Below are 82,529 nucleotides of genomic sequence, written 5' to 3'. Positions count from 1 at the left end.
GGCAGCAGGGGCCGCGGCCTCGGCGGGAGCCGGCGTGTCGTCGGTGATGGCGGGAATCATGCCGGTGTCCGAGGTGGAGTGGCGTCCGCGGCGACTCGGTGCGGCCTGCGCCTGCTCGGCCGGCGCAGGCGCGGCGGCCGTCGGAGCGGCAGCCGGGGCCGGCGTGGCCGGGGCGGCGGGCTGGGCGGGAGACGTCGGGGCGGCCTGCTGCGCGGGCGGCGCGGCGGCTGCAGCGGCCTGCGGAACCTGCGGCGCCACGGGCTGGCCGGGCGCCTGCTGGCCGGGTGCGGGGGCATAGCCCTGCTGGCCCTGCCCGGGCGCGCCGGGGTGACCCTGCGGCGGCACGCCGGGCTGGCCGTAGACCTGGCCGTGCGGCGGCTGGCCGGGACGGCCCTGCGGCGGGCCGTACGGCGGCTGGCCCTGCGGGTGCCCGTAGGACTGGCCCTGGCCGGGGTGCGGCTGGCCGTACTGCTGGGGGCCGTTCGGGTGCTGGTTGGGGCCGCCGTAGACCTGCCCCTGCTGCGGCGGGCGCGGACCCTGCGGGCCGGGGCCCTGCTGCGGGTGGCGGCCCTGCTGGGGCGGACCGTACTGACCCTGCGGGCCGGGGCCCTGCTGCGGGTGCTGCTGGTGGGGGCCGCCGTAGACCTGGCCCTGCGGGCCGGGGCCGTTCGGGCGGTACTGCGGGCCGGGCTGCGGCGGCATCGGGCCGGGACGGCCGCCGCGCTGCGCGTTCGGGTCCCAGTTGCCCTGGCCCTGCTGCGGCGGGCGCTGCCCGTTGGCGGGCGGGAACGGCCCGGGCGGGCCCTGGCCGGCCTGCGGCTGCCCGTACTGCTGGGGACCGTTGGGGTGCGGCTGGCCGGGGCCGTACTGGCCGGGCTGCTGCGGGCCGCCCTGCTGCGGCGCCTGCGCGTTGGCGGGCTGCTGCGCGGCGGGGTCGGGGGAGTCCGCGGGCGGGCGCTGTCCGGGCACGCGCGACCACGGCGACGTTGGCGTACCGGCCCAGGCCGGCGTGCCGCGGTGCCGCTCGTCGGTGCGCTCGTCGGTCACGCCCCACCTCGCCTGGTTCTGAGTCGCTTATGGCACAAATGCATCGCGAACCGGTTCGCCACGAAGGTATGGTCGCGCCCGGCCCGAAAAATGAATGCGGTTGCGAGTGGAGGGTACGGGGTGGGCTTCGTCACCGCCACTGCGGATCGGCTCACAATCCGAAACTTCACCGAGACGGCAGGGCTCTTCCGGACATTAGGTGCATCGGGATTCCGGCGATTCGCCACATACCGTCAGGCGACCGTGGCGGCCACCGCCACCAACACCATGTTCGGCTTCGTGCGCACCTACGTCATGCTGGCCGTGGCCGGCTCCGCAGCGGCGCTCGGCGGGCACGCGGCCGGCTACGACGCCCCGCAACTGGTCACCTACGTATGGGCCGGGCAGGGCCTGATCGGCGTGGTGGCCATGTGGGGCTGGACCGACCTGGCCGACCGGATCCGCTCCGGTGACGTCGTCACCGACCTGCTGCGCCCGGTCCACCCCGTGCTCGGCTACCTGCTGCCCGACCTGGGCCGGGCCGCGTACGCGCTGCTCACGAGGTTCGTCGTGCCGATCGCGGTCGGCGCGCTGGCGTTCGACATGTACCTGCCGCGCCGGGCCGCCACCTACCCCCTGTTCGCGGTGTCGGTCCTGCTCGCGGTGCTGGTCTGCTTCGCCGGGCGGTACCTGGCCAACGCGGCCGGCTACTGGCTGCTGGACACCCGCGGCGTGCTGATGGGCTGGGCCGTCTGCGCCGGCATGCTCGGCGGGCTGTACTTCCCGATCCGCTTCCTGCCGGACTGGGCGGCGACCGCCGTCTACCTGGGCACCCCTTTCCCGTCCCTGCTACAGGTTCCGCTGGACGTGCTGGTCGAACGAGACCCGCCCGCCGGTCAGCTGGCGCTGCTGGGACTGCAGGCGATGTGGGCCGTGCTGCTGTTCACGGCGTGCGTCGTCGTCCAGCGGCGGGCCGAGCGGCGGCTGGTGGTGCAGGGTGGCTGAGCCCAGGGCCGCCACCGCCGCGATCTACCGCCGCCTGATCGCCGCCCAGGTGCGCTCGCAGGCGTCGTACCGGGTGAGCTTCACCCTCGACCTGCTGACCAACGTGGTGTTCACCGGCGCCGACCTGCTCACCGTGCTGGTCGTGTTCCAGCGGGTGCCGCTGCTGGCCGGGTTCTCGCTGGGCGACGCACTGCTGGTGTTCGGGCTGTCGTCCCTGGCGTTCTCGCTGGCCGATCTCGCTGTCGGCAACATCGACCGGGTGCAGCGGCACGTGCGCACCGGGCTGCTCGACGCCGTGCTGATCCGCCCGCTGGGTGTGCTGTGGCAGCTGCTGGTGATGGACGTGGGCGTCCGGCGGATCGGCCGAGTGCTCTCCGGGGTGGTGGTGCTCGCGATCGCGGTGCGCCTGGCCGGAGTGCCGCTCACGCCCGCCAACCTGCTGCTCCTGGCGGTCACGCCGGTGGCCGGGGCGGTCTTCTTCAGCGCCGTGTTCGTGGCCACCGCCACCGTGGCGTTCTGGTGGGTGGACTCCGGCGAGCTGAGCGCCGCGCTCACCTACGGCGGGCGGGACTTCACCTCGTACCCGATGACCGTCTACGGCGGCTGGTTCCGCCACCTGCTCGCCTTCGGGCTGGGCTTCGGCCTGGTGGCGTACTACCCGGCGCTCCTCCTGCTGGACCGCCCCGATCCGCTGGGGGCACCCGCCTGGCTGGGCTGGTGCGGCCCCCTGCTGGCCGCCGTCGCGGCGACCCTGGCCGCCCTGGTCTGGCGCACCGGGGTACGGCATTACCGCAGCACCGGCTCATGAACACCGACGGGAGGCACGGGGCGTGAACGTGATCGAGGCACATGGGCTGCGCAAGGACTTCACCGTACGGGTGCGCAAAGGCCTGCTGCGCCGGGAACGGCGCGACGTCGCCGCGGTCGACGGCGTCGACCTGACCGTCCAGCGCGGCGAGCTGCTCGGCTACCTCGGCCCGAACGGCGCGGGCAAGTCCACGACGCTGAAGATGCTCACCGGCGTGCTGCACCCCTCCGGCGGGCGGGTGTCGGTGTGCGGGCTGACCCCGGTGCCGCAGCGCATCCTGCTGGCCCGGCGCATCGGCGTGGTGTTCGGGCAGCGCTCGCAGCTGTGGTGGGACCTGCCGCTGCGCGACTCGTACGAGCTGCTGCGCCACATCTACCGGGTGCCCGCCGCCGAGCACGCCGCCCGCCTGCGCCGCTGCCGCGACCTGCTGGAACTGGACCCGTTCCTGGACACCCCGGTGCGCCAGCTGTCGCTGGGCCAGCGCATGCGCGGCGAGCTGACCGCGGCCCTGCTGCACGGCCCCGAGGTGCTGTTCCTCGACGAGCCGACGATCGGCCTGGACGTGGTCAGCAAGCAGGCCGTCCGCGGCTTCCTCGCCGAACTCGGCGAGACCGGCGACACCACGATCGTGCTCACCACCCACGACCTGGCCGACATCGAACGGCTCTGCCGCCGCATCGTCGTCATCGACCACGGCCGCGTGGTGCACGACGGCGGCATCGACGCCCTGCACGCCCGCTACGGCTCGCAGCGCCGGGTGACCGTCGACTTCGACACCCCGCCCCCGGCCCTGCCCGACCTGCCCGGCGTACACCTCGAAACCACCACCGGCCCCCGCCTCACCTTCACCCTCGACACCTCCGCCTCCGTCGGCACCCTCATCTCCACCCTCACCACCCTCGGCAACCTCCGCGACCTATCCGTAACCGAACCCGAAATCGAAGAAGTCATCGCCCGCCTCTACCGCTCCGAAGGAAGGGCACCTTCACAACGGTTTTCGTAGAGGAAGGGCACCTTCTTAACGACGGCCGACTGTGCCGCTGGTGACATCCGCTTCCGGGAGCGGATCTTGCTCGGTTACACTCGGTGGCGCACAGGGCCGCAAGGGGCACGCTGGTTGGGTGGGACGGCGCGCGTTCACCGCGCTGTACCCGGAGCAATTCATGTCTGCCCGTGCCTCCTACCGTGACCTCGTCCGGATCACCGGACCCTGGTTCCTCCTCCTCGCGTTCTTCGCGCGCCTGCCCGCCGCGATGGGCCCGCTCGGCGTGATCACGCTCGTCGTCGCCGCCACCGGTAGCTACGGCACCGCAGGGCTGGCCGCCGCCGCGTTCGGCGTCGGCGCGGCGCTCGGCGGTCCCGTCACCGGCGCCCTCGCCGACCGGTACGGCCAGCGCGCCGTCGGCATCGCCACCGCGATCGTCGACGCCGCCGCGTACGCCGCCCTCGTGTTCGCCGTCACCGGCGGCCTGTCCGCCGCGGTGCTGCCGCTCGCCGCGCTCGCCGGGTTCGCCATGCCGCAGGTCGGGCCACTGGTCCGGGTGCGCTGGGCGGTGCTGCTCGGCGACCGGGGACAGCAGCGGCGGCTGCCCACCGCGATGGCGTACGAGGGAGCCGCCGACGAGGCCTCGTTCCTGGCCGGCCCGGCGCTGGTCGGCATCCTGGCACTGTCCGGCTGGGCCGGCGCGCCGCTGCTCGTCGGAGCCGCGCTGACCGTGCTGGCCGCGGTGCCGTTCGCGCTGCACCGCACCGTGCCGCCGGTGCTGCGCGCACCCCGCGCCGACGCGTCGGCGGGACCCGCTGCCGCTGAGCTGGCCGACGCGGGGCGGATGCCGCTCTCGCGGGTGGCGGTGCTGGTCGCGGCCATGTCGGTGATCGGGATCGTGTTCGGGGCGACCCAGACCGGGGTGACCGCGTTCGCCGATTCGATCGGCTCGGCGGGCTCGGCCGGCCTGATCTACGCGGTGCTGGGCGTCGGCAGCGCCGTCGCCGGGTTGGCCGTGGCCTGGTTGCCGGAGTCGCTCGGCCCGGTCAGCCGGTACGCCTGGTCGGCTGCCGCGCTCGTCGGCGGCAGTGCGGCACTGCTGCTCGCCCATTCCACGCTCACCGCGCTGGCCGCCGTCGTCGTGCTCGGCGTCACCGCCGCGCCGTACCTGATCTCCGGGTACGCCCTGGCCGGCCGGCTGTGCCCGCCCCGCCGCGCCGGCATGGTGATGACCCTGCTGGCCAGTGGCGTCGTCGCGGGGGTCTCGCTGGGCGCGGCCGTCGCGGGCCGGCTCGCCGACGCGTACGGCCACCGCGGCGCGTTCGCGGTGCCGCTCGCGGCCGCCGTGCTGGGGCTGCTGCTGGCGGTGCTGGTCACGCCGGGGCTGCGTCGCGCGGTGCACGCCGCGGACCGCGCCGATGCCGTGACCTCCCCGCACCCGGCATCCCGTTCCGCCGCCCTGACCTCAGCCTGAGTCCTGCGCACATTTTCCGGCGACAGCGGGACCCGGCCCGGCGACCCGGCGCGGCGCGGCCCGAGCGGCGCGGGCGTCCACAGGATGGGCGGATCGACGGCGGCCGCAGGGGTGCCGCCGTCGGCGTTTACCGTGGAGGTAACTGACAAAACGGCTTGAGGTGATTACCGATATGGGGCGGGCAGGCGGGCGCGAGAGCGTGCTGTGGCGCGACGCGGCGGCGATCGGGGCCGCGGTCGGGGTCATCGGCCTGTCGTTCGGCGCGATCGCGGTGGCCTCGGGACTGCCCGCCTGGGTGCCCGTGGCCATGTCGGTGCTCGTCTTCGCCGGTGGTTCGCAGTTCCTCGCGGTGGCGCTGATGACCGGCAGCCCGATCGCGGCGGTGGTCGGCGGCATGCTGATCAACGCGCGCCACCTGCCGTTCGGCCTGGCCGTCGGACCGGCGATCGGTAGGAGCGGCCCGGCCCGGTTCGCCGGCGCGCACCTGGTGATCGACGAGAGCACGGCCTTCGCGCTGGCCGAGCACCACCCCGAACGCCGGGGACGAGCGTTCTGGACCGTCGGTGTGACCATCTTCGTGACCTGGAACATCGGCACGCTGATCGGCGTCGCGCTGGGCGGGGCGGTCGGCGACCCCGCCGTGTACGGGCTGGACGCCGCGTTCCCGGCCGGCCTGCTGGCCCTGCTGCTGCCCTCGCTGCGCGACCGTGCCACGCGCGCCGCCGCGATCACCGGATCGCTGCTCGCCGTGGCGGCGACGCCCCTGCTTCCCGCGGGCCTGCCGGTGCTGGCGGCCCTGCTCGGCGTCGGCGCTGCCGTGCTGCTGCCCACCCCGGCGCACCGCTCCGCCGCCGATCCGGACTCCGAAGATCAGGGCGCGACGGTACGCCAGGACGAAGCCACGCCCGCCGACACCCGGGGGCCGCGATGACGATGCTGCTAGTGGTCCTCGCGCTGGCCGCGGGCACCTACGCGACCCGCATCGCCGGAGTGCTGCTGCACGACCGGCTGGTGCTGCCCGAACGGCTGCGGCACCTGCTGCCGATCGCGGCGACGACACTGCTCGCCGCCCTGGTCGCCACGGCGGTGTTCACGGAGGCGGGACGGCTGTCCGTCGGTTTCGCGCGTCCGCTCGGAGTGCTGGTCGGCGCGGTCCTGGCGTGGCGGAAGGCGCCGTTCGTCGTGGTGGTGGTGGCCGCCGCCGGGACCGCGGCCGTGCTCCGGCTCGCCGGCCTGCCCTGACCGCTCTGGTCCGCCGGCCTGCCCTGACCGCGCCGGTCCGCCCCGCCTGCCCGCTGTTCGGCGATGCTCCGGATCGATCACGGTGCCAGGGTCGCGACACGCCGTCGAACCCGCCCATAAGTTCATGATCAACGCGGGTGGGCGGGCGGGTGGGGGTCAGAGCCAGCCTTGGGTGCGGGCGGTTTGGACGGCTTCCATGCGGTTGCGGGTGCCGGTCTTGCCGATGGCGGCGGAGAGGTAGTTGCGCACGGTGCTCTCCGACAGGTGCAGGCGGGTGGCGAGGTCGGCGATGGTCGCGCCGTCGGCGGCGCTGGCGAGGACCTCGCGTTCGCGTTCGGTGAGCGGGTTGGGGCCGGCGGCCAGCGCGGCGGCGGCCAGGGCCGGGTCGATGACGGTCTGCCCGGCGAGCACCCGCCGGATCGCCTCGGCCAACTCCTCGACCGGCCCGTCCTTGACCAGGAAGCCGCGCGCCCCGGCGTCCATGGCCCGGCGCAGGTAACCCGGCCGGCCGAAGGTGGTCAGGATCAGCACCTTGCACGACGGCACGGCGGTGCGCAGCTGCGCGGCGGCGTCCAGGCCGGACAGGCCGGGCATCTCGATGTCGAGCAGCGCCACGTCGGGCGACGCCGCGACGGCGGCGGCCGCGACCTCGTCGCCCCGGCCCACCTGGGCCACCACCTCGATGTCGGGTTCCAGGCCGAGCAGCAGCGCGAGCGCGCCGCGCATCATGCCCTGGTCCTCGGCGAGCAGCACCCGGATCACCGACGGCCCCCGGGCAGCACCTTGATCGTGAGCGGGCAGGCGGGTCACGCCAGGGCTCCGGCGGGCGCGGTGGCGCGCAGCACGAAGCCGCCGCCGGACAGGTCCACGGTCGACAGCGTGCCACCGACCAGGGCCAGGCGCTCGGCCAGACCGCGCAGGCCGTTGCCGGGCATGGCGTCGGCGGGGACGCCCCGGCCGTCGTCGCGCACTTCGAGCTGCCAGTGGTCGGTGCGGCTGAGCGCGATCACGCAGGAGCCGGCTCCGCTGTGCCGGATGACGTTGGTGGCGGCCTCGCGGACCGCCCAGGCGAAGGCGTCGTCGACGGCGGCCGGCATCGCCTCGGCCGTGGCCCGCACGGTGGGCTCGATGCCCGCGTCGGACAGCGCCGCACCGGCCGTGGCCAGCTCGGCGGCGAAGGCGCGGGCCCGGTAGCCGCTCACCGCCTGGCGCACCTCGGCCAGTGCCGTACGCCCGATCTGCTCGATCTCGGCGGCCTCGCGGGCGGCGGCGGCCGCGTCGCGCCCGGCGGTGCGGCGTACCACCTCGGCCTTGACGACGATCAGGGAGAGGCTGTGGCCGAGCAGGTCGTGCAGGTCGCGGGCGAAGCGCAGGCGCTCGCCCTCCACGGCGGCGCGGGCCAGCTCCTCGCGGGTCGCGCTGAGCTCGCGGATGAGGCGCATCATCCGGCGTACCACCATGATCAGCGCGCCGGCCATCACGGTGTTGAAGACCGACTCGGCGATCTCCTTCGCGGGCTCGCCGTGCAGCAGACCCAGCGCGATCTGCGCCGCGACCATGGCGGCCAGCCACAGGTACGCCCAGGGCAGCGCGTACAGCGCCACCCCGGCGGCGGCCAGGTAGAGCACCAGTCCCACCCAGCCGCCGGGCTGCCCGCCGAAGGCGGCGGCCAGCGCCAGCCCGACGACCGTGACCAGCCCGAGCAGCGCCTGATCACGCACGCCGGGCCGGGCCGCGGAGCTGAATCCCTGCACGACGACGAACAGGTACAGCCCGACGAAGACGGCCAGGCCCAGCCCGGCCGCCACGGGCGCGGAGACGTCGCCGGCCAGCACCGCGTGCGCGGTCGGGGCCAGCGGCCACAGCCACAGCGCGGCGAACAGCGCACCCCGGCGCCGCCCACGGCGGCGCACCGCCGCGGCGGCCGCCGAGCCGGGCGGGTGCGACGAGATCGCGCCCGCCCGGCTCAGGCCGTCCAGGAACCCCGACATCACCGCAGCGCCGCCGAGCGGCGGTAGGCCAACGCCGCGAGCCCGCCGAAGGCCACGGCCCAGGCGGCGAGGATGGCTACCCCGCCGACGGGCGGCGCCTGCCCGGCGACCACGGACCAGCCCAGCTCGGCGAAGCGGTTGCTGGGCAGCCAGGTGGCGATCGACGCGAGCACGTGCGGCATCACCGCGACCGGCACGAACAGCCCGCCGAGGAACGCCAGCCCGAACACGCCCAGCATGCTCACCGGCTGGGTCAGCTGCGGCGGCAGCGTGAAGCCCAACGCCAGGCCGAACGCGGCGAACGGCAGGCTGCCCAGCCACATCAGCACGACCAGCGCGACCCACTGCCCGGCGCTGAACGACACCCCGTGCGCGAACGCGGCGACCAAACCCACCGAGACCACCGGCGGGATCGCCAGCAGCGAGGCCAGCAGCGCCTTCACGGCGACCACCTGGGTCGGGGCGAGCGGCGTGATGCGCAGCTGGCGCAGCCAGCCGGAGGCGCGCTCCTGGGACACCGCGATACCGACGGACAGGGCGCCGACCAGCGCGCCGTACGCGGCCATGCTGACCATCAGGTATGCGGCGACGTCCACCCCGCCGACCTGGCCGGCGTCGCCGGAGCTGCCGCTGCTGATCGTGTAGATCAGCACCGGCAGCACCACGGTGAAGATCGCCATGCGCGGCTCGCGGATCAGGCGGCGCAGTTCGAAGACGAGATAGGCGCGCACGGTCACTCCTTGCCTGCGGCTGCGGTGAGGGACAGGAAGGCCTCTTCCAGGCCCGCTCCGGTGATCTCCAGGTTGCGCCAGGCGTGGCCGTCGGCGAGCAGGGCGCGCACAGTGCGGTCGGAGTCGTCGCAGCGCAGCAGGGCGCGCTCGCCGCGCGTCTCCGCCTCGACCACGCCGGGCAGCCGCCGCAGCACGTCGAGGTCGGTCCCGGCGCGGTCGAAGCCGACCGTACGCCCGCCGGTGAGCTGCCTGATGTCGGCTCCGCTGCCGTCGGCGACGACCCGGCCCCGCGCGATCACGATCACCCGGTCGGCGAAGTCGTCAGCCTCTTCCAGGTAGTGCGTCGCGAACAGCACGGTGCGGCCGGTGGCGGCGTAGCGGCGCATGGCCGCCCAGAACGCCTGGCGGCTCTCCACGTCCAGCGCGGCGGTGGGCTCGTCGAGCACGAGCAGTTCGGGGTTGCCGGCCAGGGCGAACGCGAAGCGCACCCGCTGCGTCTGGCCGCCCGACAGCTTGTCGAGGCGGCGCCCGGCCAGCTCGGTGAGGTCGGCCGTGGCCAGGATCTCCGCCGTGGGCAGCGGGTCGCGGTACAGCGCGCGGGCGAGTTCGACCAGCTCCCGGACCGTGGCGTTGGCGGCGAAACCCGACTCCTGCAGCATCGCGCCGACCTGGCCGGCCCGCACCGCCTCGGTGGGGCTGGCGCCGAACACGCGTACCGTGCCGTCCGTCGGCTCCAGCAGGCCGAGCAGCATGTTGATGGTGGTGGACTTGCCCGCTCCGTTGGGGCCGAGCAGCGCCACCGTCTGGCCGCGGGCGATGGACAGGTCGATGCCGTCCACCGCCCGCACGGGGCCGTAGTTCTTCGCGACCGCTTGCAGCCGCACCGCTTCCGTCATGCGTCCGACGCTAGGCGGAGCCGGGACGGCCGGTCAGATCCGGCGATCCCGACTCCGGCAGGACAGATGTCCTAGGCCTTGGTGGGGACGACCGGGTCACCGATCTTGACCTGCGGGTTCGGCATGCGCATGCGGCGGAACGTGATCGCGCGCATGACCGCGTACATGTACAGGGAGCCCATGCGCTGCGTGGTCTTGGGGTAGTTCGCCTTGACCAGCTTCTTGATCTTCCGGCAGATGAAGACGCTGTCGACGACCACGGCCAGCGCCAGCAGCAGCCAGATCACGTTCGCGGCGAGCGCGATGCGCGGGTCGCGGACCTGGATCAGGAAGAAGATCAGGAAGGCGCCGCCGAAGAACCAGGTGCCGACGGTACGCCGGGAGTCGACGTAGTCGCGCACCAGCCGGCGCTCCGGTCCCTTGTCCCGGGGCAGCAGGTAGCGCTCGTCACCCTTCTTCATGCCGGCCATGGACTCGGCCCGGTCGGCGCGCATCTTCTCGCGCTGGCGCTTCATCGCCTCGCGGCGGTTCGCCGGCGGCGGCTCGGCCTTGCGGCGCTGAGCCTCGGTGCGCTTCGGCGTCGCCTTGCCCTTGGCGGGCGTGTACGAGCGCGAGGCGCGCACGATCTCCGTGGCCTCCGGCTCTTCGGCCGGGGTCGCAGCGGAAACGTCGGTGGTCTTGCGGGAGAACAACGGCACGCAGCAAGGGTAGCCGACCCGCGGCCGCAGCCGACGGCCACCGCGTGGCGACCTGTGACGAACAGCTCCCACCCAGGCCGCCGCCCCGCCCGGGGCGCGCTCGGCGCCTGCGCCTTGAACAGACGTTGGCCTATCTCGTCGAGTTTTGCAGATCAAACTCGATGAGATAGGCCAACGTCCACGAAAAACGGGGTGCCTGTGGGGCGGGTGGTGCGGGTGGTCAGCGGGAGACGGTCGCGCCGAGGCCGGCGAGCTTGGCCTCGAAGTCCTCGTAGCCGCGGTTGATCAGGTCGACGCCGTGCACCCGGGAGGTGCCCTCTGCGGCCAGTGCCGCGATGAGGTGGCTGAAGCCCGCCCGCAGGTCCGGGATGATCAGGTCGGTCGCGTGCAGCTTGGCGGGGCCGGCGATGACGGCGCTGTGCCGGAAGCCCATCCGGCCGAACCGGCACGGGGTGCCGCCGAGGCAGTCCTGGAAGACCTGGATGTGCGCGCCCATCTGGTTCAGGGCGCTGGTGTAGCCGAAGCGCTTCTCGTACACCGTCTCGTGCACCACGGACAGGCCGTTGGCCTGGGTCAGCGCCACGACCAGCGGCTGCTGCCAGTCGGTCATGAAGCCGGGGTGCACGTCGGTCTCCAGCGCGACGGGGCGCAGGTCGCCTCCGGGGTGCCAGAAGCGGATGCCGCCGTCGACCGGGTTGTCGTCGATCTCGAACTCGCCGCCGATGGACCGGAACACGTTGAGGTACGTCGTCATGTCCGCCTGGCGGGCGCCCTTGACGGTGATGTCGCCCCGGGTGGCCAGCGCGGCCGAGGCCCAGCTGGCGGCCTCGATACGGTCCGGGATAGGCCGGTGCGAGAACCCGCCCAGGCGCGGCACGCCCTCGATCTCGATCACCCGGTTGGTGTGCACCTTGATGATCGCGCCCATCTTCTGCAGGATGCAGATCAGGTCGATGATCTCCGGTTCGACCGCGGCGTTGCTCAGCTCGGTGACGCCCTCGGCGCGGACGGCGGTGAGCAGGATCTGCTCGGTCGCGCCGACCGACGGGTAGTTCAGCTCGTACTTGATGCCGTGCAGGCCGTCCGGGGCGGACAGGTGCAGGCCTTCCGGGGTCTTGTCGACGACGGCACCGAAGCGCCGCAGCGCCTCCAGGTGGTAGTCGATCGGGCGCGGGCCGATGTGGCAGCCGCCCAGGTCCGGGATGAACGCGTGGCCGAGCCGGTGCAGCAGCGGGCCGCACAGCAGGATCGGGATCCGGCTGGAGCCGGCGTGCACGTTGATCTCGTCGATGCCGGCGCGCTCGACGTTGGACGGATCGAACCGCAGCTCGCCGTCGAGGTCGCCGTTGGTCACCTTGACGCCGTGCAGTTCCAGCAGACCGCGCACGATCTCCACGTCGCGGATGCGCGGGACGTCGTACATCCGGCTCGGGCTCTCGCCCAGCACGGTGGCGACCATGGCTTTGGAGACCAGATTCTTGGCCCCGCGGACCCGCACCTCGCCCTTGAGCGGGCTACCTCCGCTGACGATGAGCACGTCGTCCGACAAGGCGACCTCCTGGGTGTGGCGCGAGTTAATTGCAAACCCCGGCAGCATAGCGCTGCGTGATGTGTGACGGAACACGGGAAGCTTAAATGAGTACGAGCACCGCGATTCGGACGCGGTGCTCGCACTCAGAGTAACCAGTCGCCTACGGGAGTGCCAGCATCTGGTCCAGCGCCACCCGAGCGTGGTGCGCGGTGTCGGGGTCGACCGTGATCTGGTTGGGCACCCGGCCCGCGACCAGCTCCTCCAGCGCCCAGACCAGGTGCGGCAGGTCGATGCGGTTCATCGTGGAGCAGTAGCAGACCGTCTTCTCCAGGAACATGACCTGCTTGTCCGGGTGCGCGGCGGCCAGCCGCCGGACCAGGTTCAGCTCGGTGCCCACGGCCCACGCGGAGCCGGGCTCGGCCGCCTCCAGCTTCTTGATGATGTACTCCGTCGAGCCCACGTAGTCGGCCTCGGTGACCACCTCGTGGCGGCACTCCGGGTGCACCAGGATGTTCACGCCCGGCACCTGCTCGCGCATGGCCAGCACGTTCTCCAGGGTGAACCGGCCGTGCACCGAGCAGTGCCCGCGCCACAGGATCATCTTGGCGTCGCGCAGCTGCTGGTCGGTGAGGCCGCCGTTCGGCTTGTGCGGGTCGTAGAGCACGCAGTCGTCGAGCGAGTAGCCCATCTCCAGCACCGCGGTGTTGCGCCCCAGGTGCTGGTCCGGCAGGAACAGGACCTTCTCACCCTGGGCGTACGCCCAGTCCAGCGCGCGCTTGGCGTTGGAGGAGGTGCAGACCACGCCGCCGTTGCGGCCGACGAAGCCCTTGATGTCGGCGGAGGAGTTCATGTAGGTGACGGGCACCACGGAGTCCGCGATGCCGAGGTCGCTCAGCAGGTCCCAGCACTGCTCGACCTGCTCCAGCACGGCCATGTCGGCCATGGAGCAGCCCGCGGCCAGGTCCGGCAGGACCACGCGCTGAGTCTCGGAGGTGAGGATGTCGGCCGACTCGGCCATGAAGTGCACGCCGCAGAACACGATGAACTCGGCGTCGGGCCGCGCCGCGGCCTCGCGGGCCAGCTTGAACGAGTCGCCGGTCACGTCGGCGAACTGGATGACCTCGTCGCGCTGGTAGTGGTGGCCGAGGACGAAGACCCGGTCACCGAGCGCGGCCTTGGCGGCGGCGGCACGCTCGACCAGCCCGGGGTCGCTGGGCGCGGGCAGGTCGCCCGGACAGTCGACGCCGCGTTCGGAGTTCGAGTCCTTGCCGCGGCCGAGCAGCAGCAGTACGGGAGCAGTCACGCCTCCCATCGTCGCACCAACCGGGCGCGACAGGCTCGCCCGCACGGCTGTGGCCTGCCCCACGGCGCTCATCGGCGGCCGGGGCGTGGGACGCGGTCACGCCGGTCGCCCCCGCGGCCGGAGCGGGTCACTATCGTGCAGCCCATGCGAGTGTTGATCTGTCCCGACAAGTTCGCCGGCACCCTCACCGCGGTGGAGGCGGCGCAGGCCGTCGCCGAGGGCTGGCGGGAGGCCGCCCCGGCCGACGAGCTGATCTGCCGCCCCATCGCCGACGGCGGCCCCGGCTTCGTCGAGGTGCTGCACGCCTCGATCGGCGGCGAGCTGGTCGAGGTCGACACGACCGACCCGCTGGGCCGCCCGGTCCTCGGCGCGGTGCTGCTGGCCGGGGACGAGGCGGGCACGGCGTACGTGGAGAGCGCCCAGGCCTGCGGCCTGCACCTGGTCGAGCCGGGGGAGCGGGACCCGAAGACCACCTCCTCGTACGGCCTCGGCGCGCTGATCGAGGCCGTGCTCGCGCACGGGGCCCGGCGCGTGGTGATCGGGCTCGGCGGCTCGGCCACCAACGACGGCGGCGCAGGGCTGCTCGCCGCGCTCGGCGCGGTCGGCCTGGACGCCGCGGGCGAACCACTGGCCCCCGGCGGCGCGGCCCTGACCACCTGCGCATCCCTCAGCCTCGGCGAAGGGGGCGGCCTGCTCCCGGGGGGCGTCGAGCTGATTGCAGCGACCGACGTGGACAACCCGCTGACCGGCCTGCACGGCGCGTCGGCGGTGTACGGCCCGCAGAAGGGCGCGACCCCGCAGGACGTGACGCTGCTCGACGCCGCCCTGGCCAACTGGGCCGCGGTGCTGGAGCGGGAACTGCCCGGCTGCCCCGCGAAGCTGGCGGAACTGCCCGGCGGCGGCGCGGCGGGCGGCCTCGGCGCGGCGATCCTGGCCCTGGGCGGCACCGTCGCCTCCGGCATCGACCTGATCCGCGAGCTGACCGGCCTGGACGGGGTGCTGGAGAACGTCGACCTGGTGATCACGGGCGAGGGCTCGTTCGACCACCAGTCGCTGCGCGGCAAGGCCATCTCCGGCCTGGCCGGCGCGGCCCGCGACCTCGGCATCCCGTGCGTGGTGCTGGCCGGCCGGGTCACCACCGGCCGCCGCGAGCAGGGCGCGGCCGGCGTCACCGAGGCCCACGCCCTGGTCGACCACTTCGGCAGCGTCGACCTCGCTCTGGCCGAACCCGCCCGAGGCCTCCGCGAACTCTCCGCCCGCCTGGCCCACCAGTGGTCCCGCTGACCCGAGGCAAAGGAAGGGCACCTTCCCATCGCTACGCGTAGAGGAAGGTGCCCTTCTTGACGCCGGTGTCGGCGATGATCGCCGGTCGGTGGCGGATCCTGTGGTCAGGCCGCACCTTCTGACACGAGATCGCGCGCCACCCGCTGGGCGGCGTGGCGGCCGGGCCGCCGGCCCAGTACGGCGGCCAGCAGGCCGAGCAGCGAGATCGCGGTGACCAGGCCGATGGCGGGCACGAAGGTGTCCGGCAGGCGACCCGGCTCGATGGCCCCGCCGCCGACCACCGCCGACGTGACGGCCAGCGCGATCGCGCCGCCGACCTGGAACGAGCTCTGCACCAGCCCGGAGGCCAGCCCCTGCTCGTCGTCGGCGACGCCGTTGGTCGCCTGCACGTTCAGGGCGGAGAAGCTCAGCGCGAAGCCCAGCCCGAGCAGCAGCGCGGTCGGCAGGATCACGGTGCCGAACTCCGGCTCCGGCCCGGCCCGCAGGAACAGGGCGTACGCGGCGACGAACGCGACCATGCCCAGGGCGATCAGCCGCCGGGTGCCGTACCGCGTGATCAGCCTGCCGACGACCGGGCCGGAACTCGCCACGATGATCCCGGCGGGCAGCAGCGACAGCGCCATCTGCAGCGGCGACCAGCCCAGCACGGTCTGCAGGTACAGCGCGACGATGAACTGGAAGCTCAGGTAGCCGCCGGACACCGCCATCGCGGTGAGGTCGGCCCGGACCAGGCTGCGGTTGGCGAAGATGCCCAGCCGCACCAGCGGATGCGCGACCGTGCGCTCGGCGATCACGAAAGCGGCGGCCAGTGCCACGACCAGGGCCAGCGAGCCGAGGGTACGCAGCGAGGTCCAGCCTGCCTCGGGCGCGTTGACGACGGTGAACACGAGCAGCAGCAGCGCGCCGGTGGAGGTGGCCGCGCCGAGCACGTCGTAGCCGCCGGGGTTGCGGGCGCCGTCGCGCGGGATCAGCCGCAGGCCCGCGATCAGGGCGAGCACCGCCAGCGGCGCGGGCAGCAGGAAGGTGACCCGCCAGTCGATCTCGGTGAGCAGCCCGCCCAGGATCAGGCCGGAGGAGAAGCCGCTGGCCCCGAAGACGGTGTAGATGCCCAGCGCCCGGTTGCGCACCGGCCCCTCGCGGAAGGTCGTGGTCAGGATGGACAGGCCGGCCGGCGCGGTGAACGCCGCGGCCAGGCCCTTGACGAACCGGGTCGCGATGAGCAGCGTGCCGTCCTCGACCAGGCCGCCGAGCACGGACGCGCCGGCGAACACGGCCAGGGCGATCAGCAGCACGCGGCGGCGGCCGAGCAGGTCGGCGGTGCGCCCACCGAGCAGGAGCAGGCCGCCGTAACCGAGCACGTATCCGCTGACGATCCACTGCAGCGTCGCGGTGGACAGGCCCAGGTCGGACTGGATGGCGGGCAGAGTCACGCCGACCATCGAGACGTCGAGGCCGTCGAGGAAGAGCACCGCGCACAGCACCAGCAGCGTGCCCCACAGCCGCGGGGTCCAGCGCTGGTCCGCGGGGGCCGGAGAGGAGGTGTCGGGGGCAGGTGGCGACAGCGTCGCGGTGGAGGACATGGTCGGTACGTTAGTTGCACGTGCATTGAATGCGCAAGCATAAAATGCGTTCACATTTACTGCACCTGCATGTTATGCTCCGGGCATGCCCGACGAGGTGGCCGTGAAGGCGTGGCGAGAACTGTCCCGGCAGTACGCGACGCTCTCGTGCGCGCTGGAGAGCGCACTGCAGGAGCAGCACAAGCTCGGCATGAGCGAGTTCGAGGTGCTGGACCGGCTGGTCGGCGCCCAGGACTGCACGGGGCTGCGCATGCAGGAGCTGGGTGAGCAGATCCACCTCAGCCAGAGCGCGCTGTCGCGCACCGTCGCCCGGCTGGAGAAGGACGGGCTGGTGGAGCGGCAGCTCTGCACCTCCGACCGGCGCGGGGTGTTCGTGCATCCCACCGAGGCCGGGCGGGAACGGCACGCCGCGGCGCGGCCCACCCACCGCGCAGTCATCAACACCACACTGGGGCAGTAGCCCGTGAGGCGCTCTGGGGAATCAAACCGGGGCGCGCTAGCGTTACCTCGAAGGATTATCAGCACTTCACGCTTGGGGAGCACCACGTGACGACGCCCGACATCTCGACGCCCGACAGCAAGACGGACGCCACCGGCATCAACCTCACCGAGGTCGCGGCTGGCAAGGTCAAGGCTCTGCTGGAGCAGGAGGGTCGCGACGACCTCCGGCTGCGGGTCGCGGTCCAGCCCGGTGGCTGCTCCGGCCTGCGTTACCAGCTCTTCTTCGACGAGCGCGAGCTCGACGGCGACATCGTCAAGGAGTTCGGCGGTGTCGAGGTCGTCGTCGACCGGATGAGCGCGCCGTACCTGGCGGGCGCGACCGTCGACTTCGCCGACCGCATCGACGCGCAGGGTTTCACCATCGACAACCCGAACGCCGGCGGCTCCTGCGCCTGCGGCGACTCGTTCCACTGATCGTCTGAGCTTCGCGCCGCCCCGATGTGGGCGACGACACAAGCGGCACTCCGGCCACGCCGGAGTGCCGCTGTCGTATGTGCGTCAACCGGTACGCTTTCCGCGCCCATCTTTCGCCGACCTGAAGGTCAACCATGAAGATCTGCGTTACCGGATCGATCGCCACGGATCACCTGATGCACTTCCCGGGCCGCTTCGCGGACCAGCTCATCGCCGACCAGCTGGACAAGGTCTCGCTGTCGTTCCTGGTCGACGACCTCGTGATCCGGCGTGGCGGCGTGGCGGCGAACATCGCCTTCGGCCTGGCCAAGCTGGGCCTGCAGCCGACCCTGGTCGGCGCGGTCGGCGTGGACTTCGCCGACTACCGCTCGTGGCTGGAGCGCAACGGCGTCGACTGTGATTCGGTGCACGTCAGTGAGGTGGCGCACACCGCCCGCTTCGTCTGCACCACCGACGAGGACCTGTGCCAGGTCGCCTCGTTCTACGCCGGCGCCATGAGCGAGGCCCGCAACATCGAGCTGTCCCCGGTGCACCAGCGCCTCGACGGCCTCGACCTGGTCATCGTCGGCGCGAACGACCCGGTGGCGATGGTGCGCCACTCGCAGGAGTGCCGCGACCGGGGGTACGCGTTCGCCGCCGACCCGTCGCAGCAGCTGGCCCGGATGAGCGGCGAGGACGTGCTGCAGCTCATCGACGGCGCGCAGTACCTGCTCACCAACGAGTACGAGAACTCGCTGCTGGAGCAGAAGGCCGGCCTGACCTCGGACGAGGTGCTGGAGCGGGTCAAGGTGCGGGTCACCACGCTGGGCAAGAACGGCGTCCGGATCACCGGCCGCGACTTCGCGCCGATCCACGTGCCGGTCGCCCGCGAGATCCAGGTGTACGACCCGACGGGCGTGGGCGACGGGTTCAGGGCCGGCTTCTTCGCGGCCCTGTCCTGGGGCCAGGGCCTGGAGCGGGCCGCGCAGGTCGGCGCGCTGCTGGCCACGCTGGTGCTGGAGACCGTCGGCACCCAGGAGTACGACGTCGAGCCGGACAACTTCCTCAAGCGCCTGGCCGAGTCCTACGGCGACGCCGTCGCCGCCGACATCCGGCCCCACCTGAACTGACCTGCCCGGAAGGGCGATCGAAGTCGGCGTGGGGCGTTGCCCCGCGCCGACTTTGCTCTGCACCCATTCGCTTGCTCTGCACCCGAATACGCAACGGCGCAGCGCCGCCGAACGGGTGCCGTGTTGCGTCGGTGGGTGCAGAGCAAGCTTTTGGGTGCAGAGCAAATGCGCGCGGGACCAATACCTGATCAGGCGCGGAGCGGAGCGGACTCAGCTGAGGCGGCGGACGTCGAACGCGGGGGAGCCGTCGACGGAGACCGCGCCGAGGTACTCCTGAGCACGCATACGGCACCACGCGGGGATGTCCACGGCGGCGGCCGGGTCGTCGGCGAGCACGCGCACGACCGCGCCGACCGGCACCGTCGGCAGGCGCTTCGCGAGGGCGATCACCGGCAGTGGACAGCGCTGCCCCAGACAGTCCAATACGTCGACCGGGGTGTCCGGGTTCACATGCCCACCTCCGCCCGCAGCGCGGCGACGATGCCGGGCAGTTCGGCGAGGAAACGTTCCACCTGGTCGGCGGTGGTGTCGCGGTGCAGCGACAGCCGGATGTTGCCGTGCGTCAGCACGCCCATCGCGGCCAGCACATGGCTCGGCCGCAGTGTGGAGGACGTGCACGCGGACCCGGACGACACCGCGAAGCCGCGCCGGTCGAGGGCGGTGAGCAGGGCTTCTCCGTCGACGTACAGGCAGGAGAAGGTGACGATGTGCGGCAGCCGGTCTGCCGGGTCGCCCACGATCTCCACGTCGGGAACCGTTGCCGCGACACCGGCTCGTACGTGGTCCACCAGCGCGGACAGGCGTTTTGATTCCTGTGCCGCGGTCTCGTGCACCGCGTGCAGCGAGGCGGCCGCCGCGAGGATCGCGGGCAGGTCGGGCGCGCCGGGGAAGCGGCCCGACTCCCGGTCGTCGGCCGGGTAGGGCGACACCCAGCGGGTTCCTTTGCGTACCACCAGCAGGCCGACCCCGGGTGGACCGCCCCATTTGCGGGCCGAGCCGGTCAGCAGGGACCAGCCGTCCGGCACCGGAACCCGGCCCAGCGACTGGGCGGCGTCGACATACAGCGGCACGCCCGCCGCGCGGCACGCGGCCGCCGCGGCGGCGACCGGCTGCACCGTGCCGACCTCGTGGCTCGCGCTGATCAGTGCGGCCAGCGCCGCCCCGGGCGCGGACACGGCCGAGGTCCAGGCGTCGAGGTCGACCCGGCCGAGCAGATCCACCGGCACCTCGGTTTCGGCGCCGCCGTCGCGTACGTGCCGCTCGCCGGCATGCAGCACGGCCGAGTGCTCGATCGCCGAGCGGACCAGGGTCGCGCCGGCGCGGCGGCGGCCGGCCAGCCCACCCAGGACGGCGGCGTGCGCGGCGGTGCTGCCGCTGCTGGTGAAGGTGACCTCGTCCGGGCGTACGCCCAGGACCTGCGCGAACGTGGCGCGGGCCGCGTCGAGCAGCAGGCGGGCCCGGCGGGCCTGGGTGTAGAGCTTGCCCGGGTCGGCCCAGCCGTCGTCGAGCGCGCCGAGCAGCGCCTCGCGTGCTGCGGGGTGCAGCGGCGTCGCCGTCGCCGCATCGAAATACGCGCCGCGCACGTCTTCGCCCTGATCGATTGGTCCGGCCTGCCGGGGATCTCCCACCCCTCGACGGTATCGTGATCTAGCGGTGACGGCAGTCGTCGCCGTCACCGATTCCCGCGGACACGCCGGATCACCGGGCCGACCCCAGGCCCGGCCGGGGCCCCGGGGTGAAGTACTCTGCGACCGTCGGTCACGCCCCTCACCGGTGCGTCCGAAGGTGGCGCTGCTAAGGGAGGCAGGAGCAGGTGGTCGCAACACGAGCCCGCAGGCGAGCCGTCGGCTTGAGCGCGATGGCGGTCATCACGGTGACCCTGCTCGCGGGGTGCAACGTCGGCGCGGCGTTCGATGGATTCGGCTGGCCCCAGGGCGGCATCACCCAGCAGTCCGAGCGGATGTACGACCTCTGGGTCGGTTCGGTCGTCGCGGCCTTCGCCGTGGGCTTCTTCGTCTGGGGTCTGATCTTCTGGTGCGTGGCGGCCTACCGCCGCAAGCGCGGTGACGCCGACCTGCCCACGCAGACGCGGTTCAACCTGCCGATCGAGATCCTGTACACGGTGCTGCCGTTCCTGGTGATCGCGGTGCTGTTCTACTACACCGCCGTCGTGCAGACCGACGTGAACAAGCTGACCAAGAACCCGGACGCCACCGTCGAGGTCGTCGCGTTCAAGTGGAACTGGCAGTTCAACTACCTCTCCAGCCCCGAGGTGGACGCCACGAAGGTGGAGAGCACGCCCGGCGACAGCAACTACATCCCGGTCGTGGTCGTCCCGGTCGGCAAGACCGTGCGCTTCGTCGAGCACAGCAACGACGTCATCCACTCGTTCTGGGTCCCGGAGCTGCTGTTCAAGCGCGACGTGTTCCCCGGCAACGTGATCAACCAGTTCGAAGTCAACATCACTCAGGTGGGCAGCTACGTCGGCCGGTGCGCCGAGCTGTGCGGCACGTACCACTCGATGATGAACTTCGAGCTGCGGGCTGTGACGCCGGAGAAGTACGCGCAGTTCGTGGCGGCGCTGAAGGCGGGCAAGAGCACTCCCGAGGCGCTGACCGCGATCGGCGAGACGCCCTACGCCACGACGACGACTCCGTTCCCGACCCTGCGCACCGCGAACTGAGGCTGGAGACATGAAGACCGAATACCGCATCTTCGTCGGCGTCGCGCTGTTCCTGATCGTCACCGCGGTGGTCTACGGCTGGTGGACGGACCTGTCCATGGGCGGGATCGAGTGGATCGGCACCACCGCGCTGGCGCTGTCGTTCCTGCTCTGCCTGATGTGCGGCGGCTACTTCTGGTTCGTCTCGCGCCGCATCGACCCGCGCCCGGAGGACCGGCTCGACGCCGAGATCGCCGACGGCGCCGGCGAGCTGGGCTTCTTCAGCCCGGGCAGCTACTGGCCGTTCGGCATCGCGATGTCGGCGCTGATCGCCTCGCTCGGGCTGGTGTTCTGGATGTGGTGGCTGATCGCGCTCGGCATCGTGTGCGTGCTGCTGTCCACCTCGGCGATGCTGTTCGAGTACTACACCGGCACCCGCCGTACTGCGGAGCACTGATCCTCCGCACCGAAAGCAAATGAAACCGGCCCCCTCCGATTCGGAGGGGGCCGGTTTCATTTCGTGAGTCCGCGCTACGGGGCGTACTTGGCAGCCGACGCGGCGGCGATCCAGCGTTCCAGGGCGGCGGCGGCCGCGCCGGAGTCGATGGCCTCGGCGGCGCGGCGCATGTTCGCGTGCAGCGCGTCGGTCAGCTCCTCGACCAGCGTGTCCGGGTCGGCGGTGCCCGCGCCCTTGACCGCCCAGTCGTGGGCGGTCAGCCCGGCCGCGGTGTTGACGAGCACGGCGTCGCGCACCGGTCCGGTCTCCCCGACGAGCAGGCGGCGCACGACGTCGGCGTTGAGCGACACGTCGCCGCCGCGCAGATCCCCGGGAGCGGAACGGGCCACGCCGAGATCGGCGGCGTCGATCGTGAGTGGGGTGACGCGCCCGCCACGAGCCACCCAGACGCGCGTGGGGGCGGCGGTGGTGAACTCGTCCAGGCCGTCCTCACCGCACAGCACCAGGACCGTGTCACCGCGGTCGGCGAACACCTGCGCCATGACGCCGGCCATCCGGACGTCGGCGCAGCCGATCGCGCCCGCGCGGGGCCGGGCGGGGTTGGTCAGCGGGCCGAGGAAGTTGAACGCGGTCGGCACGCCCAGCTCGCGGCGTACGCCGCCGGCGTGGCGCAGGCCCTGGTGGAACGTCGCGGCGAAGCAGAACGTGATGCCCGCCTCCTCGGCGACCGCGGCCACCTGCTCCGGGCTGAGGTCCAGCGGGATGCCGAGGAACTCCAGCACGTCCGCGGTGCCGCAGGAGGAGGAGGCGGCCCGGTTGCCGTGCTTGACCACACGCGCGCCGGCGCCGGCGGCCACGATCGCCGACATCGTCGAGATGTTGACGGTGTGCGCCTGGTCGCCGCCGGTGCCGACCACGTCGAGGGTGGCCGTGCGCTGCTCGTCGGTCTGCGGCAGCGGGGCCGCGTTCGCCAGCATCGTGGCGACCAGACCCGACACCTCGCCGGCGGTCTCGCCCTTGGCCCGCAGCAGCAGTGCGAACCCGGCGATCTGCGCCGGTGTCGCCACGCCCGACATGATCTCGCCCATCGCCCAGGCCGTGTCGTCCGGCGTGAGCTCCTCGCGGCGCAGCAGCGCGCCGAGCAGGTGGGGCCAGGTGTTCCGGTCGCCCATCGGGCCTCCAGGGGTGAAGGGCGTGGCGCGCGGTGCTCGGGTCAGGCGGCCACGGTCTCGTCGTGCAGCAGGTTGGAGATGACCTTCGCGGTCTCGATCGGGTCGAGCGGGTGCACCAGCGTCGCATCGACGCGGGCGTACGCCGCCAGCCAGCGGTCGGCCGAGCGGGCGATGACGACAACGCAGGGCGGGCACTCGTCGATCTCGTCCTTGAGCTGACGCGCCACGCCCAGGCCACCGCCCGGGGTCGCCTCGCCGTCCAGCACCAGCAGATCGATCTCGTAGTCGTCCACCAGCTTGACGCACTCGGCGTAGGTGGACGCCTCGACGAACTCGACATCGAGGTCGGGTGCCGGGTGCTCGCCGATGGCCAGCCGCATCCGGTCGCGAACCTGCGGGTCGTCGCTGTAGAGCAGGACGGTCTTGGTACTCATGCGCTCATCCTAAGCGGTGAAGTGATCTCGTGGTCGTGCGGTGCGCCGTCCGCGTCGACCTGCGCCGACCCGGCCGCTGTGGCGGCCTCCGCGGCGGCCTGTGCGGCCTCCTCGCGGTCGAGCTGGCGGTCGATGCGGGCGGCCTCCTGGCGGGACTGCTTGATCCACTGGACGACGAGGACCGCGAGCATGGTGACCGAGACCAGCTCACCGCCGGCCCAGAGCACGCCGCCGGCGGTCACCTGGTCGGCCCAGGGGTCCATCCAGGACAGGTTCAGCGACGGATACCAGTCGCCGCCGAGGAGGGTCTTCTGCTGCATGATGGTGAGCCCGAGCACGGTGTGAAACGGGACACTCAACAGCATCAGCAGCGCGCGGGCCGGATACGGCCAGCGTCCCGGCAGCGGGTCACGGCCCAGCAGGGGCCAGAAGAACAGGCAGCCGGTGGCGATGAAGTGCGCGTGCATGACCTCGTGCAGCCACTCGTGGCGCAGCGTCTGCTCGTACAGGCTGGTGAAATACAACGCGAACGGGTTCGCCACGAAGATGCCGAACGCGACCAGCGGGAACGCCAGCACCGCGGCGACCTTGCTGTGCAGCACCGCCAGCAGCGTGCGGCGCGGCCGGGCGGGCAGCGTGCGCAGGGCCAGCGTGACCGGCGCGCCCAGCGCCAGGAAGATCGGCGCGACCATGGACAACGCCATGTGCTGGAGCATGTGCACCGACAGCAGCGTGGTGTCGTATCCGCCGACGCCGCTCACCGTGACCAGGGCCAGCGTGCCCAGGCCGGGGCCGAGGAAGGCGACGGTGCGCCCCACCGGCCACCGGTCGCCGCGCATCCGCAGCCGGTGCGTGCCGTAGAGATAAAGCGCACCCGCCAGCAGCAGACCGACCGCGAGCCAGGAGTCGAGCCGCGCACCGGTCACCAGTGTCGCCACGGTGAACGGGGGAGTCTCGGCGGTCAAGGTCGCAACATTCGAGGTCAACGCGATGAAATGATCGACAGGCGGCACCACCCGAGGCTAGACCGTGCTCGTCGCGGGAGGTCCGGCGGGTCACGACACGCCGCCAACCAGGCACCCCGACGCTCGCCGATGCAGGTAGGGGGCAATAATGACCGCGTGACTGCCGCCTCAGCCATCGACAAGAGCAGGATCCACTCCCTGACCAGGCCCAACATGGTCAGCGTCGGGACGATCGTGTGGCTCTCCAGCGAACTCATGTTCTTCGCGGCGCTTTTCGCGATGTTCTTCGCGATCCGCGCCGCGGACTACGACCAGTGGATCCAGCACTCCCACGTGCTCAACCTCCCGTACGCGGTGTTCTTCACGACGATCCTGGTGCTGTCCTCCATCACCTGTCAGATCGGCGTGCTGCGCGCGGAGCGGGGTGACGTGTACGGGCTGCGGCTCTGGTTCACCATCACGTTCCTGATGGGCCTGACGTTCGTGCTCGGCCAGGTGAACGAGTACCGCGTGCTGGTCAGCGAGGGCATCAAGATCAACGCCGACGGGTTCGGCTCGATGTTCTACCTGACCACGGGCTTCCACGGCCTGCACGTGACAGGCGGTCTGATCGCCTTCATCATCTACATGATCCGCACCACCATGGGTCGGTTCACGCCGGCGCAGGCAACCTCGGCGATCGTGGTGTCGTACTACTGGCACTTCGTCGACGTGGTCTGGGTCGGCCTCTTCTTCATGATCTACCTGCTGGAGCGGATGTGAGCTCGGCTATGACACCAGACACCCCACGCCTGGCGGCGGGTGCGCCCAAGCAGCGCAGCCGGGTACGCCGGCGGCTGAACTCGGCGCTGCGCATGTTCGCCGCGCTGGTCTTCGCGGGCGGCATCTACGCGATCGTCGCGCCCGGCGGAGCCCAGGGCGCCGCCCCGCTCACCCCGGCCGCCGAGGCCGGCAAGGCGCTGTACGACGTGAGCTGCATCTCCTGCCACGGCGCGAACGCGCAGGGCGTCGAGGGACGCGGACCGAGCCTGATCGGCGTCGGCTCGGCGGCCGTGGAGTTCCAGGTGGAGACGGGCCGCATGCCGGCCGCCCGCCAGGAGGCCCAGGCGGAGCGCAAGGACCCGATGTTCACCAACGACCAGGCCCGGCAGCTCGGCGCCTTCATCCAGGAGCTGGGCGGCGGCCCGCAGCTCCCGGAGGGCGAGGACTTCGCGTCGAAGGGCGACATCGCCCGCGGTGGTGAGCTGTACCGGATCAACTGCTCGTCCTGCCACGCCTTCTCCGGCGGCGGCGGCGCGCTGTCCAGCGGCAAGTTCGCGCCGACCCTGGAGCCGGCCACCGACCGGCAGATCTACGCGGCGATGCTGACCGGCCCGCAGAACATGCCGGTCTTCGGTGACAACGAACTGACGCCGCAGGACAAGTTCGACATCATCGCCTACGTGCAGAACCTGAAGAGCGACAGCGACCCGGGTGGCTGGGGCCTGGGCCGTTTCGGCCCCGTGACCGAGGGTCTGGCGATCTTCCTGGTCGGCGTCGTGGCACTGGTCTTCGCAGCGCTGTGGATTGCGGGTAAGTCATGAGTGACACGAACACCCAGGTGCGCGACGCCGCGGGCGTCGACCTGGACAACCCGAACCTGACCCGGTTCGACATCGTGCGCGAGGGTGCGCGGCGCGACGGCGTGGAGATCGTCCACTACGAGGCGCAGTACCCGCCGGGCTCGAAGGGCGAGCGGCGCATGACCCGCATCGTCGCCTTCTTCTTCCTGCTCACCGGCATCATGTCGACCCTGTTCGTCATCGCCTTCATCTGGTGGCCGTGGGAGTACGAGCTGGGCCCGCACGCCAGCAAGTACTACACCCCGGTCCTCGGCCTGACCCTGGGCCTGGCCCTGGTCGGCGTCGGCCTGGGCATCCTCACCTGGGGCAAGAAGCTGCTCCCGCACGAGATCGCGATCCAGGAGCGGCACGACGGCCCGTCGGCGCCGGAGGAGCAGAAGCTCACCGGCAACACGCTGCAGTTCGTCGGCGAGGAGATGGGCCTGGGCCGGCGGCCGGTCCTGAAGTGGTCGCTGCTGGGCCTGGCCCCGCTGGGCCTGGCGGCCGCGGCGGTGCCGATCGGCGCGCTGATCAAGGACCCGCACCACCCGGACATCCTGTTCAAGACGGGCTTCGCCGGCGCGACGCCGCAGAACCCGATCCGGCTGATGCACGACGACGGCACGCTGGTGCGGCCGGAGCACGTGAGCACCGGCGGCCAGATCACGGTGTTCCCGAACATCCCGGGCGGGGCCAGCAACCACCACGCCGACTCGCCGACGCTGCTGATCCACCTGCGGGAGGACGACGCGGCGAAGCTGAACGGCCAGCTGTACACGATCAACCAGGGCAGCACCTGGAGCAGCTTCGTGGCGTACTCGAAGATCTGCACCCACGCGGGTTGCCCGGCGAGCCTGTACGAGCAGCAGACCAACCGCCTGCTCTGCCCGTGCCACCAGTCCCAGTTCCTCATCACCGACAACGCCCGGCCGATCTTCGGCCCGGCGACGCGGTCCCTGCCCATGCTGCCCATCAGCGTGGACAAGGAGGGCTACCTCGTGGCCACCGGCGACTACAAGGTGCCGGTCGGGCCGGCGTTCTGGGAGAAGGACTGACCATGAAGCGTCGCAAGGTTGACCTCAAAGCCCTCCCGGGCAAGACCGCCCAGGAGGTGGACACCCGGCTGCCCGTCGCCACCCCGCTGCGCGGCATGCTCAACAAGGTGTTCCCCGACCACTGGTCGTTCCTGCTGGGCGAGATCGCGCTGTTCTCGTTCATCATCCTGCTGCTGACCGGCACGTTCCTCGCGCTGTTCTTCGAGCCCTCGCTGCAGGAGGTGCACTACAACGGCTCGTACCTGCCGCTGCAGGGCGTGCAGATGTCGCGGGCGTACGAGACGGCGCTGGACCTGTCGTTCGACGTGCGCGGCGGCCTGATCATGCGCCAGATGCACCACTGGGCGGCGCTGCTGTTCATGGCCGCGATCGTGGTGCACATGTTCCGGATCTTCATGACCGGCGCGTTCCGCAAGCCGCGCGAGCTCAACTGGATCATCGGTCTGAGCATGTTCTGGCTGGGCTTCACCGAGGGCTTCGCCGGCTACTCGCTGCCCGACGACGCGCTGTCCGGCACCGGCCTGCGCATCGCCTCGGCGATCATGCTGTCCATCCCGGTGATCGGCTCCTGGGTGACGACGTCGCTGTTCGGCGGCGAGTTCCCCGGCGAGATCATCCTGTCCCGCCTGTACATCCTGCACGTCTTCCTGCTGCCGCTGATCCTGCTCGCGCTGGTCAGCATCCACCTGGGCCTCGTCTTCATCCAGAAGCACACCCAGTGGCCGGGGCCGGGCCGGACGAACAACAACGTGGTCGGCGAGCGCTTCGTGCCGCGATACACGATCAAGCAGGCCGGCTTCTTCATGCTCGTCTTCGCGGTCATCGCGCTGATGGGCGGCCTCTTCCAGATCAACCCGATCTGGCTGTTCGGCCCGTACGAAGCCGCGGTGGTCTCCGCGGGCAGCCAGCCCGACTGGTACGTCATGTTCCTCGACGGCTCGACCCGTCTGATGCCCGCCTGGGACATCAGATTCCTCGGGTACAACATCCCACCGCTGTTCTGGCCGACCGTGGTGCTTCCGGGCATCCTGACGGTGCTGCCGATGGCGTATCCGTGGATCGAGGCGCGCTGGAAGAAGGACAAGGCCTCGCACAACCTGCTCCAGCGTCCGCGTGATGTGCCGGACCGCACCGGTCTGGCCGCCATGGCGCTGGCGTTCTACCTGGTGCTGACGATCTCCGGCGGCAACGACATCGTCGCCGACAAGTTCCACATCAGCCTGAACGCGATGACCTGGGCCGGCCGTATCGGCCTGCTGATCCTGCCGCCGCTGGCGTACTACTTCGCCCGCCGCCTCGCGCTGGGTCTGCAGCAGCACGATCGCGAGGTGCTGGCGCACGGCGTCGAGACCGGCATCATCAAGCGGCTGCCGGACGGGCGCTTCGTCGAGGTGCACCAGCCGCTGGCCGCGCCGGACGAGCACGGCCACACCGACCTGCCGTACGTCGGCTGGACGGTGCCGAAGAAGATGAACCGCCTCGGCGCGCTGGGTCCGGCCGTCCGCGGCTTCTTCCGGCCGATCGAGCAGCCGGCTCCGCCGCAGCAGGAGGAGCAGCCGCGCGAGGAGATCACGAGCGGCAAGAGCTGATCCGGCAACGGTTCCGCACGGTGCGAGGGCGTCCACCCGAGGTGGGCGCCCTCCGCCGTTTCCGTGCCCGGGTGGGCACCGTCACCAGGTCGTGACGCCGCCGGCCACAGATCTTGGGGGACGGCCATGGCATAGTCGTGGCGTTTCAGACGTCGGCGCGCGGTTCGTTCCAGGAGGCAATCACATGATCACAGCAGGTCACGCGGGCAAGCGCGACCCGCGGACCGCACCGGCGGCACCCCGGCCCGTCGCGGCCACGGGCCTGGCCCGGCACGCCGTCTTCAACGGGCAGTGGACCCTGGGCTGCTGCGCGACGGTGCACACCGGTCCGGGCTGCCGGCCGATGTCGCTGATGCCCAACCGGTAGCCCGCACGGGCCCGTGCACGCGGCTCGGCGGCATGGTCGCCCCCGCGTCGTAGTCTTCCCCTCAGGACGGCGGGCAGGGGGAGCGGCGAATGCAGGACGCGCTGGCGGCGATGCAGGCACTGGCGACGGCCGAGGGCCGGGCCGATCCCTACCCGCACTACGAGCGGCTGCGCGCGGCGGGTCCGGTGGCGCTGCTGGGCGACGGGTTCGCGGTCGTCACCGGGTACGCCGAAGTCGATCAGGTGCTGCGGGACGCCTCGTTCCGGGTCACCGACGCCGTCGTGCTGGACCGGGCGATGCCCGGCTGGCGCACCGTCGCCTCCTGGCAGTGGCTGAGCCGCACCATGCTCTGGCAGAACGCCCCCGACCACACCCGGCTGCGTCGGCTGGCCGGCTCGGCGTTCACCGCCCGCCGGGTCGCGGCGCTGCGCGCGGACGTCACCGCGCTGGCCGAGGAGCTCGTCGAGCCGATCGCGGCGGCGGGCGGGCCGGTGGACTTCATGGACGAGGTGGCGTACCCGCTGCCCGTGTCGGTGATCTGCGCCCTGCTCGGGGTGCCGGTCGCCGACCGGGACTGGTTTCGGCCGCGGGCGCATGACCTGACGCTGGCCCTGGAGGTGTTCGCCGGCGACCCGCAGGAGCTGGCCCTCGCCGACGCGGCGAGCGACGAGCTGGCCGAGTACTTCGTCGACCTGCTGGCGCGGCGGCAGCGCGAACCCGGCGACGACATGATCAGTGACCTGCTCGCCGCGGGCGCGGACGGCCGGATCGGCGGGGCGGAACTCGTCTCACACCTGGTGCTGCTGCTGGTCGCGGGCTTCGAGACGACGACCAACCTGCTCGGCAACGGCCTGGCCATGCTGCTCGACCGGCCGGAGCAGCTGGCCCGGCTGCGTGCGGACCCGTCGCTGTCCCCGGCGTACATCGAGGAGATGTTGCGGCTCGACCCGCCCGTGCAGGTGACCTCTCGGTACGCCGGGCAGGACGCCGAGCTGGCCGGGGTGGCGCTGCCCGCGGGCACGGAGGTGCTGCTGGTGCTCGCCGCAGCGGGCCGCGACCCGCGCCGCTTCGCCGCGCCGGCCGACTTCCTGCCCGACCGCCCGTCCGTGCCGTCGCTGTCCTTCGGCGCGGGCGCGCACTACTGCCTCGGCGCGCCATTGGCCCGGCTGGAGGCCCAGATCGCCTTCCCCATGCTCCTGGAGAAGCTGCCCCACCTGCGCTCGGCAGGCGTCCCGACCCGCCGCGACCGCCTCGGCTTCCGCGGCTACGCCACCCTGCCCATCACGGCCTGACGGTCCAGCGCCGCGCGGGGCGGGGTCCGGGGTGGTCAGTGGCGGATCGGGAGCCAGGCGGTGATGCGGGGAGCCAGGGCCGCGCCGGCCTTGACCCACTTGAAGTGGTCCAGGGGCGCGGCCGCGTCGGCGGTGGTGAGGTGGTCGCGGTGGACCTTCGCGCCGGTCAGGGCGGCGACCAGGTGATCGGTGGTCTCCGGCGGGGTGTACTGGTCGTCGTCCACGCTGATCGCGAGCACCGGCAGGTCCACCCGGGACAGCCCCGCTGACGCGCCCAGGTGGGCGGGGAACTCGCCGTGGCGGGCGGTGTGCGCCCAGTCCCGGATGACACCGCGGGCCTGGCGGCCGCCGAAGCCCCAGCCGGGCCAGACCCGCAGGACGGCGGAGACGGCGTTGACGAACTGCGTCATGGCGAGCACGCCCAGCCGCTGCCGGGGGTAGGTCCGCCAGTACGGCAGCCCGACCGCGATCAGGACCAACCCGTCGACGCTGTGGCCCGTGCCGCGGGCGGCCTCGCGGGCCAGGTGCAGCACGCAGATCTGCCCGCCGAGGGAGTGTCCGAGCAGGATGGTGCGCCGTCCGGCGCGGTGCTCCGCGAGGGCCGTCAGGACCGCGGGGACGTCGTCGGCGAGTTCGGTGTAGCCGTAGCGGCTGTCCCGGCCGGGGCGGGGGGCGCTGTTGCCGGTGCCGCGCAGGTCGGCCACCGCGACGCCGAGGCCGGCCGCGTTGAGGGAGTGCGCGAACCGGGTGTAGTAACCGGCGGGCACGCCCATCGCGGGGAAGACGACGACCAGGGGAGCGTCGGGGTCCTGCGCGGGGTGGAGCTGTACGCCGATCCGGTCGCTGCCACGGTCCACGGTGAGCTGCATGGCAGCAGCCTAGACCGCGAGGTTACTCACAAGTAAGCACCGCGAGGTGTGACGCGGGCCGCTCGACGGGGTCACACTCGCACCGCTCAGAAGCCGATGGCGAACGCCTGTTCCAGGTCGTGCCGGGAGTACGAGCGGAACGCGATGTGCGTGTCGGTGTTCAGCACGCCCGGCACCTTCGAGATGCCGCCCGCGATGACCTCGGCGATGTGGTCGAACTCGCGCACCCGCACGATGGCGATCAGGTCCACGCCGCCCGCGACGGAGTACACCTCGCTGACGCCTTCCAGGTTGGCCAGCTCCTCGGCGACCTCCGGGATCGCGTCGGTCGCGCAGTCGATGAGAACGATCGCTGTGATCACCGTGGGCTCCTCACGCCGTGCGTCTGTCGATCATGAAGTTGTGGCCGCGACACGCCGCCGAGCCGTGCCATAAGTTCATGATCACTGTACCGGGTGTGGCGCGGGGACGGTGAGATCGGAGCCGACTCGGATCACGCGATGCAGGTTCTCGTGGGGGGCGACGGTGGCGCCGGGCCACAGGACGCAGTCGCGGACGGTGCCGTGCACGCGGGAGCCGGCGCCGAGCACGCTGCCGTGCGCCTCGCCGGTGACCTGCACGTCGTCGCCGAACAGGTTGCCGCCGCCGGCGGCGTCCAGGTTGGCGTCCAGGTAGTCGGCGGGGGTGCCGCAGTCGAGGTAGCGGCCGGGCAGGGGGATCACGTCCAGGCGTCCGGCCTGCTCGGCCGGCCGCCAGGTGGTGCGCACCAGCTCGCGCGGCTTGTCGGGCAGGGCCGCGGCGTCGGCGGCGGGCAGCAGCGACGCGCCCGCGAAGTTGTAGCCGCCGAACGGGTCGGGCAGCCCGGCCTTGACGCCGTGCATCCGGACCCGCTCGCCGTCCCACCCGGACAGCAGCGCGGCCAGGTCCTCGGGAGCGTCGGCGACCACGTACGCGTCGGCGTTGAGGACCAGCACCGCCCGCCCGTCGATCCAGCCGTGCAGGTTGCCCAGCGCCCCGGCGGTGCCCAGCGGCTCCGGCTCGAACGACAGCCGCACCCGGCCGTCGACGTGCTCGGCGATCTGCCCGGCCAGCCAGTGCGTGTTGACCGCGACCCGGTCCGGCCCGGTCAGCCCGACCTCGGCCAGCCGGTCGAGGGTGCGGTCCAGCAGCGTCTGGTTGCCGACCGGCACCAGGGCCTTGGGCCGCAGCATGGTCAGCGGGCGCAGCCGCGTGCCCAGGCCCGCGGCGAGCACCACGGCGCAGACGTCGTCGGGGGCTCTCACCGGGCCACGTCCATGTTGTCGCGCAGGTGCGCCTCCGGGCCGATGCCATAGTGGCCGAGCAGCCGGGCCGTCGCCGGGGTCACCACCGGCAGCTCGTCGACGGCGTGCCAGCGGGCCTCCCACACCTCGGCCCCGTCCACGCTGAGCGGGGTGCGGGCGGCGGGCACCCGGGCGGTGAAGACCATGTCCACCCAGTGCCCGCGGTGGTGCACCACCGCGTTCGGGATCGCCGGGCTGACCTGGTCGATGGTGAGCCGGATGCCGGTCTCCTCGGCCGCCTCCCGGCATGCCCCGACGATCGGGGGCTCCCGCCGCTCCAGCAGCCCGGCGGGCAGCGTCCAGCCGCGTCCCGGGGGCTGGCGCAGCAGCAGGATGCGCTCGGGCCCGGCAGCCTCGCTGTCGAAGATGAGCACCACCGAGCCCACCGAATAACGCGCGGTCACCAGCTTCACCATGCGGCTGCGCCAGCGCGGCGGGATCCGGTAGAAGACGCCGTAGCCGAAGGAGACGAGCTTCGTGCCCAGCGGCGAGCGCCGGTTCACCCGCGTGCCCGGGTTCGCGCTGGGGGATTCGCCGGTTCGCTCCTCGTTCTTCACCTTGCCAGGCTAGTCGACGAGCGCCGCGGCGGCGTGTCAGCGGCTTCGCGACGCGGAGGGACGACGTTCACCGGGGGCGTGCGGGCCGCCTCGTTCTGGTTGTCGACGCTGGCGATGAGCTGGTCGACGATGGTGTCCGCGGACACCCGGTGCTCGGCGACGGCGATCAGCAGCGTGTCGAGGTCGGGGTAGTCCAGTGCCTGGGCGAGGCTGATCAGGCGCTGCTCGTCGGCCAGGGCCCGGTCCCGCCGGCGCAGCGCCAGCCCGATCGCGGCCCGGCCCAGTTGCAGCCGGTCGCTGACGGTGCCCGCGGCGACCTCGGGCTCGGTGAAGCGGCGGCTCAGCCGCAGCCGCGCGTTCGGCGACTTGACGAACTCCAGCCACTCCCGGCGCGGGCCGGGATGGTTGCGTGCCCGGCTGACCAGGATGTCCACCACATCGCCGTCGGTCAGCGCCGCGTTGAGCGGGGTCAGCACGCCGTTCACGGTCGCCGCTACGCAACGGTCGCCGGTGCGGGTGCCCAGCTCGTACGCCACGTCGACCGGGCTCGCGCCCGCGGGCAGCAGCAGCTGGCGTCCCCAGGCGAAGACCTGGATCTGCTGCTCGGCCAGGTCGCAGCGCAGCGTCTCGACGAACTGCACCGCGTCCGGGGCGGCCTGCTCCAGGTCCAGCGCGCGGCGCAGCCAGGCGTGCTCGCCGTGCTGGCGGGGCGGCGGCACCACCTCGCGGGGCGCGGTGCGCACCGGGTTGAAGATGCTCAGCGCCGTGCTGCGCCGCGACTGGCGGGCCGGATAGCGGAACGGGGCGACCACGCCGTACTCCACCGCGCGGTGCATCTGCTCGGTGCGGATGAGCACCTCGACCATCTGGTCGCCGGGGCCCAGCACCGTGGTGTGCAGCGAGCGGTAGAGGTTGTTCTTGGGCGCGGCGATGAAGTCCTTGAACCGGCCGGGGATGGGCTTCCACTGCTGGTGCACCGCGCACAGGGCGGCGTAGCAGTCGGGGTCGTCGCCGTCGAGGATCACCACGATGCGGGGCAGGTCCATCGGGACCGGGCTGCCCGCCTGCTGGGTGTCCTTCCAGATCGAGTAGTAGTGCCGGGGGCGGGGCTTGACCCGGCCGTCGAGCTTCTCCCGGCGCAGCGCGCCCCGGCCCAGGGTGACCAGGTTCTGCACGTAGTCGTTCCAGTCCGGCCGGTTGGACACCATGCCGTCGATGCGCTCGTATTCCTCCGGGTCGAGGAAGAGCAGCACCTTGTCTTCCAGCTCGCGCTTGAGCGCCTGGATGCCGAGCCGGTCGCACAGCGGCACCAGCACCTCGCGGGTCGCGCCGGCGATGCGGGCGCGGGAGGCCGCCGATCGGGCGTCGAGGGTCTGCATGTTGTGCAGCCGGTCGGCGAGCTTGATGACGAGCACCCGGATGTCCTGCCCCGCGGCGACGATCATCTTGCGGATGGTCTCGGCCTCCGCGCGTGCGCCGAAGTGCGCCTTGTCGAACTTGGTGACCCCGTCGACCAGGTGCGCGACGTCCGGGCCGAAGTCCGCGCGCAGCTGCGCCAAGGTGTAGCTGGTGTCCTCGACCGTGTCGTGCAGCAGCGCCGCGGCCAGGGTCGTGCCGTCCATGCCCAGGTGGGCCAGGATCTCCGCGACGGCCAGCGGGTGCGTGATGTACGGGTCGCCGCTCTTGCGCATCTGGCCGCGGTGCATACGCTCGGCGACCAGGTAGGCGCGGCGCAGCAGGGCGACGTCGGAGCCGGAGTGCACCTGGTGGTGCGCCTTGATCAGTGCGGTGACCGGATCGGCGGGGGCCGGGGCCCGCTCGCGCATGTTCGGCCAGCTGAGCATCGCCCGCAGCCGGGTGGTGAGCATGCTCTCCCCGGCCCGGCCGGTCACCGGAATCCCCGTCGCCACCGTGGCGGCTTCCGCGTCCACTGAGGACACCCCCCTCACCGCGTGGAGGTGGAGCGTCGCGCGGCGCGTACGAGGCCTCGACGCCCCGTCACGACTGCCCACTTCCGAGAGATCTCTGGATATCGCTCCATAGCCTAGTAACGAACGTCGTGGCCGAATGGTCAAGACCTTTCATGCGTTCGGTCAAGTAATGGCCGAACGGGTATGCCGACACTGACTCCGCGGGGGCTAGCGGCTCGCCTGGAGGAGCATCTTCCAGCGGGCCGCGCCGCGGGCCGGGGAGGCCCAGCCGGAAGTGGCCTCGACCAGGCGTGTCTCCGGCCGTTCCAGCCAGTCGAGGATGCGTTCGGTCTCCTCCGGGGTAGCCGCCGGGGTCGGGCCGGGCGCGGCGAGCACGGTCTCGGCGGTCGGCCGCAGCACGTCGAGCGTCCGTCGGGGGTGGACACCCGGCTCAGCGGTCGCCGCGGCGGCCAGCCGCCCCCGGCGCACGATCGCGATCTCCCACGCGTTGCGCTCGGTGCGCCGCGCGGCGATCAGCTCCTCGATCGAGGTGAGCGCGGCCAGGCGCTGCATGCGCACCGCCGCGCGCAGGAAAGCGGCGAGCCGGTCACGCACCGCCGCCGCGTCCTCGTAGCGCTGGGCGTCCGACAGCTTGCGGATGCGGGCCAGCAGCGGGTCCACCACGGCGTCCGGGTCGCCGTCGAACGCGGCCCGCAGCGGCGCGGCGGCCTGGGCGTCGTACTCCTCGACGCTGATGGAGAGCTGGCAGGGGGCCGGGCACTTGCCCAGTTCGGCGAGCGCGCAGGCGGGGGAGGCCTTGCGGGGCGACAGCTTCGGCGTGCACTGCCGCAGCGGCAGCGCCTCGTGGATCGCGTCCACGGCCGCCTGGGCGGCCGCCCGCCCGGCGAACGGCCCGAGATAGGACGCGCCGTCGGCGGTCAGCTGCCGGACCACGGACAGCCGGGGGAAGGCCTCCGCGGTCAGCTTCAGCCACTGCACCCGCTCCGGGTGCTTGGAGCGCCGGTTGTACGGCGGCGCGTGCGCCGCGATCAGCCGCAGCTCGCGCACCTGTGCCTCCAGGGCGTGGGCGCACTCGACGGCGTCCACCCGCACCGCCGCGCCCAGCATCTCCTTGATCCGGGCCCGGCGCTCGGCGGCGGTGAAGTAGCTGCGCACCCGGGTCGCGATGTCGTTGGAGGTGCCGACGTACAGCGGGCGGTCGTCGGCGGCCCGGAACAGGTAGACCCCGGGCGCGTGCGGCAGGTTCTCGGCCAGGTGCTTCTTGGCCCGCTGCACCGGCGCGACCGCCTTGACGAACTCGATGGTGTCGCCGAGCGTGTGCACCTTGTGCCCGCCGAGCCGGGCGATCAGCGCGTGCAGCACCCCGACGGTGGCGCGTGCGTCGGCCATGGCCCGGTGGTTGGGCTGGTCGCCGACCCGGAAGTACGCCGCGAGGGTGCCCAGCTTGTTGTTGGGCACCTCGTCGCGCAGCAGCACCCGCCGGGCCAGCGCCACGGTGTCCACGATCCGCGGATTCGGCCAGCGGTAGCCGTGCGCCGCGCACGCCGCCTTGAGGAAACCGGTGTCGTACGGCGCGTTGTGCGCGACCAGGACCGCGCCGGACAGGAACTCCAGCAGCGAGGGCAGCACCGCCTCGATCGGCGGGGCCTCGATCGTCATCGCGGTGGTGATGCCGGTCAGCACGGTGATGAACGGCGGGATCGGCACCCCGGGGTTGATCAGCGTGCCGAACGAGCCGAGCTCCTCACCGCCGCGCACCTTGACCGCGCCGATCTCGGTGATGCCCGCGCCGTCCGGCGCGCCGCCGGTGGTCTCCAGGTCGAGCACCACGAAGGTGGTGTGCCGCAGGTCGAGCTGCAGCGGATCGGCCAGCATGCCGTCGAGGGTCGGCTGTTCGAATCGGTCACCGGGCGCGGCGGGGCGCGCGGACGGCAGCTGGGACGGGGACGGCACAGACCGGACGCTAAACGTCCGGTACGACATGGGTGGTCGGCGCGGACGCCGAGCCGCGAACCTGAGCGACAAGATCGGTAAGTCGGTGGAACACTAGGACCATGTCAGCCGCTGAACTTTCGTTCGACGCCTCCTCCGGGGACCCGGTGGGGGCGGCTGACTTCGTGCCCGAGCCCATCCTGCCCGAGCCGGTCCGCCAGCGGGTGATCGCGCTGGCCGCGGCAGTGCTGACCGCACTGCCCAACGACGAGATGCCCGTCGCGCTACGCAAGGTCGCCAAATTCGCGCCCAACCGCCGGGCCCGGCTGGGCGGCGCGGCGATCGCGGCGCAGCTCACCGCCGACGCGGTGTTCCGGCAGCGGATCAGCGGCCGGGTGCTGGCCGACGCGGGCGAGCTGGGCGCGGCGGTGCTCGGCGGCATGGCCCCGGCCGCCGCCGACCCGATCGACGTCGCCGCCCTGGCCTACCTGGCCCGCCCCGAGGGCTGGCGCGACCTGCTCGACGCCGCCGGGCAGGCGGTCACCGCCGAGGCGGAGAGCACGGCCGTCGCCGAGCACATCCGCGACGCCGAGACCCGGGCCGCGCGCGCCGAGCACGACCGGGCGGTCGCCCGGGTCGAGGCCGACAAGCTGCGCGACGAGCTGGCCCGGGTGCGCGACGAGCTGAACCAGGTGCGTGAGGAGGCTCGCGCGAGCGGCAAGGCGCTGCGCGAGACGCAAGCCCAGCTCAAGCGGGCCAACGAGCTGCTGGCCATCGAGAAGGGCCGGGCCGCCAAGGGGCACGGCGACCACGAGGCCGAGCTGCGCCGGCTGCGCGCGAAACTGGCCGACGCCGAGGCGGTGGCGGGCGACGCGCGCCAGGCCGCCCGCGAGAGCCGGGCCGTCGACGAGGCGCGGCTGTGGCTGCTGCTGGAGACCATCGGGCAGGCCGCTGCCGGACTGCGCCGGGAACTGGCGCTGGACCCGGCGAAGGTGCTGCCGGGCGACACCGTGGCCGCGGCGTACGCCGACATGGCCGGCGCGCCCACCGCGGCGAACCGGGCCCAGGACGCCGACGACCCGGCCCGGCTGGCCCAGCTGCTCGCCCTGCCCAAGGCGCACCTGGTGGTCGACGGCTACAACGTGACCAAACGTGGCTTCGCGGAGATGTCGCTGGAGCAGCAGCGCAACCGCCTCGTCACCGGCCTGGGCGGGGTCGCCGCGCAGACCGGCGCCGAGGTCACCGTCGTCTTCGACGGGGCCGAGCGGGTGCATGGCCTGCCCGCCCCGCCGCGCGGGGTGCGGGTGCTGTTCTCGCGCAAGGGCGAGACCGCCGACGAGGTGATCCGCCGCCTGGTCCGGGCCGAGCCCTCGGGCCGCCCCATCGTCGTGGTCTCCTCCGACCGCGAGGTCGCCGACGGCGTACGCCGCCACGGCGCGTACCCGATGAACTCCGAATCCCTGGTCCGCCGCCTCACCCGCAGCTGAACCGGCCATCATGCCCGGCCGGGCTTAGGATCGGGCGATGACGGTGCGGGGCTGGGCCTGGCTGACGTTGCTCGTCCTATGTGCCGCGCTGGCGGTGGCCGTGGCGGTGCTGGTGCCGTGGCACCGGCCGCCCGCGCCCCGGGCCGATCAGCTCGCCGCGCTCGCCGAGCTGCCCGCCGACCGCGTTGCCAAGGCCCGCGAGCTGCGCGGCGAGCTGCGCTGGATCACCTACCCGGCGATGCTGATCGGGCTGGCGGCGGCGCTCGTGCTGGGGTTGACGCCGCTCGGCTCCTGGCTGGTGGGGCTGGTCCCCGGGCCGTGGATCGCCAAGGTGCTCGGCGGCGGGCTGCTCGTGCTGCTGGTCGCGGATCTGATCACGCTGCCGTTCGCCGCGTGGCGGCACACCGTGGCGGTGCGCTACGGGCTGTCCACCCAGGGCTGGGGCGGCTGGGCCGTCGACCTGCTCAAGGGGTACGCCGTCGCGGCGGTGCTCGGGGCGATCGCGCTGCTCGGCTTCTACACCCTGACCCGGTTCCTGCCGAACTGGTGGTGGGCCGTCGGGGCGGTCGGCGCGGCGGTGCTGGTGGTGCTGCTCAGTTTCGTGTTCCCGGTGCTGGTCGAGCCGGTGTTCAACAAGTTCACGCCGATGGCCGACGGGCCGCTGCGCACCGAGCTGATGGAGCTGGCCCAGCGCGACGGCGTGCCGGTGCGCGACGTGCTGGTCGCCGACGCGTCCCGGCGCACCACCGCGCTCAACGCGTACGTCAGCGGCATCGGCCCGACCCGGCGCATCGTGGTCTACGACACGCTGCTGCGGGAGGCCCCGCAGTCGGAGGTGGTCGCCGTCGCCGCGCACGAGCTGGGGCACGCCAAACGCGGGGACGTGGTGATCGGCACGGTCATCGGCGCGCTCGGCGCGGCGATCTTCGTGGTCGGCCTGTACCTGCTGGGGGCGTGGACATGGCTGCTGCACCGGGCCGGGGTCGAGTCGATCGCCGAGCCGCGGGCGATCGGGCTGCTGCTGGCCATCGCCACGGTCGGCGGGCTGCTGGCGGGGCCGGCGCAGGCGTACGTGTCGCGGCTGATCGAGGCGCGGGCCGATGAGCACGCGCTGGAGCTGACCGGCGACCCGGCCGGCTTCGAGCAGATGCAGGGCCGGCTGTCCCTGGTCAACCTCGGTGACCCGGACCCGCCGGCCTGGGAGCAGGCCCTGTTCGGCAGCCACCCGACCACCGTCGAGCGCATGGCGGCCGCTCGCGCCTTCGCGCGCAGCCGCTGACGGGCATACGTCCGCATGCGGCCACATCATCTTTGATGTACGTACATCAAAGATGATGTGGCCGTGTCCCGTCATATCCTCGCCGACCCGACCCGACCCGACCCGACCCGACCCGACCCGACCCGACGTCGGCCCGGGGGCGGACCGCGGATCGTGACACCAAACCGCGATCTCCGCGTTGCCGGGCAGGGATAACGAGGCCGGTAGGCTGCGCGGATGCGTACCCTGCTGGTGACCAACGACTTTCCGCCCCGCCCCGGGGGCATCCAGCAGTTCCTGCACAACCTCGCGATCCGCCAGCCCGACGGCGAACTCGTCGTCTACGCCTCGACCTGGCGCGACCCGAAGCAGTTCGACGCCGAGCAGCCGTACCCGGTGGTCCGGGACCGGACCGGGGTGCTGCTGCCCACGCCGCGGGTGGCGCGGCGGGTGGCCGAGCTGGCGCGTGCGGAGGGCTGCGACCGGGTCTGGTTCGGCGCGGCCGCGCCGCTCGGGCTGCTGGCACAGGGGCTGCGCAAGCGGGCGGGCGTGCGCCGGGCCGTGGGCATCACACACGGGCACGAGATCGGCTGGGCGGCGCTGCCGGGTGCCCGTAGCGCCCTGCGTCGCATCGCCGACGGCAACGACGTGCTCACCTACCTCGGCGAGTACCAGCGGGTGCGGCTGGCGAAGGCGCTGGGGGAGCGGACCAGCCTGCAGCGGTTGGCGCCGGGCGTGGACTCGGCGATGTACCACCCCGACGTCGACGGCGCGAGTGTGCGGGCCAGGCACGGGCTCACCAACCGGCCGGTGATCGTGTGCGTGTCCCGGCTGGTGCCGCGCAAGGGCCAGGACACCTTGGTACGCGCGCTGCCGCTGGTCCGCAAGGCGATCCCGGACGCGGCGCTGCTGCTCGTCGGCGGGGGACCGCACCGGCCCACCGTGCAACGCCTGGCCCGCGAACTCGACGTGGCCGACCACGTGGTGCTGACCGGCTCGGTGCCGTGGGCGGACCTGCCCATGCACTACGCGGCGGGGGACGTCTTCGCGATGCCGTGCCGCACCCGCAACCGCGGACTGGACGTGGAGGGGCTCGGCATCGTCTACCTGGAGGCGTCCGCGGTGGGCCTGCCGGTGATCGCCGGCGACTCCGGCGGCGCGCCGGACGCGGTCCGCGAGGGCGAGACCGGTTTCGTGGTGCCCGGCCGCGACGTGGAGACGCTGGCCGCGCGGCTGGTCGAGCTGCTGTCCGACGAGGCGCTGCGGGCCAAGATGGGCGCGGCCGGCCGCACCTGGGTCGAGCAGGAGTGGGGCTGGGACCTCCAGGCCCGCCGCCTCCGCGACCTGCTCCAAGGCCCCGAGGCCTAACCCCACCCACCTGCCCGCCCGCCGCCCGGCGGGCCCTCCCCTGGCGCAACTCTTAAAGAGTCGCGGCCTCCGCAGTGGCGGGAAGGCGCGACTCTTTAAGAGTTGCGGCGTGTGTGGGGGTGGGTCAGGCGGCGACGTATTCGGCGAGGTGCTGGCCGGTGAGGGTGGAGCGGGCGGCGACGAGGTCGGCGGGGGTGCCCTCGAAGACGATCTTGCCGCCGTCGTGGCCCGCGCCGGGGCCGAGGTCGATGATCCAGTCGGCGTGGGCCATGACCGCCTGGTGGTGCTCGATGACGATGACCGACTTGCCGGAGTCGACGATGCGGTCGAGCAGGCTCAGCAGGTGCTCCACGTCGGCCAGGTGCAGGCCGGTGGTCGGCTCGTCGAGCACGTACACCCCGCCCTTCTCGGCCATGTGGGTGGCCAGCTTGAGCCGCTGGCGTTCGCCGCCGGACAGCGTGGTCAGCGGCTGGCCCAGGCTGAGGTAGCCGAGCCCGACGTCGACGAGCCTGGCCAGGATGGCGTGCGCCGCCGGGGTGCGCGCGTCGCCCGCGCCGAAGAACTGCTCGGCCTCGGTCACCGACATCGCGAGCACCTCGCTGATGTCGCGGCCGCCGAAGCGGTACTCCAGCACCGACGCGTCGAACCGCTTGCCCTCGCACTCCTCGCAGACGGTCGCGACCCCGGCCATGATCGCCAGGTCGGTGTAGATGACGCCCGCGCCGTTGCAGGTGGGGCAGGCGCCCTCGGAGTTGGCGCTGAACAGGGCCGGCTTCACGCCGTTGGCCTTCGCGAACGCCTTGCGGATCGGCTCCAGCAGGCCCGTGTACGTCGCCGGGTTGCTGCGCCGCGAGCCGCGGATCGCGCCCTGGTCGATCGACACCACGCCCGCGTCGTCCGGGATGGAGCCGTGCACCAGCGAGCTCTTGCCGGAACCGGCCACGCCCGTGATCACGGTCAGCACGCCGAGCGGGATGTCGACGTCGACGTCGCGCAGGTTGTTGGCCTTCGCGCCGCGGATCGCGAGCTTGCCGGTGGACGAGCGCACCTTGTCCTTGAGCTTGGACCGGTCGTCGAGGTGGCGGCCGGTGAGGGTGTCGCTGGCCCGCAGCTCGTCGACGGTGCCCTCGAAGCAGACCGTGCCGCCGCCGGTGCCCGCGCCGGGGCCGAGGTCGACGACGTGGTCGGCGATCGCGATCGCCTCCGGCTTGTGCTCGACCACGAGCACCGTGTTGCCCTTGTCGCGCAGGCGCAGCAGCAGGTTGTTCATCCGCTGGATGTCGTGCGGGTGCAGGCCGATGGTCGGCTCGTCGAAGACGTACGTGACGTCGGTCAGTGAGGAGCCGAGGTGCCGGATCATTTTGGTGCGCTGCGCCTCGCCGCCCGACAGCGTGCCCGCGGGCCGGTCGAGGGACAGGTAACCCAGGCCGATCTCCACGAACGAGTCCAGGGTGTGCTGCAGCTTCTCCAGCAGCGGCGCCACCGACGGCTCGTTCAGGCCGCGTACCCAGGCGGCCAGGTCGCTGATCTGCATCGCGCACGCGTCGGCGATGCTGACCTCGCCGATCTTCGAGGACCGGGCCGCCTCGCTCAGCCGGGTGCCGCCGCAGTCGGGGCAGGTGCCGAACGTGATCACCCGCTCCACGAAGGCGCGGATGTGCGGCTGCATCGCCTCGACGTCCTTGGACAGCATCGACTTCTGGATCTTCGGGATCAGGCCCTCGTACGTCAGGTTGATGCCCTCGACCTTGATCTTGGTCGGCTCCTTGTGGAGCAGGTCGTGCAGTTCCTTCTTGGTGTACTTGCGGATGGGCTTGTCCATGTCGAAGAAGCCGGAGCCGGCGAAGATGCGGCCGAACCAGCCCTCCATGCTGTAGCCGGGGATGGTCAGCGCGCCCTCGTTGAGCGACTTGCTGTCGTCGTACATCGCCGACAGGTCGAAGTCGCTGACCCGGCCCATGCCCTCGCAGCGCGGGCACATGCCGCCGGTGATGCTGAAGCTGCGCCGCTCCTTGGTGGTGGTGCCGCCCTTCTCGATCGTCACCGCACCCGCGCCGCTGATCGAGGCGACGTTGAAGGAGAACGCCTGCGGGGAGCCGATGTACGGCTTGCCGAGCCGGCTGAACAGGATGCGCAGCATCGCGTTGGCGTCGGTGGCGGTGCCCACCGTGGAGCGGACGTTGGCCCCCATGCGCTCCTGGTCGACGATGATCGCGGTGGTCAGCCCGTCGAGCACGTCCACGTCGGGGCGGGCCAGCGTCGGCATGAAGCCCTGCACGAACGTGCTGTAGGTCTCGTTGATCATCCGCTGCGACTCGGCGGCGATCGTGCCGAAGACCAGCGAGCTCTTGCCCGAGCCGGACACGCCGGTGAACACCGTGAGCCGGCGCTTGGGCAGCTCGACACTGACGTCCTTGAGGTTGTTCACGCGTGCGCCGTGCACCCGGATCAGGTCGTGGCTGTCGGCGGCGTGCAGCTCAGACGGCGTGTCCGCCTTCTTGGCCTTGCTCATCGTGTCTCCATCTGGTCGGGGGCGGGTCGCTGACGCGGCCTGGGCCGGCGCACCGGGCTCGATCCCACCGGCGTCGAGCGGCGTGCCGGACAGTCCTCAGCCGCAGACCCTACGGCCTGCGGCTGACGGTTCTGGTGTCGTGCTCAGCTGTCCTGGAGCAGGCCGAGCACGTTGCCGTCGGGGTCGGTGACGGTGGCCACCAGGCGGCCGCCGCCCACGTCGTGCGCGGCCTCCTTGAGCGTGGCTCCCGCGGCGGTCACCTCGGCCAGTTTGGCCTCGATGTCGGCCACGTGCCAATAGGCGACCGGCGAGGTCATGCCCTGGGGCCCGCCGCCCGGCACCAGGCCGATGTGCTGACCTACGGCGTCGAAACCGACATAGTACGGCGAATCGGCGGTCGGCTCCACGCCGAGCAGTGCCGAGTACACCGTCTTGGCCGCGGCGAGATCGGACACGGGGTGCAGCACGGTCATGATCCCCTGCGTGGGCGAGCCGGTCATGGTAACTCCTGAAGTCGTGGTGACGTCTACGTCCGTCACACTAAGTGACCACGTGAGCAGGGCGCTTCTCGAAACGTGACCGGTTGCGGCGCGGCTCAGTCCTCGCGGGGCCACTCGTGCACGGGGATGTTCTCGTGCATGTGGCGCATGTAACGCAGCAGCATCTCGCGCAGCGCCTCCGGCCGGTCCAGGCCCTTGCGCTCCAGCCGGTGCACGGTGTCGATCTGCCAGGTCGCGCCGTTGCGGCGGAGCAGGCAGCGCTGCTCGATCACGCCCAGCAGCCGGTCGCGCTCGCGCGAGTCGACGCCCCAGCTCTCCAGCCCCTGGTGGGCCAGTGGCAGCAGCCGCCGCAGCACCAGCTCGTAGGCGCTCACGTAGCCGAGGTCCGGCCAGAACAGGTGCGCGCCGATGCCCTGCCGCGCGCCGGTGTAGAAGTTCTCGTCGGCCTGCCGGAACGGCATCCGGGACCACACCGGCAGGCCGCCCTCGGCCAGGGTGCGCACCAGGCCGAACCAGAACGCCGCGTTGGCCATGATGTCGATGACCGTGGGCCCGGCGGGCAGCACCCGGTTCTCCACCCGCACGTGCGGCATGCCGTCGGCGACGTCGTACACCGGGCGGTTCCAGCGGTAGATGGTGCCGTTGTGCAGGCGCAGCTCGGTCAGCTCGGGTACCTCGCCACCGGCGAGCTGGTCGGCGGGGTCGTCCTCGGTGCAGATCGGCAGCAGCGCGGGGAAGTAGCGCACGTTCTCCTCGAACAGGTCGAACACCGAGGTGATCCAGCGCTCGCCGAACCAGACGCGGGGGCGTACCCCCTGGGTCTTGATCTCTTCCGGGCGGGTGTCGGTGGCCTGCTTGAACAGCGGGATGCGGGTCTCGTGCCACAGCTCGTGGCCGAACAGGAAGGGCGAGTTGGCGGCGATGGCCAGCTGCACGCCCGCGATGGCCTGGGCGGCGTTCCAGTACGCCCCGAACTGGGCCGGGCTGACCTGCAGGTGCAGCTGGGCGCTGGTGCAGGCGGCCTCGGGGGCGATGGTGTCGGCGGTGACGGTGAGCGGGTCCGGCCCGTCGATGCTGATCCGCAGATCCTCGCCGCGCGCCGCGAACACCTGCTCGTTGATCAGCGCGTAGCGGGGGTTGGCCGACAGCGATGCCTCGGTCAGGTGCTCCGGCTTCAGCGTCGGCAGGATGCCGATCATGGCGGTGTGCGCGCCCACGGTGCGGGCCTTGCCGTCGGCGGCGTTCAGGCTCGCCCGGATCTGGTCCTCGTACGCGCTCAGCCCGCCGCCGGCGAGCTCCCGCGGCGGAATGTTGATCTCGATGTTGAACTGGCCGAGTTCGGTGACGAACGCCGGATCGGCGATGGCGGCGAGCACGTCGGCGTTGCGCATCGACGGCAGGCCCTGCTCGTCGACGAGGTTCAGCTCGATCTCCAGCCCGGTGAGCGGGCGCTCGAACTCGAACTGCGACTCGCCCAGCATCAGCGCGAACACGTCCAGGCACCGGCGCACCTTCTCCCGGTACCGCGCTCGGTCGGCACGGGTGAAGACGTGCTGGTGCACCTTCTCGCCCATCGGGTGCTCACCGCCCCTCAGCGGGATCCTCCGCTAATGTCCCATAGATCCCTGCCCGCTGGGTGCCGGATCAAACATGCTGAACACGCGAGGGGGTCCGACCGCTGCGCGGTCGGACCCCCTTCGGACGTGTCGGCTCAGGCGAGCCGGGCGAGTTCGGCCGTGATGGCCTCGCGGAGCTGGTCGTACTCCTCCGCCTTCGGTGAGACGAGGGTGTCGTGCTCCTCGGCGAAGCGCACCTCGTTCGGGTACCGCCACACGGGAGCGTCGCGGAACTCGCGCGCCTCCCACGAGTAGCGGGGGTGGATGTGCGCGTGCAGGTGGTGCAGCGAGTTGCCGAGGATCTCGTAGTTGAGCCGGCGGAACGCGGGGTCGAACCCGTTGCAGGCGGCGAAGACGGCCTCACCGAGCAGGCCCATGTCGGCCAGGAAGTCCGCCCGCTGGGTGCGGGTCAGGTCGGTGAGGTGGTCGGCGCCGTCCACGTCGGACAGCAGCACGCAGTAACCCGGCAGGTGCTGCGTGTCGCCGAAGACGGCGTAGCCGCTGTTGAGCTTGGCCATGACGAGGGGGTTGTCGCCGCGCCGGGCAGCACCCAGGCGGTCGGTCCGCCAGTCGGTGAGCAGCTCGTCACCGCTGGCGTGCGCGTGCCTGCCCATCAGGACAGGTTGGGGGCGTCGGGCGCCTGCAGCAGGCCGAGGCGCAGCGCGGTCATCAGGGCCTGGGCGCGGTTGGCGGCGCCCAGCTTCTCGTACAGCTTCGAGATGTGCGTCTTGGCGGTCGACTCACTGACGAACAGCTGCTTGGCGATGCCGGACACGCTCATGCCCTCGGCGAGCAGCTTGAGCACCTGGCCCTCGCGCGGGCTCAGCTGCGGGCCGCTCGGGGTGAGCCGGCGCTTCATCGCCTCGGCCAGGTCGGCGGCGGTGAACGCGCTGGGGGCGCTGGCCGCGTGGCGGGCCGCCGCGACGACCTCGTCGGCCGGGGCGGTCTTGGGCACGAACGCGCTCGCGCCGGCCTCCAGGGCGCCGAAGAGCTGGTCGTCGCCCGCGTACATGGTGAGCACCACGATGCCCATCGTCGAGCTGGACTTGCGCAGCGTGCGGGTGGCCTCCAGGCCGCTGCCGTCGGGCAGGCGGAGGTCCATGATCACGACGTCGGGGTGCAGGGCGCCGGCCTGGCGTACGGCCTCGGCGGCGGTGCTCGCCTCGCCGACGACCTCGAACTGGCGGTCCCGCTCGAAGGCGTGGCGAAGCCCCTTGCGGATCAGGTCATGATCATCGACGAGCAGGACTTTGGTGCGCCCTGTCGGCACGGTACTAGTTGACATGCCCGCTTTTCTCCCCTTCTGGCACCCGCGCTCTGGCTGTGCGGGTGACACACGTTATCGCGTCGCCCGGCCCTCTTGTCGAGAGGAACCGCCCACGACCACGGCGACGGTCGTCCCCACCGGGTCTCGAGGCCTGATCTCGAGTCGGCCCCGGATACGTTCCGCCCTCTCCGCCATGATCGCAAGACCGTAGCGTCCGTCCGTACGCTCATCGGGTATGCCCCGGCCGTCGTCGGACACTTCTATCAGGCCGTACGGCGGGTCGACGGTGCAGGTCACCCACAGGTTCGCGGCATTCGCATGCTTTCGGGCGTTGGTGATCGCCTCCTGGGCGATCCGCAACAGTTCGGACTCGATGGAGGCCGGCAGCCGGCCGGCCTCGTCCAGCGACAGGTTCACCTTCAGCCCGGCCTGGTTGCCCGAGATGCGGGCGAACTCGGCGATGGCCGCGGTGAGCCCGCCGTGCCGGTCCACCTCGCTGCGCAGCTCGAACAGGCTCAGCCGCAGTTCGGTGATGACCCGGGTGATCTCGGCGCGGAGCACCCGCAGCTCCTCGGCGGTGTCCTTCGCCTCCTCGGGCAGCGTCGCCTGCGCGTTGTCCACGCCGTACCCGATCATCACGAGTTCCTGGGCGACCCCGTCGTGGATCTCGCGGGCCAGCCGCTGGCGCTCCTCGTTGGTGGCTATCGAGCGCACCTCCTCGAACAGCAGCGCGGCCTCCAGCCGCAGTGCCGCCGGGGTGGCCGCGGAGACGATCCGGCCGGTCAGCGCCGGCGGGTAGCCGTTGGTGCCGTCGCGCTCCAGGGCCACCAGGCCCACCGTGCGCACGCCGGCGATCAGCGGCACGACCACGGCCGAGACCGGGCCGGTCTGGTCGAAGGAGCGCAGCTGGGAGCGCCCGGAGAGCTGCGGCTGCTGGCTGGCCCAGGCGTCGGCGATGGCCGAGTCCGCGTCGAGGCTGGTCTCCCAGGCCGCCCGGGTCGAGGTGTCGTCGGCCTCGACCCCGAACTGGGCGAGCACCACCAGGCGGCCCGCGCCGCTGGCCGCGAGCACCGCGGCCCGCTGCGGCCGTCCGATCGGGCGCAGCTCCTCCAGCAGGTGTTCGGCGATGCTGCCCGGGTCCAGGGTCGCGCCGGGCAGCTGCCGGGCCACCTGGCGCAGCTGGGTGAGCAGGCGGGTGGCCTCGGCGTACGGCTGGGGCGTGCGGCGGATCAGCGCGGCCCGCTGCATCGCGCCGGTGGTGATGGTGCCGACGGCGGCCAGGATCAGCCACTGCGCGCAGGCCGCCAGGTAGCCGAAGTGGCTCAGCTGCCGGGTGCCGTCGGGCAGCACGGTCAGCCAGCCCGCCACCGCCAGCGTCAGCGCGGCCGCGCTGAGCAGCCCGGCCGACTCCAGCGGGCGGTGGTTGAGCATCGCCGCGGTGATCGGCACGGCCAGGTACGGCAGGATCGCCGAGGCCCCCGCTCCGTCGGACAGCGAGTACATCTGGTCGGCGGCCAGCGCGACGGCGCTCGCGCCCAGGCCGACCAGCACCGTCTCGGCGAACCGGCCCAGCGGGGCGAGCACGTTGTGCCGGGGGGTGAGCACGCCCGGCAGCCCGGCCAGCGCCAGCAGGGCGACCCAGCGCAGCTCCGCCCAGTTCTTGGTGGCAGCCATGATCAGCACGCCCACCAGCAGCAGCATGGTGCCGCGTACGGCGACCGCGATCAGCTGTGAGGCCGGGACGCGCCGCAGCAGGCGGCGCTTCGGGCGCTCAGCGGTGGTAGATGGCATCGATCTCCTCCGCGTACTCCTTCATCACGACCGCGCGCTTGACCTTCAGCGACGGGGTCAGCTCTCCGGTTGCCTCGGTGAAGTCACGGGGCAGGATCGTGAAGACCTTAATGCCCTCGGCCGCCGAGACCGCCTTGTTGGCCTCGGCGATCGCGGCCTGGATCTCGGCGCGCAGGTCGGCGTCGTCGACCAGCGCCGAAACGGGCGTGTCCGGACGGTCGCGTCCGGACAGCCAGCCCGGTAGCGCCTCGGGGTCGATGGTGACCAGCGCGGCGATGAACGGCTGCCGGTCGCCGACCACCATGCACTGGCTGACCAGCGCGTGGGCGCGGACCCGGTCCTCCAGCACGGCGGGCGCGACGTTCTTGCCGCCCGCCGTCACGATGATCTCTTTCTTGCGCCCGGTGATGCGCAGGAAGCCGTCGTCGTCGAGCGAGCCCAGGTCTCCGGTGTGGAACCAGCCGTCGGCGTCGATCGCCTCCGCGGTGGCCGCGGGGTTGTTCCAGTACCCGGGGAAGATGACCTCGCCGCGGGCCAGGATCTCGCCGTCGTCGGCGATGGCGATGGTCACCCCGGGCAGCGGCTGGCCGACCGTGCCGATCTTCTGCGAGCCCGCCCGGTTGAAGGTGATCGCGGGCGAGGTCTCGGTCAGGCCGTAGCCCTCCAGCACGTTGAGCCCCACGCCGCGGAAGAAGTGGCCCAGCCGCTCGCCCAGCGGCGCGCCGCCGGAGATCGCGCTGTGGCAGCGCCCGCCGAGCGCCGCCCGCAGCTTGCCGTAGACCAGCTTGTCGAAGACGGTGTGCTTGATCCGCAGGCTCAGGCCGGGGCCGCCGGGCGTCTCCAGGGCCTGGCTGTACGCGATCGCGACGGCCTCGGCCTTGTCGAAGATCGCGCCTTTGCCGCCGGCGTGCGCCTTCTGCCGGGCGCTGTTGTAGACCTTCTCGAACACCCGCGGCACGCTCAGCAGGAAGGTCGGCTTGAATGCGCCGAGATCGTCGACGAGGTTCTTCACATCCGGCGTGTGGCTGGTGCGCACCCGGCCCTGCACCACGCCGATCTGCAGCAGCCGCGCGAACGCGTGCGCCAGCGGCAGGAACAGCACCGTCGAGGCGCCCTCCTGACTGCCATCCCGTTCCGGCCGAGGCCGGAAGAGGATGTCCAGGGCCGGGATGGCGTTGCCGATGTCGGAGAGCATGTTGCGGTGCGTCAGCACGCAGCCCTTGGGCCGCCCGGTGGTGCCGGAGGTGTAGACGATGGTCGCCGGGTCGTCGGCGCTGCCCGACTTGCGGCGCACGTCGATCTCGGCGGCGTCGACGCTCTCACCCCGGGTGACCAGCGTGGACAGGTCGCCGCCGTCGATCTGCCAGAGCCGGGCCAGCGTGGGCGCGGCCTCGCGGACCGTCGCGGTGTGCGCCGGGGTCTCGGTGAAGCAGCCCACCGCGCCGGAGTCGGCGAGGATCCACTGCACCTGCTCGGTGCTGGAGGTCTCGTAGATCGGCACGGTCACCGCGCCGCAGGCCCAGATCGCGTAGTCGATCAGCGTCCACTCGAACCGGGTGCGGCTCATCAGAGCCACCCGGTCGCCGGGCTGCACGCCCGCGGCGACCAGGCCGCGCGCCAGCGCGACCACCTCGGCGTGGAACTCGGCGCAGGTCACGTCGGCCCAGCCGGAGCCGACGCGGCGGGAGAACTGCACCAGCTGGGGCGTCTGTGCCGCGTTGTCCCACACGGGGTCGGTCAAGCGGTCGACGTCATCGACGATCACCGCCGGGGCCTGCGAAAACTGCCGCACCACGTGCTCCTTGAGCTGCTCGTTCGGGCACCTGGCGCATCCGCGCCGCCCGGCGGCAGGTGCCGCTGCCGCCCCCGGCACTGTAGAACGTCGTCCCGGGCCCTCTGCAAACGCTGTCCCTGTTCCGACGGGTTGCCATCGCGCCGTCGTGGCGGGTCGGCCCGGCCCCGACCGGTACGGGTAGCCTGCTGTTCATGGCGGATTCCTCCTCCCAGTCGATCGTGATCAACGCCGACCCGGCCCGTATCGCCGAGGTCATCTGCGACTACCCCTCGTATCCCCGGTGGACCCAGGCCATCAAGGCCGCTGAGGTGCTCGAGGAGTACGAGGACGGCTATCCGGCCACCGTGCGCTTCGTCATCGACGCGGGCATCGTGCAGGACGAGTACACGCTGCACTACGACTACGCCGAGGACATCTCGCGGATCGAGTGGCACCTGGTCGCACCGTCCAAGATGCAGAAGGCGCAGGACGGGTCCTATGACATCACCGACAACGGCGACGGCACCTGCACGGTGACCTACACGCTGTCGGTGGACCTCTCGATCGGCATGCTGGGCATGTTCAAGAAGAAGGCCGAGAAGGCGATCATGGATACCGCTCTGAAGGAGCTCAAGAAGCAGGTCGAGGCGGCCTGAGCATGGACATCTCACCGGGCACGGCCCGAGAGGAGGCGGAGCGGCTGGTGGCGGCGGTGCTCGCCGCCGCGACGCTGGCTGCCAACGCCAACCCGCACCTGGCCACGGGTTCGCCCGAGTGCTGCGTGTGTCCACTCTGCAAGGTGATCGCGGCCGTGCGCGACCCCGATCCGGAGCTGGTGGAGCGGGTCGCGACCGGGGCCGGCGACCTGGCCGCCGGCCTGGCCAGCTTCCTGCGCAGCGTGTCCACGCACCGGCCCGGCGACGCCGCCTGGCGCGACGCCACGGCCCACCCGGGCGCGCCGTCCGCGGGGCCGGACGCCGGACCCGGGCGCGAGGCCGCCGCGGAGGGCGACACGCCGGGGGAGGCCCCGGCGGCGCGGCCGATGGCCAAGAAAGCGGTCAAGAAGATCGTCAAGAAAGTTGTCACTAACCCGACACAGGCTGTTCCCGAGTCGGAAACCTCCGCGTCACCCGGACGGGTTAAGGCTGCAAAAAAGGCCGTCCGCAAGGCGGAGCAGCACCCGCCGCCGGAGCTGTGAGACCGATCTTCGGCGGGCGACGCTCGTCGGCGGTACTTCCGGCGTTAGGGTGTTGCCCAGTAGAACGGCGTGGGCTCCCCAAAAGCGTCACCGCCGGCAAGCCCAGCAAGAAAGGGTTCGGCCGTGGCACTCACCATCGGCGTGGACATCGGTGGCACGAAAGTGCTCGGCGGTGTGGTCGATCCTGACGGCACCGTGATCGCGACATGTCGTCGCGATACCCCGGCCGGCGACGTAGCCGCGACCCGGGACGTGATCATCGATGTGGTGAAGGATCTGTCCGCCGAGCACAAGGTGGACGCGGTCGGCATCGGCGCCGCCGGATGGATTGACGCGACCCGGTCCACGGTGCTGTTCGCACCGAATCTGGCCTGGCGTGACGAGCCGCTGCGGGACTATGTCGCCAAAGCGGTGAACCTGCCCGTGGTGGTGGAGAACGACGCGAACGTGGCGGCGTGGGCGGAGTTCCGCTACGGCGCGGCGGCCGACGCCGAGGATTCGATGGTGATGTTCACCGTCGGCACCGGCATCGGCGGCGGCATCGTGCTCGGCGGCGGTCTCGTGCGCGGCGCGCACGGCATCGCGGCCGAGATCGGCCACATGCTCGCGGTGCCCGACGGGCACGTGTGCGGGTGCGGCCGGCACGGCTGCATCGAGCAGTACGCCAGCGGCAACGCCCTGGTCCGGTTCGCCCGCGCGGGTGCGCAGGCCGAGCCGGAGCGGGCGGCCCTGCTGCTGAACAAGGCGGACGGCAAGGTCGAGAACATCACCGGCCCGATCGTCACCTCGGCGGCCCAGGCCGGCGACGAGGTCGCGATCGACGCCTTCAGCCAGATCGGCTACTGGCTCGGCCAGGGCCTGGCCGACCTGGTCCAGATCCTGGACCCGCAGGTCCTCGTGGTGGGCGGCGGCGTCATCGACGCCGGCGACCTCCTGATGACCCCCGCCCGCCAGTCCTACCTCGACAGCCTCGCCCAACGCGGCCGCCTCCCGGTCGCCGAGCTCCGCGCGGCGAAGATGGGCAACGTCGCCGGCCTCGTCGGCGCCGCAGACCTCGCCCGCCTCTAACCCGCACCGCCGCTTCACCACGTTGATCATGAACTTATGGCAAGGCTCGACGGCGTGTCATGGCCATAACTTCATGATCATCGTGGTGGGGGTGGGGCATGCTGGGCGGCATGTCGGTGCGGGTGATGTCGTACAACGTGCATTCGTTGCGGGACGATCTCTCCGCGCTCTCCGCGGTGGTGCGGGGGGTGGCGCCGGACGTGCTGGTGGTGCAGGAGGCGCCGCGGCGGTGGCGTTGGCGGACGAAGTGCGCCAATCTGGCCGAGTCGTTCGGGATGTTCATGGCTGTGGGTGGGATGCCCAGCCTGGGTAATGTGATCATGACGAGCCTGCGGGTGCGGGTGCTGGACACCTGGTGCATGCGGTATCCACTCACCCCGGGGCGGCACATGCGCGGGGCGTGTTTCGCCCGGTTGCAGGTGCCGGGGCGGGGACCGTTCACGGTGGTCGGGTCGCACCTGTCGACCGACGACGCCGAGCGGCCGGCACAGGCGGCCCTGCTCAAGCCCGCGCTGGCGCTGGACGATCCGGTGATCGTCGGGCTGGACCTCAACGAGTGCCCGGACGGCGGCTCCTGGCAGCTGCTCACCGACCGGCTCGGCGACGCCGCGGCGCTGGCCGACCTCGAGGACCGGCCCACCTTCCCGACCCCGAACCCGACCCGGCGGATCGACGCCATCCTCCTCGACCCCCGGCTTGAGCTGGGCAGATATCAGGTCGTCACATCGGACGCGGCGGATCGGGCCAGCGATCATTACCCGCTGGTCGTGGACATCGGCTAGGAATCCGCGCTTTACAACCTCTGCCGCAAACGGGAAAGATGCTCTGCGTCTTACCTAGTCGTGGAGGTCGTGGGTGACGTATTCGGCCGGTTACGGCGATCCCGAGTCGGGTGCCCCCGCGACCGCGTGGCGTGACGGCTGGCCGGTCTACGACCGCAGCGGCACGGTCTGCGTCATCGGAGCGGGCCCCAGCGGGCTGACCGCCATGAAGAACCTCAAGGAGCAGGGCTTCGGCGTCGACTGCTACGAGCGCGACACCAGCGTCGGCGGCGCCTGGAACTGGCGGCACGACCGCAGCCCGGTGTACGCGAGCACGCACCTGATCTCCTCGAAGCCGTTCAGCCAGTTCCCGGACTTCCCGATGCCGGACAGCTGGCCGGACTACCCCAAGCACACCCAGGTGCTGGAATACCTCGACCACTACGCCGACCACTTCGACCTCAAGCCGCACATCTGGTTCGGCACCGAGGTCGTCAAGGTCGAGCCGGCCGAGGGCGAGCGCTGGGACGTGACCACGCGCAGCACCGGCGGCTACGGCGGCGAGCGCATCCACCGGTACGCGGCGGTCGTCATCGCCAACGGCCACAACTGGTCCCCGAAGCGCCCCGAGTACGAGGGCCTGGCGGACTTCAAGGGTGAGGTCATCCACGCCGCGCAGTTCAAGGACCCGGCGCAGCTGCGCAACAAGAAGGTCCTGGTGGTCGGCGCGGGCAACACCGGCTGCGACATCGCGGTGGAGGCGGCCCAGCAGGCCGCGCGCTGCTGGCACTCGACCCGGCGCGGTTACTGGTACACCCCCAAGTACACCCTGGGCCGTCCGGCCGACCAGGTCAACGACCTGATGCTGTGGCTGAAGCTGCCGCTGCGGGCCCGGCAGTTCCTGGCCCACCGGACGCTGAAGTCGACCGTCGGCGACCTGACCCGGTTCGGCCTGCCCCAGCCCGACCACAAGATCTACGAAACGCACACCATCGTCAACAGCCAGCTGGTCTACTACCTGGGCCACGGCGCGATCGCGCCGGTGCCGGACGTGGCCCGCTTCCACCGCCACAGCGTGGAGCTCAAGGGCGGCGAGGTGATCGAGCCGGACCTGGTCGTACTGGCCACCGGCTACCACCCGACGTTCGAGTTCATCGACGGCAACCTGCTCGGCGTCGACGCCCAGGGCCGCCCGCGGCTGGCCATGCACGCCTTCCCCAAGCGCCAGCCGACGCTGGCCGTGGCCGGCCTGCTGCAGCCGGACTCCGGGTTGTTCCCGCTGGTGCACTGGCAGATGGTGGCGTTCGCGCGGATGCTGCGGGTGCGGGAGGCGGCCCCGGCCAAGGCCGTCGCGGTGCAGCGCAAGCTGGAGGCCGACCTGGACCGGCGGTGGACCACCGCGAAGGTCAAGGACTCCACCCGGCACTGGTTCGAGATCAGCCACACCACGTACCTCAAGGCCATCCAGCGCCTGCTCGACGAACTCAGCCTGGAGGGGGCGAAGTGAAGGTCATGCGCGCCCGCGAGTGGGCGTTCCCGATCGCGGCGGTACGCCGTGAGGTGCGCCGCGCCACCCCCGAGGTGGACGAGGGCAAGCCGCCCGTGCTGTTCGTCCCCGGGTTCGGCCACGGCGCGTGGGTGTTCGCCGAGCACTGGCTGGAGCACACCGCCGACCGGGGCTTCCCGGCGTACGCGGTGAGCCTGCGCGGGCACGGCGACAGCGCCAAGGCGCCGAAGGCGACGCTGCGGGCGTACGCCCACGATGTGGCCCAGGTGGCAGCCTCCCTGCCGCGCCGCGCGGTGATCGTGGGGCACGGGGCCGGCGCCCTGGTGACCGCGCATGCGCTGGCGCGCTACCCGGCGCGGGCCGCGGTGCTGCTGTCGCCGGTCTTCGGCGGAGCGGGCACCGCGCTGCGCAACCCCATGCTCAGCCTGCCCGCGCTGTTCGGCGGCGGCCTGCGCCTGCCCGCCGGGCAGCTGTTCAGCCGCGAGCTGCCGACCAGCGCCTCCCGCGGGTACGCCGCCCGCCTCGGCCGGGCCTCGACCCGGGCCCAGTGGCAGCTGCTGCGCGGGCGCTCCCCGCAGCCGCCGGTCGGCGACCCGCCGGTGCTCGTGGTGGGCAGCCCCGACGACCGCATCGTGTCCGACACGGCGCTGCGCCGGGTGGCCCGCGGCTACGGCGGCGCGCCGCTGCTGTTCCCGGGCATGGGCCACGACCTGATGCTGGACACCCGCTGGCGGGAGCCCATCGACGCGATCCTGGACTGGCTGGAGAAGTCCGACTGAGGCTCAGTCATGCGGAGCCCGCTGCTGAATCATGCGGAGCCCGCTACGCGCCCTTAATCGGTGTTCGGTCTCCGCTTCGCTCCGACCGAACACCGAGCACCCGCTTCGACGGGCTCCTACACGACGGCGCCGTCGTCGGGCGGCAGGTCGTCGTCCTCGTCGCCGGGGCGCAGGCGCATGATCAGCGCGGTGGCCCCGCCGAGGATGCAGACCAGGGCGAACAGCATGCTCACCCGATCGTTGAAGGGCAGCAGCCGGGTGTCGAAGAACAGCACGAACCCGAAGACGATCGACAGCACGGCGACGATCGCGGCGAACGGCACCCGCGGCAGCGGCGGGGGCGGCGGCGGGACGAACTCCTCCGGCGTGTCGTCGGGCAGCCCGCCGCCGAACGAGTCGAGCGAGTCGAGCAGCGACGGGTCGCCGGGCGAGACCGACCTCGGGTCGCCGGATAGTGCGCGGTTGAGGATCGGGCCCGCGGCGGGCATCACCGGGCCGGCCGGCGCGGTCGGGCCCGCGGTCGGCTCCTCGCCGGCGGGCCAGGTCCGGGAGGTCAGCGGCGTGTCGAATCCGGCGACGATGCGGGCGAACTCCGCGTCGACCTGTTCGGGCGTCGCCTCGTTGCCCGACGGCCCGGGACGCGCGGGTTCGGCCGGCGTGCGGTCCGGGTCGTCCGTGGCTGGCACCTGGCACACTCCTTGGCGGGATAGGGGCTCGTCGTGGGGCCGGTGGGCATCGCTTCAAATCCTGACACGTGACACCCGTGTTCCGGCAGTAGGCTCTGCGATGCATGCCACAAACACGGTATGTCCCGGCCGGCCCCTCCGAGCCGGATCGTCAAGCGCCACACCACGTTCGCCGATCGACTTGGACGGGACTCAGTGCTCTACTGGCTGCTGAAATACGTCATCCTCGGCCCCCTGCTGCGGTTGATCTTCAGGCCGCAGGTCGAGGGTCTCGAACATGTGCCGGACCGGGGTCCGGCGATCCTCGCCAGCAACCATCTTTCGTTCTCCGACTCCATCTTCATGCCCCTGGTGGTCAAGCGGAAGGTCACATTCGTGGCCAAAGCGGAATACTTCACCGGCAAGGGCCTCAAGGGCCGGCTGACGAAGATGTTCTTCGTGGGCACCGGCACCATCCCGGTGGACCGCTCCGGCGGCCGCGCCGCGCAGGCCGCCCTGGACACCCAGCTGCGCGTGCTGCGCGCGGGCGGCCTGGCCGGCATCTACCCGGAGGGCACCCGCTCGCCGGACGGCCGGTTGTTCCGGGGCAAGACCGGCGTGGCCCGCCTGGCGCTGGAGAGCGGCGCCACGGTGGTGCCGGTGGCGATGCTCAACTCGGATGTGGTGCAGCCCACCGGCAAGCTGATCCCCAAGGTGATGCGGGTGAAGATCCGCTTCGGCGCCCCGCTCGACTTCTCCCGGTACGCGGGCATGGCCGGCGACCGGTTCGTCGAGCGCGCGATCACCGACGAGATCATGTACGAGGTGATGGAGCTCTCCGGCCGCGAGTACGTCGACACGTACGCCGTGAAGATCAAGAACGCCGCTCCCGCCGCGGTCTGAGCCTCAGCAGGTCGGCAGCCAGTACCGCAGCCGGCCGTCCTCGGTCTGCCACAGCAGGCCGCCCGCCTTCTCGATCATGCGGCGGGAGGGCGTGTTGGCGGCCTCGACGGTGAGCAGTGCGCACTCGATGCCCAGCCCGGCGGCCACCGGCAGCGCCGCGGCCAGCATCGGGCCGCCGTGGCCCTGCCCGCGGGCCGACGGTCGCAGGTCGTAGCCGATGTGGCCGCCCGCGCGGCGCAGCTCGTCGGTCAGCCGGTGCCGGACGCGGATCTCACCCAGGAAACGCGCCCCGTCCACCCACCACAGCGTGGTCTGCGGCACGTCCGCGCGCCGCCGCCGCGCCGACCACTCGGTGGCGTCCAGCGCCAGCTGCTCCAGGTGGGCGTCGAACCCGCCGGCCAGCACCGCGTCGTAGCGGGGTTTGCGGTGGCTGCCCGCGGCCTGGTACTCGCCGATCGCGGTGACGTACGAGTCGCGGACGCGCGGGGTGGGCGGCACGAGTTCGGGCACCGGCCCATCCAAGCAGAGATCGTTCAGCCCAGCAGGCCCGTCGCCCGGTAGCGGGCCGCGAACTCGCGCAGCTCGACCAGGCCCGGCTCGTCGAGGCTGCCGGCCCGCGCGGCCCAGGCCAGCGACAGCATCCGGTTGCTGGCGTCGCCGATGCGGGCGAAGTGGGCGGCCGCGGTGACGTGATCACCGGCGACCGTGGCCAGGGCCGCCCGGACCCAGGGCGTACGCCGTGGCGAGCGCGCCAGCATGTTTCGCACCCGCTCCTGGTCCACGGCTCCCAGCAGCGCCGCCGCGTGCCCCGCGGCCGCCACCCACTCGCCGAACGGCAGCATCACCCGGGCCTGCCAGTCCTGCTCCAGCTCGCCGAGCAGGGACGAGGCCTCCTCGGCCCGGCCCTGCAGCGCCCGGCACAGCGCGGCGGGGGCGACGGCTCCGCGCAGCACCCGGTGGAACCCGCTGCGGCGGGCGGAGTCGAGCAGCTTCTCGATCGCGTCGTCGTCGGGCTGCTCGCCGCGCAGCACCCGGATCCAGGACGAGGTGAGCACGGACATGGCATCCCACTCGGCCGCGCTGGAGCGCATCGTCTCGCTGATGGCGCGCACCTGGGTGTCCCAGTCCCCGGCGAAGAAGGCGTCGGCGGCCTCCTTGTGGAAGTTCGTGGCCAGGCTCAGCCCGCCCGCGATGTCCACGGTGCGCTGCTCGTCCAGCAGCCGGTGGTGCCGGGGCAGGTCGCCCTCCTCCAGGCAGGCCCAGGCGTAGTTCTGCACCGCCCGGCGGCGGCTGGTCAGCCGGTGCTCCCGGCAGTGCTCGGTGAGCAGCTCCAGCTCGCTGAACCCGGTCGGATCACCCGCGATGTAGCGCGCCGTGGCGGAGGTGATGCGGGCGTTGGCGTGCACCTCGGCCAGGCCGATCCGGTCGGCGATGTCGGCCGCGGCCTCGGCGGCGGCGATCGCCGGCTCGGTCTCGTAGTTCATCATGTGCACCCGGGCCAGCTCCAGCAGCGCCTCGGCCTTCTCCAGGGTCTCCGGCAGCTCCTCGTAGCGCTCCACGGCGGCGTCCAGGTGGGCCAGGGTCGCGGCCCGGTCCGCGCGGCTCCAGGCGACCGTGCCGAGCAGCGTCAGCGCCCGCGCTGCGCCGGCCCGCTCGCCGAGCCGGTCCAGCTCCTCGGCCAGCTCGGCGAGCCGCTGCGGGCCGCCGCCGTCGGCGAACTCGTCCCCGGCCCGGTACAGCGCCAGCTCGGCGGCGAACAGGTCCAGCAGCGGGTCGTGCGCCAGCTTCAGGCTGAACGCCCGGTCCAGCAGCGTCGCCGCGGCGTCCAGGGCATGCAGGGCGTACGCGCGCCGGGCCGCCCGGTGCAGCGCGGTGCGCGCCGCGGGGGCGTACGGCTCGGGGTCCATGCCCAGCGTCCGGGCGATCTCGTGAGCGGCCCAGCGGTGGTTGGCCAGCACCTCGGCGAGGTCGGTGACCCGGTTGTCGGCGATCTGCTCCAGCCAGTCGGCGGTGCGCTGGTGCCGGGCGACCCGCTCGCTGCGCGGCAGCCGCTGGTAGCAGACGTCGCGGACCAGCACGTGGCGGAACGCGTACTCCGGCTCGCCGGCCATGGCCGAGGTCGGGTGCTCGGCGACCAGGTCACGCTGCTGCAGCCGCTGCAGGGACCGGGTCACCACGTCGACGGGCAGGCCCAGCGACCCGGCCACCGCGCCCGGCCAGAACTGGGTGCCGACGACCGCGGCGGCCTGCAGCACCGAGCGGTCCGTCGGGTCGAGCAGGTCGAGCCGGTTGGCGATGACCGCCTGCACCGTCTGCGGCATCGGGGTGGCGTCGCCGTCGGCCAGTGCCCAGTTGCCGCCGACCGGGCGCAGCTCGCCCCGCTCGACCAGCATGCGCACGAACTCGTGGGCGTAGAGCGGGTTGCCGCCGGCCAGCTCCACCAGCGGGGCGACCCCGGTGGCGGGGAACACGGCCTGGCCGAACATCAGCCGGTACATGGCGGCGATGTGCTCGTCGTGCATCGGGCCCAGCGACACCGAGACGGCGCCGCTGACCGCGCTGGTCCAGCCGGGCCGCCGCTCGCGCAGCTCGGGCCGGGCGGTCGCGACCACCAGCAGCGGCACGCCGGGGCCGATGCTGCCCAGCATCTCGACGAAGCGCAGCATGGCCTCGTCGGCCCAGTGCATGTCCTCGAAGACCAGCACGGTCGGGTTGGCCGTGGTCATCGCCAGCAGGAAGCGCCGCCAGGCCGACTCGGTCTCGCCGGGGGTCAGGCCCGCGCCGGGCAGGCCCACCAGCGGGCCCAGGGCGTCGCCGAGCCGGGCCGCCTCCAGCTCCCCGCACATGGCCCGCAGCGCGCTCTCCAGCCGGTTGCGGGCGGTCGCCTCGTCGTCGGTGTCGAGGATGCCGACCTGCGCCTTCACGATCTCGGCCAGCGCCGCGTAGGTCACGTTCTCGCCGAACGGCGGGCAGTGCCCGACCCGCCAGCACACCGTGGTCTCCGGGATGCGCTCGGCGTGCCGGGCCAGCTCGCGCAGCAGCCGGCTCTTGCCGATGCCGGCCGGCCCGAATACGGTGACCAGCTGCGGGCTGCGGTCGCGGATGGTCCGGTGCAGCGCGGTGACCAGCAGGCCGCGCTCGTGGTCGCGGTTGACCATCGGGGTGGACTCGTCCCGGTCGCGCCGCTGCAGCCGCGCGGACACCGCGAGGAAGACCCGGCTGGTCGAGCTGCGGCCCTTGAGCGTGCGGGGCGGCAGCTCGTCGTACTCGATGTCGTCGGCGCTGGCCCGGGCGGTGTCGGCGCACACGAACACCGCGTGCGGCGGGGCGGCGGCCTGCAGCCGGGCCGCGGTGTTGACCACGTCGCCGGCCACGATGGCCTGCCCGCCGTCGCGGGCGGCGCCCACGTCGACCAGCGCCTCCCCGGTCGCCACCCCGGCCCGGAAGGTGGCCGCGGCGGCCAGCGGCCCGCGGCTCAGCACCCGCTGCGCCTCCAGCCCGGCCCGCACCGCGCGCAGCGCGTCGGTCTCGGTGGCGACCGGCGCGCCGAAGATGGCCATCACCGCGTCGCCGATGTACTTCTCCACCACGCCGCCGAACTGCCGGACCACCTGGCGCACCGCGCTGAAGTACTCCTGCTGCAGGATGCGCACCTGCTCCGGGTCGGACTGCTCGGCGTACGTGGTGAAGCCGACCATGTCGACGAACAGCACGCTGACCTGACGCCGGTCCTCCCGTGCGGGCGGCCCCTGCCCCGCGGCCAGCGGGTTGCCGCACCCGGTGCAGAAGAGGTCGCCGAAAGCCACCGTACGTCCGCAATGGACGCAAGGTGGGGTCAGGTTCGCCCCGCAGCCGCCGCAGAACCTGTCGTCCGGGCCGGCCGCGCGGGAGCAGTGCGCGCAGGTTGGGGTCTTCACGTCTCCGCCAGGTCGCCGGAGGTCCAGTATGGCCTGACCGCCCGGGTCGTTTCCTTACCGCTGTAGCTAACGCGACAAGGGGTCCGCACCAACACCGCCGCGCGGCTACAGTTTCGTGCACTGACAGACCGCGGCCTGCACGCCGGGGTCTCGTGTGGCGCTGGAGGCGTTCGGGGGGTCCCGCCGGAGGCGGGCCGCCGGTGCGCACGCCAGCGGACGCTAACCGATCGATGGTCGTACGTGGGAGGCCGAACGATGTTGGTGCGACTGGCGCTCGCCTGGACCGACCCCTTCGGGGTCGCGCACGGCGTGGGCGAGCTTGTGGACATCGACGCGGTCACCCTCGCCGAGCTCGAAGAGCAGGGAGTGGTGGAGAACATGACCGAGATTCAGCCGACACCCGACCAGCCGCAGAAGGCGTGGGTCGGCCCCGGTGCGCCGCCGACCGGTGACAAGGCGTGGGTCGGCCCCGGGTCGCCGCCCGCCGGTGACAAGGCGTGGGTGGGCCCCGGCGCGCCGCCGGCCGACGACCCGGACGCGGAGACCGACGAGCAGCCGTGACCGCCTGAGTTGACGTGAGGGCGGGCCGGGAGATCCGGCCCGCCCTCACCGTTCGCTCAGCTCGCGGTGCAGGCCACCCCGTTGAGCTTCACGTTCGTCGGGGCCGTGGACGGGCCGGAGCCGGTGAAGCTGACCGTCCAGCTCTGCGCGGGCGCCAGGTTCGGGGCCCAGCCCGGCGCGGTGACCGTCACCGTGCCGCCGCTGCTGGTGAACGTGCCGTTCCAGCCGTTGACGATCACCTGGCCGCTGCCGAGCGTGAAGGTCAGCACCCAGTTGGTGAACGTGGTGCTGCCGGTGTTGGTCAGCACCAGCGAGGCGTTGTAGCCGTTGGGCCACGAGTTGTCGATCCGGTACACCGCACGGCAGCTCGTCCCGGTGTTCGGGCTGGGGCTCGCGCTGGGGCTCGGCGACGCGCTGGGCGACGGGCTCGTGCTGCGGCTCGGACTCGGGCTGGCGCTGGGACTCGCACTGGCCGACGGCGATGGGCTCGCCGAGCGGGACGGGCTGACGCTCGGCGAGGGGTCGACGACCCCGCTCTTGGCCTTCATGTTCAGCGAGTGCTGCCGGAACACGGCGTGCTCGGGGCAGCCCTGGCCGGAGTCGAAGCCGCCGCAGTTGCTGTTGGCGGGGAACCACCAGAACGCGTCGCCGTCGCCGCCGGCGGCCTCCATCTCGGCGTACATCTCGGACCACCAGGTGGTCTTGTCGTCGTGCACGTTCCACTCGCCGAGGAAGAACGGCTTGCCGACCACGGTGTGCGCGTCGCTGATCCAGCGGCGCAGCAGCGCGCGGGCCGAGGCGAAGTTCAGGCCGGCCCAGCCCTCGGTCGGGTACATGTGCCCCGAGGTGAAGTCGATGTACGGCGAGGACTGGATGTAGGTCCACGGGCCGCCGGAGTCGCCGCCGTAGCCGTACTTCGTCTCCTGGCCCTCCTGGCCGGTGCCCAGCAGGTGGTTCGGGTCCAGGCTCTTGACCAGCGCGCCCATCTCGTCGACCCAGGCCCGCAGGGTGGTGCCCGTGGTGTTCTCGTTGGGCGTGGCGTCGGGGTAGCGGGGCTCGTTCATGAGCTCCCAGGCCAGCACGGTGGGGTCGTTCTTCCAGGCGACCCCGGTGAACGAGTTGACCCGCGTCAGGGCTTTGGTGACGTAGTTCCGGTATTGCGTGAAGCAGCCGGGGCAGGCGGTCTTGTTGAAGAAGCGCCAGCGGTTGGCGTACCCGGTGGGCAGGCCCTCCCAGGACAGGCGCTTGTCGATGCCGCCGTACGCCTCCCAGAAGTTCTCGAACACCGGGATGAGCCGGATGTCGTGGTCCCGGGCCGACTTCATCACGTAGTCGAAGAGGATGAACGCCTCCTCGGTGTAGACGCCCTCGGCGGCCTCGAAGCCCATCCAGTCCTCGTGGCTGAACATCCACAGCCGCAGCACCGACACGTTGTCGCTCTGCAGCCGCGTCATGTGGGCGTCGATCTTGGCTTTGTCGACGTACTGCTCGCCGGGCAGCCAGTCGTAGCCGAAGGTGAACACGTCGTAGGTGTTGGCGCCGGCGAAGTAGTAAGGCTTGCCGTCCAGGCAGAAGCGGATGCCGCAGCGGGTGACGAAGCTGTCGCGCGGGTCGGCCGCCTGGGCGGCGGGGGAGCCGACGAACGGCATGGCCAGGGCCAGCGTGGCCGTGACCGCCGCGAGCGCGGCCAGCAGGGCACGCCGTGGAGAACGGGGCATGGGGTCTCCTCGATAACGCGGCCGTTCTCAGCGATGCGGGCACATCGCGGGCGATGGGAACGGCCGTCAATGGAAGCGCTCCCATACTAGGGTGCGACCCTCGTCAGGTAAAGCGGTTCAGTAGAGGCCGAACCCGTTGCGCGCGAACGGCTCGAGGCTCCACCCTGCGTGGGGGAGGAGCCTCGATCGGTGGACCTGTCGGCGTCAGCGGTCCTGCATGCCCGCGCGGCGGCGCAGGGCGGGGACGTCCATCACCACGATGCGGCGGCCTTCGGTGCGCAGCCATCCCCGGCTGGCGAAGGAGCCGATCGCCTGGTTCACGCTCTGCCGCGAGCCGCCCGCCATCTCGGCCAGCTGGCTCTGGTTCAGCTCGATGGTGATCATCGGGGCCTGGCTCTCGCCGGCCAGCCGCACCAGCGTCTTCGCGACGCGGCCCGGCAGGTCCAGGAAGACGTGGTCGGCGTTCTGCTCGGTGAGCCGGCGGATCAACCCGCCCAGCGAGCGCATGACCGCGTCGAGGATGCGCGGGTTCGAGTGCACCAGCTCCATGAACGCGCCGCGCGACAGCGCCAGTGCGGTGCAGTCCTCCAGCGCCTCGGCCGAGAGCGAGCGGGCCGCACCGTCCAGAAGGGACACCTCGCCGAGCACGTCCGGTGGGCGCATCACGGACAGCACCGCACGCTCGCCGGTCGGGGAGGTGCGGAAGACCGCCACCGAACCCCGCTTGAGCACGATGAGGGACTCACCGGGGTCGTTCTCGACAAACAGCAGCTGCCCCTTGCGGAAGGTGCGGGGCACCGCCGCGGCGATCACCCGCTGCCGAACCTCAGGCTCCAGACCAGCGAACATGTCGACCCCGGTGAGCGCGTCCGCAGCTTCCGGAATGCGAATCTCCACCGCCTACCCCTTCCGTGTTCCCACCCCCACCGGCATCCACGGTCGTGGCGGCCGGTGCAACCCTGGACAGATCATCGCGTGCGTGAGCCGCCACGTCCACTCCGTGCGTCGCCATCGGAGGCCGTCCATCAACAGATCTGCCGTAACGCAGACACCTCCGACGGATACGACACCGTGTCGCCACGTGTGATAATCCGCCCGTGCTGGCTGACGATACGATCCGCACGACACTTCGTACGGCATGGCACCTTCAGCCGGACGGCTGCACTCCGCTGGACGGTGAGCCGACGACATCGACCAGGACGGTTGCCGTAGGTGACCGGCGGTACCTGGCGGTCCTGGTGGCGGGTGCCGAGCGGCCCCGGTTCGAGGCCGGGCTGGCCGCGGCCGAACATCTCGACCGGCGGGGCATCGACACGGGAGCCCCGGTGCGCGCCGCGGACGGCGCGCTGAGCGTGCCCGTCGGCGAGCACGTGCTCGCGCTGCTCGTCTTCGTGCCCGGCCGCCCGCTCGACGGCGCGGACCCCGTGGACCAGCAGTGGTGGGGCGACCGGCTCGGCGCGGCGCACCGCGGGCTCGCCGGCTTCCGGCATCCGGGTCTGGCCGAGTGGCACCCGCTGCGTCCGGACGCGCCGTATCTGTCCTGTGCGGGCTGGCTGCGGCCGGCGATCACCGGCGCGGTCACCGCGCTGACGAAGCTGCAGATCACCGATCGGCTCACGGTCGGCCCGCTGCACGGCGACCCGCGCCCGGCGGCGTTCCGGCTCGACCACGACACCGGCCGCATCGGGCTGGTCAGCTGGGGCCGGGCGGGGTTCGGCCCGCTGATGTACGACGTGGCCTCGGCCGTCCGGCACGCGGGCGGCCCGGAGCGGGCGCGGGAGCTGCTGGCGGCGTACGAGGCCGCGGGCCCGGTGCCGGTCGCCGAGATCGAGGGCAGCCTGGACACCCTGCTGCGCTTCCGCTGGGCGCTGGAGGCCGACGCGTGCGCCCGCGCCCTGGCGGCGCTGGCCCCCGACGCCCCCGCCGGCCGCTGGCGCGACCACCTCGACCAGGCCCGTTTCGCGCTCCTCGACGACTGAGCGTCAAGAAGGGCACCTTCCTCCACGCATGGCGATGGGAAGGTGCCCTTCCTTTGGGCTAGGGGGTGCGGAGGTGGGTGAGGACGAGAGGGTCGATGTGGCCGGGGACCAGTCGCTCTTCGAGGTTCTCGATGCCGGCCCAGTCGGACAGGGCGGCGTCGAGATCGGACGCGGTGTGGCCGCGGGCGGTCAGCAGGGCGCGGACCTCGTCGGCGACGGCGTCGCGCAGGGGGAGCAGGGTCGCCGGGTCGGGCTTGCCGAACAGCAGGGTGTGGATGTCGAGCAGGCGGGCCAGCTCGGCGCACGGGTCGGGGTGATCGTCCACGCGCAGGTCGACGACGATGTCGCTGGTGCCGCCGTAGCCCTGGCCGGGGGCGACGACGTACAACGCCGCGCTCTGTCGCCCGCGCCGGTCGCCGCCCGCATCGTCGCCCGCACGTAGGGCCGCCAGCAGCCGGTACGCGAGCGCGTCGGCCGGGTCGGCGGCCAGCCAGGCGGTCTCCATGGCGGCGGCCACCTCGGGTCCGGTGAGGATGTTGCCCTGGATCGCGTATCCGTCGCCGGTGCGCCCGCCGGCCCAGCCGTGGCACCCCGACCCGGTGTACGTCGCGCCGTCGCCGGTGCGGCCCACCACGCCCAGCTGGCGTGATTCGCGTTCCGGGTCGGCGGCGGTCAGCCCGGCCACCACGTCGGCCGCCGCGGTGCCGGTGCGCAGCAGGGCCAGCCCTTGCGGGCGGTAGGCCAGGTTGGCGTAGGACTGGGTGGCCAGCGCACCCACGGCGGCCTCCGCGGCGGGCACGGCTGCCCCGGCGGCCAGGAACTTGCTGGCTACGGCGACCCCGTGTGCGACCCCGTCGGCCGAACGCGCGACGATCGAGAACGTCATGGCGCCCAGGGTAGGGCCCACGGCGCCGGACGCACCGCAGAGGGACAGGGGAAGACGTGGCCTACCGCTATTTCTACGACTGCGAGTTCATCGAGGACGGAGTCACCATCGACCTGGTCTCGATCGGCGTGGTCGACGAGTTCGGCCGGGAGTTCTACGCCGTGTCCACCGAGTTCGACCCGAAGCGGGCCATTCCGTGGGTGCGTGACAACGTGCTGAACCTGCTCCCGTCCCCGGCGGACAAGGCGTGGCGCTCGCGCGAGCGCATCCGCACCGAGCTGCTGGAGTTCCTCACCGAGCCGTTGCAGGGCCGGCCGCAGGAGACCATCGAGCTGTGGGCCTGGTACGGCGCGTACGACCACGTGTGCCTGGCGCAGCTGTGGGGGCCGATGGTGGCGCTGCCCCGGGCGATTCCGCGCTTCACCAAGGAGCTGCGCCAGCTGTGGGACGAGAAGGGACGCCCGACGCTGCCCGAGGCGGCCACGGCCCGGCACGACGCGCTCGTGGACGCCCGGCACAACCTGGCCCGCTGGAAGGCGATGACGGCGCGTAAGCGCAAGGACGCGAAACCGCCGGCGGTGGACGCCGGGTGAAGGGCCGATGACGGGCCGGAACGGCACGCCCCGGGCTGCCGTCGCTCTGTCACGCACGGGTAACCTTGCCGTGACGACACTGTTGCGCTGGCCTGGTGACCGGCTCGCGCCCCCGACATGTGGACAGCGGCGGGGCGTGCTGGCCTTACCCGGGCAAGCCCAGTACAGTGCGCATTTGCGGCCCGCCCCGGCCGGCAGCGTAGCCGTGATCACTCGTCTCCCGGGGCCCGGCAACTGACTACCCGTAATCGGGAGGACGAGAAAATGCGTATCGGCGTACTCACCGGCGGCGGCGACTGCCCCGGTCTCAACGCGGTCATCCGCGCCGTGGTCCGCAAGGGCGTGGGCACCTACGGGCACGAGTTCGTCGGGTTCCGCGACGGCTGGAAGGGCCCGCTGGAGGGCATCACCCGCCCGCTGGGCATCCCGGAGGTCCGGGGCATCCTGCCGCGCGGCGGCACGATCCTGGGCTCGTCCCGCACCAACCCGTTCAAGATCGAGAACGGCGTGGAGCGGATCAAGCAGAACCTGGCCGACATGGGCGTCGACGCGCTCGTGGCGATCGGCGGCGAGGACACCCTCGGGGTGGCCACCAAGCTGACCGAGCTGGGCGTGAACGTCGTCGGCGTGCCGAAGACGATCGACAACGACCTGGGTGCGACCGACTTCACGTTCGGCTTCGACACCGCGGTCAACATCGCCATGGAGGCGATCGACCGGCTGCACACCACGGCCGAGTCGCACCACCGCACCGTGGTCGTCGAGGTCATGGGCCGCCACGCGGGCTGGATCGCGCTGCACGCGGGCCTGGCCGGCGGCGCGAACGTGATCCTGCTCCCCGAGCAGAAGTTCGACCTGGACAAGGTCGTCGAGCACGTGGAGACCCGGTTCAAGACCAACTACTCGCCGATCATCGTGATCTCCGAGGGCGCCATGCCGACCGACGGTGACATGATCACCCTCAACGGCGAGCTGGACGCGTTCGGCCACGTGCGCCTCGGCGGCATCGGCAACTGGCTGGCCGACCAGCTGGAGAAGCGCACCGGCAAGGAGGCCCGCGCGGTCGTGCTGGGCCACACCCAGCGCGGCGGCACGCCGACCGCCTTCGACCGGGTGCTCGCGACCCGTTTCGGCCTGCACGCCATCGACGCCGTCCACGAGGGCGACTTCGGCAAGATGGTCGCCCTGCGCAGCACGGACATCGTCCGCGTCCCGCTGGCCGAAGCCACCCGCGAGCTCAAGACCGTCCCCCTCCACCGCTACACCGAGGCCGAGGCCTTCTTCGGCTGAGCCCGACCCACGGCGGGTTGATCATGAACCTAAGGAAGTGTTCGGCGGCGTGTCGGCACCCCTAACTTCATGATCAACCCGCTTCGCGCATGGAGGGAGTACGGATGTACACCGTTGCCGTGATCGGGGCGGGGAAGATCGGAGAGGTGCTGCTCTCCGGGCTGGTGAAGGCCGGGTGGCCGGTGGATCAGATCGTCGCCACCGCGCGGCGGGAGGAGCGGGCCGAGCAGCTGCGCAACCGGTACGGCATCAGGGTGCTGGACAACGCGGAGGCGGTGGCCGCCGCCGACGTGGTGGCGATCGCGGTCAAGCCGCAGGACGCCGGCGCGCTGATGGCCGAGCTGGGGCCGCAGATCCCGGCGGGCAAGCTGGTGATCTCGCTGTGTGCGGGCCTGCCGACGGGCTTCTTCACCAAGTGGCTGGCCGAGGGCACGCCGGTGGTGCGGGTCATGACGAACACGCCCGCCCTGGTCGACGAGGCCATGACGGCGATCTCGGCCGGGCCGCACGCCACCGCGCACCACCTGGGGATCGCCGAGGAGCTGTTCTCACCGCTGGGCCGCACCATCCGCGTGCCGGAGAGCCAGCAGGACGCGGTCACCGCGCTGTCCGGCTCCGGCCCGGCGTACTTCTACTTCCTGGTCGAGGCGATGACCGACGCGGGCATCCTGCTCGGGCTGCCGCGCCAGGTGGCGCACGATCTCATCGTGCAGACCGCGATCGGGTCGGCCATCATGCTGCGCGACTCGGGGGAGCACCCGGTGAAGCTGCGCGAGGCCGTCACCTCGCCCGCGGGCACCACCATCTCCGCCATCCGCGAGTTGGAGAACCACGGGGTGCGCGCGGCGTTCCTGGCCGCCCTGGAGGCCGCCCGCGACCGGGCAAAGGAGATCGCCGACCAGGCGTCCTGAGCGCGTTCACGTGATCGGAGGACCCCCGCGGGATCATTCACGCCTGCGGGGGTTCCTGCTGTTCGGAGCGTCGTCTTAGGCTCGGACCAGGGAGTTTGAGCCGAACCCCCGGCCCCGTAGCTCCGCCCCCGGAGCCGCACGCAAGGAGACGGCCATGCGACGCGCAGCAACGATCCTCGGGACCACCCTCGCCGCCCTCATGATCTCCGCCCCGGCCTACGCCTACGCACACGACAAGGTCACCAACCCCGTGCTGCACGCGATCCTCGACGTGCTCACCCTCGCGGTCGTCACCGCTCCGGTGTGGACCGCCTTCGCCTGGTCCCGCGGCCGCCGCTCGGCAGCGCTGATGCTGCTGATCGGACTGGTGCAGATCCCCGCGGGCGTGCTGGCGTTCGTGCCCATCCCCGACCCCGTGCTGCACGCGGCCGCACTCGTGACCAGCCTCGCGATCACGGTCACCTCGATCGTCTACGTACGGCGCGAGGTCGCCCTCGCCGCCGCGGTCGAGACGGCCGGCTGAGAGACCCGCTGCCGGGGCGACCCGGCGGACGGTGCGAACCCGCTGTCGGCTGTGTGCGACGAGTCGCGGACGGCCGGCGGCGGTACCGCGCAACCGCCCGATCCGGTGCCGCTGCCGGGTCGGACGGTTGCGCGCAGGGCCACCCGCTCGCCGTCGAGGTCCAGCTCCAGCTGCTCGCCGCTGCGCCGCACCCGCGGACAGCCCGCGTGCGGCACGCTCCAGACTCCGTCGGTACGCCGGTACGCCGTCCACCGGCAGTGCTCCTCCCCGACGTACCCCCAGGCCATGAAGAGCTCGGTGCCCCGATAGCGGTAGAGCCCCACGGTGGCGGTGCGCCCGTCCTCGGGCCGGCGGAAGAACTCGCCGGTCAGCCCCGGCACGACATGGCCTTCGAGGTCGACGTCGGCCACGGTCCGGTGCGGCGTGTACTCGGCCAGCCGTGGCAGCGCGCCGATCTCGCGCCGCACGTCATCGCCCTGCACCGCCGGACCGCTTCGCTCGCTCATGCCTGATCAACGAGGCCGCGCCCTGGTGGCGACACGTTCGCGCAGCGTGATCTCAGGGTGCGGAATGCGCCACGTCGGCTGCGGGCGGCGGCGGACGCGGCCTTACCCTGGAGGCCATGCGCCACGAATGGCATGAGCTCAGGCACCCCGGTCTCGAACTGGGCGACAACCGGCAGCCCGGCGAGTCCGGCGTCACCATCGGCCGGCCCACCACGGTCGCCTCGGCGGAGGACCTGGGCCTGGACCACTGGCGCACCCTGCCGCGGGCGCAGATGCCGCCGTGGGAGGACTACAGCGAGGTCGAGCAGGTGTGCCGGGTGCTGGACTCGGTGCCCTCGGTCGTCGCGCCGTACGAGGTCGACCAGCTGCGCCAGCGGCTGGCGCAGGTGTGCGAGGGCAAGGCGTTCCTGCTGCAGGGCGGCGACTGCGCCGAGACGTTCGCCGACAACACCGAGAGCCACCTGTTGGCCAACGCCCGCACGCTGCTGCAGATGGCGGTGGTGCTGACGTACGGCGCGAGCATGCCGGTGGTCAAGGTGGCCCGGGTCGCCGGGCAGTACACCAAGCCGCGTTCGCAGCCGCTGGACTCGCTGGGGCTGCCCGCGTACCGCGGCGACATGATCAACTCGCTGGAGCCGACGCCCGAGGCCCGCGTCGCCGACCCGCAGCGCATGATCCGGGCGTACGCCAACGCGGCCGCCGCGATGAACATGCTGCGCGCGTACCTCGGCGGCGGCCTGGGCGACCTGCACGCCGTGCACGACTGGAACCGCGACTTCGTGCGCACCTCCGCCTTCGGCGAGCGTTACGAGGCCATCGCCCGCGAGATCGACCGGGCGCTCGCGTTCATCCGCGCCTGCGGCATGACCGACGAGGAGGCGCTGCGCACCGTCACGCTCTACGCCTCGCACGAGGCGCTGGCGCTGGAGTACGACCGGGCGCTGACCCGGATCGCCGACGGCAGGGCGTACGGCCTGTCCGGCCACTTCCTGTGGGTCGGCGAGCGCACCCGCGACCTCGACGGCGCGCACCTGGACTTCATCTCCCGCATCGCCAACCCGATCGGTGTGAAGCTCGGCCCGACCACCACGCCCGACTACGCGCTGCGCCTGTGCGAGATGCTCAACCCGGACAACATCCCGGGCAAGCTCACGCTGATCAGCCGGATGGGCAACCACCAGGTCCGCGACGCGCTGCCGAAGCTGGTCGAGACGGTGCGCGACAACGGCGCGAAGGTCGTCTGGCAGTGCGACCCGATGCACGGCAACACCCACGAGTCGTCCAACGGGTACAAGACCCGCCACTTCGACCGCATCGTCGACGAGGTGCTGGGCTACTTCGAGGTGCACAAGATGCTGGGCACCCACCCGGGCGGCATCCACATCGAGCTGACCGGCGAGGACGTCACCGAGTGCCTGGGCGGCGCGCAGGCCCTGGCCGACGCCGACCTGGAGCGCCGCTACGAGACCGCCTGCGACCCGCGCCTGAACACCCAGCAGTCGCTGGAACTGGCCTTCCTGGTCGCGGAGATGCTCCGCGGCTGAGCCGCCTCGGCCCATGATGGCCGTTTCCAGTCATGATCTGCGCACCGACTGCAGATCATGACCGGCAACGGTGATCACCAGGCGCCGCCGCGGCGCGCGTCAGCAGTCCTTCGCCGTCGATGCGAAGCCGATCACCCGAGGGGTCGGCACCGGTTCCCATCGCGAGACGCCCAGCACGGTGTAGCGCACTGGCAGGCTTTCGACCCAGGTCCGGGCGCAGGGCGCGGGCGGCTCGTCGGTGCGCACCGTGAGCACCAGGTTCAGGTCACCGCCGGCGGCGATGACGACCGGCTGGAACGGCTGTTTCCCGCCCGGGAACATGACATGCACGTCCACGATCGTGAAACTGTCCAGGTCTCGCCGCAGCTCCTCGATCCTGACCGGGTGCGGGCCGGGGTTCGCGATGGGGAAATAGAAGCGGTGCAGGACGGCAGGGTCCCAGGTGAAGCGCAGTTCGGTGACACCGCCGGCCCGGTGCTCCTCGTGCTGGGAACCGCCGCTCAGGCTGCCCGCCGCCAGCCGGTAGCCGTCGGCCTCGGTCGGTGTGGACTGCTGGGACTGCTGGGCCTGGCGCGCCGCCGTGACCTGCCGTACGGCGACAGCGCCGGCCAGTGTGAGCACCACCACGATGGCTCCGATGAGCAGCGTTCGTGGTCGGATCCGCCGCCCCTGCCGTGACGAGGCCTCCTGCGGCGAGGCCTCGTGTGACGAGGGCCCGAAGTCGATCTCAGGCGTGGCCGGTTCGGGTGTGTCGTCGTGCGGGAGCGGGCCGTTGTCGGCCTGGGCGTCGGTCACAGCACGCAGGATAGGAACAATCACCCGGCGGCGCTGTCCCGTGATCCGGACCGCCCGGCGGCCGCTCGGCCCGATGCGGTAGGAACGAGGCATGACGCAACTGGTTGATCTTCGCAGCGACACCGTGACCAAGCCGACCGCGCCGATGCGGGCCGCGATGGCCGCCGCCGAGGTCGGTGACGACGTGTACGCCGAGGACCCGACCGTCAACGCCCTGGAGCGCAAGGTCGCCGCGATGTTCGGGCACGAGGCGGCGCTGTTCGCTCCGACCGGCTCGATGGCCAACCAGATCGCGCTGCAGCTGATCGTGCCGCCCGCGCAGGAGCTGCTGTGCGATGCGAACGCGCACGTGGTGACGTACGAGATCGGCGCGGCCGCGGCCATCGGCGGCATCTCCAGCCGCACCTGGCCCTTCGCGGCCGGCGCGATCGACGTCGAGCAGGTCGCCTCGATGATCCGCCCCGACGGCTACCACGCCGTGCCGACCCGGGCGATCGCCGTCGAGCAGACCCACAACATGGCCGGCGGCGTCGTCATCGGACTGGAGACGCTGCGCGCCCTGCGCGAGGTCGCCGACACCGCGGGCATCGCGATGCACTGCGACGGGGCCCGGATCTGGCACGCGCACATCGCCGACGGGGTGCCGCCGGCCGAGTACGGCGCGCTGTTCGACACGCTGTCGGTGTGCCTGTCCAAGGGCCTGGGCGCGCCGGTCGGCTCGCTGGTGGTCGGCAGCGCCGAGAAGATCGCCAAGGCGCGCTGGATCCGCAAGCGCATGGGCGGCGGGATGCGGCAGGCGGGCATTCTCGCCGCGGCGGGTGTCTACGCGCTGGACAACCACGTGGAGCGGCTTGCCGAGGACCACGTGCGGGCGCGGCGGCTCGCCGAGGCGCTGGCCCCGTTCGGCGTCGTGGACCTGGACCGGGTGCGTACCAACCTGGTCATCCTCGACCTCGCCAAGACCGCCCTCGACGCGCCCACCCTGGCAGCCCGAGCCCGGGAGCAGGGCGTGCTGGTCAGCGCGCTGGGCCCGCGCACCGGCCGCCTCATCACCCACCTGGACATCGACGACGCCGCCATCGACCGGGCCATCGACGTGCTGACAAGCCTTCTCTGAGCACCCGCCCAGCTTGCACTTTCGGGGAAACTGCGGGAATGACCTGAGCTCAAGCAGCAGTTTCCTGGAAACTGCAGCCGCCTTGGCGCAGAGACGACGGCGGGCCGGTGCGTCAGCACCGGCCCGCCGTGTACGCGGAAGCTCAGGGCTCCGGGTGTTCCGTGACGTTCTGGAGGTAGAGGCCCTCGCCCAGGCTGGCGATGAGGCCGAGCTGGGTCTCCAGGTAGTCGATGTGGTGCTCCTCGTCCTGGAGGATGTCCTCGAAGATGTTGGCCGAGGTCACGTCACCGACCGAGCGCATGTACTCGATGCCCAGGCGCAGCCGCTCGACGGCCTCGACCTCGACCTTCATGTCGCACTCGAACTGCTCCTTGACGGTCTCGCCGATGCGCAGCGCGAAGAGCTTCTGGAAGTTCGGCAGGCCGTCGAGGAACAGGATCCGCTCGGCGAGCCGGTCGGCGTGCTTCATCTCGTCGATCGACTCGTGCCGGGTGTACTTCGCGAGCTTCGTGTATCCCCAGTTCTCCTGCATGCGGTAGTGCAGCCAGTACTGGTTGATCGCGGTGAGCTCGGCGGTCAGCTGCTCGTTGAGGAACTCTATGACTCGGGCGTCGCCTTGCATGGTGAAGAAACCCCCCACGGGAACTCTCGTATGGGGGTAAATCTACGCGTGTTGTCCCGTTATACGGCGATTGCCACGAGCGTGTCGGTGTTCTCCTCGTCGATCAGGTCCACGATGCGGTCCAGGCAGGAACCGCATCCGGTCCCCGCGCCACATGCCTCGCCGACGGAGTCCTCGCAGCGCGCGCCCGCGCGGATCGCCGAGCGCACCTCGCACTCACGAACCCGTTCACAGATGCACACGAACACAGCAGGGACCCTTCGGCACTGGAGGAGTGAGGCTCGCGGTCAAGCAAGCCTTGCCTCAGTAAGGGTGCCCTAAAGGAAATGCCTAGCGCAAGCCCCTGAGCAGGGAAATGTCAGCGGCGTGCGTCTCACCGGGCGTCTCGACGATGATCGGAACACCGGCGACGGCGGGGTGGCGGAACATCTCGGCGAACGCCTCGGAACCGATCAGGCCCTTGCCGATGGCCTCGTGCCGGTCGCGAGTGGACCCCATCGGGTCCTTGGAGTCGTTGGCGTGCACCAGGCCCAGCCGGTCCGGCCCGCACACCTCGACCAGGGCGTCCAGGGTCAGCGTCATGCCGCCGGGTTTGGCCAGGTCGTGCCCGGCCGCCCAGGCGTGGCACGTGTCGAAGCACACGCCCAGGCGCGGGTGGCGGTCCACCGCGTCCAGGTACGGCCCCAGGTCCTCGACGCGGGCCGCCAGCGAGCGCCCGCCGCCCGCGCTGGGCTCGACCAGCAGCCGCGGGCCGTCTTCGGGCAGCGCGTCCAGCAGCGGCAGCAGCACCTCGCGCACCTGGCGCATCGCGGCCGGGGCGTGCTCGGCGTCGACCGAGGAGCCGGCGTGGAAGACGACCCCGCGTGCGCCGATCGCCGCCGCCCGCAGCAGCGCGTGCGTCAGCACCTCGCGGGACTGCTCGACCGTCGCGGCGGTGGGGGAGCCGATGTTCACCAGCAGCGAGGCATGCACGTAAGCGGGGACGGACCGGGTGTGGCAGCCCGCCGTGAAGGCCTCGTCCTGAGCGGGGTCGCCGGGCGGGCGGGCCCAGCCCCGCGGGTTGCCCACGTAGACCTGCACCGCCGCGGCCGACACCTTGTCGATGTAGGGCAGCGCGGCTTTCGCCAGCCCTCCGGCGACCGGTGCGTGCGCCCCGACCTGGTTGGTCATCCCAGCTGACATTCGATCACCACTTGCTGTCCCGCCTGCACGGCCGTGTTCGACGCCGGGTTCTGGTTCACGACCTTGAACCAGTTCTTGTCCCCGAGCACGCCTCGGACCTCGACCTGCAGCCCCATCGAGGCGAGCAGGCCCTCGGCGTCGCCGCAGCGCGCGTTGCGCACCTCCGGCATCGCCTTCACGTTCTGATTGTTGCTGACCTGCAGCTTCACCTCGTCGTTGGGCTCCGCGCCGGCACCGTTGGCAGGTGTCTGCTTCACCACGATGTCGTACGGCTTGTCCGACTCGACGCGCTCGACGCTGACCCGCAGGCCCATCTTCTGCAGGATGTCGGTCGCCTCGGCGACCGTCTTGCCCTCGACGAACGGCACGCTCAGCGGGGCCTTGCCCTTGCTGACGATGACCTTGACCTCGGTGCCGGGCGGGACCTCGGTGTCGGCCTTCGGGTCGGTCGACAGCACGGTGCCCTTCGGGGCGAGGTCGTCGTACTTCTCCCCGGCCTTGACCGGCTTCAGTTTCAGCGGCGCGGCCTGCATGTCGGCGACGGCCAGCTCCCACGACTTGCCCACCACGTCCGGCACCAGGTAGCGCTCGGGCCCGGCGGACAGGGTCAGGACCACCGTGCCGCCGCGCACGACCCGCTCGCCGGGCGGCGGGTTCTGCACGAGCACCACGTCCTTGGGCACGTCCTCGCGGTACTGCGGGTCCAGGAACCGGTACTCGAGACCGGCCTGGGCCAGCGTGCTGATCGCCTGGTCCTTGGTCAGGTTCGTCAGCTGCGGCGTCACCTCGTACCGGCCGAAGCCCAGCCACCAGCCGCCGGTCAGCACCAGCAGGGCGAGCACGACCGCGCCCGCGGTCAGCGCCAGGCGGCCCCGCGGATCGCCCATGAGCTTGCGGTACTGCGCCTTGATCCGGTCGACCGGGCTGCTCGGGGCCGGCGCGGGCGCGCGGCGGCGCGAGCGCGGCGCGGGCTGCGCGTCGGGCAGCCGGGCCCAGGACGGGCGCGCGGCGGGCGTCACGTGGCTGACGATCACGGTCTCCTGCTCGACCGGGCGCATCCGCTGCGTGGTGCCGCTCGCGGCGATGTTCTCGCGGGCGGCCTGCACGGCGGCCAGCAGCGCGCCCGCGTCGGTGGGGCGGCCGCCGGGGGAGCGGCGGGTCGCGGCGGCGACCAGCTCGTCCAGCACCGGGGGCAGGCCGGCGACGATGCGCGACGGCGGCGGCACGTCGCGGTCCACGTGCTGCCAGGCCACCTCGACGGGGCGCTCGGCGTCGTAGGGCACGCGGCCGGTGAGGATCTCGAACAGCACGATGCCGGCGCTGTACACGTCGCTGCGCGGGTCGGCGTGGCCGTCGGTGACCAGTTCCGGGGCGACGTAGGCGACGGTGGCCATGAGCTGGCCGCCGTTCGGGTCGTCGGCGCTGGCCTCGACGGCGCGGGCCAGCCCGAAGTCGGCCACCTTCGCGACGGCGTCGATGAGGTTGTGGCTGCCGCCGGTGGGCGCCTCGGCGACCAGCACGTTCTCGGGCTTGACGTCGCGGTGCACCAGACCGGCGCGGTGCGCCGCGGCCAGCGCCGCCAGCACCTGCTCCATCACCGCGAGGGCCTCGACCGGGGTGAGCCGGCGGCGCTCGGCGAGGATGTCGCGCAGCGTGCGGCCGCGTACGTACTCCATCACCAGGTAGGGCAGGCCGGCGTGGGTGCCCTGGTCGTAGACGGCGACGACGTTGGGATGGGTCAGCCGGGCGATCGTCTTGGCCTCGTCGGTGAAGCGGTCGAGGCTGAACGCCTGGCCGGCCGCATCGCGTACCTGCGCCGGGTGAATGATCTTCAGGGCGACGGTGCGCTCCAGGCGCTCGTCCACAGCCGTGTAGACGGTCGCCATGCCACCACGAGCCACGCGACCGCGGATGCGGTAGCGCCCGTCGACGAGTGTGCCGAGTAGTGGATCGGCGACCTGAGTGTCCATCGCAGCGCAGTCTAAGTCAGGCGGTGGCCCGCGTCGTACACCCGCGCGTGCGATCGCGTCGCGACCGGGCGTTTCTCCTGCATGGCTAGGGGGTCTCCAGGTCCTCGCCGGCATCCGGCGAACCCGGCTGCGAGGTGTCCGGAATCACGATCGCCGACGCCGACGCCAGCGCGGACGCCGAGGCCGACGCCGAGGGGGACGCGCTGGGGCTGGGCGACGGGCTCGGCGAGGGGGACGGCGACGGCGTGGGCGACGGGGACGGCGTGGGCGACGATTCGCAGTCGCACGGAGTCGGCGTCGGGGTGGGTGCGGACGTGCGCCGCGGGCTGGGACGCGGGGTGACGAGACGGCCGGCCGGGACGTCTTTCACCCGATCGGTGGGGCTGGGCGTCGCACCGGCCTGCCGCCACGGCACGGGTTCGGCGGAGCCGGCCGGCGCGGGCACCCGTGGCAGGGCGCCGGGTGCGCGCTCGTCCCCGAGCACGGCGTCCACCCCGGCCGCGACCGCGTAGTAGCCGCCGACCCCGACCGAGGCGAGCATCATCGCGCCGGCCGCCAGGACCACCCGGTGGCGGGTCCGGGGCGGTGGCTCCGGCCCGTCGCCGACTGCGGGCATGACGGAGGTGGTGTCGTTCGCCCGGCGCCGGGCGAGGTCGTAGCGCAGCGAACGGCGTGCGCCGTCGATCTCCCGTTTGATCGTCTGCCAGGGACTCATCGGGGTCTCCTCTCCTCGGCCGGCACGGCGCTCGGGATGGGGATGCGGTGGTGTGCCCGGTCGGCGACGTGGCAAGGTGTGGAGGTGGCCGAAACTTCGCACTCGACGACCGACGCACCCACGACCTGGCTGCCCTTGCCGGACGTGGCCGAGCGCCTGGGCCTGCCGATTCTCAAGGTGCACCAGATGATCAAGGACGGCTCGCTGCTGGCCGTACGCCATGAGGGCGTGCGCCAGGTGCCCGCGGAACTGGTGGCCAACGACATCGTGCTCAAGCACCTCCCCGGCGTGCTGACGTTGCTGCGCGACGCCGGGTTCAACGACGATGAGGCCGTGCGGTGGCTCTACACCGCCGACGACACGCTTCCGGGGACGCCCGCGGCGGCGCTGGGCGGCGACAAGGCCCGCGAGGTGAAGCGCCGGGCCCAGGCCGTGGCCTTCTGACGGTGTACGCGTACCTGGCGGTCCTGCTCGGCTGCCTGCTGTGCGCGCTGTGGCTGGAGCCGGTGCTGCGGGTCGGGGTGCTGCGCCAGTGGCGGCGGCTGCTGCTGGTGGCCGTGCCCGTGGTGCTGGTCTTCGGCGCGTGGGACCTGCTTGCGATCGCGGCCGGGCACTGGTCGTTCGATCATGATCAGGTGCTGGGCGTCTGGCTGCCCGGTGGCATGCCGCTGGAGGAGCTGCTGTTCTTCCTGGTGGTGCCGCTGTGCGCGATCCTCGGTTTCGAGGCCGTGCGCACGGTGCTGGACCGGGTGCGGCGTCCGTGACGTACACGGTGGCGGCCGTGCTCGGCCTGGCCGGCGCGGTGGCGGTCGACCTGCTGGTGTTGCGCACCCGAGTGCTGCTGAGCCTGGTGTTCTGGGCGACGTATCCGATCGTGCTGCTGTTCCAGCTGCTCAGCAACGGGGTGCTGACCGGTCGCGGGGTGGTCCGCTACGCGCCGGAGGCGATCACGGGCGTGCGGATCGCGTACGCCCCGGTCGAGGACCTGGTCTTCGGTTTCGCGCTGGTGCTGTTCACGCTGTCGCTCTGGGTCTGGACCGGACGGCGACGACGATCAGCGCGGCCGTGACCGCGAACGCGCCGACCGCCTTGGTCAGCACCGGCACCCCCAGCCCGTTGGGCAGCGTCAGCACCGCGCAGGCCACGGCTGCCACGGCCACCCACCGCCGCCGCCGCGGATCCGTCTCCGCCGCGGCCAGCACGGCCAGCGGCGCGAGCGCGTACCACGGATAGAACACCGGCCCGAGCAGCGCCGTCGCCGCCATCACCCACCCGCACGCCCGCACCACGGCCCCCACATCACCGCGCCGCCGCCACGCGTGCACCAGCCCCCACACCCCGACCGCCGCCAGCGCCACCAGCCCCAGCGCCCGCCCCTCGGCCACCGCGGCGTCGACCCACTCACCCCGCCCCACCAGCCGGAACACGTAACCGACGGCCATGCCCACCGCGGTGGGCGGCGAACTCCACTGCACCAGCTCCCCGGTTCCCCGCAGCGCCGCCACCCACCCGAGCCCCAGCCCCGACCCGAAACTCACCGCCGCGAACGCCGCGATCCCCGCCACGGCCGCGCCCCACCATCGCCGCCCCAACAGGATCACCACGAACGGCACCACCACGACCGCGGTCACCTTGACCCCCACCGCGCACGCCACCACCACCCCCGCCCCGACTGCCCCCCACCACGCCGCCGCCCCGCCGTCGCGATCCCGTGGGCGGTGGGGCAGGGCGAGGGCTAGCGCGGTGACGGAGAGGGCGGCGACGAGGGCGTCGTTGTGCAGGGCGGAGAGGGCGTGGGCGGCGGTGAGGGGGGTGAGCAGGGCCAGCCAGTAGGCGGCGGAGACGGGGACGCCGCAGGCGCGGGCCAGGGGTGGTAGGGCGAGGGCGAGCAGGGTCACCGCGGTGAGGGTGAGCAGGCGTAGGCCGGCCAGGGCGCCGAGCAGGCCGCCGAGGGCGGTGACCAGCCCGGTGAGCAGCACCGCGACCGGACCGTAGGGGGTCGGTGTGTGCCACCACAGCTCGGGCACCGCCGCGGTCCAGGGGCAGCCGCCGTCGGCGACCCCCATCGCGTACGGGTCCAGGCCCGCGCGCCACAGCCAGCCCTGGCAGGCGTACGCATAGGCGTCGCGGCTGCCCAGCGGCGGTGCGACCAGCAGCGGAGCGGCCCACGCCGCCCCGACGGCCAGCAGACGCCACGACGAGCCGGGCCACCGTCCGGCCGCGCCGGCCCGGCCCAGCCGCCACCACGCGACCGTCCAGCCGGCCAGGCCGGCCAGCCAGCACGCCAGCCCCAGCAGGAAACTCCCGGACACCGCGCCGAACCCGCCCAGCCGCAGCCCAGGCCCGGGGTCGCCGGCCGGCAACGCGCCCGCCAGGTAGGCGGAGGCGGCCAGCAGCACGCCCGAGACGCAGCCCAGGGCGACCGTGGCGCGGGAGGTGGGGTGGGGGAGCACCAGTCGATGATTCCACGGTCCTTGATCGCGACCGCGCGACACCGCACACTCCCTGATGTGGACAGGTACGCGACGCGGCGCAACATCACGATCGCCGCCGTGGTGGCGGTGCTGCTGGTCGCCGTCATGGCGCTGCTCGGGTACTGCGCGCGCACCGCGCTGGCGCCCTCAGGCGACGGCAGCGCACCTGCGGCGTCGGCGGTCCGGACCCCGGTGTCGGGCCTGCCCACCGTGCCCCTGCGCGACCTGCCCAAGGAGGCGGTCGCCACGGTCGCCCTGATCGACGCGAACGGGCCGTTCCCCTACGACAAGGACGGCACCGTCTTCGGCAACCTGGAGGGCATCCTGCCCCGGCAGCCGCGCGGCTACTACCGGGAGTACACGGTGCCCACGCCGGGTTCCCGCGACCGCGGCGCGCGGCGGCTGGTCGCGGGCCGCGACGGCGATCTCTACTACACCGCCGACCACTACGAGAGCTTCCGGCAGGTGCTGCGCTGACTCAGGTGGCGCGGTGCACCGCGGCGTCGGCCAGCTCGCGCAGCATCTCGGCCGCCTCCGGCTCGACCGGCGCGGCCTCCAGCGCGGCGAGCGCCGCCGAGGTCAGCTCGGCGATGTACGCCTCCGTGCGGGCCAGCGCGCCCGACTCCGTGATGATCCGGCGCAGCTGCGCCACCCCCGCCTCGTCGAGGTCGGGGCTGCCCAGCGTGGCGGCGACCGTGTCCCGGTCGGCGGGCGCGGCGTGCGCGAGCGCCATCACGATCAGGTAGGTCCGCTTGCCCTCGCGCAGGTCGTCCCCGGCCGGCTTGCCCGTGGCGACCGGGTCGCCGAACACCCCGAGCACGTCGTCCCGCAGCTGGAACGCCTCGCCCAGCGGCAGCCCGAAGGCCGAGTACGCCTCGCTCAGCGCGGCGGGGGCGTCGGCCAGCGCGGCCCCCAGCAGCAGCGGGTGCTCGACGGTGTACTTCGCCGACTTGAACCGGGCCACCTGCGACGCCCGCTCCACCGAGGTGTCCGCGGACGCCTGGGTGAGCACGTCGAGGTACTGACCGATCATGACCTCGGTGCGCATCAGGTCGAACACCGGCCGGGCCCGGGCCACCGTCACCGGGTCGAGCCCGCTCTCGTGCAGCAGCTCGTCGGACCAGACCAGGCACAGGTCGCCGAGCAGGATCGCCGCCGCCGCGCCGAACCCGGCCGCCCCGCCCTGCCAGCGCTCCCGGTCGTGCAGCATCGCGAACCGGCGGTGCACCGCGGGCTCGCCGCGGCGGGTGTCGGAGGCGTCCATCAGGTCGTCGTGCATCAGCGCGCTGGCCTGCACCAGCTCCAGCGCGGCCAGCGCGGACACCACGTCGTCGCGGTCGTCGCCGCCCGCGCCGCGGTAACCCCAGTAGGCGAAGGCCGGACGCAGGCGCTTGCCGCCGCCCAGCACGAACGCCTCCACGGCGTCGGCCAGCGGGGCCAGGCCGGCGTCGATGCCCGCCATGTGCGCCCGGCGGTCGGCAAGGAAGACCGCGAGAGCCTTCTCGACCCGCGACCGCAGCGCGGCCCGGTCCACCGGGTGAATGGTCATGGGACGAACTTAGTTCACTCCCGGCCGTGTGGATGACCCCGGTAGGTATGACGTGAGCTGTGTGATCAGCTCACTCAGCTCACGGATCGGCCGGGTCTGCGGCCGGGCCGCCAGCCGCACCGACAATTCGCGGGTCTGCTCGGCCGCCCGCACCGATCCGGCCCGCACCGCCTCGACCGCCGCGTCCGCGCCGACCGCGCAGGCCTGCTCCACCTCGCCGACACCCAGCAGGGCACGCGCGTACCAGCCCGCATAGACCGCCCTGGTGCGCGGCTGACCACGGCGCGGCCGGCGCAGGCCCGGCTGCGCCAGCAGCGGCAGCGCCCGCACCGGCCGGTCCAGCGCGACCAGGCACCGGCCCGTCATGGCGGCCAGTTCCGCCTGGTCCAGCCAGTACAGCCAGGACGGCTCCTGGTCCGGGCGGACCCGGTCGCCGAGCC

General features: G+C 72.3%; 81 protein-coding genes and 2 pseudogenes. 40 read left to right on the top strand and 43 right to left on the bottom strand.

Annotated elements, in window-relative coordinates; all coding sequences use genetic code 11:
• A pseudogene (locus ACFQO7_RS25790) lies at positions 1–1,047 on the bottom strand (hypothetical protein); the annotation flags it as partial.
• Positions 1,048–1,167: 120 nt separating this feature from the next.
• Between ACFQO7_RS25790 and ACFQO7_RS25785 the strand changes: the two are divergent.
• From ACFQO7_RS25785 to ACFQO7_RS25760, 6 genes are all read left to right on the top strand, one after another.
• Positions 1,168–2,031, top strand: coding sequence for an ABC transporter permease (locus ACFQO7_RS25785; protein WP_376808779.1), 864 nt, complete (start codon positions 1,168–1,170; stop codon positions 2,029–2,031).
• On the top strand, positions 2,024–2,839 hold the full coding sequence (locus ACFQO7_RS25780) for an ABC transporter permease (RefSeq protein ID WP_376808778.1): 816 nt from the start codon (positions 2,024–2,026) through the stop codon (positions 2,837–2,839). The genes ACFQO7_RS25785 and ACFQO7_RS25780 overlap by 8 nt, the downstream gene beginning before the upstream one ends.
• 22 nt (positions 2,840–2,861) lie before the next feature.
• Positions 2,862–3,842 carry an ABC transporter ATP-binding protein gene (locus ACFQO7_RS25775; protein ID WP_376808777.1) on the top strand — a complete coding sequence of 327 codons (981 nt, stop codon included), beginning with the start codon at positions 2,862–2,864 and terminating at the stop codon, positions 3,840–3,842.
• A 160-nt stretch (positions 3,843–4,002) separates the two neighbouring features.
• Positions 4,003–5,298, top strand: a complete 1,296-nt coding sequence (locus ACFQO7_RS25770) for an MFS transporter (protein WP_376808776.1) — start codon at positions 4,003–4,005, stop codon at positions 5,296–5,298.
• A gap of 172 nt (positions 5,299–5,470) precedes the next feature.
• Entirely contained in the window at positions 5,471–6,229 is a 759-nt protein-coding gene (locus tag ACFQO7_RS25765; RefSeq protein ID WP_376808775.1) for an AzlC family ABC transporter permease, read from the top strand.
• On the top strand, positions 6,226–6,540 hold the full coding sequence (locus ACFQO7_RS25760; RefSeq protein ID WP_376808774.1) for an AzlD domain-containing protein: 315 nt from the start codon (positions 6,226–6,228) through the stop codon (positions 6,538–6,540). The genes ACFQO7_RS25765 and ACFQO7_RS25760 overlap by 4 nt, the downstream gene beginning before the upstream one ends.
• 156 nt (positions 6,541–6,696) lie before the next feature.
• On the opposite strand, the gene ACFQO7_RS25755 is transcribed toward ACFQO7_RS25760, so the two are convergent.
• The 7 genes from ACFQO7_RS25755 to nadA form a co-directional block, all read right to left on the bottom strand.
• Positions 6,697–7,302, bottom strand: coding sequence for a response regulator (locus tag ACFQO7_RS25755; RefSeq protein WP_376808783.1), 606 nt, complete (start codon positions 7,300–7,302; stop codon positions 6,697–6,699).
• A gap of 44 nt (positions 7,303–7,346) precedes the next feature.
• Entirely contained in the window at positions 7,347–8,531 is a 1,185-nt protein-coding gene (locus tag ACFQO7_RS25750; protein WP_376808773.1) for a sensor histidine kinase, read from the bottom strand.
• A complete protein-coding gene (locus ACFQO7_RS25745; RefSeq protein ID WP_376808772.1) occupies positions 8,531–9,262 on the bottom strand; it encodes an ABC transporter permease in 732 nt (243 codons plus the stop codon). The genes ACFQO7_RS25750 and ACFQO7_RS25745 overlap by 1 nt, the downstream gene beginning before the upstream one ends.
• Before the next feature lie 2 nt (positions 9,263–9,264).
• Positions 9,265–10,158, bottom strand: a complete 894-nt coding sequence (locus ACFQO7_RS25740) for an ABC transporter ATP-binding protein (RefSeq protein WP_376808771.1) — start codon at positions 10,156–10,158, stop codon at positions 9,265–9,267.
• Positions 10,159–10,229: 71 nt separating this feature from the next.
• Entirely contained in the window at positions 10,230–10,856 is a 627-nt protein-coding gene (locus tag ACFQO7_RS25735; RefSeq protein WP_376808770.1) for a DUF3043 domain-containing protein, read from the bottom strand.
• 220 nt (positions 10,857–11,076) lie between these two features.
• Positions 11,077–12,405, bottom strand: a complete 1,329-nt coding sequence (murA, locus tag ACFQO7_RS25730) for a UDP-N-acetylglucosamine 1-carboxyvinyltransferase (protein WP_376808769.1) — start codon at positions 12,403–12,405, stop codon at positions 11,077–11,079.
• 142 nt (positions 12,406–12,547) lie between these two features.
• Positions 12,548–13,699 carry a quinolinate synthase NadA gene (gene nadA / locus ACFQO7_RS25725; RefSeq protein ID WP_376808768.1) on the bottom strand — a complete coding sequence of 384 codons (1,152 nt, stop codon included), beginning with the start codon at positions 13,697–13,699 and terminating at the stop codon, positions 12,548–12,550.
• A gap of 135 nt (positions 13,700–13,834) precedes the next feature.
• On the opposite strand from nadA, the gene ACFQO7_RS25720 reads away from it, so the two are divergent.
• On the top strand, positions 13,835–14,974 hold the full coding sequence (locus ACFQO7_RS25720) for a glycerate kinase family protein (protein ID WP_376808767.1): 1,140 nt from the start codon (positions 13,835–13,837) through the stop codon (positions 14,972–14,974).
• Positions 14,975–15,078: 104 nt separating this feature from the next.
• On the opposite strand, the gene ACFQO7_RS25715 is transcribed toward ACFQO7_RS25720, so the two are convergent.
• Entirely contained in the window at positions 15,079–16,554 is a 1,476-nt protein-coding gene (locus ACFQO7_RS25715; RefSeq protein ID WP_376808766.1) for an MFS transporter, read from the bottom strand.
• 85 nt (positions 16,555–16,639) lie between these two features.
• Between ACFQO7_RS25715 and ACFQO7_RS25710 the strand changes: the two genes are divergently transcribed.
• The 3 genes from ACFQO7_RS25710 to ACFQO7_RS25700 all read left to right on the top strand — a co-directional run bounded on the left by ACFQO7_RS25710 (position 16,640) and on the right by ACFQO7_RS25700 (position 18,578).
• Complete coding sequence (locus ACFQO7_RS25710) at positions 16,640–17,014, top strand: MarR family winged helix-turn-helix transcriptional regulator (protein ID WP_376808765.1); 375 nt, start codon at positions 16,640–16,642, stop codon at positions 17,012–17,014.
• A gap of 101 nt (positions 17,015–17,115) precedes the next feature.
• Positions 17,116–17,469 (top strand): HesB/IscA family protein, encoded by a 354-nt coding sequence (locus ACFQO7_RS25705; protein ID WP_203688041.1) that lies wholly within the window; start codon positions 17,116–17,118, stop codon positions 17,467–17,469.
• 134 nt (positions 17,470–17,603) lie between these two features.
• Positions 17,604–18,578 (top strand): carbohydrate kinase family protein, encoded by a 975-nt coding sequence (locus ACFQO7_RS25700; protein ID WP_376808764.1) that lies wholly within the window; start codon positions 17,604–17,606, stop codon positions 18,576–18,578.
• A 210-nt stretch (positions 18,579–18,788) separates the two neighbouring features.
• On the opposite strand, the gene ACFQO7_RS25695 is transcribed toward ACFQO7_RS25700, so the two are convergent.
• Complete coding sequence (locus ACFQO7_RS25695; RefSeq protein WP_376808763.1) at positions 18,789–19,028, bottom strand: sulfurtransferase TusA family protein; 240 nt, start codon at positions 19,026–19,028, stop codon at positions 18,789–18,791.
• Positions 19,025–20,161, bottom strand: a complete 1,137-nt coding sequence (locus ACFQO7_RS25690; protein ID WP_376808762.1) for a cysteine desulfurase family protein — start codon at positions 20,159–20,161, stop codon at positions 19,025–19,027. The genes ACFQO7_RS25695 and ACFQO7_RS25690 overlap by 4 nt, the downstream gene beginning before the upstream one ends.
• A 275-nt stretch (positions 20,162–20,436) precedes the next feature.
• On the opposite strand from ACFQO7_RS25690, the gene ctaC reads away from it, so the two are divergent.
• Positions 20,437–21,261, top strand: a complete 825-nt coding sequence (gene ctaC, locus ACFQO7_RS25685) for an aa3-type cytochrome oxidase subunit II (protein ID WP_376808782.1) — start codon at positions 20,437–20,439, stop codon at positions 21,259–21,261.
• A gap of 10 nt (positions 21,262–21,271) precedes the next feature.
• Entirely contained in the window at positions 21,272–21,697 is a 426-nt protein-coding gene (locus tag ACFQO7_RS25680; protein WP_361045526.1) for a cytochrome c oxidase subunit 4, read from the top strand.
• Positions 21,698–21,771: 74 nt separating this feature from the next.
• Here the strand turns inward: ACFQO7_RS25680 and trpD are convergent, their stop codons facing one another.
• The 3 genes from trpD to ACFQO7_RS25665 are packed head-to-tail and all read right to left on the bottom strand — an operon-like array spanning position 21,772 to position 24,268.
• Complete coding sequence (gene trpD, locus ACFQO7_RS25675) at positions 21,772–22,869, bottom strand: anthranilate phosphoribosyltransferase (protein ID WP_376808761.1); 1,098 nt, start codon at positions 22,867–22,869, stop codon at positions 21,772–21,774.
• A gap of 41 nt (positions 22,870–22,910) precedes the next feature.
• Positions 22,911–23,303, bottom strand: coding sequence for a response regulator (locus tag ACFQO7_RS25670; RefSeq protein ID WP_376808760.1), 393 nt, complete (start codon positions 23,301–23,303; stop codon positions 22,911–22,913).
• The gene (locus ACFQO7_RS25665) at positions 23,300–24,268 is read right to left on the bottom strand and encodes a cytochrome c oxidase assembly protein (RefSeq protein ID WP_376808759.1); all 969 of its coding nucleotides are present in this window, start codon (positions 24,266–24,268) and stop codon (positions 23,300–23,302) included. The genes ACFQO7_RS25670 and ACFQO7_RS25665 overlap by 4 nt, the downstream gene beginning before the upstream one ends.
• A 156-nt stretch (positions 24,269–24,424) precedes the next feature.
• Here ACFQO7_RS25665 and ctaE point away from each other — a divergent pair, with 156 nt between their 5' ends.
• From ctaE to ACFQO7_RS25635, 6 genes are all read left to right on the top strand, one after another.
• On the top strand, positions 24,425–25,030 hold the full coding sequence (gene ctaE, locus ACFQO7_RS25660; RefSeq protein WP_120316188.1) for an aa3-type cytochrome oxidase subunit III: 606 nt from the start codon (positions 24,425–24,427) through the stop codon (positions 25,028–25,030).
• An 8-nt stretch (positions 25,031–25,038) separates the two neighbouring features.
• Positions 25,039–25,851, top strand: a complete 813-nt coding sequence (gene qcrC / locus ACFQO7_RS25655) for a cytochrome bc1 complex diheme cytochrome c subunit (RefSeq protein WP_361045529.1) — start codon at positions 25,039–25,041, stop codon at positions 25,849–25,851.
• Positions 25,848–26,924, top strand: coding sequence for a cytochrome bc1 complex Rieske iron-sulfur subunit (qcrA, locus tag ACFQO7_RS25650; RefSeq protein ID WP_376808758.1), 1,077 nt, complete (start codon positions 25,848–25,850; stop codon positions 26,922–26,924). The genes qcrC and qcrA overlap by 4 nt, the downstream gene beginning before the upstream one ends.
• 2 nt (positions 26,925–26,926) lie before the next feature.
• A complete protein-coding gene (qcrB, locus tag ACFQO7_RS25645) occupies positions 26,927–28,513 on the top strand; it encodes a cytochrome bc1 complex cytochrome b subunit (protein WP_376808757.1) in 1,587 nt (528 codons plus the stop codon).
• A 184-nt stretch (positions 28,514–28,697) separates the two neighbouring features.
• Positions 28,698–28,880, top strand: coding sequence for a hypothetical protein (locus tag ACFQO7_RS25640; protein ID WP_376808756.1), 183 nt, complete (start codon positions 28,698–28,700; stop codon positions 28,878–28,880).
• Positions 28,881–28,969: 89 nt separating this feature from the next.
• Positions 28,970–30,172 carry a cytochrome P450 gene (locus tag ACFQO7_RS25635; protein ID WP_376808755.1) on the top strand — a complete coding sequence of 401 codons (1,203 nt, stop codon included), beginning with the start codon at positions 28,970–28,972 and terminating at the stop codon, positions 30,170–30,172.
• Between the two features lie 35 nt (positions 30,173–30,207).
• On the opposite strand, the gene ACFQO7_RS25630 is transcribed toward ACFQO7_RS25635, so the two are convergent.
• From ACFQO7_RS25630 to ACFQO7_RS25605, 6 genes are all read right to left on the bottom strand, one after another.
• Complete coding sequence (locus ACFQO7_RS25630; protein WP_376808754.1) at positions 30,208–31,041, bottom strand: alpha/beta hydrolase family protein; 834 nt, start codon at positions 31,039–31,041, stop codon at positions 30,208–30,210.
• Between the two features lie 86 nt (positions 31,042–31,127).
• Positions 31,128–31,403 (bottom strand): Lrp/AsnC family transcriptional regulator, encoded by a 276-nt coding sequence (locus ACFQO7_RS25625; protein WP_203687908.1) that lies wholly within the window; start codon positions 31,401–31,403, stop codon positions 31,128–31,130.
• An 81-nt stretch (positions 31,404–31,484) separates the two neighbouring features.
• A complete protein-coding gene (locus ACFQO7_RS25620; RefSeq protein ID WP_376808753.1) occupies positions 31,485–32,324 on the bottom strand; it encodes a nucleotidyltransferase family protein in 840 nt (279 codons plus the stop codon).
• Positions 32,321–32,866: an NUDIX hydrolase gene (locus ACFQO7_RS25615; RefSeq protein ID WP_361045853.1), complete on the bottom strand. Its 546-nt coding sequence runs from the start codon at positions 32,864–32,866 to the stop codon at positions 32,321–32,323. The genes ACFQO7_RS25620 and ACFQO7_RS25615 overlap by 4 nt, the downstream gene beginning before the upstream one ends.
• A gap of 50 nt (positions 32,867–32,916) precedes the next feature.
• A complete protein-coding gene (locus ACFQO7_RS25610; RefSeq protein WP_376808752.1) occupies positions 32,917–34,860 on the bottom strand; it encodes a RelA/SpoT family protein in 1,944 nt (647 codons plus the stop codon).
• A gap of 198 nt (positions 34,861–35,058) precedes the next feature.
• On the bottom strand, positions 35,059–36,726 hold the full coding sequence (locus ACFQO7_RS25605) for a DEDD exonuclease domain-containing protein (protein WP_376808781.1): 1,668 nt from the start codon (positions 36,724–36,726) through the stop codon (positions 35,059–35,061).
• Positions 36,727–36,905: 179 nt separating this feature from the next.
• Here ACFQO7_RS25605 and ACFQO7_RS25600 point away from each other — a divergent pair, with 179 nt between their 5' ends.
• From ACFQO7_RS25600 to ACFQO7_RS25590, 3 genes are all read left to right on the top strand, one after another.
• Complete coding sequence (locus ACFQO7_RS25600) at positions 36,906–38,270, top strand: NYN domain-containing protein (protein WP_376808751.1); 1,365 nt, start codon at positions 36,906–36,908, stop codon at positions 38,268–38,270.
• 37 nt (positions 38,271–38,307) lie between these two features.
• Positions 38,308–39,549 carry a M48 family metallopeptidase gene (locus tag ACFQO7_RS25595; protein ID WP_376808750.1) on the top strand — a complete coding sequence of 414 codons (1,242 nt, stop codon included), beginning with the start codon at positions 38,308–38,310 and terminating at the stop codon, positions 39,547–39,549.
• A 216-nt stretch (positions 39,550–39,765) separates the two neighbouring features.
• Positions 39,766–40,896: a glycosyltransferase family 4 protein gene (locus ACFQO7_RS25590; protein ID WP_376808749.1), complete on the top strand. Its 1,131-nt coding sequence runs from the start codon at positions 39,766–39,768 to the stop codon at positions 40,894–40,896.
• A 124-nt stretch (positions 40,897–41,020) separates the two neighbouring features.
• On the opposite strand, the gene ACFQO7_RS25585 is transcribed toward ACFQO7_RS25590, so the two are convergent.
• The 7 genes from ACFQO7_RS25585 to ACFQO7_RS25555 form a co-directional block, all read right to left on the bottom strand.
• On the bottom strand, positions 41,021–43,408 hold the full coding sequence (locus tag ACFQO7_RS25585) for an ATP-binding cassette domain-containing protein (protein WP_376808748.1): 2,388 nt from the start codon (positions 43,406–43,408) through the stop codon (positions 41,021–41,023).
• A 143-nt stretch (positions 43,409–43,551) separates the two neighbouring features.
• Positions 43,552–43,908 (bottom strand): VOC family protein, encoded by a 357-nt coding sequence (locus ACFQO7_RS25580; RefSeq protein WP_376808747.1) that lies wholly within the window; start codon positions 43,906–43,908, stop codon positions 43,552–43,554.
• Between the two features lie 95 nt (positions 43,909–44,003).
• Positions 44,004–45,482 (bottom strand): glutamate-cysteine ligase family protein, encoded by a 1,479-nt coding sequence (locus ACFQO7_RS25575; RefSeq protein WP_376808746.1) that lies wholly within the window; start codon positions 45,480–45,482, stop codon positions 44,004–44,006.
• Between the two features lie 137 nt (positions 45,483–45,619).
• Positions 45,620–46,138 (bottom strand): HIT family protein, encoded by a 519-nt coding sequence (locus ACFQO7_RS25570; protein ID WP_155373201.1) that lies wholly within the window; start codon positions 46,136–46,138, stop codon positions 45,620–45,622.
• Positions 46,138–46,809 (bottom strand): response regulator transcription factor, encoded by a 672-nt coding sequence (locus ACFQO7_RS25565; RefSeq protein ID WP_120316171.1) that lies wholly within the window; start codon positions 46,807–46,809, stop codon positions 46,138–46,140. Before ACFQO7_RS25565 ends, ACFQO7_RS25570 begins: the two co-directional genes overlap by 1 nt.
• Positions 46,810–46,863: 54 nt before the next feature.
• Positions 46,864–48,582, bottom strand: coding sequence for a sensor histidine kinase (locus ACFQO7_RS25560; RefSeq protein ID WP_376808745.1), 1,719 nt, complete (start codon positions 48,580–48,582; stop codon positions 46,864–46,866).
• The gene (locus ACFQO7_RS25555; RefSeq protein WP_376808744.1) at positions 48,563–50,374 is read right to left on the bottom strand and encodes an AMP-dependent synthetase/ligase; all 1,812 of its coding nucleotides are present in this window, start codon (positions 50,372–50,374) and stop codon (positions 48,563–48,565) included. The genes ACFQO7_RS25560 and ACFQO7_RS25555 overlap by 20 nt, the downstream gene beginning before the upstream one ends.
• Before the next feature lie 194 nt (positions 50,375–50,568).
• Between ACFQO7_RS25555 and ACFQO7_RS25550 the strand changes: the two genes are divergently transcribed.
• The 6 genes from ACFQO7_RS25550 (at position 50,569) to ACFQO7_RS25525 (ending at position 55,669) form a co-directional block, all read left to right on the top strand.
• Positions 50,569–51,012, top strand: coding sequence for an SRPBCC family protein (locus ACFQO7_RS25550; RefSeq protein WP_203687919.1), 444 nt, complete (start codon positions 50,569–50,571; stop codon positions 51,010–51,012).
• A gap of 2 nt (positions 51,013–51,014) precedes the next feature.
• The gene (locus tag ACFQO7_RS25545; RefSeq protein ID WP_376808743.1) at positions 51,015–51,554 is read left to right on the top strand and encodes a hypothetical protein; all 540 of its coding nucleotides are present in this window, start codon (positions 51,015–51,017) and stop codon (positions 51,552–51,554) included.
• A gap of 123 nt (positions 51,555–51,677) precedes the next feature.
• Positions 51,678–52,622 (top strand): ROK family glucokinase, encoded by a 945-nt coding sequence (locus tag ACFQO7_RS25540; protein WP_376808742.1) that lies wholly within the window; start codon positions 51,678–51,680, stop codon positions 52,620–52,622.
• A 110-nt stretch (positions 52,623–52,732) separates the two neighbouring features.
• Complete coding sequence (locus ACFQO7_RS25535; RefSeq protein WP_376808741.1) at positions 52,733–53,404, top strand: endonuclease/exonuclease/phosphatase family protein; 672 nt, start codon at positions 52,733–52,735, stop codon at positions 53,402–53,404.
• A gap of 73 nt (positions 53,405–53,477) precedes the next feature.
• Complete coding sequence (locus ACFQO7_RS25530; protein ID WP_376808740.1) at positions 53,478–54,890, top strand: flavin-containing monooxygenase; 1,413 nt, start codon at positions 53,478–53,480, stop codon at positions 54,888–54,890.
• Between the two features lie 5 nt (positions 54,891–54,895).
• The gene (locus tag ACFQO7_RS25525) at positions 54,896–55,669 is read left to right on the top strand and encodes an alpha/beta hydrolase (protein WP_360537370.1); all 774 of its coding nucleotides are present in this window, start codon (positions 54,896–54,898) and stop codon (positions 55,667–55,669) included.
• Between the two features lie 116 nt (positions 55,670–55,785).
• Here the strand turns inward: ACFQO7_RS25525 and ACFQO7_RS25520 are convergent, their stop codons facing one another.
• Complete coding sequence (locus ACFQO7_RS25520; RefSeq protein ID WP_376808739.1) at positions 55,786–56,355, bottom strand: DUF308 domain-containing protein; 570 nt, start codon at positions 56,353–56,355, stop codon at positions 55,786–55,788.
• Positions 56,356–56,550: 195 nt separating this feature from the next.
• Between ACFQO7_RS25520 and ACFQO7_RS25515 the strand changes: the two genes are divergently transcribed.
• Positions 56,551–57,237 carry a lysophospholipid acyltransferase family protein gene (locus ACFQO7_RS25515; protein ID WP_376808738.1) on the top strand — a complete coding sequence of 229 codons (687 nt, stop codon included), beginning with the start codon at positions 56,551–56,553 and terminating at the stop codon, positions 57,235–57,237.
• A gap of 3 nt (positions 57,238–57,240) precedes the next feature.
• On the opposite strand, the gene ACFQO7_RS25510 is transcribed toward ACFQO7_RS25515, so the two are convergent.
• A complete protein-coding gene (locus ACFQO7_RS25510) occupies positions 57,241–57,747 on the bottom strand; it encodes a GNAT family N-acetyltransferase (protein ID WP_376808737.1) in 507 nt (168 codons plus the stop codon).
• Positions 57,748–57,770: 23 nt separating this feature from the next.
• Positions 57,771–61,154, bottom strand: coding sequence for an AAA family ATPase (locus tag ACFQO7_RS25505; protein ID WP_376808736.1), 3,384 nt, complete (start codon positions 61,152–61,154; stop codon positions 57,771–57,773).
• 255 nt (positions 61,155–61,409) lie between these two features.
• On the opposite strand from ACFQO7_RS25505, the gene ACFQO7_RS25500 reads away from it, so the two are divergent.
• Positions 61,410–61,715: a hypothetical protein gene (locus ACFQO7_RS25500; RefSeq protein WP_361045581.1), complete on the top strand. Its 306-nt coding sequence runs from the start codon at positions 61,410–61,412 to the stop codon at positions 61,713–61,715.
• A 56-nt stretch (positions 61,716–61,771) separates the two neighbouring features.
• On the opposite strand, the gene ACFQO7_RS25495 is transcribed toward ACFQO7_RS25500, so the two are convergent.
• A complete protein-coding gene (locus ACFQO7_RS25495; RefSeq protein ID WP_376808735.1) occupies positions 61,772–63,433 on the bottom strand; it encodes a cellulose binding domain-containing protein in 1,662 nt (553 codons plus the stop codon).
• A gap of 204 nt (positions 63,434–63,637) precedes the next feature.
• Entirely contained in the window at positions 63,638–64,330 is a 693-nt protein-coding gene (locus ACFQO7_RS25490; RefSeq protein ID WP_203687929.1) for a Crp/Fnr family transcriptional regulator, read from the bottom strand.
• A gap of 200 nt (positions 64,331–64,530) precedes the next feature.
• Here ACFQO7_RS25490 and ACFQO7_RS25485 point away from each other — a divergent pair, with 200 nt between their 5' ends.
• Positions 64,531–65,412, top strand: coding sequence for a phosphotransferase enzyme family protein (locus tag ACFQO7_RS25485; RefSeq protein ID WP_376808734.1), 882 nt, complete (start codon positions 64,531–64,533; stop codon positions 65,410–65,412).
• Positions 65,413–65,470: 58 nt separating this feature from the next.
• Here ACFQO7_RS25485 and ACFQO7_RS25480 read toward each other — a convergent pair whose 3' ends face one another.
• Complete coding sequence (locus tag ACFQO7_RS25480; protein ID WP_376808733.1) at positions 65,471–66,298, bottom strand: DUF1028 domain-containing protein; 828 nt, start codon at positions 66,296–66,298, stop codon at positions 65,471–65,473.
• 56 nt (positions 66,299–66,354) lie between these two features.
• On the opposite strand from ACFQO7_RS25480, the gene ACFQO7_RS25475 reads away from it, so the two are divergent.
• The 4 genes from ACFQO7_RS25475 (at position 66,355) to ACFQO7_RS25460 (ending at position 69,615) form a co-directional block, all read left to right on the top strand.
• Positions 66,355–66,891 (top strand): polyadenylate-specific 3'-exoribonuclease AS, encoded by a 537-nt coding sequence (locus ACFQO7_RS25475; RefSeq protein WP_376808732.1) that lies wholly within the window; start codon positions 66,355–66,357, stop codon positions 66,889–66,891.
• A 264-nt stretch (positions 66,892–67,155) separates the two neighbouring features.
• A complete protein-coding gene (locus ACFQO7_RS25470; protein ID WP_361045591.1) occupies positions 67,156–68,181 on the top strand; it encodes a 6-phosphofructokinase in 1,026 nt (341 codons plus the stop codon).
• Positions 68,182–68,270: 89 nt separating this feature from the next.
• Entirely contained in the window at positions 68,271–69,092 is an 822-nt protein-coding gene (proC, locus tag ACFQO7_RS25465; RefSeq protein ID WP_376808731.1) for a pyrroline-5-carboxylate reductase, read from the top strand.
• 154 nt (positions 69,093–69,246) lie between these two features.
• A complete protein-coding gene (locus tag ACFQO7_RS25460; protein ID WP_376808730.1) occupies positions 69,247–69,615 on the top strand; it encodes a hypothetical protein in 369 nt (122 codons plus the stop codon).
• On the opposite strand, the gene ACFQO7_RS25455 is transcribed toward ACFQO7_RS25460, so the two are convergent.
• Positions 69,564–70,121, bottom strand: coding sequence for a hypothetical protein (locus ACFQO7_RS25455; RefSeq protein ID WP_376808729.1), 558 nt, complete (start codon positions 70,119–70,121; stop codon positions 69,564–69,566). The two genes, ACFQO7_RS25460 and ACFQO7_RS25455, sit on opposite strands and share 52 nt — an antisense overlap.
• A gap of 116 nt (positions 70,122–70,237) precedes the next feature.
• On the opposite strand from ACFQO7_RS25455, the gene ACFQO7_RS25450 reads away from it, so the two are divergent.
• Positions 70,238–71,665 carry a class II 3-deoxy-7-phosphoheptulonate synthase gene (locus ACFQO7_RS25450; protein ID WP_360537348.1) on the top strand — a complete coding sequence of 476 codons (1,428 nt, stop codon included), beginning with the start codon at positions 70,238–70,240 and terminating at the stop codon, positions 71,663–71,665.
• A gap of 99 nt (positions 71,666–71,764) precedes the next feature.
• On the opposite strand, the gene ACFQO7_RS25445 is transcribed toward ACFQO7_RS25450, so the two are convergent.
• Positions 71,765–72,460: a hypothetical protein gene (locus ACFQO7_RS25445; protein WP_376808728.1), complete on the bottom strand. Its 696-nt coding sequence runs from the start codon at positions 72,458–72,460 to the stop codon at positions 71,765–71,767.
• Positions 72,461–72,551: 91 nt separating this feature from the next.
• Here ACFQO7_RS25445 and ACFQO7_RS25440 point away from each other — a divergent pair, with 91 nt between their 5' ends.
• Positions 72,552–73,577, top strand: coding sequence for a threonine aldolase family protein (locus ACFQO7_RS25440; protein ID WP_376808727.1), 1,026 nt, complete (start codon positions 72,552–72,554; stop codon positions 73,575–73,577).
• 142 nt (positions 73,578–73,719) lie between these two features.
• On the opposite strand, the gene bfr is transcribed toward ACFQO7_RS25440, so the two are convergent.
• The 5 genes from bfr to ACFQO7_RS25415 form a co-directional block, all read right to left on the bottom strand.
• A complete protein-coding gene (gene bfr, locus ACFQO7_RS25435; RefSeq protein ID WP_465252388.1) occupies positions 73,720–74,217 on the bottom strand; it encodes a bacterioferritin in 498 nt (165 codons plus the stop codon).
• A gap of 41 nt (positions 74,218–74,258) precedes the next feature.
• A complete protein-coding gene (locus tag ACFQO7_RS25430) occupies positions 74,259–74,441 on the bottom strand; it encodes a (2Fe-2S)-binding protein (RefSeq protein ID WP_376808780.1) in 183 nt (60 codons plus the stop codon).
• 88 nt (positions 74,442–74,529) lie between these two features.
• Positions 74,530–75,381: a deoxyribonuclease IV gene (locus ACFQO7_RS25425; RefSeq protein WP_376808726.1), complete on the bottom strand. Its 852-nt coding sequence runs from the start codon at positions 75,379–75,381 to the stop codon at positions 74,530–74,532.
• Positions 75,366–77,351, bottom strand: coding sequence for a Stk1 family PASTA domain-containing Ser/Thr kinase (gene pknB, locus ACFQO7_RS25420; protein ID WP_376808725.1), 1,986 nt, complete (start codon positions 77,349–77,351; stop codon positions 75,366–75,368). The genes ACFQO7_RS25425 and pknB overlap by 16 nt, the downstream gene beginning before the upstream one ends.
• An 85-nt stretch (positions 77,352–77,436) precedes the next feature.
• Positions 77,437–78,066, bottom strand: a complete 630-nt coding sequence (locus ACFQO7_RS25415) for a hypothetical protein (protein WP_376808724.1) — start codon at positions 78,064–78,066, stop codon at positions 77,437–77,439.
• Positions 78,067–78,150: 84 nt separating this feature from the next.
• On the opposite strand from ACFQO7_RS25415, the gene ACFQO7_RS25410 reads away from it, so the two are divergent.
• Genes ACFQO7_RS25410 through ACFQO7_RS25400 form a run of 3 tightly spaced genes read left to right on the top strand, consistent with a single transcriptional unit; the run spans position 78,151 to position 79,135 of the window.
• On the top strand, positions 78,151–78,510 hold the full coding sequence (locus tag ACFQO7_RS25410) for an Rv2175c family DNA-binding protein (protein WP_239167012.1): 360 nt from the start codon (positions 78,151–78,153) through the stop codon (positions 78,508–78,510).
• A 2-nt stretch (positions 78,511–78,512) separates the two neighbouring features.
• Positions 78,513–78,830 carry a lycopene cyclase domain-containing protein gene (locus tag ACFQO7_RS25405; RefSeq protein WP_376808723.1) on the top strand — a complete coding sequence of 106 codons (318 nt, stop codon included), beginning with the start codon at positions 78,513–78,515 and terminating at the stop codon, positions 78,828–78,830.
• Complete coding sequence (locus tag ACFQO7_RS25400) at positions 78,827–79,135, top strand: lycopene cyclase domain-containing protein (RefSeq protein ID WP_376808722.1); 309 nt, start codon at positions 78,827–78,829, stop codon at positions 79,133–79,135. The genes ACFQO7_RS25405 and ACFQO7_RS25400 overlap by 4 nt, the downstream gene beginning before the upstream one ends.
• Here ACFQO7_RS25400 and mptB read toward each other — a convergent pair.
• Positions 79,080–80,519: a polyprenol phosphomannose-dependent alpha 1,6 mannosyltransferase MptB gene (gene mptB, locus ACFQO7_RS25395; RefSeq protein ID WP_376808721.1), complete on the bottom strand. Its 1,440-nt coding sequence runs from the start codon at positions 80,517–80,519 to the stop codon at positions 79,080–79,082. The two genes, ACFQO7_RS25400 and mptB, sit on opposite strands and share 56 nt — an antisense overlap.
• A 57-nt stretch (positions 80,520–80,576) precedes the next feature.
• On the opposite strand from mptB, the gene ACFQO7_RS25390 reads away from it, so the two are divergent.
• Complete coding sequence (locus ACFQO7_RS25390; protein WP_376808720.1) at positions 80,577–81,017, top strand: guanyl-specific ribonuclease; 441 nt, start codon at positions 80,577–80,579, stop codon at positions 81,015–81,017.
• 1 nt (position 81,018) lies between these two features.
• Here the strand turns inward: ACFQO7_RS25390 and ACFQO7_RS25385 are convergent, their stop codons facing one another.
• Together ACFQO7_RS25385 and ACFQO7_RS25380 are read right to left on the bottom strand one after the other, a co-directional pair.
• Positions 81,019–82,089: a polyprenyl synthetase family protein gene (locus ACFQO7_RS25385; protein ID WP_376808719.1), complete on the bottom strand. Its 1,071-nt coding sequence runs from the start codon at positions 82,087–82,089 to the stop codon at positions 81,019–81,021.
• A 9-nt stretch (positions 82,090–82,098) separates the two neighbouring features.
• Positions 82,099–82,529 (bottom strand): annotated as a pseudogene (locus ACFQO7_RS25380) (helix-turn-helix domain-containing protein); the annotation flags it as partial.

Source organism: Catellatospora aurea (assembly GCF_042663325.1).
Classification (GTDB): domain Bacteria; phylum Actinomycetota; class Actinomycetes; order Mycobacteriales; family Micromonosporaceae; genus Catellatospora; species Catellatospora aurea.
This window is presented reverse-complemented; position numbering and strand designations above follow the sequence as displayed.

What these genes read in the sequence shown, in the direction of transcription:
- ACFQO7_RS25770 (WP_376808776.1), top strand. Translation starts at nt 4,003, where the DNA reads ATGTCTGCCCGTGCCTCCTACCGTGACCTCGTCCGGATCACCGGACCC.
- ACFQO7_RS25765 (WP_376808775.1), top strand. Translation starts at nt 5,471, where the DNA reads ATGGGGCGGGCAGGCGGGCGCGAGAGCGTGCTGTGGCGCGACGCGGCG.
- ACFQO7_RS25760 (WP_376808774.1), top strand. Translation starts at nt 6,226, where the DNA reads ATGACGATGCTGCTAGTGGTCCTCGCGCTGGCCGCGGGCACCTACGCG.
- ACFQO7_RS25750 (WP_376808773.1), bottom strand. Translation starts at nt 8,531, where the DNA reads ATGTCGGGGTTCCTGGACGGCCTGAGCCGGGCGGGCGCGATCTCGTCG.
- ACFQO7_RS25740 (WP_376808771.1), bottom strand. Translation starts at nt 10,158, where the DNA reads ATGACGGAAGCGGTGCGGCTGCAAGCGGTCGCGAAGAACTACGGCCCC.
- nadA (WP_376808768.1), bottom strand. Translation starts at nt 13,699, where the DNA reads ATGGGAGGCGTGACTGCTCCCGTACTGCTGCTGCTCGGCCGCGGCAAG.
- ACFQO7_RS25720 (WP_376808767.1), top strand. Translation starts at nt 13,835, where the DNA reads ATGCGAGTGTTGATCTGTCCCGACAAGTTCGCCGGCACCCTCACCGCG.
- ACFQO7_RS25715 (WP_376808766.1), bottom strand. Translation starts at nt 16,554, where the DNA reads ATGTCCTCCACCGCGACGCTGTCGCCACCTGCCCCCGACACCTCCTCT.
- ACFQO7_RS25710 (WP_376808765.1), top strand. Translation starts at nt 16,640, where the DNA reads ATGCCCGACGAGGTGGCCGTGAAGGCGTGGCGAGAACTGTCCCGGCAG.
- ACFQO7_RS25700 (WP_376808764.1), top strand. Translation starts at nt 17,604, where the DNA reads ATGAAGATCTGCGTTACCGGATCGATCGCCACGGATCACCTGATGCAC.
- ctaC (WP_376808782.1), top strand. Translation starts at nt 20,437, where the DNA reads ATGGCGGTCATCACGGTGACCCTGCTCGCGGGGTGCAACGTCGGCGCG.
- ACFQO7_RS25680 (WP_361045526.1), top strand. Translation starts at nt 21,272, where the DNA reads ATGAAGACCGAATACCGCATCTTCGTCGGCGTCGCGCTGTTCCTGATC.
- trpD (WP_376808761.1), bottom strand. Translation starts at nt 22,869, where the DNA reads ATGGGCGACCGGAACACCTGGCCCCACCTGCTCGGCGCGCTGCTGCGC.
- ACFQO7_RS25670 (WP_376808760.1), bottom strand. Translation starts at nt 23,303, where the DNA reads ATGAGTACCAAGACCGTCCTGCTCTACAGCGACGACCCGCAGGTTCGC.
- qcrC (WP_361045529.1), top strand. Translation starts at nt 25,039, where the DNA reads ATGACACCAGACACCCCACGCCTGGCGGCGGGTGCGCCCAAGCAGCGC.
- qcrA (WP_376808758.1), top strand. Translation starts at nt 25,848, where the DNA reads ATGAGTGACACGAACACCCAGGTGCGCGACGCCGCGGGCGTCGACCTG.
- qcrB (WP_376808757.1), top strand. Translation starts at nt 26,927, where the DNA reads ATGAAGCGTCGCAAGGTTGACCTCAAAGCCCTCCCGGGCAAGACCGCC.
- ACFQO7_RS25640 (WP_376808756.1), top strand. Translation starts at nt 28,698, where the DNA reads ATGATCACAGCAGGTCACGCGGGCAAGCGCGACCCGCGGACCGCACCG.
- ACFQO7_RS25635 (WP_376808755.1), top strand. Translation starts at nt 28,970, where the DNA reads ATGCAGGACGCGCTGGCGGCGATGCAGGCACTGGCGACGGCCGAGGGC.
- ACFQO7_RS25630 (WP_376808754.1), bottom strand. Translation starts at nt 31,041, where the DNA reads ATGCAGCTCACCGTGGACCGTGGCAGCGACCGGATCGGCGTACAGCTC.
- ACFQO7_RS25605 (WP_376808781.1), bottom strand. Translation starts at nt 36,726, where the DNA reads ATGCTGGCCGATCCGCTGCAGCTCGACCTGCGGCACACCACCTTCGTG.
- ACFQO7_RS25600 (WP_376808751.1), top strand. Translation starts at nt 36,906, where the DNA reads ATGTCAGCCGCTGAACTTTCGTTCGACGCCTCCTCCGGGGACCCGGTG.
- ACFQO7_RS25595 (WP_376808750.1), top strand. Translation starts at nt 38,308, where the DNA reads ATGACGGTGCGGGGCTGGGCCTGGCTGACGTTGCTCGTCCTATGTGCC.
- ACFQO7_RS25590 (WP_376808749.1), top strand. Translation starts at nt 39,766, where the DNA reads ATGCGTACCCTGCTGGTGACCAACGACTTTCCGCCCCGCCCCGGGGGC.
- ACFQO7_RS25585 (WP_376808748.1), bottom strand. Translation starts at nt 43,408, where the DNA reads ATGAGCAAGGCCAAGAAGGCGGACACGCCGTCTGAGCTGCACGCCGCC.
- ACFQO7_RS25580 (WP_376808747.1), bottom strand. Translation starts at nt 43,908, where the DNA reads ATGACCGGCTCGCCCACGCAGGGGATCATGACCGTGCTGCACCCCGTG.
- ACFQO7_RS25575 (WP_376808746.1), bottom strand. Translation starts at nt 45,482, where the DNA reads ATGGGCGAGAAGGTGCACCAGCACGTCTTCACCCGTGCCGACCGAGCG.
- ACFQO7_RS25570 (WP_155373201.1), bottom strand. Translation starts at nt 46,138, where the DNA reads ATGGGCAGGCACGCGCACGCCAGCGGTGACGAGCTGCTCACCGACTGG.
- ACFQO7_RS25565 (WP_120316171.1), bottom strand. Translation starts at nt 46,809, where the DNA reads ATGTCAACTAGTACCGTGCCGACAGGGCGCACCAAAGTCCTGCTCGTC.
- ACFQO7_RS25560 (WP_376808745.1), bottom strand. Translation starts at nt 48,582, where the DNA reads ATGCCATCTACCACCGCTGAGCGCCCGAAGCGCCGCCTGCTGCGGCGC.
- ACFQO7_RS25550 (WP_203687919.1), top strand. Translation starts at nt 50,569, where the DNA reads ATGGCGGATTCCTCCTCCCAGTCGATCGTGATCAACGCCGACCCGGCC.
- ACFQO7_RS25545 (WP_376808743.1), top strand. Translation starts at nt 51,015, where the DNA reads ATGGACATCTCACCGGGCACGGCCCGAGAGGAGGCGGAGCGGCTGGTG.
- ACFQO7_RS25535 (WP_376808741.1), top strand. Translation starts at nt 52,733, where the DNA reads ATGTCGGTGCGGGTGATGTCGTACAACGTGCATTCGTTGCGGGACGAT.
- ACFQO7_RS25525 (WP_360537370.1), top strand. Translation starts at nt 54,896, where the DNA reads ATGCGCGCCCGCGAGTGGGCGTTCCCGATCGCGGCGGTACGCCGTGAG.
- ACFQO7_RS25500 (WP_361045581.1), top strand. Translation starts at nt 61,410, where the DNA reads ATGTTGGTGCGACTGGCGCTCGCCTGGACCGACCCCTTCGGGGTCGCG.
- ACFQO7_RS25495 (WP_376808735.1), bottom strand. Translation starts at nt 63,433, where the DNA reads ATGCCCCGTTCTCCACGGCGTGCCCTGCTGGCCGCGCTCGCGGCGGTC.
- ACFQO7_RS25480 (WP_376808733.1), bottom strand. Translation starts at nt 66,298, where the DNA reads ATGACGTTCTCGATCGTCGCGCGTTCGGCCGACGGGGTCGCACACGGG.
- ACFQO7_RS25470 (WP_361045591.1), top strand. Translation starts at nt 67,156, where the DNA reads ATGCGTATCGGCGTACTCACCGGCGGCGGCGACTGCCCCGGTCTCAAC.
- proC (WP_376808731.1), top strand. Translation starts at nt 68,271, where the DNA reads ATGGAGGGAGTACGGATGTACACCGTTGCCGTGATCGGGGCGGGGAAG.
- ACFQO7_RS25460 (WP_376808730.1), top strand. Translation starts at nt 69,247, where the DNA reads ATGCGACGCGCAGCAACGATCCTCGGGACCACCCTCGCCGCCCTCATG.
- ACFQO7_RS25455 (WP_376808729.1), bottom strand. Translation starts at nt 70,121, where the DNA reads ATGAGCGAGCGAAGCGGTCCGGCGGTGCAGGGCGATGACGTGCGGCGC.
- ACFQO7_RS25450 (WP_360537348.1), top strand. Translation starts at nt 70,238, where the DNA reads ATGCGCCACGAATGGCATGAGCTCAGGCACCCCGGTCTCGAACTGGGC.
- ACFQO7_RS25440 (WP_376808727.1), top strand. Translation starts at nt 72,552, where the DNA reads ATGACGCAACTGGTTGATCTTCGCAGCGACACCGTGACCAAGCCGACC.
- ACFQO7_RS25425 (WP_376808726.1), bottom strand. Translation starts at nt 75,381, where the DNA reads ATGTCAGCTGGGATGACCAACCAGGTCGGGGCGCACGCACCGGTCGCC.
- pknB (WP_376808725.1), bottom strand. Translation starts at nt 77,351, where the DNA reads ATGGACACTCAGGTCGCCGATCCACTACTCGGCACACTCGTCGACGGG.
- ACFQO7_RS25415 (WP_376808724.1), bottom strand. Translation starts at nt 78,066, where the DNA reads ATGAGTCCCTGGCAGACGATCAAACGGGAGATCGACGGCGCACGCCGT.
- ACFQO7_RS25385 (WP_376808719.1), bottom strand. Translation starts at nt 82,089, where the DNA reads ATGACCATTCACCCGGTGGACCGGGCCGCGCTGCGGTCGCGGGTCGAG.